98 protein-coding genes and 2 tRNA genes (2 of these 100 cut by a window edge) are annotated in these 111,769 nt (G+C 67.6%); 57 read left to right on the forward strand and 43 right to left on the reverse strand.

What is annotated here, in order from left to right; all coding sequences use genetic code 11:
- Positions 1–447 carry the start of a hypothetical protein gene (locus tag ACZ5PP_RS01525; RefSeq protein WP_273422917.1) on the reverse strand. The gene continues 624 nt to the left of window position 1, outside the view, so 447 of the gene's 1,071 nt are visible here — the first part of the coding sequence; it begins with the start codon at positions 445–447; its stop codon lies off the left edge, out of view.
- Between the two features lie 180 nt (positions 448–627).
- Here ACZ5PP_RS01525 and ACZ5PP_RS01530 point away from each other — a divergent pair, with 180 nt between their 5' ends.
- Positions 628–3,939: an AMP-binding protein gene (locus tag ACZ5PP_RS01530; RefSeq protein WP_464826625.1), complete on the forward strand. Its 3,312-nt coding sequence runs from the start codon at positions 628–630 to the stop codon at positions 3,937–3,939.
- Positions 3,940–3,983: 44 nt separating this feature from the next.
- Entirely contained in the window at positions 3,984–5,768 is a 1,785-nt protein-coding gene (locus ACZ5PP_RS01535) for an acetate--CoA ligase family protein (protein ID WP_464826626.1), read from the forward strand.
- An 18-nt stretch (positions 5,769–5,786) separates the two neighbouring features.
- Here ACZ5PP_RS01535 and ACZ5PP_RS01540 read toward each other — a convergent pair whose 3' ends face one another.
- Positions 5,787–6,701, reverse strand: a complete 915-nt coding sequence (locus ACZ5PP_RS01540; protein WP_464826627.1) for a class I SAM-dependent methyltransferase — start codon at positions 6,699–6,701, stop codon at positions 5,787–5,789.
- Positions 6,698–7,675, reverse strand: coding sequence for a tripartite tricarboxylate transporter substrate binding protein (locus ACZ5PP_RS01545; RefSeq protein ID WP_464826628.1), 978 nt, complete (start codon positions 7,673–7,675; stop codon positions 6,698–6,700). The genes ACZ5PP_RS01540 and ACZ5PP_RS01545 overlap by 4 nt, the downstream gene beginning before the upstream one ends.
- Positions 7,676–7,763: 88 nt before the next feature.
- Between ACZ5PP_RS01545 and ACZ5PP_RS01550 the strand changes: the two genes are divergently transcribed.
- The 4 genes from ACZ5PP_RS01550 (at position 7,764) to ACZ5PP_RS01565 (ending at position 11,306) form a co-directional block, all read left to right on the forward strand.
- Entirely contained in the window at positions 7,764–8,291 is a 528-nt protein-coding gene (locus ACZ5PP_RS01550) for a tripartite tricarboxylate transporter TctB family protein (protein ID WP_012585293.1), read from the forward strand.
- On the forward strand, positions 8,279–9,766 hold the full coding sequence (locus ACZ5PP_RS01555; protein ID WP_004300026.1) for a tripartite tricarboxylate transporter permease: 1,488 nt from the start codon (positions 8,279–8,281) through the stop codon (positions 9,764–9,766). Before ACZ5PP_RS01550 ends, ACZ5PP_RS01555 begins: the two co-directional genes overlap by 13 nt.
- Positions 9,767–9,910: 144 nt before the next feature.
- Entirely contained in the window at positions 9,911–10,426 is a 516-nt protein-coding gene (locus ACZ5PP_RS01560) for an invasion associated locus B family protein (protein WP_004300025.1), read from the forward strand.
- Between the two features lie 7 nt (positions 10,427–10,433).
- Positions 10,434–11,306, forward strand: a complete 873-nt coding sequence (locus ACZ5PP_RS01565; RefSeq protein ID WP_287471645.1) for a hypothetical protein — start codon at positions 10,434–10,436, stop codon at positions 11,304–11,306.
- Here ACZ5PP_RS01565 and ACZ5PP_RS01570 read toward each other — a convergent pair.
- Complete coding sequence (locus ACZ5PP_RS01570) at positions 11,267–12,160, reverse strand: hypothetical protein (protein ID WP_012585296.1); 894 nt, start codon at positions 12,158–12,160, stop codon at positions 11,267–11,269. The two genes, ACZ5PP_RS01565 and ACZ5PP_RS01570, sit on opposite strands and share 40 nt — an antisense overlap.
- Before the next feature lie 218 nt (positions 12,161–12,378).
- Between ACZ5PP_RS01570 and ACZ5PP_RS01575 the strand changes: the two genes are divergently transcribed.
- The 4 genes from ACZ5PP_RS01575 to ACZ5PP_RS01590 all read left to right on the forward strand — a co-directional run bounded on the left by ACZ5PP_RS01575 (position 12,379) and on the right by ACZ5PP_RS01590 (position 21,836).
- The gene (locus tag ACZ5PP_RS01575; protein ID WP_464826629.1) at positions 12,379–16,710 is read left to right on the forward strand and encodes an autotransporter domain-containing protein; all 4,332 of its coding nucleotides are present in this window, start codon (positions 12,379–12,381) and stop codon (positions 16,708–16,710) included.
- 136 nt (positions 16,711–16,846) lie between these two features.
- Positions 16,847–17,584: a class I SAM-dependent methyltransferase gene (locus ACZ5PP_RS01580; RefSeq protein WP_464826630.1), complete on the forward strand. Its 738-nt coding sequence runs from the start codon at positions 16,847–16,849 to the stop codon at positions 17,582–17,584.
- 86 nt (positions 17,585–17,670) lie between these two features.
- Positions 17,671–19,575, forward strand: a complete 1,905-nt coding sequence (locus ACZ5PP_RS01585) for an ATP-binding protein (protein ID WP_464826631.1) — start codon at positions 17,671–17,673, stop codon at positions 19,573–19,575.
- Positions 19,576–19,775: 200 nt separating this feature from the next.
- On the forward strand, positions 19,776–21,836 hold the full coding sequence (locus tag ACZ5PP_RS01590; RefSeq protein WP_464827074.1) for a YgiQ family radical SAM protein: 2,061 nt from the start codon (positions 19,776–19,778) through the stop codon (positions 21,834–21,836).
- Here ACZ5PP_RS01590 and ACZ5PP_RS01595 read toward each other — a convergent pair.
- Positions 21,833–23,752, reverse strand: coding sequence for a CHASE domain-containing protein (locus ACZ5PP_RS01595; protein ID WP_464826632.1), 1,920 nt, complete (start codon positions 23,750–23,752; stop codon positions 21,833–21,835). The genes ACZ5PP_RS01590 and ACZ5PP_RS01595 overlap by 4 nt on opposite strands.
- A 227-nt stretch (positions 23,753–23,979) precedes the next feature.
- On the opposite strand from ACZ5PP_RS01595, the gene ACZ5PP_RS01600 reads away from it, so the two are divergent.
- The 3 genes from ACZ5PP_RS01600 (at position 23,980) to ACZ5PP_RS01610 (ending at position 28,061) form a co-directional block, all read left to right on the forward strand.
- Complete coding sequence (locus ACZ5PP_RS01600) at positions 23,980–25,236, forward strand: lipoprotein-releasing ABC transporter permease subunit (protein ID WP_043742259.1); 1,257 nt, start codon at positions 23,980–23,982, stop codon at positions 25,234–25,236.
- Positions 25,229–25,930 carry a lipoprotein-releasing ABC transporter ATP-binding protein LolD gene (gene lolD, locus ACZ5PP_RS01605; RefSeq protein ID WP_004325086.1) on the forward strand — a complete coding sequence of 234 codons (702 nt, stop codon included), beginning with the start codon at positions 25,229–25,231 and terminating at the stop codon, positions 25,928–25,930. Before ACZ5PP_RS01600 ends, lolD begins: the two co-directional genes overlap by 8 nt.
- Before the next feature lie 106 nt (positions 25,931–26,036).
- A complete protein-coding gene (locus ACZ5PP_RS01610) occupies positions 26,037–28,061 on the forward strand; it encodes a methyl-accepting chemotaxis protein (RefSeq protein WP_012585304.1) in 2,025 nt (674 codons plus the stop codon).
- A gap of 123 nt (positions 28,062–28,184) precedes the next feature.
- Here the strand turns inward: ACZ5PP_RS01610 and ACZ5PP_RS01615 are convergent, their stop codons facing one another.
- On the reverse strand, positions 28,185–28,721 hold the full coding sequence (locus tag ACZ5PP_RS01615) for a DUF2062 domain-containing protein (RefSeq protein WP_004301288.1): 537 nt from the start codon (positions 28,719–28,721) through the stop codon (positions 28,185–28,187).
- A gap of 170 nt (positions 28,722–28,891) precedes the next feature.
- On the opposite strand from ACZ5PP_RS01615, the gene ACZ5PP_RS01620 reads away from it, so the two are divergent.
- Positions 28,892–31,339, forward strand: coding sequence for a DNA internalization-related competence protein ComEC/Rec2 (locus ACZ5PP_RS01620; protein ID WP_464826633.1), 2,448 nt, complete (start codon positions 28,892–28,894; stop codon positions 31,337–31,339).
- A gap of 82 nt (positions 31,340–31,421) precedes the next feature.
- Positions 31,422–32,393: an alpha/beta fold hydrolase gene (locus ACZ5PP_RS01625; RefSeq protein ID WP_012585306.1), complete on the forward strand. Its 972-nt coding sequence runs from the start codon at positions 31,422–31,424 to the stop codon at positions 32,391–32,393.
- Positions 32,394–32,426: 33 nt separating this feature from the next.
- On the opposite strand, the gene rsgA is transcribed toward ACZ5PP_RS01625, so the two are convergent.
- Both rsgA and ACZ5PP_RS01635 read right to left on the reverse strand, forming a co-directional pair.
- On the reverse strand, positions 32,427–33,371 hold the full coding sequence (gene rsgA / locus ACZ5PP_RS01630; RefSeq protein ID WP_464826634.1) for a ribosome small subunit-dependent GTPase A: 945 nt from the start codon (positions 33,369–33,371) through the stop codon (positions 32,427–32,429).
- 5 nt (positions 33,372–33,376) lie between these two features.
- Positions 33,377–34,663 (reverse strand): M48 family metallopeptidase, encoded by a 1,287-nt coding sequence (locus tag ACZ5PP_RS01635; RefSeq protein ID WP_287471668.1) that lies wholly within the window; start codon positions 34,661–34,663, stop codon positions 33,377–33,379.
- Positions 34,664–34,848: 185 nt separating this feature from the next.
- Here ACZ5PP_RS01635 and orn point away from each other — a divergent pair, with 185 nt between their 5' ends.
- Both orn and ACZ5PP_RS01645 read left to right on the forward strand, forming a co-directional pair.
- Positions 34,849–35,397: an oligoribonuclease gene (gene orn, locus ACZ5PP_RS01640; RefSeq protein WP_004301277.1), complete on the forward strand. Its 549-nt coding sequence runs from the start codon at positions 34,849–34,851 to the stop codon at positions 35,395–35,397.
- Positions 35,398–35,413: 16 nt separating this feature from the next.
- Positions 35,414–35,575: a hypothetical protein gene (locus tag ACZ5PP_RS01645; RefSeq protein ID WP_287471665.1), complete on the forward strand. Its 162-nt coding sequence runs from the start codon at positions 35,414–35,416 to the stop codon at positions 35,573–35,575.
- A 246-nt stretch (positions 35,576–35,821) separates the two neighbouring features.
- Here ACZ5PP_RS01645 and ACZ5PP_RS01650 read toward each other — a convergent pair whose 3' ends face one another.
- Positions 35,822–37,480, reverse strand: a complete 1,659-nt coding sequence (locus ACZ5PP_RS01650) for an ArnT family glycosyltransferase (protein ID WP_004301274.1) — start codon at positions 37,478–37,480, stop codon at positions 35,822–35,824.
- 182 nt (positions 37,481–37,662) lie between these two features.
- On the reverse strand, positions 37,663–37,881 hold the full coding sequence (gene rpmE / locus ACZ5PP_RS01655; RefSeq protein ID WP_004301272.1) for a 50S ribosomal protein L31: 219 nt from the start codon (positions 37,879–37,881) through the stop codon (positions 37,663–37,665).
- Between the two features lie 181 nt (positions 37,882–38,062).
- Here rpmE and ACZ5PP_RS01660 point away from each other — a divergent pair, with 181 nt between their 5' ends.
- The 4 genes from ACZ5PP_RS01660 (at position 38,063) to ACZ5PP_RS01675 (ending at position 41,301) form a co-directional block, all read left to right on the forward strand.
- Complete coding sequence (locus ACZ5PP_RS01660) at positions 38,063–39,073, forward strand: tRNA dihydrouridine synthase (protein ID WP_004301270.1); 1,011 nt, start codon at positions 38,063–38,065, stop codon at positions 39,071–39,073.
- 10 nt (positions 39,074–39,083) lie between these two features.
- The gene (trmB, locus tag ACZ5PP_RS01665) at positions 39,084–39,761 is read left to right on the forward strand and encodes a tRNA (guanine(46)-N(7))-methyltransferase TrmB (RefSeq protein ID WP_276663035.1); all 678 of its coding nucleotides are present in this window, start codon (positions 39,084–39,086) and stop codon (positions 39,759–39,761) included.
- Between the two features lie 78 nt (positions 39,762–39,839).
- Positions 39,840–40,604 (forward strand): YecA/YgfB family protein, encoded by a 765-nt coding sequence (locus ACZ5PP_RS01670; protein WP_273424057.1) that lies wholly within the window; start codon positions 39,840–39,842, stop codon positions 40,602–40,604.
- 337 nt (positions 40,605–40,941) lie between these two features.
- Entirely contained in the window at positions 40,942–41,301 is a 360-nt protein-coding gene (locus ACZ5PP_RS01675; RefSeq protein ID WP_464826635.1) for a YkgJ family cysteine cluster protein, read from the forward strand.
- Positions 41,302–41,323: 22 nt separating this feature from the next.
- On the opposite strand, the gene ACZ5PP_RS01680 is transcribed toward ACZ5PP_RS01675, so the two are convergent.
- Complete coding sequence (locus tag ACZ5PP_RS01680; RefSeq protein ID WP_464826636.1) at positions 41,324–42,310, reverse strand: ATP adenylyltransferase family protein; 987 nt, start codon at positions 42,308–42,310, stop codon at positions 41,324–41,326.
- Positions 42,311–42,389: 79 nt separating this feature from the next.
- Between ACZ5PP_RS01680 and ACZ5PP_RS01685 the strand changes: the two genes are divergently transcribed.
- Positions 42,390–42,614, forward strand: a complete 225-nt coding sequence (locus ACZ5PP_RS01685; protein WP_004301260.1) for an RNA-binding S4 domain-containing protein — start codon at positions 42,390–42,392, stop codon at positions 42,612–42,614.
- A 77-nt stretch (positions 42,615–42,691) separates the two neighbouring features.
- On the opposite strand, the gene ACZ5PP_RS01690 is transcribed toward ACZ5PP_RS01685, so the two are convergent.
- From ACZ5PP_RS01690 to acnA, 4 genes are all read right to left on the reverse strand, one after another.
- Positions 42,692–44,431, reverse strand: coding sequence for a potassium channel family protein (locus ACZ5PP_RS01690; RefSeq protein ID WP_043742243.1), 1,740 nt, complete (start codon positions 44,429–44,431; stop codon positions 42,692–42,694).
- A gap of 25 nt (positions 44,432–44,456) precedes the next feature.
- Entirely contained in the window at positions 44,457–44,840 is a 384-nt protein-coding gene (locus ACZ5PP_RS01695; protein ID WP_004301257.1) for a DUF6394 family protein, read from the reverse strand.
- Between the two features lie 208 nt (positions 44,841–45,048).
- A complete protein-coding gene (locus tag ACZ5PP_RS01700; RefSeq protein WP_012585309.1) occupies positions 45,049–45,438 on the reverse strand; it encodes a YchJ family protein in 390 nt (129 codons plus the stop codon).
- Between the two features lie 102 nt (positions 45,439–45,540).
- The gene (gene acnA / locus ACZ5PP_RS01705) at positions 45,541–48,240 is read right to left on the reverse strand and encodes an aconitate hydratase AcnA (protein ID WP_464826637.1); all 2,700 of its coding nucleotides are present in this window, start codon (positions 48,238–48,240) and stop codon (positions 45,541–45,543) included.
- A 407-nt stretch (positions 48,241–48,647) separates the two neighbouring features.
- Between acnA and acnB the strand changes: the two genes are divergently transcribed.
- Complete coding sequence (gene acnB, locus ACZ5PP_RS01710; RefSeq protein ID WP_004301251.1) at positions 48,648–51,245, forward strand: bifunctional aconitate hydratase 2/2-methylisocitrate dehydratase; 2,598 nt, start codon at positions 48,648–48,650, stop codon at positions 51,243–51,245.
- Between the two features lie 128 nt (positions 51,246–51,373).
- On the opposite strand, the gene ACZ5PP_RS01715 is transcribed toward acnB, so the two are convergent.
- Together ACZ5PP_RS01715 and ACZ5PP_RS01720 are read right to left on the reverse strand one after the other, a co-directional pair.
- A complete protein-coding gene (locus ACZ5PP_RS01715; protein WP_043742240.1) occupies positions 51,374–52,090 on the reverse strand; it encodes an RES family NAD+ phosphorylase in 717 nt (238 codons plus the stop codon).
- Between the two features lie 12 nt (positions 52,091–52,102).
- On the reverse strand, positions 52,103–52,498 hold the full coding sequence (locus ACZ5PP_RS01720) for an MbcA/ParS/Xre antitoxin family protein (RefSeq protein WP_004301248.1): 396 nt from the start codon (positions 52,496–52,498) through the stop codon (positions 52,103–52,105).
- A 305-nt stretch (positions 52,499–52,803) separates the two neighbouring features.
- Here ACZ5PP_RS01720 and ACZ5PP_RS01725 point away from each other — a divergent pair, with 305 nt between their 5' ends.
- The 9 genes from ACZ5PP_RS01725 (at position 52,804) to ACZ5PP_RS01765 (ending at position 58,510) form a co-directional block, all read left to right on the forward strand.
- Positions 52,804–53,613, forward strand: coding sequence for an ABC transporter substrate-binding protein (locus tag ACZ5PP_RS01725; RefSeq protein ID WP_043742460.1), 810 nt, complete (start codon positions 52,804–52,806; stop codon positions 53,611–53,613).
- A gap of 252 nt (positions 53,614–53,865) precedes the next feature.
- Positions 53,866–54,117, forward strand: coding sequence for a hypothetical protein (locus tag ACZ5PP_RS01730; RefSeq protein ID WP_043742238.1), 252 nt, complete (start codon positions 53,866–53,868; stop codon positions 54,115–54,117).
- 144 nt (positions 54,118–54,261) lie between these two features.
- Positions 54,262–54,846 (forward strand): DUF5610 domain-containing protein, encoded by a 585-nt coding sequence (locus ACZ5PP_RS01735; RefSeq protein ID WP_043742235.1) that lies wholly within the window; start codon positions 54,262–54,264, stop codon positions 54,844–54,846.
- 218 nt (positions 54,847–55,064) lie between these two features.
- A complete protein-coding gene (locus ACZ5PP_RS01740; protein ID WP_004361487.1) occupies positions 55,065–55,337 on the forward strand; it encodes an HU family DNA-binding protein in 273 nt (90 codons plus the stop codon).
- 39 nt (positions 55,338–55,376) lie between these two features.
- Positions 55,377–55,452: transfer RNA gene (locus tag ACZ5PP_RS01745), tRNA-Val, on the forward strand.
- 370 nt (positions 55,453–55,822) lie between these two features.
- Positions 55,823–56,929, forward strand: a complete 1,107-nt coding sequence (locus tag ACZ5PP_RS01750; RefSeq protein ID WP_464826638.1) for an HPP family protein — start codon at positions 55,823–55,825, stop codon at positions 56,927–56,929.
- A 74-nt stretch (positions 56,930–57,003) separates the two neighbouring features.
- Positions 57,004–57,354 carry a cupin domain-containing protein gene (locus tag ACZ5PP_RS01755; RefSeq protein ID WP_043742228.1) on the forward strand — a complete coding sequence of 117 codons (351 nt, stop codon included), beginning with the start codon at positions 57,004–57,006 and terminating at the stop codon, positions 57,352–57,354.
- Between the two features lie 92 nt (positions 57,355–57,446).
- A complete protein-coding gene (locus ACZ5PP_RS01760; protein ID WP_004301235.1) occupies positions 57,447–57,659 on the forward strand; it encodes a DUF3079 domain-containing protein in 213 nt (70 codons plus the stop codon).
- A gap of 302 nt (positions 57,660–57,961) precedes the next feature.
- Complete coding sequence (locus ACZ5PP_RS01765) at positions 57,962–58,510, forward strand: phasin family protein (RefSeq protein ID WP_004301234.1); 549 nt, start codon at positions 57,962–57,964, stop codon at positions 58,508–58,510.
- Positions 58,511–58,645: 135 nt separating this feature from the next.
- Here ACZ5PP_RS01765 and ACZ5PP_RS01770 read toward each other — a convergent pair whose 3' ends face one another.
- Positions 58,646–59,086 (reverse strand): GatB/YqeY domain-containing protein, encoded by a 441-nt coding sequence (locus ACZ5PP_RS01770; RefSeq protein ID WP_004301232.1) that lies wholly within the window; start codon positions 59,084–59,086, stop codon positions 58,646–58,648.
- A gap of 295 nt (positions 59,087–59,381) precedes the next feature.
- Here ACZ5PP_RS01770 and ACZ5PP_RS01775 point away from each other — a divergent pair, with 295 nt between their 5' ends.
- The 3 genes from ACZ5PP_RS01775 (at position 59,382) to mnmL (ending at position 62,784) form a co-directional block, all read left to right on the forward strand.
- Positions 59,382–60,782: a sigma-54 interaction domain-containing protein gene (locus ACZ5PP_RS01775; protein WP_464826639.1), complete on the forward strand. Its 1,401-nt coding sequence runs from the start codon at positions 59,382–59,384 to the stop codon at positions 60,780–60,782.
- A gap of 265 nt (positions 60,783–61,047) precedes the next feature.
- Positions 61,048–61,563, forward strand: a complete 516-nt coding sequence (gene petA / locus ACZ5PP_RS01780) for a ubiquinol-cytochrome c reductase iron-sulfur subunit (RefSeq protein ID WP_004301228.1) — start codon at positions 61,048–61,050, stop codon at positions 61,561–61,563.
- Positions 61,564–61,767: 204 nt separating this feature from the next.
- The gene (gene mnmL, locus ACZ5PP_RS01785) at positions 61,768–62,784 is read left to right on the forward strand and encodes a tRNA modification radical SAM protein MnmL/YtqA (protein WP_012585314.1); all 1,017 of its coding nucleotides are present in this window, start codon (positions 61,768–61,770) and stop codon (positions 62,782–62,784) included.
- A 226-nt stretch (positions 62,785–63,010) separates the two neighbouring features.
- On the opposite strand, the gene ACZ5PP_RS01790 is transcribed toward mnmL, so the two are convergent.
- A complete protein-coding gene (locus ACZ5PP_RS01790) occupies positions 63,011–63,469 on the reverse strand; it encodes a c-type cytochrome (RefSeq protein ID WP_004301224.1) in 459 nt (152 codons plus the stop codon).
- Between the two features lie 237 nt (positions 63,470–63,706).
- Between ACZ5PP_RS01790 and ACZ5PP_RS01795 the strand changes: the two genes are divergently transcribed.
- From ACZ5PP_RS01795 to ACZ5PP_RS01805, 3 genes are all read left to right on the forward strand, one after another.
- A complete protein-coding gene (locus tag ACZ5PP_RS01795) occupies positions 63,707–66,352 on the forward strand; it encodes a PEP/pyruvate-binding domain-containing protein (protein WP_464826640.1) in 2,646 nt (881 codons plus the stop codon).
- A 70-nt stretch (positions 66,353–66,422) separates the two neighbouring features.
- Positions 66,423–66,878 carry a hypothetical protein gene (locus ACZ5PP_RS01800; protein ID WP_464826641.1) on the forward strand — a complete coding sequence of 152 codons (456 nt, stop codon included), beginning with the start codon at positions 66,423–66,425 and terminating at the stop codon, positions 66,876–66,878.
- A 25-nt stretch (positions 66,879–66,903) separates the two neighbouring features.
- Entirely contained in the window at positions 66,904–68,163 is a 1,260-nt protein-coding gene (locus tag ACZ5PP_RS01805) for a patatin-like phospholipase family protein (protein WP_464826642.1), read from the forward strand.
- A 1-nt stretch (position 68,164) separates the two neighbouring features.
- Here ACZ5PP_RS01805 and ACZ5PP_RS01810 read toward each other — a convergent pair whose 3' ends face one another.
- From ACZ5PP_RS01810 to pgi, 4 genes are all read right to left on the reverse strand, one after another.
- The gene (locus ACZ5PP_RS01810; RefSeq protein WP_464826643.1) at positions 68,165–68,842 is read right to left on the reverse strand and encodes an MBL fold metallo-hydrolase; all 678 of its coding nucleotides are present in this window, start codon (positions 68,840–68,842) and stop codon (positions 68,165–68,167) included.
- Between the two features lie 37 nt (positions 68,843–68,879).
- Complete coding sequence (locus ACZ5PP_RS01815; RefSeq protein WP_374616118.1) at positions 68,880–69,272, reverse strand: DUF6858 family protein; 393 nt, start codon at positions 69,270–69,272, stop codon at positions 68,880–68,882.
- 408 nt (positions 69,273–69,680) lie between these two features.
- Positions 69,681–70,142: a PaaI family thioesterase gene (locus ACZ5PP_RS01820; RefSeq protein ID WP_464826644.1), complete on the reverse strand. Its 462-nt coding sequence runs from the start codon at positions 70,140–70,142 to the stop codon at positions 69,681–69,683.
- A gap of 204 nt (positions 70,143–70,346) precedes the next feature.
- Positions 70,347–71,999, reverse strand: coding sequence for a glucose-6-phosphate isomerase (gene pgi, locus ACZ5PP_RS01825; protein ID WP_464826645.1), 1,653 nt, complete (start codon positions 71,997–71,999; stop codon positions 70,347–70,349).
- A gap of 206 nt (positions 72,000–72,205) precedes the next feature.
- Between pgi and pgsA the strand changes: the two genes are divergently transcribed.
- The 3 genes from pgsA to ACZ5PP_RS01840 all read left to right on the forward strand — a co-directional run bounded on the left by pgsA (position 72,206) and on the right by ACZ5PP_RS01840 (position 75,010).
- Positions 72,206–72,778 (forward strand): CDP-diacylglycerol--glycerol-3-phosphate 3-phosphatidyltransferase, encoded by a 573-nt coding sequence (gene pgsA / locus ACZ5PP_RS01830; RefSeq protein WP_012585317.1) that lies wholly within the window; start codon positions 72,206–72,208, stop codon positions 72,776–72,778.
- Positions 72,779–72,850: 72 nt separating this feature from the next.
- A tRNA-Gly gene (locus ACZ5PP_RS01835) sits at positions 72,851–72,926 on the forward strand.
- A 227-nt stretch (positions 72,927–73,153) separates the two neighbouring features.
- Positions 73,154–75,010 (forward strand): tyrosine-type recombinase/integrase, encoded by a 1,857-nt coding sequence (locus ACZ5PP_RS01840; RefSeq protein ID WP_052484355.1) that lies wholly within the window; start codon positions 73,154–73,156, stop codon positions 75,008–75,010.
- On the opposite strand, the gene ACZ5PP_RS01845 is transcribed toward ACZ5PP_RS01840, so the two are convergent.
- A complete protein-coding gene (locus ACZ5PP_RS01845) occupies positions 75,007–75,690 on the reverse strand; it encodes a LysR family substrate-binding domain-containing protein (protein ID WP_052484356.1) in 684 nt (227 codons plus the stop codon). The two genes, ACZ5PP_RS01840 and ACZ5PP_RS01845, sit on opposite strands and share 4 nt — an antisense overlap.
- A gap of 94 nt (positions 75,691–75,784) precedes the next feature.
- Between ACZ5PP_RS01845 and ACZ5PP_RS01850 the strand changes: the two genes are divergently transcribed.
- From ACZ5PP_RS01850 to ACZ5PP_RS01875, 6 genes are all read left to right on the forward strand, one after another.
- Positions 75,785–76,084, forward strand: coding sequence for a helix-turn-helix domain-containing protein (locus tag ACZ5PP_RS01850; protein WP_043742187.1), 300 nt, complete (start codon positions 75,785–75,787; stop codon positions 76,082–76,084).
- Positions 76,085–76,258: 174 nt separating this feature from the next.
- On the forward strand, positions 76,259–77,344 hold the full coding sequence (locus ACZ5PP_RS01855) for a hypothetical protein (RefSeq protein WP_043742190.1): 1,086 nt from the start codon (positions 76,259–76,261) through the stop codon (positions 77,342–77,344).
- Entirely contained in the window at positions 77,344–78,240 is an 897-nt protein-coding gene (locus tag ACZ5PP_RS01860; protein ID WP_043742193.1) for a hypothetical protein, read from the forward strand. The genes ACZ5PP_RS01855 and ACZ5PP_RS01860 overlap by 1 nt, the downstream gene beginning before the upstream one ends.
- A gap of 14 nt (positions 78,241–78,254) precedes the next feature.
- The gene (locus ACZ5PP_RS01865; RefSeq protein ID WP_464826646.1) at positions 78,255–79,526 is read left to right on the forward strand and encodes an ABC-three component system protein; all 1,272 of its coding nucleotides are present in this window, start codon (positions 78,255–78,257) and stop codon (positions 79,524–79,526) included.
- A complete protein-coding gene (locus ACZ5PP_RS01870) occupies positions 79,523–79,999 on the forward strand; it encodes a three component ABC system middle component (RefSeq protein ID WP_043742199.1) in 477 nt (158 codons plus the stop codon). Before ACZ5PP_RS01865 ends, ACZ5PP_RS01870 begins: the two co-directional genes overlap by 4 nt.
- A complete protein-coding gene (locus ACZ5PP_RS01875) occupies positions 79,996–82,029 on the forward strand; it encodes a DUF3732 domain-containing protein (RefSeq protein ID WP_043742215.1) in 2,034 nt (677 codons plus the stop codon). Before ACZ5PP_RS01870 ends, ACZ5PP_RS01875 begins: the two co-directional genes overlap by 4 nt.
- 117 nt (positions 82,030–82,146) lie before the next feature.
- On the opposite strand, the gene mobH is transcribed toward ACZ5PP_RS01875, so the two are convergent.
- A complete protein-coding gene (gene mobH / locus ACZ5PP_RS01880) occupies positions 82,147–83,967 on the reverse strand; it encodes a MobH family relaxase (protein ID WP_043742214.1) in 1,821 nt (606 codons plus the stop codon).
- A gap of 358 nt (positions 83,968–84,325) precedes the next feature.
- Here mobH and ACZ5PP_RS01885 point away from each other — a divergent pair, with 358 nt between their 5' ends.
- The 3 genes from ACZ5PP_RS01885 to ACZ5PP_RS01895 are packed head-to-tail and all read left to right on the forward strand — an operon-like array spanning position 84,326 to position 85,499.
- On the forward strand, positions 84,326–84,643 hold the full coding sequence (locus tag ACZ5PP_RS01885; RefSeq protein WP_043742212.1) for a type II toxin-antitoxin system PrlF family antitoxin: 318 nt from the start codon (positions 84,326–84,328) through the stop codon (positions 84,641–84,643).
- Positions 84,643–85,101 carry a type II toxin-antitoxin system YhaV family toxin gene (locus ACZ5PP_RS01890; RefSeq protein ID WP_043742210.1) on the forward strand — a complete coding sequence of 153 codons (459 nt, stop codon included), beginning with the start codon at positions 84,643–84,645 and terminating at the stop codon, positions 85,099–85,101. Before ACZ5PP_RS01885 ends, ACZ5PP_RS01890 begins: the two co-directional genes overlap by 1 nt.
- Positions 85,102–85,130: 29 nt before the next feature.
- The gene (locus ACZ5PP_RS01895; RefSeq protein WP_043742208.1) at positions 85,131–85,499 is read left to right on the forward strand and encodes a DUF3742 family protein; all 369 of its coding nucleotides are present in this window, start codon (positions 85,131–85,133) and stop codon (positions 85,497–85,499) included.
- A gap of 14 nt (positions 85,500–85,513) precedes the next feature.
- On the opposite strand, the gene ACZ5PP_RS01900 is transcribed toward ACZ5PP_RS01895, so the two are convergent.
- The 16 genes from ACZ5PP_RS01900 to ACZ5PP_RS01975 all read right to left on the reverse strand — a co-directional run bounded on the left by ACZ5PP_RS01900 (position 85,514) and on the right by ACZ5PP_RS01975 (position 99,555).
- Entirely contained in the window at positions 85,514–87,031 is a 1,518-nt protein-coding gene (locus ACZ5PP_RS01900) for a conjugal transfer protein TraG N-terminal domain-containing protein (protein WP_043742206.1), read from the reverse strand.
- A 13-nt stretch (positions 87,032–87,044) separates the two neighbouring features.
- Positions 87,045–87,395, reverse strand: a complete 351-nt coding sequence (locus ACZ5PP_RS01905) for a hypothetical protein (RefSeq protein WP_043742204.1) — start codon at positions 87,393–87,395, stop codon at positions 87,045–87,047.
- On the reverse strand, positions 87,392–88,798 hold the full coding sequence (locus tag ACZ5PP_RS01910; protein ID WP_043742202.1) for an integrating conjugative element protein: 1,407 nt from the start codon (positions 88,796–88,798) through the stop codon (positions 87,392–87,394). Before ACZ5PP_RS01910 ends, ACZ5PP_RS01905 begins: the two co-directional genes overlap by 4 nt.
- A 10-nt stretch (positions 88,799–88,808) precedes the next feature.
- Complete coding sequence (locus ACZ5PP_RS01915; protein ID WP_062798431.1) at positions 88,809–89,753, reverse strand: TIGR03756 family integrating conjugative element protein; 945 nt, start codon at positions 89,751–89,753, stop codon at positions 88,809–88,811.
- Positions 89,750–90,199 (reverse strand): TIGR03757 family integrating conjugative element protein, encoded by a 450-nt coding sequence (locus ACZ5PP_RS01920; RefSeq protein ID WP_062798433.1) that lies wholly within the window; start codon positions 90,197–90,199, stop codon positions 89,750–89,752. Before ACZ5PP_RS01920 ends, ACZ5PP_RS01915 begins: the two co-directional genes overlap by 4 nt.
- A gap of 164 nt (positions 90,200–90,363) precedes the next feature.
- Entirely contained in the window at positions 90,364–90,858 is a 495-nt protein-coding gene (radC, locus tag ACZ5PP_RS01925) for a RadC family protein (RefSeq protein WP_464826647.1), read from the reverse strand.
- Between the two features lie 195 nt (positions 90,859–91,053).
- On the reverse strand, positions 91,054–91,797 hold the full coding sequence (locus ACZ5PP_RS01930) for a DsbA family protein (RefSeq protein WP_464826648.1): 744 nt from the start codon (positions 91,795–91,797) through the stop codon (positions 91,054–91,056).
- A gap of 13 nt (positions 91,798–91,810) precedes the next feature.
- Positions 91,811–94,699 (reverse strand): conjugative transfer ATPase, encoded by a 2,889-nt coding sequence (locus ACZ5PP_RS01935; RefSeq protein ID WP_464826649.1) that lies wholly within the window; start codon positions 94,697–94,699, stop codon positions 91,811–91,813.
- On the reverse strand, positions 94,699–95,133 hold the full coding sequence (locus ACZ5PP_RS01940) for a TIGR03751 family conjugal transfer lipoprotein (RefSeq protein ID WP_004254902.1): 435 nt from the start codon (positions 95,131–95,133) through the stop codon (positions 94,699–94,701). The genes ACZ5PP_RS01935 and ACZ5PP_RS01940 overlap by 1 nt, the downstream gene beginning before the upstream one ends.
- Positions 95,114–96,547, reverse strand: a complete 1,434-nt coding sequence (locus tag ACZ5PP_RS01945) for a TIGR03752 family integrating conjugative element protein (protein WP_464826650.1) — start codon at positions 96,545–96,547, stop codon at positions 95,114–95,116. The genes ACZ5PP_RS01940 and ACZ5PP_RS01945 overlap by 20 nt, the downstream gene beginning before the upstream one ends.
- Complete coding sequence (locus ACZ5PP_RS01950; protein WP_464826651.1) at positions 96,537–97,451, reverse strand: TIGR03749 family integrating conjugative element protein; 915 nt, start codon at positions 97,449–97,451, stop codon at positions 96,537–96,539. The genes ACZ5PP_RS01945 and ACZ5PP_RS01950 overlap by 11 nt, the downstream gene beginning before the upstream one ends.
- Positions 97,448–98,140, reverse strand: coding sequence for a PFL_4703 family integrating conjugative element protein (locus tag ACZ5PP_RS01955; protein WP_464826652.1), 693 nt, complete (start codon positions 98,138–98,140; stop codon positions 97,448–97,450). The genes ACZ5PP_RS01950 and ACZ5PP_RS01955 overlap by 4 nt, the downstream gene beginning before the upstream one ends.
- Positions 98,137–98,547, reverse strand: coding sequence for a TIGR03750 family conjugal transfer protein (locus ACZ5PP_RS01960; protein WP_237264677.1), 411 nt, complete (start codon positions 98,545–98,547; stop codon positions 98,137–98,139). The genes ACZ5PP_RS01955 and ACZ5PP_RS01960 overlap by 4 nt, the downstream gene beginning before the upstream one ends.
- Positions 98,548–98,559: 12 nt before the next feature.
- A complete protein-coding gene (locus tag ACZ5PP_RS01965) occupies positions 98,560–98,931 on the reverse strand; it encodes a TIGR03745 family integrating conjugative element membrane protein (protein ID WP_009397207.1) in 372 nt (123 codons plus the stop codon).
- 22 nt (positions 98,932–98,953) lie between these two features.
- Entirely contained in the window at positions 98,954–99,193 is a 240-nt protein-coding gene (locus ACZ5PP_RS01970) for a TIGR03758 family integrating conjugative element protein (protein WP_003140997.1), read from the reverse strand.
- The gene (locus ACZ5PP_RS01975; protein ID WP_464826653.1) at positions 99,190–99,555 is read right to left on the reverse strand and encodes an integrative conjugative element protein, RAQPRD family; all 366 of its coding nucleotides are present in this window, start codon (positions 99,553–99,555) and stop codon (positions 99,190–99,192) included. The genes ACZ5PP_RS01970 and ACZ5PP_RS01975 overlap by 4 nt, the downstream gene beginning before the upstream one ends.
- A 221-nt stretch (positions 99,556–99,776) precedes the next feature.
- On the opposite strand from ACZ5PP_RS01975, the gene mads1 reads away from it, so the two are divergent.
- The 7 genes from mads1 to ACZ5PP_RS02010 are packed head-to-tail and all read left to right on the forward strand — an operon-like array spanning position 99,777 to position 110,792.
- Positions 99,777–99,977 (forward strand): methylation-associated defense system helix-turn-helix domain-containing protein MAD1, encoded by a 201-nt coding sequence (gene mads1, locus ACZ5PP_RS01980; protein ID WP_004254928.1) that lies wholly within the window; start codon positions 99,777–99,779, stop codon positions 99,975–99,977.
- Positions 99,978–100,018: 41 nt separating this feature from the next.
- On the forward strand, positions 100,019–102,991 hold the full coding sequence (locus ACZ5PP_RS01985) for a type I restriction endonuclease subunit R (RefSeq protein WP_331705478.1): 2,973 nt from the start codon (positions 100,019–100,021) through the stop codon (positions 102,989–102,991).
- Entirely contained in the window at positions 102,988–105,627 is a 2,640-nt protein-coding gene (locus ACZ5PP_RS01990) for a TrlF family AAA-like ATPase (RefSeq protein WP_464826654.1), read from the forward strand. Before ACZ5PP_RS01985 ends, ACZ5PP_RS01990 begins: the two co-directional genes overlap by 4 nt.
- Positions 105,609–106,772, forward strand: a complete 1,164-nt coding sequence (locus ACZ5PP_RS01995; RefSeq protein ID WP_464826655.1) for an RNA-binding domain-containing protein — start codon at positions 105,609–105,611, stop codon at positions 106,770–106,772. Before ACZ5PP_RS01990 ends, ACZ5PP_RS01995 begins: the two co-directional genes overlap by 19 nt.
- Entirely contained in the window at positions 106,769–108,034 is a 1,266-nt protein-coding gene (locus tag ACZ5PP_RS02000) for a restriction endonuclease subunit S (protein ID WP_464826656.1), read from the forward strand. The genes ACZ5PP_RS01995 and ACZ5PP_RS02000 overlap by 4 nt, the downstream gene beginning before the upstream one ends.
- Positions 108,031–109,146, forward strand: a complete 1,116-nt coding sequence (locus ACZ5PP_RS02005; protein ID WP_464826657.1) for an AAA family ATPase — start codon at positions 108,031–108,033, stop codon at positions 109,144–109,146. The genes ACZ5PP_RS02000 and ACZ5PP_RS02005 overlap by 4 nt, the downstream gene beginning before the upstream one ends.
- Positions 109,143–110,792, forward strand: coding sequence for a type I restriction-modification system subunit M (locus tag ACZ5PP_RS02010; RefSeq protein WP_464826658.1), 1,650 nt, complete (start codon positions 109,143–109,145; stop codon positions 110,790–110,792). Before ACZ5PP_RS02005 ends, ACZ5PP_RS02010 begins: the two co-directional genes overlap by 4 nt.
- A gap of 43 nt (positions 110,793–110,835) precedes the next feature.
- Here the strand turns inward: ACZ5PP_RS02010 and ACZ5PP_RS02015 are convergent, their stop codons facing one another.
- Together ACZ5PP_RS02015 and traD are read right to left on the reverse strand one after the other, a co-directional pair.
- On the reverse strand, positions 110,836–111,585 hold the full coding sequence (locus ACZ5PP_RS02015) for a TIGR03747 family integrating conjugative element membrane protein (RefSeq protein ID WP_464826659.1): 750 nt from the start codon (positions 111,583–111,585) through the stop codon (positions 110,836–110,838).
- A protein-coding gene (traD, locus tag ACZ5PP_RS02020) for a type IV conjugative transfer system coupling protein TraD (protein ID WP_029133603.1) crosses the window boundary here: on the reverse strand, positions 111,582–111,769 show its end. The gene runs 1,969 nt beyond the window's last position; 188 of the gene's 2,157 nt are visible here — the last part of the coding sequence; its start codon lies off the right edge, out of view; its stop codon occupies positions 111,582–111,584. Before traD ends, ACZ5PP_RS02015 begins: the two co-directional genes overlap by 4 nt.

Genomic DNA, 111,769 nt, shown 5'->3' on the forward strand with positions numbered 1-111,769 from the left:
CGTGACCGCGGTCGGGCGGTGCAGGCGCAGGTACCAGCGCGTGGGCGTGCAGGCTTCGAAGCGGCCGAGGTCGGCGAAGATCGCGTTGAGCTCGGCGACCAGCTCGGCGCTCTCCGCCGCGTCCAGCTCTTCGTCCGGAAAAGCCTGCAGCAGCAGGTGTTCGCGGGCGAACGACAGGTTCACCGGATCCGCGCACAGCCAGTGCCTGCCGGGCTCGGGCGCCGGCGCATCGGCCTCGCCCAGGCGGCGCAGGGTCGCCATCGGCAGGGTGTCGCCGCGCACGCCGAACAGGCGTGCGAGCTGGCGATCGTAAGGCTCGAAGGCGGTCAGCTCCCGGCGGCCGCGGCCGAGCAGGGTCGCGAGACCCTCGAGCGCGAGTCCGGAGGCCGGCCCGAGCAAGGTTGCGACAGGCCATAGCAGGCCGGGGATCAGGAGCTGGATCTGCATCGAGGTCGGGTGTCTGAAGGCGGCGCGAGTCTACCATGCGTGGCGCTGCGGGCTCTCCGCCGCGACGGGTCGCCTGCGGTGGCGGTCGCGGCACTCCAGCCGGTGGAATGCGCATATGATCGGGCGCTCGGGCTGAGCCGCACGCAGCCTTGTTTTCCCGCTCAAGGATTCGCGCAGGACATGAATGTTGTCGATCTGCTTCTGCAGCAGGCTTCGAGTCGCCCGGAGGCCCTCGCCGTGCGCCATGGCGATGAAGTGCTCGGCTATGGGGCCTTGGGGCGGAGGGTGTGCTCGGTGGCCGCGGGCCTGGCGAACGCCGGAGTGGCGCGAGGGGACGTGCTCGCGCTATGTCTGGACGACCCCCTCGATCATCTGGTGGCCTCCTTGGCGGTCGCTCATCGGGGGGCGACGGTGGTGAGTGTCCCGCGCACCCTGCCCGATGCGTTGCGTGGGCGACTGTTGGCGCTCACGCGGGCTGGTCGGGCGCTCGCCGACGACGGTCGTCGAACTGGAGCGGACCTCGGCGGGCTCCCGATCCTCGCCTGGTCCATGCTCGAGAGAAGCCCGCCGTCGATGACGCCCGAGCCGGCGCGCGAGGTGGCGGATCGGCCGTGGATCTATGTGACGGGCTCTGGTTCCACGGGGCGACCCAAGATCATGCCGGTCACGCACCGGCAGCAATGCCTGCGCTCGAGGCTGGGGCCGAGCTGGCTGCCCTATGGCGCGCAGGACGTCTTGTGCTCCATGGTGAGCATGCATTTCTATTCCGCGAAGCAGCGCTGCCTGGAGGCGATGGCGATCGGGGCGGGAATCTTCCTGGACACCCCCGGCCGCGTGGACCTTCGCCGTGAAGTCGCCGAGGGCGAGGTGACGGTGATCCACGCCATGGTCTGCCACATCGAGACCCTCCTGCGTCGGCTTCCGGCGGAGGCGACCGGCGCGTTCGCCCGGCTGCAGGCGCTGATGGTGGGGGGCTCGACGGTGTCGATGGCGCTGCGCGACGAGATCCGGCGACGCTTGACCCCCCGCATCCATGTTTTCTACGGGACGAACGAGAGCCACACCGCGACCCTGACTCGACTGGACGAGGTTCACCGGACGAGCGGCGGCGTGGGGCGTCCTTTTCCCGGCATCCGCATCGAGGTGGTCGATGAGCGCGGGCAGCCGGTCCCGGCAGGGGTGGACGGACGGGTGCGGATCGCCTCGCCGATGGTCATCGACGGTTATCTCGGTGACGAGGAGGCGAACCGCAAGGCCTTCGCGGAGGGCTGGTTCTATCCCGGGGACATCGGCCATCTGACGGCCGACGGACAGCTGGTGCACAGAGGGCGCATGGACGACATGATGATCGTCGGTGGCGTGAATCTCCATCCAGCCGAGATCGAGCAGTGCCTGCGGCGGCATCCGGGCGTGGCCGATGCGCTGGCCACGCCCCTGCGGCATCGCGTGCTGCAGGATGTCCCGGTCGCGCTGGTGGTTCCCGAAGCTGGAACGCATCCGAGCGCGCATGAACTCGTCGCCCATGTCCGCGCAGCCTTGGGGCGCCATGCCCTGCACGACGTGATCTGGGTCGACCGCATCCCGCGGAGCGAACAAGGCAAGGTGCAGCGCGAAGCGCTCGAGGCGGTTCTGGAGCGCCACGATTGGGCACACGAGGGCGGTCGGGCGCAAGGGGCGCGCCGCCACTGGTCGAGACCGCGTCAGTTGCAGACCCGCTTCGAGATCGAGTTCGCACCGCCGATCGCGCCAGCCACAAACCGTCTGGACGCCTGGATGGCCTTGCTGGGCGAGGACGCCCCACTCGGGACGAGGCCGTCCGAGGGGTGCGAAGACGCAGACACGGCCCGGTACTGGCTGCAGCAGGTCCTGCGTCTGGCGCGGCTGTTCCTGCAGTTGGTCCGCGTGCCGGTGTTCGACGTCTTCGAGCTCATCGACTGCGCTCCGGTCGACGAACATCGGCGGCGGTGGCGGGCGGCGTTCCTGTGTCCGGGACCCGAGTTCGTCTCCGCTACGGCGTGCATGGAGGTGGTCGGGATCGCATTCCGCATCGCACAGCTTGCACAGGGCGCGGATCCGGGCAGCCCGCAGGACCGCGAGCGTGTCTTCGTGGCCATCGGAGACGAGCTTCTGCAGCCCCATGGAAAGCTGATGCCCGCGGGAAAGTCGACCCTCGAGGTCTTGCGCGCAGCCTATCGGCTGGATATTCCCTTCCGGCCCCTTGGAAGGGGCGTGTATCAGCTCGGCTGGGGCAGCAGGGCGAGGCGTATCGAGCGCAGCACGACCGATGGCGACTCGGTCTTCGGCATGCGCTGGACACACGACAAATGGATGGCGTCCGAACTGTTGCGTGCGGCCGGACTGCCGGCGCCGGTGAACCGGCTCGTCATGACGGCGGAAGAAGCGCGCGCGGCAGCCCGCAGCCTGGGTTATCCGGTGGTCGTCAAGCCCGTCGATCGGGATCGCGGCGAAGGGGTGAGCGTGGATGTGGGCGATGACGAGGGAGTGGCGCGGGCTTACACGACGGCTCGTGAATGCTCGCCGGGCAAGCGGGTTCTGGTGGAGCGACAGGCGCCGGGGGTCTGCCATCGGATCTTCGTTGCTGCGGGACGTCTGCTGTATGCCGTGAGGCGGCTCCCGGCCGGCGTGTACGGGAATGGCAGGACTTCGATCGGGAGCCTGGTAGATGCCGAGTGCGCGCGTCGGATGGGTTTGCCACCGTGGAAGCGCGCGCCGCTTTGCGCGCTGGACGACAGCGCGCTCGAGATGCTCGCGCGCCAGGGCCTGGGGCCGGAGGACGTGCCGGGTGCCGGCCGGTTCGTCGCCTTGCGTCGTATCGAGACCACGGCCTCGGGAGGCGTGGATGAGGAAGTCACCCATGCGCTGCATCCCGAGAACGTGCGTGCCGCGATTGCCGCCGCACGCCTCTTCGGCCTGGAGGTTGCCGGGGTGGACATGATCAGCCCCGACATCACCGCGCCGTGGCATGCCAACGGTGCCATCCTCAACGAGGTGAATTTCGCTCCCCTGCTGGGCGGTGGCGAAATATCGCGGCGCTACGTCGAGGAATACCTGTTCCGCCTGGTCGATGGGCGTGGGCGGATTCCCGTCGAGGTATTCGTGGGCGGGGCGGCCGCCTGGGAGGCGGCTGCAGCGCGCTGGCGGACCTTGCTCCAGGCCGGCATGGCCGCGGTCCTGAGCAGTGACGTGCGTACCCTGGGCGGCGACGGCCAACCCTTCGGCCTGGCGGTCGACGGGCTGCACGCAAGGGTGCGTGCCTTGACGCTGCGCGCCGAGGTGGGCGCGCTGGTCCTTGTCGTGCAGACGCTCGAGCTGCTGCGGACGGGGATCCCGCTGGATCGGGTCGACCGCGTCGTCGTGATCGACGGCGACATCCGGACGGCCGGTTCGCCAGCGCGGCAGGCCGCGGATGCGGAGGTGGCCGGGCTGATTGCCCTGTGCCGCGCCTGGGACGCCAGCGGGACTGCGTCTTGAACCGCCGGGGCGGGTGAGGATTCCATCGGACGGCAGGGGAGATCATGGTCGAATTGGTTCGGGTGGGCACCCGCTTCACATGGCTGCGCGGAGCCGCCTTCGGTTTGCAACAGGGCGCACTCGCCGGAGAACTCGTGTTGACGGACGAGGGGCGTGCCGGCATCGTCGAGGAGATGCTGGCGGCGTTCGCCGACGAAGCGTCGACAGGCGGGGAGCGGGCGGCGGGCGCCTCGGGCGTCGAGTGCCTGATCGACTGCATCCTTCGCTGCGTCGGCGCGTTGCAGCGACGAGCGGGAGTCCCGGTGTCGTGGAGAAGCCATCGTGCCCTGATCCGGACCGTGGCGGATGTGCGCGTCTTCAGGGTCGCGCTGCCGTCGGACCAGCCTGCGGCGACCGAGCGTGCGTTGCGTTGGGTGGTGGCCGAGGTGAATCGACGCGCGACCGGCGGGCAGGCCGGGAGCAAGGACGGGCGCAGCTCGCAGGAATCGCTGGAAGAGCTGGATCGCATGCTCGGCGCGCATGCGATCCCCGGCATCAACCCGATCAACATCGCACTTGCCGCTTACCGCGCCGGGATCCCTGTGGGGCGCCTCCTGCATGATGTACTGGTGCTCGGTCAGGGGCGGAAGGCGCGCTGGATGAGGAGCACGATCACCGACCGGACGTCCGGCATCGGCCTCGGGATCGCCCGCAACAAGGTGCATACCGCGGAAGTTCTCCGTGCCTCGGGCCTCCCGGTGCCGCAGCAGGTGGTCGTGCGCTCGCCGGAAGGCGCGGTCGAGGCCGCCCGTGCGCTGGGCTACCCCGTAGTGGTCAAGCCTGCGGACCAGGAGCAGGGGGCGGGGGTGCAGGCCGGGCTGTCCGACGATGCGATGGTCCGCATCGCGTATGACGCGGCCAGCGCCCTGTCGCGGACGATCCTCGTCGAGCGCCATGTCGAGGGCTACACGCACCGCCTGACCGTCTTCCAGGGCAGGGTGGTCCGCGTGATGCGCAGGGTGGCGGGGGGCGTGGTGGGCGATGGCGTGTCCGCTGTGGCCACTCTCGTGGAGCGGCGCCTGGAGGACGAGATCCACAGGCGGCGCGCGCAGCGCGCGGGGGCTCCCCTGCTGAGCCTGGACGCGGAGGCGCTCGATCTGCTGGCGCGCCGAGGCATGGGGCCCGCATCGGTGCCCGCAGCCGGCGAGTACATTCGCTTGCGGCGGCGCGACAACATCAATGCCGGTGGGGAAAACCGCCCCTGTGCGCTCGGCGACGTCCATCCGGCGAATCTGCAGCTCGCGGTGGACGCCGCGATGGCGTTGCGGCTGGATCTGGCCGGCGTGGATCTGATCATCGAGGATGTCTCCAGATGCTGGCTGGAGGCGGGCGGGGCGATCTGCGAGGTCAACGGCCAACCGCAGATGGGGGGCAATTCCCACGCGGGCGTGCTCGATGCGGTGGTGCGCGAGCTCGTCGGGGGCGACGGACGCATCCCGGTCCACCTCGTCGTCTGTCCGGACCGCGAGGATTGGCACGCGGGCCTTTCGGCGCGGCTGCTGCAGCACGGCGAGGTCGATGGCGTGTCGTCGCGTCATGGCCTCGTCCTGCGCGGAGCTCGGGTCAGCATGCCGTTCGAGGACGCGCTGGCGGCGGCGCAGGCCCTGTTGTGCCGGGCCGATGTCGGCTCCGCGGCGTGCCTGATGTCGGCGCCCGACATCCTGCGACTGGGTCTCCCGAGCGACGTGCTCGACAGCCTTCGGGTCGCCGACGAGACGGCGATGAGCGCGGCCGAACGCGGCGCGCTCGCTGCGATACGGCCCATGATCGAGCCGCACCTGCGCCGGTGAGGGGCCTTGCCCGCGTGCTCAGGCGGGACGTCCCAGAGTAACGAAGAGGTATTCCGCTGCGCCGACTGTCGGCCCGGTCACCCCGGGCCGGGCTGCCTCGGAGCGCCGCCGGTCGCAGTCCAGCCAGAGCAGGCCCGCGGCTTCGGCGAGCCGGCGCAGGCTCGCTTCGCCATTGACCGGATACGAGGCGCAAAGGTCGGCGTAAGCGGCGGCGAGCTGCGCGGCTTCCCTCCGGTCCAGCCCGAGGCCGGAAAGCTCCGTCAGCGAGTCGACGACGGTGCGCACGAGCGCTTCCTTCTGGTCCGGCCCGAAGGGTACGAGCTGGTCTTCCGCGCCGGGACGGAGCCGGGTGGTGAAGATCAGGCGACCGCCCGGCGCGAGCAGCGCCGCGTAGCGCGAGAACAGCTCCGCGCGCCGGGCGGGGGGAAAGTAGCCCAGGAAGCTGCTGGTGAGGATCAGCTCGTAGCCTCCCGGGTGGCGATGGTCCAGGATGTCCGAGCAGACCGCAGCGAGGTCGCCGCCGTGCCGGCGTGCATACCAGCGACTCAGGATCAGCGGGGTCGCGCAGAGGTCGAGCGCGGTCACGCGCGGCTGCAACGACAGGCCGGCGCAGCCGGCAAGCACATGGGCGTAGGCGGAATAGTCGGCGCAGCCGCTGATCAGGATGCGAAACGAGGGGCCGCGATGGGTCTGGGCGGCCTGCCGGATCGCGGCGACGAATTCGGCGCTGAAGCCGCTCATCGTCTTTCCCAGCCCGAGCAGGCGAAGGTACTGCCAGAAGCCGTGGTAGGGCTGGCAGGAATCCCCTTGCGCGCCGCAGCGACAGGCGAAACGCGAGATCTCGAGGGCAAAGGGAGCCGATTCGAGCACAGGTTCGGCGAGCGGACCGGTGCCTGCGGGCGCGAGCGGGCGGAGGGGCTGTGCATGGCTCATCGCGGCTGTTCCGGAGGGAGGGAAATCAGCCGGGCGAAGCGCTCCCGTTCGCGCTCGATCAGCGCGTCGAAGGCCGGCCCGGAAGTGAAGCTGGGGGAAATGCCGCCGTGCTGGCGGTCGAGTGCGGCGCTCGTTTGCGGACTGGCCATTGCCTCCTGCAGCAGTCCCCGCATCGCGTCCCGGATCGGTGCCGGCGTGCCCGCATGGCCGTACCAGCCGAACCAGAGCGTGCCGTCGAAACCCGGCGCCACCTCGGCGAGGCTGGGCAGATCCGGAAAACGCGGCGAGCGTTGCGGCGCCGCGACTGCGAGCAGCCGCAGCTTGCCCGCCCGCACGAGCGGGAGGGCGGAGGCGCCGGCGAACGCGACTCGCACGTCGCCGCGCGCGAGACCGGTCGCGGCGGCTCCTCCGCCCTTGTAGGGAACGTGGTTCAGCCGCAGTCCGAGGCGTGCCGCCAGGTCGGCCATGAGGAGATGGTGCATGCTGCCGATGCCGCCGCTCGCGTAGTTCAGTGGGCGCTCCGCCGCCCGCGCCTCGAGCACGAGCTCGGCCATGCTCCGGATCGGATCCTCGGCCCCGACCGCGAGAAAGAAGAAATTGCTGCCGACCTGGGCGACCGGTGCAAGACCGTGCAGCGGGTCGGCGGACTCGCGCGGGTAGAGCCGGGGATTCACCACGATCAGGCTGTCGGCCGCGATCAGCCAGGTGCTGCCGTCTGCCGGCAGGGTGAGAAAATCCGCCAGGGCCCGCTCGCCGTTGGCGTCCGGGAGGTTGACGATGCGTGCATGGATGCCGTGCCGGTCGGCGAGATGCCCAGCGATCGCACGCGCGACCGAATCGGGGCCGCCACCGGCGGCGACCGCGACGAGGAGGGTCGGCCGCTCCGGTATCATCCGGACGCCGTTTCCTTCTCCGGCTCGGGCGCGCGCTGCCGCGAGGCCGGCGAGGGCGCCGATGAAATGTCGTCGGTTCATGAATCACGCTCGGGAGGAAGTGGATGACCGCAGAGTCGAACTCTAGAGCCATGCGGCCCCCCGCGCCACCGTCGGGGGCGTGCCGGCCATGACTCCGACGCAGGACCGCCGCGTGCGGGGGCAGGGGCCGGATCGCCAAGCGCGCCTGTGGACGCTGGTGCTGCTTGCGCTCTCGGGCCTCGGTGCGTGGCTCGTGCTCGGGGGCGCCGCGCTGGGCCTGGGTTCCTTGCGACGCCTCGGGCCCGGGGCGTTCCCCGCGCTCGCGGGGGCGGCGCTGCTCATCGCCGCAGCCCTGGCGTGCTTGCGGCCATGGTCCATGTCGGCGGACGATTCCTCCACCCCGCGCGAGGGGGACGACGCGGGTCTGCGTGGCGTGTGGGCGGCGGTCGCCGGACTGGCGGGTTTCGCCTCGCTCGCGCCCGTGCTGGGTTATGTGCCGGCCGCCTTCGCGGCTGCGCTGCTTGCGAGCGCTGGGGATGCGCGCTGGGAGCGGCGTGGGAAGCTCCTGCAGGCAGTACTGCTGGCGGGCCTGGTGGCAGCGATGTTCGGCGTCGGGCTGGAGCTCCCCGCGGCGAGTTTCAGGAATCCTTTTGCGGGGGTGTCGTGGATGCCTTGAGCGGCCTGATGGCGGGGTTCGAGGTCGCGCTGTCGCCGGGCAATCTCTGGTTCTGCCTGATCGGGGTGGCGCTCGGAACCCTGGTCGGCGTGTTGCCCGGGGTCAGCTCGCTGGCCGCGGTCGCAATGCTGTTGCCATTCACGCATGCCTTGTCGCCAACCGCGGCGCTGGTGCTGTTGGCGGGGGTCTATTACGGCTCCGAGTACGGCGGGGCGATCGCGGCGATCCTGCTCAACGTGCCGGGAACGCCCGCTTCCGCGGTTTCATGTCTCGACGGTCACCCGATGGCGCGCGCGGGGCGTGCCCGCGAGGCGCTGATCCTGAGTGCGGGAGCGTCCTTCGGCGGCGCGGTCGTGGGCATCGGCATGATGCTCGCCATGGCCGCCCCGCTCGCCGGGCTCGCGTTCATGCTCGGGCCGGCCGAATACTTCGCGATCATGATCTTCGGACTGGTCTGCACGGCCGCCGTGGGCCGCGGGCGTCTGGCCGCGGGCATGGTGGCGATGCTCGCCGGGGTCGGCCTCGCGATGGTCGGTACCGACGCCCAGACCGGCGTGGCCCGTTTCACCCTCGGGCTGACGGAACTGCGCGACGGCATTCCGCTGGTGGTGCTCGCCATGGGGCTCTTCGGCGTTTCGGAGGTGATGCTGTCGATGTTCGGCGCCTTGCCTGTGGTGCGTGGCGGGATTGGCGAGCGCAGCGCGCTCCCGCGCTGGAAGGCGTGGCGCCGTGCAGCAGGGCCGGTGCTGCGCGGGGGCGTGCTGGGCGGATTGTTTGGTGCCTTGCCGGGCACCGGACCCACCCTGGCGTCGATCGCCGCGTATGCGCTCGAGCGTCGTCTTTCTGCTCGCCCGGAGTGCTTCGGCCGCGGCGCGATCGCCGGGCTGGCGGCCCCCGAGGCGGCCAACAACGCGGCGGCGCAGACGGCTTTCGTGCCCACGCTGGCGCTGGGCATCCCCGGCAGCGCAACCATGGCTCTCATGCTCGGCGCGATGTCGGCCCATGGGGTGGTGCCCAGCCCGCTGCTGGCGGTCGAGAATCCGGAGCTCTTCTGGGGGCTGATGGCGAGCTTCGTGATCGGCAACCTGCTGCTGCTCGTGCTCAACGTTCCGCTGGTGGGGGTCTGGGTTCGCATCCTGAGGCTGCCGCCCCAGCGACTCTATCCACTCGTCCTCGTGCTGATCGCGGTGGCGACCTTCGGTGTGCGCGGCAGTGCCTTCGACGTCTGGGCGGCCCTCGCCATCGGCCTGGTGGCCTACGGGATGAGGCGATCGGGGGTGCATCTGGCACCCGTGCTCATCGGCTTCGTCCTCGGGCCGCTGGTCGAGGACAACTTCCGCCGCGCGCTGGCAATTTCGCAGGGCGACTTTGCGATCTTCGTCTCCAGCCCGATCGCCCTCGCGGCGCTCGGCGCGGTCTTCGTGCTGCTCGCCGTCGCCGTCTGCCGGTCGATGCGCAGCGCAAGGGCCGCGTAGGGCGACGTGCCCGCTGCCGGCCGCCGGGAAGCGCGCCGCACGTGGCGTGGCGCTGGCGGGCGCGCTGCCGGATGTGCTGTACAGTGGCCGCGAGCTTCGGTAAGAATGAAAACACGCTTTCACCCCGACCAGAGGAGCTGTCCAATGCTCAAGGCCCGAGCCCCGCGCGCGATTCCGCTGCTGCTGTCCCTGTCGCTCTTGCTCGCCCCCTCCATGTTGCGCGCGCAGGTCGCGCAGGGGGAGCGTTTCGGCGACTGGGTCTACGAATGCCAGGCGCTTTCCGGTGCGAGCAAGGCCTGTGCGCTGGTACAGGTGCATTCCTTCGGCGAGGGGGATAAGCGCTCGGTGCGCTTCAACATCAGCCGTCCGCCCCAGGGCGGCGGGGTCGGCATGAGTGTGGTCGTGCCGCTCGGCATTCACCTGCCCAACGGCATCCGGGGCGACGTCGATGGCAAGAACGGCTTCGCCATGACACCGCTGACCTGTGTCGCGCAGGGCTGCATCGCCACGGTGCCGCTCGACGCGGGCATGATCGAGGCACTGAAGGCCGGCCGCGTGCTCAACCTCGAGTTCTACGGCAACGCCGGCAGGCAGCAGGTGAAGGTGGCCGGCTCGCTGAAGGGCATCACCAGCGGCTTGCGGGCGAGCGGGCTGGATTGAGCCGGGCATGGATGAGCTGATCCGCGCGCTGGGGCGGCTCGATCGGGTCGTCGGGGTTGGCATCGGCGGCTCGCGCGGGCTGCGGATCGCTTCCGAGGCTTCGGATTTCGATCTGGTGCTGTTCCGGCGTGGCGGCGAACGGGTCGATGCGCGGGAGATCCTCGACGCGCTTCGTGCGTGCGCCGGGGTTTGCGAGCTCAGGGATCCCGCGGGATTCGTGTCGGGGAGGCTGGGTACGCATCGATTCGAGATCTTCCAGAAGGATCTCCTGGCCATCGAGCGCGAGATCGAGCAGGCGCGGGAGGGCGCATTCACCTGGTCGATCCGGCAGCTCTTTCCGCATGGCGACTTGAGCACCGGGCTGATCAGCCATGTCGTCCATCTGATCGTGTGCAGCGACCCCGACGGACACCTGGAGCGCCTGCGCGCTGCCGCCACGCCTTTCCCGGTCGCGCTCAGGGCCGCGCTCGTCGATACCTTCCTCCAGCAGGCCGACATCACCGTCACGCATGCGGCGAAGATCTCCCGTCGGCTGGATCTTCAATACCTCGTCGGGCTGTGCTCGGGCTTCGTCTTCTTCGCCAACCTCCTCGTCTTTGCGGTGAATGGGGTGTATCCGGTTCTGGAGAAGGGGGGCAGCCTGGTCATCGCCCGCCTGCCGCAGCGTCCGGCGCACTACGAGCAGCGGATCGCGCAACTCTTCTCTTGCGCGGCTGCGGGGGACTATCCGGCCGCGGTGGCGATGCTCGAGACCCTGCTCGGGGAACTCCGGTTCCTGGCCGTCGAGGGCCGTCGAGCGCTCGCCGCCGACGAGTCGGTGCGCACGCGACCGAACGAGGCTCAGCGCGCCGGGTCGGGGCGGGGGGCCGGATCCGGGTAGAGCGTCGGCCAGGCCTCGACCCAGCAGCAGTGATGGTCGAAGTCGGGAACCACTTGCAGGCGGGCCGCGCTGGGGGTGCGCAAGCGGCGCAGCCATCCCTCGGCGAGCTCAGCGGGCAGTTCGCGATCCTTCGCCCCCGCGAGATGGATCTGCTCCAGCTTCGAGAGCGCGGGCGCCACATCGACCGGATCCAGCGATCCTTCGAGCGGGGTGATCCGGTGCAGGCGTGTCCAGGCCGCAGGGTCGAGGTTGCCGGCGACGGTGATCAGACGTTCGACATCGCCGCGGCGCGCGGCGAGCAGCGCCGCGATCGCCCCCCCGCCCGAATACCCCACCAGTTCCAGCCCTTGCGCACCCTGATCCGCCTTGAGGCGATCGATCGCGCGGCTCATCGAATCCACGACCTCGCCGGCAAAGCGATGGGAGGTCCAGTATTGCTTGCTGCAGTTGCGGCGCTCGGGGTCGAGGGTGAATTGGCAGGGTCGGGCCAGATGTACCGCGGCCCCCGAGGGTTGGCGCAGCGCGAGGCCCAGGGCAACCGGATCGAGCGGCGTGGGGTCGCGCGATGGCTCCGAGCGACTCAGCCAGGCCAGCCCGTCACCCTCGATATAGACGCTAAGCGTGTCCACGCGCCGAACGGTATGGGGGCGGTGAGCGATCAGCACGAAGCGTCCGCTGTCGATCGCGACACGCTCCCAGCCTGCATGCGCGGCGAGGCTCCGCGCTTCGGTCCGGCGCGCTTCGAGCCCGGACGGCGCGCACGCGCTCATGGCGCCGGCTGCCATGAGCGCGAGTGCGATGCGCACGGGCGGAGGAAGGAGAGGATTCGCGAGTGTTGCGTTCATGCGTTGCATGTGAGGTTTCCGCCCATGCAGGGTATGCAATCGGATCTTGTTGCAGTATGTTTCTGGATAAGAGATCGTTTCTACACCTTGGTGCCGAAGAAGACTTGAAGCTCGCGATGGGGGCGAGAAACAAGCGTGAAGACTGGCGCCATACGATTGATCCGGAGACCCCCTGGCTGGGTCGATGGACGTGTTTCTCGTGACTTCTCTAAGGGAGGCTTGACGTCATGAACAAGAGTCATCGTATCGTCTGGAGCGACGCGCGCAACGCGTACATCGTCGCTGGAGAGAATGCTTCGGCGAAGGGCAAGCCCTCGTCGGTCAGGAAGGCGCTGGCCACCGCGATCGCAGCGCTTTTCATGGGGCCCGGCCTCGCCGCAGCCCAGTCCTGTGAGGGGCAAAATCCGCTCACCGACGCGCAGACTTCGACACAATGCTACGAGAACGTCGATGTGACCGTCGCGGCCGGCGGGAGCGTCGTGGCCACTGGAACGACCGCGATCGGGGTCGAGGTGCAGGCGGCGCCTTACGCGCGCAACTTCGCGAACCAGGGCACGCTGGAGGCCGATGCCGAGGGCTACAACGCCTATGCTTATGGCGTGCTGTTCGAGGGCCGGGTTTCCGGTAGTGTCGTCAACGCGTCGACCGGCACGGTCTCCGTCTCTGCCACCGGCCAGGGAGATGGCTACGGCGACGGCTACGGTGTACTGATCAGGGGGGATCTCGGCGGGAGTCTCGCAAACGCGGGCACGATCGAGGTGTCCGCTCAGAACGTCACGAGCAGTGGCTACCGGTACGCCGGGGCTTATGGCGTCTCGATCGATGGCGATGTGGATGGAACGCTGACCAACTCGGGTAATGTCCGCGCCGAGTCCCGGGCGGATAGTGCCGGAGGTTCGTCGTATTCCTTCACCGACTCCGAGAGCGTCCGCATCCGTGGATCGCTCAACGGGGCGCTCGCCAATAGTGGTGCCATCGAGGCCCATGCCCAGAGCGCTGAAGGCAGCAGCAACTACAACGACTACGTCCGCGCCTACGGGGTTTCCATCGGAGAGGATCTCACCGGCTCGCTCGAGAACACGGGCACGATTCATGCGACGGCGACGCGCTCGTCCGAGGGTGGCTATTCCAACTACTCGGATTACATGTGGGCGGTAGGCGTGCATGTCAGCGACGATCTGACCGGAGAGCTGCTCAACTCGGGCGAGATCCTGGCACGCACCGAGGTCAGTGGCGGCGACCAGTACGGCTACGCGAATGCCTACGGGGTGCGAGCCTACGGATCGATGAGCGGGACGATCGACAACGCCGGGACGATCCGGGCAGAGTCCGTCCGGACCGCGGGCGAAGGCGGCTCTTCGATCTACACGAAGGCCTATGGCGTCGTTACCGGCGATCTGGTCGGCAAGCTCGCCAACAGCGGCAGCATCGGCGCCCGCAGCGAGGTCGAGGAGGGCTATGCGCACGCCTACGGTGTTTCGACCTATTCCGGCGACCTGATCGGCACGATCCAGAACGACGGCGAGATCGCTGCCGAAGCCGTGAGCAAGGATGGCTACGCCGGCGCCTACGGGGTCGGCGTCGGCTACAACGTCTCCGGGACGCTGCAGAACAACGGTGAAATCTCGGCGCGCGCCGAGGCATCGACCGCACGTTCGCGTGGCGTGTCGATCCGCTACGGCGATCTGAGCGGCACGATCGGCAACGACGGCACGATCGATGCCACTTCGATCACGCAGGATGGTTACGCAAACGCGGTGGGGGTCGGTTTCGGCACGGGTGAGGATTACGACGGCGAAGACTCTTACGGCAAGGTCTCGGGCACCTTGCGCAACGCGGGCACGGTGACAGCCACGGCTCTCGCGCAAGGCCGTGATTACGAGGCGGGGTACAGCCTGCTCGCGATGGAAGAGGAGCCGGCGCCTTCGACGAGCGTCGCGGTGCGCGCAGGTGGCACGTATGCCATCGGTGTGGGTACCGGGCTGGTGTCCTCGCAAGGGCGTATCGAGAACAGCGGCACGGTTGTTGCCGAGGCGCGCTCGGAAGCCGTCGCCGAGGCCGAGGATGAGGCCTACGCAGGGGCGTACGGCGCCGACGCCGCAGGTATCGGGAGCGCTGTGGTCGATGGCAAGGTCTCGAACACCGGGTCGGTGTCGGCCAGCGCCATCGTGTCTGCCTCGGCAACCGGTGATGCTGCGGCAGCGATGGCCAGTGAAGCATGGACCTCGGGTGTCAGCTTCGGCGGTGCCGGCGGGGACTTCGAAAACGGCGGCAGCATCGTTTCGCGCGCGACGGTCACGGCCCTGGCGAATGGCGGCGCGAGCGCCAGCGCATCTGCCGGAGGCGCCGAGGCGGCTGGCGTCGAGATCTGGGTTTCGGGTCCGGGCGTCTACACCGGCAACTTCACCAACTCCGGAACCATCCAGGCAGAAGCCACCCTCTCGGCCGTCGCCACGGGCGAGGAGGCCGAGGCTCGATCCTACGACGGGGCGTCCGCATACGGCGTCGTGGTGGACGGCTTCGACGGTCGCTTCACGAACACGGGCACCATTCATGCATCCGCTTCCGCGACGGTCACCGCCAACGGCGAGAACGTCGAGGAGGCCGCAGGTGCAGGCGCGGTTGGTGTATTGGTCGTCCATGGCATCGGCGCCGACGGCGTGCTCGACAACCGTGGCACGATCAGCGCAGTTGCCGAGGCTGCCGCTACGGGCATGAGTGGCGTCGCAGGCGTCTTGATCGGCGCCGACGAGATCATGAGCGAGCCCACCCTGGCCGTGATGGTCGGCGAGGACGTCCCGGAGGATGGTTTCTACGGCACCTTGAACAACTCCGGAACCATCACCGCAGAAGGTCGTGGCGGCATCGAGTCGGCGGGGGTGTTTTCCGTCATCGCCTCGGGTGGCACCGGAACGGTCAATAACCTTCAGGGTGGCTTGATGTCGGGCCGCTTGTTCCTCGGTGGCGAGGTCGCCATGAACAACGCGGGAACGCTCGACATCCGCGACAGCGGTCGGTTGCTGAGTGATCAGTCCGAGGAGTCTGCCGAGGGCGAAGTCGAAATGGCTGCGATGGCCGCATCGCCCCTGGAACGCGGCGGTAGCCACGTGGGTGGCAACTTCACCCAGAGTGCGACCGGTGTGCTGAAGATCGACGTCGTGCCGGTCCGCGACGAGGCGGGCGCTGTCGTTGACAACGCTTATGGTGCGTTACATGTCGGTGGCACGGCCCAACTCGCCGATGGCACCGGCGTCCGCGTCATGGTCGACCCGGCCAGCACGCTCGCCAGCGGGGATGTGCTGCAGGACGTGGTGTATGCCGAGGGTGGCATCACTCGGGGTGCGGTGAAGGTGACGGACAACGTCCTGCCGCTGAATTTCATGGCGACTTCGGACGCATCGCCCAACGACCTCGATCTCTCCGTCGTGGGTACCGGCCTCACCACGATCTCCAACGCGGTGAATACGGCCGGCTTGAGTTCGGCCACGGGAGTCGCCGGTGTGCTCGACGGCCTGCTCGGATCGGCCGACTCGCAGCCGGGAGCCCTGGGTGACTTCCTCTTCGATGTGGCCGGTTCGGGCAATGCCCGCGAGGTCGCGGACAAGGTCGCCACGCTGCTTCCGCTCGCCAGCGGTGGCGTCACCACGGCGACGCTCGGTGCGCTGCACGGGGCGAATCGCGTGGTGCAGGCGCGGGTCGACAGCAACCTCGGGCGTTCGTCCGGCGACGGCTTCCTCGGCGACAAGCGCATGTGGCTGAAGGGCTTCGGCAGCTGGGCGGAGCAGGACGCGCGCAGCGGCGCTTCCGGCTACGATGCGGACACCGCCGGCCTCGCAGTCGGTGTGGATGCGATCGTGACCGATACCAACCGGGTCGGCGTGCTGTTCGCGTATTCCGAGACCGACGTCGACAGCACCGGCGCGGCCAAGCAGTCCGCCGATGTCGACACCTACCAGCTCGGGCTGTACGGCAGCCACACGCTGGATGAACGCACCGACATCAACGGCATGATCGGCTTCGGTCGTCACAGCACCGACGGCACGCGCCATACGACGGGCGGCGTGGCCGCCTCCAGCTACGACAGCAGCAGCATCGTGGCTGGGGTCGGGATCGCGCGTACCTACCCGATGAGCGAGAAGACCACGCTCACGCCGTCGGTCCGCCTCGACTACGCCCGGATCAAGGATGACGCCTATCAGGAGCAGGGCGCGGGCGCGCTCGACCTCAGCGTGGGCAAGAACACCGTCAGCGAGCTGATCCTGTCGCTCGACGGCAAGATCACGCACGAGCTGTCGGACACGCTGACCTTCGTCGGTCATGCGGGGGTGGGTTACGACTTCGAGAACGAGCAGTCCTCGATCACCTCCACGCTCGCCGGCGCGCCGGGGGCTTCCTTCGTGACCCGCGGTGTCGATCCGAGCCCGTGGCTGGTGCGCGCGGGCCTGGGGCTGGTCAATACGCCGATCGAGTCCTGGGAGTTCTCGGCCCGCTACGAGGTCGAGGGCCGCAGCGACTTCCTCAACCACACCGCGTGGCTGAGGGCGCGCAAGGCCTTCTGATTCGACAAGCGCTGTCCTAAGCTCGAGCCACGGGTTCAACGCCCGTGGCTTTTTTTTCGATCGGCGGCGGGCCGTGCGGGTGACGGATCCCATGCGCCGCACACGGGGCGCCGCTGCAAGTGATGATGGCGAAATCTTGAGCAAGACCTACCAGGAACTTTTCGACCAGCGCGGCTCGGCCTACGACCGCGCGATGAGGCGTTACCCGGAGGCCCGCAGGCAGGAGTTCGAGCAGGCGATCGAGGCCGCAGCCCCGGCGCCGGGCATGGTGGTGGCCGACGTGCCGGCGGGCGGGGGCTATCTTCAGGCGTATCTGCCGTCCGGCTGCACCTGTCTGGGTCACGAACCCTGCGCGAGCTTCACGAACCATGGTGCCGTGGCGGGGCAGCCCACGCAGCTGCTGCCCTTGCCCTGGGCTCGTGCGACCGTGGATCGGGCGATCAGCCTCGCGGGGGTGCATCACCTCGACGACAAGCGACCGCTGTTCTCCGAGCTGCATCGGGTCGTCCGGCCCGGGGGGCGGCTCGTGGTGTCGGATGTCGCGGCGGCCTCGGCCGTGGCGCGCTTTCTCGACGGCTACGTCGGAGGACACAACAGCACGGGGCACGAGGGGATCTTCCTCGACGAGCGCACGCTCCGCGAACTGGCCGAGGCGGGCTGGACCGTGGAGAACGCCGCGATCCGCGATTTTCATTGGGTCTTTCCGGATCGAACCGCAATGGCGATGTTCTGTCACGAACTCTTCGATCTGCGTTCATCCACCCCGGCCGATACGCAGGCTGCGATCGAGGACCAGCTCGGGGTGAGCACGCTCGCCAACGGTGGTGCAGCCATGCACTGGTCCTTGTTGACCATCTCGGCGCGGCGGACATGACCGGGCAGGAGCGGCAGGGCCGCCTGTTTGGGAGCGGGCCTTGCCGCCTGGTCCCCGGTCATGTTCGCGGCAGGCGCCAGCCCTGCATGCTGGTCAGCGTGCTGGCGGATGCCGATGCGATGGGGGCGCTGGCTAGCGCCGACCCGGGACCTGTCTGGCAGGTCGTCGGACAGGCCTGGCGCAAGGCTCTGGGGGAGGATCTGCCGTGGCGCACCGAGCCGCCCACACCGGCGGCCTGGCGCGTGTGGGCGGCGTTGCTGGGTGCGTGCGCGGTCGCGCTGCTGCAGCGCGCAGGGCTGGCGGTATTCGAAGCCGCGGAGGTGTTGCAGCTCCCGAGACGGGAGACGGGGCCGGCGGCGCGGACCACGCTGTTGCTCCCCGTGATGCCCGGACGCGCGGATGCGACCCGGCAGGCATGGTCGCTGGTGCTGGAGCTCTTCGAAGGCGCGTTCGAGGTCGCAGACCCGATGCGGCTGGAGCGCATGGAGGAACGCCTGCGCCCGGGCCTGGCGTCGCTGGGGCGGCAGGCCCCGCGCGGCGGCAACACGCCACGCTTCCTGCGTGCCGCGCACGAGCTCGGCATACCGGTGATGGCGCTCGCCTTCGAAGGCTTTCAATACGGCCACGGCAGGCGTGCCCAGTGGCTGGAAAGTACCTTGACCCTGCAGACGCCAGGTCTTGCCGTCGCCCTGGCACGCGACAAGCTTGCCGCCGCTGCACGGCTGCGGCAGGCGGGCCTGCCGGTGCCCGTCCATCAGGCGGTGTTCGACGCGGACGAAGCCGTGCGTGTCGCACGGCGGCTCGGCTTCCCCGTGGTCGTCAAGCCGGTGGACCGGGATGGTGGCGTGGGCGTGTCGACCGGTCTCGAGACCGAGGAAGAGGTTCGCGCCGCCTATGCCGGTGCGAGCGCGGTCTCCCCTCGGGTGCTGATCGAGAAGCACGTCTTCGGAAGGGACTACCGGCTGACGGTGCTCGATGGGAGATTGCTGTGGGCCATCGAACGGATTCCCGCCGGGGTGACCGGTGACGGCGTCTCCACCGTCGAGGAACTCGTCGCGCGCGAGAATCGGGATCCGCGCCGCGGGGAAGGCCCTCACGCCGCACTGAAAAGGCTGAGCCTCGATGACGAGGCAAGGCGCGTCCTTGCCGCGCAGACCCTCGCTGCCGACGCAGTTCCTGCGCGCGGCCGGGAGGTCCGGCTGCGCCGCATCGCCAACGTGAACGGCGGCGGCAGGCCGGTGGCGGTGAACGAGCGGGTGCATCCCGACAATGCCGCGCTGGCGGTGCGTGCGGTGGAGGCCTTGAGGCTCGACCTCGCCGGGGTGGATGTGCTGATGCCGGACATCGCGCGCTCCTGGCTCGAGACCGGGGCGGCGATCTGCGAGATCAATGCGCAACCCCAGCTCGGTGCGACCACGGCGCCACATCTTTACGGTGAAATCCTGCGCAGGCGGCTCGGTGGCGATGGACGCATCCCGATCGTAGTCGTGCTGGGCGACGCGGGATCGCCGCCGTTGAGCGAGGTCCTCGTGATGCAACTGCGCCAGCGGGGTTGGGCAGTGGGCTGGTGCGACCGGCGCGGAGCCGGGATCGACGATGAATGGCTCGTGCGGGGAGGTGGCATGTTCGCCTCGGGGCAGATGTTGCTCACCCACCCGCGTGTGGATGCCCTCGTGCTCGCCATCCACGACGACGAGATCCTGCAGACGGGACTCCCAATGGATCGCTTCCACTGGCTCGTCCTCGCCGGCACCGCGGTGTCGCCGCGCGTCGCGTGCGGACCGGGGGCCGGCACGCCCGGGCGCGGAAGCGAGGCCCTGCTCGACGAGTTGCTCGCATCCTTGGTGCCGGCGTGCTCCAACCGTGTCCTCGTCGTCGCCGGGTCGGGCTACAGCGGTGTCGGGCCGGCGCAAGGCGGCAAGGGGGCGGGCGCGTTCGAGGAGATCGGGCGCGCGGAGCTGAGCGTTGCGCTGGAGCAGTTCCCGGCGTGAAGCCAGGGGATCTCGGCGCGGGGAATGCGGGCGCGCGATCGGAGTCGAAGGAGACGTCGTCGATCCTCCTGCCCGATACAATGGCGCCCATCATGCCTTCACATCCCGACTCCGATACCGCCCGGGCCGTTGCCGACCCGGTCGCGACCAGCCTCTTTGCCGGCGCCGTTCCCGGCTGCCGCGCCGCCCCCTTCCTGCCCATGTCGCGCGCCGAGATGGACGCGCTGGGCTGGGACGAATGCGACGTCATCCTCGTCACCGGCGACGCCTACATCGACCACCCGAGCTTCGGCATGGCCTTGGTCGGACGGCTGCTCGAGGCGCACGGCTTTCGCGTCGGCATCCTCAGCCAGCCCTACTGGCACTCGGCCGAGCCTTTCCGCGCGCTGGGCCGGCCGCGGCTGTATTTCGGCATCACCGCGGGCAACATGGACTCGCTGGTCAATCGCTACACCTCGGACCGCAAGATCCGCTCCGACGACGCCTACACGCCCGGCGCCGAGGCCGGCAAGCGCCCGGACCGCGCGGTGACCGTGTATGCCCAGCGCGCGCGCGAGGCCTATCCCGGCACGCCGATCGTGATCGGCAGCATCGAGGCTTCGCTGCGCCGCATCGCGCACTACGACTACTGGTCGGACAAGGTGCGGCGCTCGGTGCTGCCAGACTCCAAGGCCGACATCCTGCTGTTCGGCAACGCCGAGCGTGCGCTGGTGGCGCTGACGCATCGGCTGGCGGGGGGTGAGCCGATCGAATCGATCCGCGACCTGCGCGGCACCGCCTTCATGGTGAAGCCGGGCTGGCGGCCGTCGGACGAATGGCACGAGCTCGATTCGCGCGCGCTCGACAAGCCCGGCCGCATCGACGCCCACCCCGACCCCTACGCGATGGAGCCGGCCGCCGCCGCGCCCAGGCCCGCCGCCGACGGCGCCCAGCCGGTGCGCATCGTGCCGGCGGCCGAGCGCGTCGCGGCACGCCGCGCCGACCGCGCGCGCACGGTGATCCGCCTGCCCGCGTACGAGGAGGTCAAGGACGATCCGGTGCTGTATGCCCACGCCTCGCGCGTGTTCCACCTCGAGTCCAACCCGGGCAATGCGCGCGCGCTGGTGCAGTGCCATGGCGAGGGCCCGGGCGCGCGCGACGTGTGGATCAACCCGCCGCCGGTGCCGCTCACCACCCCCGAGATGGACTTCGTCTACGACCGGCCGTTCGCGCGTGCGCCGCACCCGAGCTACGGCGGCGCGCGCATCCCGGCGTGGGACATGATCAAGTTCTCGATCAACATCATGCGTGGTTGCTTCGGCGGCTGCACCTTCTGCTCGATCACCGAGCACGAGGGCCGCATCATCCAGAGCCGTTCGCACGAATCCATCATTCACGAGATCGAGGAGATCCGCGACAAGTCGCCGGACTTCAAGGGCCACATCACCGACCTCGGCGGGCCCACCGCCAACATGTACCGCATGGCGTGCAAGAGCAAGGCGATCGAGGAGAACTGCCGGCGACTCTCGTGCGTGTATCCGGGCATCTGCGAGAACCTCGACACCGACCATTCCTCGCTCGTCGAGCTCTACCGCAAGGCGCGCGCGGTGCCAGGGATCAAGCGCATCACCATCGGCTCGGGCCTGCGCTACGACCTCGCGGTGCGCTCGCCGGAATACGTGAAGGAGCTCGTCACCCACCACGTCAGCGGCCTGCTCAAGATCGCGCCCGAGCACACCGAGGAGAACACGCTCTCCAAGATGATGAAGCCGGGCATCGGCGCCTACGAGGAGTTCGCGCGCATGTTCGAGAAGTACTCGAAGCTCGCGGGCAAGAAGCAGCACCTGGTGCCGTACTTCATCGCCGCCCATCCGGGCACCACCGACGAGGACATGCTCAACCTGGCGCTGTGGCTCAAGGCGCACGACTTCCGCCTCGACCAGGTGCAGACCTTCCTGCCCACGCCGATGGCGCTGGCGACCACGATGTACCACTCGCGCAAGAACCCGCTGAAGAAGGTCGCGGCCGATTCCGAGGTGGTGGAGACCGCGCGCGCCGGCCGCATCCGCAAGCTGCACAAGGCCTTCCTGCGCTGGCACGACCCGGAGAACTGGCCGCTGCTGCGCGAGGCGCTGATCGAGATGGGGCGCGCCGAGCTGATCGGCAACGGTCCGCACTGCCTGGTGCCGCGCCAGCAGCCGGCACGGCTGGTGGCGGCGAAGGCCGGGGGCGGGCGCAAGCCGGGTGGTTGCGCGAAATCGCGGGCGAGGCGCGGGGCCTAGGAGGCGTTCAGCGTCTCGAGCCGGTTGCGTCCGCCGGCCTTGGCGCGGTACATCGCCTCGTCGGCCCGCCGCAGCAGTTCTTCGGCGCGCTGCTCGCCGCCGTCGAAGCAGGCGATGCCGATGCTGGGCGTGCTGTGATGACGCACTGCCCCGATTGCGTATGGCTCGTTGAGTGCGGCGAGGATGTTGCCGGCGATCAGGGCTGCCTTTTCGCCCGCCTCGGCTGTGGCGTCGCCCAGATCCTCCAGCATCACCACGAACTCGTCTCCACCGAGGCGCGCCACGGTGTCGCCCTCGCGCACCACCTGGCGCAGGCGCGCCGCGATCTCGCATAGCAGCTGGTCGCCGGCCTCGTGGCCGTAGGTGTCGTTTACGCGCTTGAAGTGGTCGATATCGATGAACAGCAGCGCCCCGTGGCGGCCGTGGCGGCGCGCGTTGGCCAGGCCCTGGCGCAGGCGGTCGAGCAGGAAACGGCGGTTGGGGAGCTGGGTCAGCGTGTCGACGAAGGCGAGATTGCGGATCGCTTCCTCGGCGGCCTTGCGTTCGGTGATGTCGATGATCACCCCGTCGAGCCGGAGCGGTTCATCATCGGCGTCGACCGCCACGCGGCCGCGCTCGCTGACCCAATGGACGCGCCGGTCGCGCCCGCGCATGCGGTATTCCACCTCGTAGTTGGTGTGACTGATGCGTGCGCTCTCGATCGCGGCGACGATCGTGGGGACGTCCTCATGCAGGATGAAGTCTCCGAACGACAATCGACCGGACATGAAATCCTCGGGTGTCGCCCCGGTGAGCGCGGTGATCCCGCGGCTGATGTGCATCACCCTCCAGGGCGGTTCGATCTGGCAGCGGAAGACGACGCCGGGCACGTTCTCGACCAGGGTGCGGAACTCGTCGCGGCTGTGCGCCAGGTGCGACGCGGCGGCACGCATGCGGCGGCGGTGGCGGGCGTTGCTGTGCATCACCGCGAACAGCATCAGGCTGAGAGCGCTGCCACCGTAGAGGATCAGGGCGGGTTCCGCGCTCGCGTGGTCGGCCTCGAAGGCCGGCGTGCTGCTGAAGCGGACCACCCATTCGCGCCCTGCGACCTCGACCGCGTGGGTGACGACGTAGTGCGCGGCGGCATTGCGCTCGGCCGAGGCGTAGAGCAGGGTCTGCGGCGATTCGTGCAGGTCGTGCAGTTCGATGTCGGCGTCGCGCAGGTCGTCGCGGAAGATGGCCTGCATCATGTCGTACGCGCGGAACGGGGCGTAGACGTAGCCCAGCAAGGCGGCGCGGCGCTGCTCCACGCTCGCGACCGGCATGGCCTTCGCGTACACCGGCAGGTAGATCAGGAAGCCGGGCTGCACCTCGGTGCCGAACTCCTGAACCAGGGTGACCCTGCCGCTGAGCGCGGCCGTTCCCGTGTCGCGCGCGCGCTCCATGGCCTCGCGGCGCACCGGCTCGGAATACATGTCGTAGCCGAAGGCGCGCCGGTTGCGCCCGTCGAAGGGCTCCAGGTAGACAATGCTGCTGTAGCGGTCGCGATACCCGGGCGGATGTACCGTGTAGTCGGGGAAGCCTTCGGCGCGCACCGCCGCGACGTGGGCCTCCAGCTGCGCCGGGAGCAGCATGACGGTGAAGCCGGTGCCCTGGATACCGGGCAGCGAGCGCTCGAGGTGGAGGGCTGCGACATAGGCCGCCCACTCGGACCGGCCGACGTGGTCGCTCGCGGCGAACAGCGCGGCGCCGCCATGCAGCACCTGTTCGTAGGCCTGCACGCGCGAGAGCAGGTTGTCGCGGGCCAGCGTGGCGTGCGTGGTGAAGCGGTCGCGCGTCCGCTCCTCGAGATGGGCGTCGACGTATCTCCACAGCACCGCCGTCAGGAGCAGGCCCAGGATGAGCGCGAGCCAGGCGGCCGTGCTGCGGTCGAGCATGGCGGCGGCGCGAACTTGCGCGGATCCTGCGTCCTGCGTCATGGGCGGGAGGGGTGAGGGGGTGGCCTGTTCGCGAGTGTTCCACGAATCGTGCGGAGCGGCCAGCCCGCAGGTGGGACCGCCGCCGCGGCCGGGCTTACATCCGCATGCGTTTCGAGGTCGCGCGCGCGACCGCCAGCGGGCACAATGCCGCCCTTGTCCTTCCCGGCCATCGTCGACAGCAAGCAATGCCATACGAAATCCTCGTCGGCCTGCGCTACACCCGCTCGCGCAAGCGCGCCCAGGGGCGCAACCGCTTCATCTCCTTCATCTCCCTGGTATCGATGTTCGGCATCGCGCTGGGCGTCGCGGCGCTGATCGTGGTGCTTTCGGTGATGAACGGCTTCCAGGAGGAGTTGCGCACCCGCATCCTCGGTGTCGCCTCGCACGTGCAGGTGCAGAGCCCGGAGGGCGGGCTCATGGCCTGGCAGCAGGTCGCCGACGAGTCGCTGCGCAACCCCTCGGTGCGCGCCGCGGCGCCCTACGTGCAGGAGCAGGGCATGCTCTCCTTCGACGAGGGCGTGCGCGGAACGCTGGTGCGCGGGGTGATCCCGTCCGCGGAGGACAAGGTCGCCGATTTCGGCCGCTACATGCAGGCCGGCAGCTTCGATGCACTGCAGGCGGGCCGCTTCGGCATCGTGCTCGGACGCGACCTCGCCGCCGCGCTGCGCGTGCGCCTGGGCGATAAGGTCACGCTGATCGCGCCGCAGGGCCTGGTGACGCCGGCGGCGGTGCTGCCGCGCGTCAAGCAGTTCGAGGTGGTGGGCATCTTCGAGGCCGGCATGTACGAGTACGACTCCAGCCTCGCGCTCGTGCACATCGCCGACGCCCAGGCGCTGTACCGGCTGGGCGACGCGGTGAGCGGCGTGCGCCTGAAGCTCGACGACCTCTTCGCCGCGCCGCGGGTGGCGCGCGAGCTGGCGATGACGATCAGCGAGCCGGGTTTGGTCGTCGCCGACTGGACGCGCAGCCACGCCAACTTCTTCCGCGCGGTCGCGCTCGAGAAGACCATGATGACGCTGATCCTCTTCCTGATCGTGGCGGTCGCAGCCTTCAACATCGTCTCCACGCTGGTGATGGCGGTGCAGGAGAAGTACGCCGACATCGCCATCCTGCGCACGCTGGGCGCGAGCCCGGTCTCGATCATGGCGATCTTCGTGCTGCAGGGCTCGGTGATCGGCCTGGTGGGCCTGGCCGCGGGCGTGGCCGGCGGGCTGGCGATCGCGCACAACCTCGACGTGGTGATCCCCGCGCTCGAGACGCTCACCGGGGCGACGCTGTGGAACAAGGAAATCTATTACATCAACGAGCTGCCTTCGAAGGTCCTGGGCTCGGACGTGAGCACCATCGTCACCGTTTCCTTCGTGCTGACCCTGGTGGCCGCGCTCTACCCGAGCTGGCGCGCCTCGAAGGTGAATCCTGCGGAGGCGCTGCGCTATGAATGAAACCCTGGATACCGGCGCGCAACCCGTGGTCGTCGCCTGCACCGGGCTGTCCAAACAGTTTCGCGAGGGCGCGGAGGCGGTGCGCGTGCTCGACGGCGTCGAGCTCGAGGTGCGGCGTGGCGAGCGCGTCGCGATCGTGGGCTCGTCCGGCTCGGGCAAGAGCACCCTGATGCACCTGCTCGGCGGACTCGACGTGCCCAGCGCGGGCAGGGTGCGGTTGATGGGGCAGGACTTCTCGACCATGTCGGAGGCCGCGCGCGGACGCCTGCGCAACGCCTCGCTCGGCTTCGTGTATCAGTTCCATCACCTGCTGCCGGAGTTCTCGGCGCTCGAGAACGTCGCGATGCCGCTCTACATCCGCCGCGTCGCGCGTGCCGAGGCGGACGAGCGTGCCGCGCAGATGCTGCGCGAGGTCGGCCTCGGCCATCGCCTCGACCACGCTCCGGGCGAGCTCTCCGGCGGCGAACGCCAGCGCGCCGCGATCGCGCGCGCGCTCGTCACGCAGCCCGCCTGCGTGCTCGCAGACGAGCCCACCGGCAACCTCGACCGCCGCACAGCCGGTGCGGTGTTCGATCTCATGCTTTCGCTCAACGAGCGCCTGGCGACCAGCTTCGTCATCGTCACCCACGACGAGACCCTGGCCGCGCGCGCGCAACGCACGCTCCGCCTGGTGGACGGCCGGCTCGGCGCTTGAGGAAAAAATCCCGCGGCAACGCCCCGGGATGGGTCAAGTTCTACCGGAAACGACCGTATACAGGCTCGAAGACCATCCTGTCCGGCCCCGCGCCGGGAATCGAGCCATGAAAATCCTCTTCCAGCCTGCCGTCCGCCTGCTCGACCGCCTGAGCTATCCGCTCAAGTTCGGGCTCATCATCCTCGTCTGTGCCGTCGCCTCGGTGATCCTGCTCGCGCAGATCTTCACCAGCCTGCGCGAAGAGATCCGCGTGACCGAACGCGAGATCGCCGGTCTGCAGCTGTTCGACGCGGGCTTCGGCGTGATCCTCAAGACGCAGCAGCACCGCGGCCTGTCCGCCGGTGTGCTGGGGGGCAGCAGCGAGCTGGCGCCCAAGCGCGAGGCGAAGGCGGCGGAGTTGCGTGCCGCGCTCGGCGCACTCGACGCGGCAATCGACGGCGATGCCGGCTGGTCGGGCTTGCGCGCGGGCTGGCAGATGCAGCGGGCGGCGCTGGTACGCCTCGCCGACAGCGGGCTCTCCATGGCAGGCGCGGAGAATTTCCGCCTGCACACCGAGACGATCGCCGGACTCATGCGCTGGCTCGGCGAGCTCGGCGACGCCTCCGGGCTGTCGCTCGACCCCGAGCCGGCGAGTTCCAACCTGCTCGCGCCGCTGCTCGGCGCGCTGCCTGAACTCAGCGAGCGGCTCGGTCAACTGCGTGCCCGTGGCACGGCGCTGAGCGCCCGCCGCGAGCTTGCGCGCAGCGACGAGCACGCCCTGGTCGCGCTGCTCGCCGAGATCGGCCGCGCCGAGTCTGCGGTGCTGGAGCGCCTGCGCCGCACCGCGGCGGCCAACGCCAGCCTCGCCGCTAGCGTCGACGGCATGGGCCGCGAAATCTCCGAGGGTGTCGCGCGGGTGCGTGAGGCTACGGGGAAGGAGCTTCTCGACCAGCGCTTCGGCCTGAGCTCGGCGGCCTTCTTCGAACTGGTCACCGGCGCGATCGACACCGCGGTACGCAACTTCGACCAGGTGCTGCGCCCCGAGGTCGGCCGCCTGCTCGAGGCGCGCCGCGACCGCCTGAACCAGCGCCTGCAGACCCAGGTGGCGATTTCGGCGGTCGGCATGCTGCTCGCAGGCTATCTCTTCATCGGCATCTATCTCGCCATCGTGCGCTCGGTGCGCGAGCTCTCGGCCGGCGCGCAGGGCTTCGCCGCGGGCGACTATCGCAGCCGCGTGCAGTTCTCGGCGCGCGACGAGCTCGCCGAGGTGGCGCGCCAGTTCAATTCGATGGCCGATCACGTCGCCGGCCTCATCCGCGACATCCAGACCGGTGCCGCCCACGTCGGCGGCGCCGCCACCGAGATGTCGGCCTCCGCGCGTCGCGTGCTGGAGGGCTCCGAGACGCAGAGCGACGCTGCCTCCAGCGTGGCCGCAGCGGTCGAGGAGATGACGCGCGGGGTCGACGGCATCGCCCACCACGCCTCGACCGCGCAGCAGCTTGCCGAGGATTCGGGCCGGCTCTCGCAGGAGGGGCGCTCGGTCATGGAGCAGTCGGTGGCCGAGATGGAGCGCATCGCCGAGGCGGTGGATCTGTCGAGCGAGGCCATCCGCGAGCTCGGCGAGAAGTCGCGCCAGATCAACGCGATCGTCGACTCGATCCGCGACATCGCCGACCAGACCAACCTGCTCGCGCTCAACGCCGCGATCGAGGCCGCCCGTGCGGGCGAGACCGGGCGCGGCTTCGCGGTGGTGGCCGACGAGGTGCGCAAGCTCGCCGAGCGCACCTCGCTCGCCACGCGCGAGATCGGCGGCATGGTGGCGGCGATCCAGCAGGGCACCGAGCGCGCGGTCGACACCATGCAGCAGGGCGTGCAGCGCGTGCGCGACGGCGTGGAGATGAGCAACCGCGCCGGCTCCTCGATGGCGCAGATCAGCGCGGGCGCCGACCAGGTGCTCACCGCGGTGCGCGAGATCTCCACCGCCCTGCACGAGCAGAGCCTGGCGAGCAACGACATCGCGCGCAACATCGAGCGCATCGCCGACATGACCGAGCACAACAGCGTGACCGTGCGCGAGACCGCGGCCACCGCCGAGACGCTGGAGCAGCTCGCCGGGACCCTGCGCGAGCAGGCCAGCCGCTTCCGCGTCTGAAGTGTTCGCGGTGCCCGCTGCGATCGCAGCGGTGCCGCGATCGATTCTCCATGAGCCCTGCGGCGATGCGAAGGCCGTGCCGCGCGCAGGGCTCGAATCTTGCGGACCGGACGCTGCGCCCGCTTATCGCCGTTGCCGTCTCTGCCGCCACTGGCGGATCAGCCACAGCCGCCAGCCCCAGCGCACCGCCAGATACGACACCATCGACAGGCTTGCCGCGAGCACGATCAGGCCGACCACCAGCGGGCGGCCCAGCTCGCCCGCCCAGGCTGCGAGGTCGGCCGCCCACTGCAGTGGATCGAAGCCGGCGAAGTCCGGCGGCGGGATGAACGCGACTGCACCATTTCCCGACATCAGGCTCCCGATCGCGAATGCCGCGACGTAGAGGGGGACGATGGTGAGCGGGTTGCTGTAGAGCGTGGTGATCAGCGCCAGCGGCAGGTTGACCCTGAAGAGCACGCAAAACAGCGCCGCGCTCGGCATCTGGAAGGGGCCGGGAATGAGGCCGCAGAACATTCCCACCGCCACCGCCCCGGCCGCCGAATGGCGGTTCAGGTGCCACAGGCGCGGATGCAGCAAGGTGGACGCGAACGGCCGCAGCCAGCGGTTCTCGCTGACGCTGCGGTGGTCGGGGAGGAAGCGTTTGAAGAGCTTGCGCATGGTTCAGGTCCGCGTGGGCGAGTCTAGCAGGAGCCCGGCCCATCGCGTCGTGGCATGCGCGGCCATCCTCGACGCGGCGGCCCGGGTCGCGATCGTCCGTCGAGGGCGGGATGGCGGCCGGCGATCACGGCGCCCGCCCTTCCGGGAATGCCTCAGGCATACTCGATGCCATGCGCATCATCGCTCTCGCCTTCCTCGCCGGCACCGTCCTCGTCCAGCGGTCGGCTGCGCTCGATGGCGTCGTGGCCGCGGCGGCGCTCGGCCTCGTCGCTGCGCTCGGCTTGCGGCTGGCGTTGGTGTTGGCGTGGGGCCGCGGGTCGGCGGCTCGGGCTGGGCGCTGGATCCCCATCGCCCTGGCCGCACTCGGTGCGCTCGCCGCCGGCGCGGGCTGGGCGGCGTGGCGGGCCGAGGTCCGGCTGAGCGACGAGCTCGCCGGCACCCTCGACGGTGTCGAGTTGCAGCTGCGGGGCAGGGTGGCCGGGCTGCCACGCGCGAGCGGGTCCGGCTGGCGCTTCGACTTCGCGGTCGAGCCCGACACGCCCGGCGTGCCGGGACTCGTGCAGCTGGCCTGGCGTCCCGAACGCACCGCTGTCGAGGCCAAGCTCGACGCCGAGGCCGATTCCGCGAGCCCCCTGCCGCTGGCGATGCCCCGTCCGGGCGAGCGCTGGGCGCTGACCGTGCGTCTGTGGCGGCCCCACGGTTTCGCCAATCCCTCCGGCTTCGACTACGAGGCCTGGTTGCTCGAGCGCGGGGTCCGCGCCACTGGCAGCGTGCGGGGGACGGGGCGGCTCCTAGACGAGCTTCCCGCCACCTGGATGCAGCACGTCCATCGCGTGCGCGCGACGGTGCGCGAGCGCATCCTCGCCGCCCTGCCCGACGGGGCGCACGCCGGCCTGTTGGTGGCGCTCGCGGTCGGCGATCAACAAGGCATCGATGCCGGGCAGTGGGAGATCTTCCGCCGCACCGGCGTCGCCCACCTGGTGTCCATCTCGGGCCTGCACGTGGCGCTGGTGGCGATGTTCTGCGGCGGTCTCGCCGGCGCGGCGTGGCGCCGGCAGCCGGCGCTGGTGCTGCGTGTTCCGGTGCAGCAGGTGCACGCGCTCGGCGGGCTGGCCGGGGCCACCGCCTATGCCTTGCTGGCCGGCATGGGCGTTCCGGTGCTGCGCGCCTGGCTGATGCTGCTGGTGGGCGCGCTGGCGCTGATCGGCGGGCGGCGCATACCGCCCTCGCGCGTACTCGCGATTGCATTGCTCGTGGTGCTGGTGGTCGATCCCTGGGCGGTGCTGTCGGCCGGCTTCTGGCTGTCCTTTGGTGCGGTGGCGGTGATCCTCGCCGTGCTCGGCGGCCGTGTCGCACCGTCGGCCGGCTGGCGCGCCGCGCTGCGCGTGCAGCTCGCGATCAGCTTCGCGCTGGTGCCGCTGCTGCTTGCGCAGTTCCAGGCGGTTCCGTTGCTGTCGCCGCTTGCCAACCTGGTGGCGATTCCGCTGGTGAGCTTCGTCGTCACGCCGCTGGTGCTGCTCGCGATTCCCTGGCCGATCCCCTTGCTGCTCGTGCCGGCCGACTTCGCCGCGGGGTGGATGATGGATTTCCTTGCGCCGCTTGCAGCGCTCGAGAGGGCGATGATCGAGCGCGCGGCGCCGCCGCCGTGGCTTTTCGGCGGTGCGCTCGCCGCCGTGGCGATCCTGCTGCTGCCGCGCGCAAGCCCGGGGCGGTTGGCGGCACCGGCATTGCTCGCGGCGCTGCTGTCCTGGCAGCCGGCGCGCCCGCAGGAGGGCGGTTTCCGCGCCTGGGTGCTGGACGTCGGCCAGGGTCTCGCGGTGCATGTGCAGACGCGTGCGCATGACCTCCTCTACGACAGCGGGCCACCCTTCGGCAGCGAGTCCGATGCCGGCGAGCGGGTGGTCCTGCCCTGGCTGCGCGCGGCCGGCGTGCGCTGGCTGGATCGGGTGGTGCTGTCGCATCCGGATTCCGATCATGTGGGTGGCGCGGCCTCGCTGCTCGCCGGCCTGCCGGTGGGCACGGTGCTGGCCGGACAGGCCGTCCATGCGCGCGAACGCGCAGCCTGGGCGGCCCGCCTGGCGCACGGGCGCGAGCCTGCGGACTGCGCACGCGTGCCCGCATGGGAGCGCGATGGCGTGCGCTTCGAGATTCTGCATCCGGCGCCCGTGCGCGCGCCGAGCGAGGAGCCGGCAGGCGCGGGCGCAAGTCCGCACGACAACGACGCCTCCTGCGTGCTGCGCGTCGTTGGCGCCGCCGGCGCGCTGCTGCTGACCGGCGACATCGGCACCGCCGCCGAGGCCAAGCTGATCGCCCGCCAGCCACCGGCAAGCCTTTCCGCCGCGGTCGTGGTCAGCGCCCACCATGGCAGCCGCTCGTCGTCCTCGGCCGCCTTCGTCGACGCGACCCTCCCGGAACACGCGGTCCACTCCGCCGGCAGCCGCAACAGCTTCGGCCATCCCCACCCCGAGGTGTGGGCGCGCTGGGCGGAGGCAGGGGCACGCAATTGGCGCACCGATGCGCAGGGTGCGATCCGGATCGACTTCGCGGCGGCGCCGGAGGAGGGCGTCCAGGTGAACGCCGAGCGCGAGATGCAGCCGCGCTACTGGCACGGTCGCTGAGGGCGGCGGGCTTGTGTCCCGGATCCGCCGCTTCGGGCTAGACTTGCAGCGACCCGAAACCCGTTCCGAGTGCCCGCCCCTCATGTCCCTGCTCGATTCGCTCAAGAAGTTCTTCAGCCCGTCCGCACCGACGACCCCGGCCGAGCGTGCCGCGGTGGAGCCGGAGCGTGTGCGCGCCGCGCAACCGCTGCTCCAGCCGCGCGCCCGGCATGTGCTGTGCAGCGGGCCGCACGGCCTGCACCGCGTGGCCTACACCGAATGGGGCGAGCCGACGAATCGGCGCGTGCTGGTCTGTGTCCACGGTCTCACCCGCAACGGCCGCGACTTCGACGATCTCGCGCGCGCGCTCGCCGGCGAGTACCGCGTCGTCTGCCCGGACGTGGTCGGGCGCGGGCGCAGCGACTGGCTGACGGACAAGGCGGACTACGGCTTCCCGGTCTACGTCGCCGATATGGTCACCCTGATCGCCCGCCTCGACGTCGAGGAGGTGCACTGGGTCGGCACCTCGATGGGCGGCATCATCGGCATGCTGCTCGCGAGCCTGGCCGGCACGCCGATCACCCGGCTGGTCTTGAACGACGTCGGTCCGGTGATCACCGCAGCATCCCTGCGTCGCATCGGCCAGTACGTCGGACGCGCGCCGCGCTTTGCCGACCCCGCGGCGGCCGAGGCCTACATCCGCGAGGTCGGCGCGCCCTTCGGCGCGCTCACCGACGCGCAGTGGCGCCACCTCACGGAATATTCGGTGCGTCGCATGGATGACGCCGAAGGGGGCTACGCGATGGTGTACGACCCCGGACTGGGCGAAGTCTTCCGGCTCAATCCGGTGCCGGTCGATATCGACCTGTGGCCGGTATATGAAGCGATACGTTGCCCGACCCTGGCGCTGCGCGGCGCAGAGTCCGACCTGCTGGAGCCGGCCACCTTCGCGGCGATGGGCGCGCGCGGGCCGAGGGCGCAGACGGTGGAGTTCCCCGGCGTGGGGCACGCGCCGATGCTGATGGATGCGGCGCAGATCGCCACGGTGCGGGAATTTCTGCTCGCCGGCGCCTGAGTTGCGCGTGCAGGCGTGTCGGGCGGGCGTCGCCTACCAGCCCGGATTGAGCCGTCGCGCCTCGGCGATCTCGCTGCGGATGGCGCGGAAATGCTCCCAGCGCCGCGGGTGGATGGCGCCGGCTTCGAGTGCTCCGAGCAGTGCGCAACCCGGCTCGCTGTCGTGGCGGCAGTCACGGAAGCGGCAGCGCCCCAGGTGCGGGCGCAGCTCGACGAAGGTCTCGGCGAGGTCCTCCGCCGCCAGGTGGGCGAGCCCGAACACCTGCAGGCCGGGGCTGTCGATCAGCCAGCCGCCGCGGGCTTCGTCGGCGGTCACCGGCAGGTAGTACAGCCGTGCGAAGGTCGTGGTGTGCTTGCCCGAGTCGAGCGCGTCCGAGATCTCGCGGGTGGCGGCCTGGGCCTCCGGCACGATAGCGTTGGTCAGGGTCGATTTGCCCATGCCCGACTGGCCCACGAAGATCGCCTGCAGGCCGGCCAGGCGAGCGCGCAGCGCATCCGCGCCCTGCAGCGCGGACACCTCGACGACCTCGTAGCCGAGCTTGCGGAAGGGCTCGAGCTGATGGCGGGCGGCCTCGAGGCGCGCGGCGAGGTCGGCCTTGTTGAGCACGATCAGCGGCACGATGCCCTGGCTCTCGGCCGCGGCGATGCAGCGCGACACCAGCAGGTCGGAGAAACCGGGCTCGGTGGCGACCACGATCACCAGATGGCTGAGGTTGGAGGCGATCAGCTTCTCGCGGAAGGCGTCCGAGCGCCACAGCAGGTTGCGGCGCGGATGCAGGGTCTCGATCACGCCCTGGCCGTCGCCGCCGGGCACGAGCTCGACCTCGTCGCCGCAGGCGTAGCTGCTCTTCTTGCCGCGCGGATAGCACTGCAGGCGCCCGCGCGCGGTGTCGACCTCGTAGTGGCGGCCGAAGGCGGCCACGACCACGCCGTCGATGCGGGCTTCGGCGATCGCGCCGGCGTGGGTGCGCTTGCGCATGCCGCTCACCGTTGCAGCGCCTGCAGGCGCGCGATGCGCAGCGCGGCGGGCGGATGCGAGTCGTGGAAGCGCGAGTACAGCGGGTCGGGCGTCAGCGTGGAGGCGTTGTCGCGGTAGAGCTTGACCAGCGCGCTCACCAGCTTGCCGGCGTCGGCCTGGCGGGCGGCGTAGGCGTCGGCCTCGAACTCGTGCTTGCGCGACCAGTGGCTCGCGAGCGGCGCGAGCGGGAAGCTGAACACCGGCAGTACCAGCGTGAACAGGGCGAGCGCGCTCGCCAGGTCGGCGCTTTGCATGCCCAGCCCGGAGAAGAACCAGGGCTGCTGGGCGAGCCAGCCGAGCAAGGCGAGCACGCCCAGGCTGGCCGGGGCGAGCACCGCCAGCCGGCGCAGCAGGTGGCGGTGGTGGAAGTGGCCGAGCTCGTGCGCGAGCACCGCCTCGACCTCGTCGGCATCGAGCTTGTCGAGCAGGGTGTCGAAGAACACGATGCGCTTGGCCGCGCCCAGCCCGGTGAAGTAGGCGTTGCCGTGTGCCGAGCGGCGCGAGCCGTCCATCACGAACAGGCCCTTGGCGCGAAAGCCGCAGCGCGCGAGCAGGGCCTCGACGCGCGCCTTCAGCGTGGCGTCGGCGAGCGGGGTGAACTTGTTGAACAGCGGCGCGATGAAGGTCGGCCAGATCACCATCGCGAGCAGGTTGAAGCCGAGCCAGAACGCCCACACCCAGGCCCACCACAGCGCGCCCGTCGCCAGCGTCAGCCACAGCACCGCGGCGAGCAGCGGCAGCCCGATCAGCGCGGCGAGCGCGGCCTCGCGCACGGTGTCGGCGAGGTAGAGGCGCGGCGTCATGCGGTTGAAGCCGAAGGTCCTCTCGATCCCGAAGGTGCGCAGCAGCGCGAAGGGTAGTTCGAACAGCCAGCCGAGCACGCCCAGGCTGGCGAGCAGCGCGACGCCGTGGGCGAGCCCGCCGGCGGGCAGCACGTCCGCCCAGGCGTCGTGCACCGCCTGCAGCCCGCCGCCGAGCGTGAGCGCGAGCACGAAGCCGGCGTTGGCCGCGGCGTGGAAGGCGGACAGGCGCGCGCGCGCGACGGTGTAGTCGGCGGCACGCTGGTGCGAATGCAGGGGGATCGAGCCGGCGAAGGGCTGCGGCACCGCGTCGCGATGGCGACGCACGTGGTGGGCGTGGCGATGCAGCAGACCGAGGCCGAGCACGGTACCGGCGACCAGGAAGGCCAGGAACAGGACGGAAAGAGGCGGCAGGCCGAAGGGCGACAGCATGAATGGGGCGGGATCGGTCATTGCGAAGCGCGGGCGGTGGATGGAGGTAGGGCTGCGGGCAGGTGTGCGACCCGACCGGCCATGCGCTGCTGTCCGTGACAGGCTGGCGCGATCGCTGCTGGCCGAGGCCGGCAACGTACGCGATCTATGACACAATCGCGCCCTCATTGTTTCGCAGGAAGGCCCCGGAAAAGGGCGGACGGATTATGGCACAGGACCCGAAGACGCTGATATGGCTGGACATGGAGATGACCGGCCTCGAACCCGATCGTGACCGCATCATCGAGATCGCGATCGTGCTCACCGACGAGGCGCTCGAAGTGATCGCCGAGGCGCCGGTGATCGCCGTGCATCAGCCCGACAGCGTGCTCGACGGCATGGACGAGTGGAACCGCAATACCCATGGCAAGTCCGGGCTCACCGCCCGGGTACGCGCCTCCACGATGTCGGAGGCCGATGCCGAGGCGCAGGTGCTGGCCTTCCTGCGCGCGCACGTGCCCGCGCGCACCTCGCCGATGTGCGGCAATTCGGTGTGCCAGGACCGCAGGTTCCTCGCGCGCTGGATGCCGGAACTCGAGGCCTGGTTCCACTACCGCAACCTCGACGTGTCCACGCTCAAGGAGCTCGCGCGGCGCTGGCGTCCGGAGATCTACGCGGGTGTCAAGAAGGCGGGCAGCCACACCGCGCTCGCCGACATCCACGAGTCGATCGCCGAGCTGCGCCACTATCGCGACCACTTCCTGCGCCTGGACTGAGCGCGAGGAGCGCGTCATGAGGATCGGTCCCGCCAGGCGGGTCCGCGGCCTCGTCGCCTGGGCGAGCCGTCACCGACGCTGGCTGATCGTGCTCGCGCTGCTGTCGGTGTTCTTCAGCGTGCTGGGCTATTTCACCAACCCGGTATCGCTGCCGGGGATGTGCAGGATCTACGGCTGAGGGCCGTGCGCAGGCGCTGGCCCTCGACGTCCGTCGCAGCCGAACCGTCCGATCGCGACTTGCGTCGCTCCCACGAAAACCGACAGGGTGCCCCCGGGGTGACGCGGCGCCAAGGCGTTACGGGTTCCGGAAGGTGACGGGTACCGGCGCGTGAAGCGGCTTCGACGTCGGGTAGGAGCGACGCAAGTCGCGATTCGGGCAGGCGAGAATGCAAGGACCTCGCCGCAACGGCACGGATGCGTCGGTTCAGCGTCCGGCGCGGCGCAGCAGCCGGAAGGTTTCGGCGCGCTTGCCGGCACCACGGCGGTATTCCCACACGGTTTCCCATTCGGGTGCGAGCGCGGCGGAGCGGCCGCGGCGCTCGACATGGACCAGCAGCAGAGCACACGGTGTGGCGTCGGCGTCGATCGGGCGTGCGCGCAGGCCGGCGAAATAGTCCATCGACAGCTTCATCGCGTCGGGCAGCCCGGTGGTGGCGATGCATTCCCTCGCCTGTGCGCCGCGCTCGCCGCGCACCGCGATATCGAGCGATTCCACCACCGTGCGGTAGCTGCGTCCCTGGTCGAACCAGGGCATCAGCAACACCACCGCCAGGCTCCACAGCATCACCAGGCCGATCGCCCAGTTCGCCGGCGCACGTGCGGGCGACCGGGGCAGGCGGGCGACGAGGAGGATCCACACCACGCTGATGGCGCCGCCGGCAAGCAGGCGCAGGTTGGCGTCCGGCGGCACGAAGCCGGGGGCGTTGCGCGCGACGTGGCGTGCGAGACCGCTCGGCCAGCCGGCGACCTGGGCGCTCCATGCCAGCCAGACGAGGATGCCGAAGACGGCCAGGCTCATCAGCGAGAACCAGTCGAGCGCGCTCGCGGCGCCGCGGCGCAGGCTGGCCACGCCGCCGGCGGCGAGCAGGGCGAGCGCGGGCACCAGCGGGATCAGCCGGGCCTGCGAGAGATCGTCGATCGCCACCAGCCAGGCCAGCACCAGTCCGGCGCTCGCCAGCGGCAGCAGGATCGCGAGCACGCCGGGCTGGCGGCGCGCGCGCCAGAGCGCCCACAAGGCCAGCGGCCACAGCGGCCACATGAACCAGGCGCCGAGCTCGAGCAGTCGCGGCAGCTCGGCCGGGCGCAGCATCGGGCCGACGATCCACTGCCACTCGTTGCGCAGCCACAGGCTCAGGAGTTCGGGGTGTTGCAGGTGGAGCACGAGCGGCCACAGCGCGGCGGTGGTCAGCGCGAGGCACAGTCCCAGCAGCACGGCGCCGCTCGCGCGCGGGCTGCGGCAGTCGGCGCTCAGCAGCATCGCCAGCGGCAACAGGGGAGCGCTCATCCACAGGCCGCCGAAGCCTGCGGAGAGGAAGGCCAGGCCGCTACCCATGCCCGCCTTCAGGCCCCCGGCGAGCGGGCGTGTCGGCAACTCCGCGAGGCCGGACAGGGTCAGTGCGAGCATGGCGAAGAGGGCGAGCAGGGGCTGCGTCTCGTGCGCATGCAGGACCAGGCCTAGCGTGCCGAGCGCGAGCAGCGCGGCGGGCGTGCGGGCGGCGCGACCATGCAGGGATTCGGCCGCGCGCGCCAGCCACCAGATCGCCAGCGCCACGAAGACGGCGCTCGCCAGGCGGGCCCCGGCGTGCGCCGGAAGAAAGGCCGCGGTGAGCGCGGAGAAGGCCGAGGCGACCCAGTAATACAGCGGGGGATGCTCCACCAGGGGTTCGCCGGCGAGCAGGGGAAACAGCCAGGACTCGCCGCGCAGCATCGCCAGCACGGGCCCGAAATGGCGCGCGTCGTCGCCGCGCCAGGGGTCGTGCGCGGTCAGGCCGACGAGCAGGTACAGGCCGACCAGCAGGGTCAGGCCGACCGTGCCGTAGACGCGGCGCTGGAACAGGGTGGGCGTGGCGGGATCGCGGATCATGCGGGCATTGTGCTTCGGAGTGGCTGCGCGGACCAAGCGCGGCGGAGTGGGCAGGACGGAGAGGGCGCGGGTGCCTGCCGGCGGCGGGGCAATAAAAAAGGCAGCTTGCGCTGCCTTCCTCGGTGCCTGCGGAATCCTGCCACGACCGCCCGGGGCGGTGCGGATCCCGGCTTTGCGACGGCTCAGCTCGCGCGCTGGACGTTGCCGTACTTCTGGCGGAAGCGCTCGACGCGGCCGGCGGTGTCGACGATCTTTTGCTTGCCGGTGTAGAACGGATGGCAGGCCGAGCACACCTCGACGTGGTACTGGGGCTTGCCCAGGGTCGAACGGGTCACGAAGGTGTTGCCGCACGAGCAGGTGACGTTGACGTCGGCGTACTTGGGATGGATGTCCGCTTTCATGGTGATTTCCTGAATCTTGCGGGCGGAGGTTGTGACCGCCCTGTGTCGTAAAGCGCGAGATTATCCGCCAGCCGCCCCGTCCTGACAAGGAAAAACACGTCTGCTGTCGTGCGCCGGGACGGTTTTTCGGGCCGCGACCGGTACAATCGCGCGCCTGATCAATCACCGACGAGGTTCCTGCGTGCGCCTGCTGCTCGCGCCCATGGAGGGCGTGGCCGATTTCGTGCTTCGCGACGTGCTGACCGCGATCGGCGGCTACGACCTCGCGGTGTCGGAATTCGTCCGCGTCTCCGGCACCCTGCTGCCGCGGCGCATGTTCGAGCGCATCTGCCCGGAGATCCTCGCCGGCAGCCGCACCGCCGCGGGCACGCCGGTGGCGGTGCAACTGCTCGGCAGCGATCCCGTCCTGCTCGCGGAGAACGCGGCGCGCCTGGCCGCGCTGAGCCCGCACGGCATCGACCTCAACTTCGGCTGCCCGGCCAAGGTGGTCAATCGCCATGGTGGCGGTGCGATGCTGCTCGACCGCCCGCGCCTGCTGCACGACATCGCCGCCGCAGTGCGTGCCGCCGTGCCCGCAGCGATCCCGGTGAGCGCCAAGATGCGCCTGGGCATCGCCGACCCCTCGCGCGCGCTCGACTGTGCGCAGGCGCTCGCGGACGGTGGCGCGCAGGCCATCGTCGTCCATGCGCGCACCCGCGAGCAGGGCTACCGCGCGCCCGCGCACTGGGAGTGGGTGGCGCGCATCGGCGACGCGGTGCGCGTGCCGGTGACCGCCAACGGCGAGGTGTGGAGCGTGCGCGACTGGGCACGCTGCCGCGAGGTCTCCGCAGCCGAGGATGTGATGATCGGCCGCGGCGCGGTCTCCGACCCCTGGCTCGCGCGCCGCATCCGCGGCGAACGCGGCACCGAGCCGGACGAGCGCGACTGGGTCGAACTGCACCCGCACCTCCTGCGCTACTGGGAGGGCGTGCAGGGGCGCGCCGCCCCGGTGCATGCCTGTGGCCGGCTCAAGCTGTGGCTGGGCATGCTGCGGCGCAACTACCCCGCGGCGGGCCGGCTGCACGAGGCGGTGCGCCGCGTCGTCCACCCCTCGCGCATGAACGAGGAACTCCGCCGCCACGGCATTCCCGCGTGCGACCACCCGCCATCTGCCCGGGCCGACGGGCCCCGGCCGACGAGTCCCGACCGATGAGAGCGGCCCGATGAGCTACGCCAACTCCCGCATCCCGCAGAGCGCCCAGCAGGGCGTCCACGAGGCGCTCGCCGAGCGCGTGCGCAAGCACCTCGAGCATCCCTTCCGCAAGCCCTGCACCGACTACAACCGTGCCGCGCTCGCCGAGGCGCTCGCCGGCTGGGGCCGCAGTGCGCCGCTGATCCTCGATGCCGGCTGCGGCGTCGGCCACAGCACCATCCAGATCGCGCGCCAGTTTCCCGACCACTGGGTGATCGGCGTCGACCAGTCCGCCGACCGCCTCGCGCGTCGCAAGCCCTATCCCGAGGCGCTGTTGCCGAAGAACATGGTCTTCGTGCGCGCCGACCTGGTGGACTTCTGGCGCCTGCTCGACGAGGCTGGGCTGCGCCTCGCGCGCCACTACCTCCTCTATCCCAACCCCTGGCCCAAGATCGGCCACCTCGGCCGGCGCTGGCACGCGCACCCGGTGTTCCCGTGGATTCCCCGCCTCGGTGGCGTGCTGGAATGCCGCAGCAACTGGAAGGTCTACATCGAGGAGTTCGCCTTCGCGCTCGGCCTCGTGCTCGGGCGCGAGGTCGCCTGGGAAGGCTTCGAGGCCGCCACGCCGCTGACCCCCTTCGAGCGCAAGTACCGCGACTCGGGGCAGCCGTTGTACCGCATCGGGCTGGATCTCGCGGCCGCGGGCTGATTCCGCAAGATCGTGCTTGCCCGCCGCGCCGCCTTGGGCCACCCTTGGCGCCGGTCAAAGGAGATTGCCATGAACGGTATGGAACAAAGGGGCGCGGACGCGTCCGCGCTGCGCACGATGAGCGACGAGGATTTCGAGGCGCTGGAAGAGATCCTCACCTCGGACATCGTGCCCGAGGACTGCATGGACCTCGAGATGCTCGACGGCTACCTCGCTGGCGTGATGATCTCGCCGCGGCCAATCCCGGCCGAGCGCTGGATGCCCGGCGTGTGGTCGGCGCACGGCGACGAGGTCGGCTTCGGCTCGGGCAGCGGCCTGCAGCGCGCGATCCGGCTGGTGAAGGCGTATCACAACGAGCTGCTCGCCACGCTCGGCCTGGACGACGAGGACGAGGCGTGCTGGGAGCCGTTCTGCTTCGCGGTCGCCGAGGGCGATGGGCTCAAGCTCGGCGAAGCCTGGATCGACGGTTTCGCTCAGGGCCTGGACCTGTGGCCCGAGGGCTGGGAGGAGGGGCTGGACGCCGAGGCGGTCGAGGCCGTGCGCGAGACCCTCGACGAGGTGCTCGCGCCCTGGGGCGAGGAGGACGCCGCGAAGGCCGACGACGAGACCCGCCTGGGTTGGCTCGCCGACGTGGGCGAGGCGGTCAACGACATCTTCGCCCACTGGCGCGATCTGGGTCTGCCGGCCGCCGAGCCGCTGTCCACCGAGGCTCCGCGCAAGCCCGCCAGCGCCGGCCCCGGCCGCAACGATCCGTGCCCGTGCGGCAGCGGCAAGAAATACAAGAAATGCTGCGGCGCCAACGGCGCCGAGCCCGAGCCCGAATCCGGCGAAGCCGAAACCTGAGCATCCCGGGCGTGCCGGCGCGCACAGGACCGTCGCGCCCGGGGATGCGCCGCCGGAGCGGCGCGAGTCGCGAGCGGGCGCCGGAACAGCGGACGAGCGTTGGCGAGCGTGGACAAGCCGTAGTCGCGACTTGCGTCGCTCCCACAAGGAACCGCCGCGCCCGGGGACGCGCTGCGGGCGCGATCCGATGCGAGCGGGTTTCCCTCTCCGGAAAATATTTCTCAAAATGATTTCAGGTCACTGAAAACAAAGCGCTTTGCACCACTTTCCGGCGCCTCCCGGCGGCGCTAGAATGCGCGCCCCACGGCCCTCGGCCGGTCCTCTCGGCGCTCCGTTCATGGACGAGTTCAACCCCTGCCTCGACTGCGGCATCTGCTGCACGCACTTTCGGATCTCCTTCTACTGGGCCGAGGCGGACGACGCGCCGGGCGGTTTCGTGCCGGCGGAGATGACCGAGAAACTCACCCACACCTTGCGCTGCATGAAGGGCAGCAACCAGGTGCCGCGACGCTGCAGCGCGCTCTCCGGCGAGGTGGGCCGGCAGGTCGCGTGTTCGATCTACGAGAACCGGCCCACCCCCTGTCGTGAATTTCCCGTCTATTTCGAGGACGGTACGCCCAACCCGAAGTGCGACGAGCTCCGCGCCACCATCGGCCTGCCGCCGCTGCCGCAGAGTCCGCTGCCGCGCGCGGCCTGATCGCCGGATACGTCTCGCCAGCCTATCCGCCGCGCGGCCGGCCCACCGCGGCGAGCACCTCGAGCGGGCCATGTCGGCGCAAGCCGTCGATCTGGGCGCGGTCGCGCACGAACAGCGAGCCGGCCCAGGCGAGCGAATTCAGCGACACGTCGTCCCATTTCTCGCGTGTGCGGGGCACCAGCAGCAGCGCGCCACGGCTGACCAGCAGGTTGTAGGGCGGCATCGGATCGGCGTCGCAGGGAAGCTCCAGCCGCTCGCAGGCCAGGCGGTAGGCGGCCAGAAGGACCGATCCGGCGTCGTCCGGGTGCGACCAGGCGGATTCGTCCACCCCCACCGCCGCGTGCGCCCAAGGCAGGGCGAGGTTCTCCGCTGCCGCCCCGGGATGCAGCGGAGGCAGGAAGTCTTCCAGCGCCGAGGCCTGCGCGGGCACCCACTGCAGGTGCTTGTGTGCCTGGCTCGCCCCCGCGATGCGGCCGCCGTTGTAGAAGCCCAGCCCGCCGTGCGCGCCCACTACCGCGGCGAGCGCGGCGAAGTCCGCGCCGCCGAGCGGCGTGCTCTGGTCTTCGAAACGGCGGGTCACGATGAGCAGGTGACGATCGATCACCGGGAACTTGTTCAGCACCACGAGGTGATCCGCGCCGATGGCCGCCACCGTGAGCGCAGGCTCGGGCGGCAGGAAGGGGTTGAAGTCGGGCCGCCGGGCAGTGACCGTGTCGACCCGCGCCCGATCCTTGAGCGCGAGGGACGATACCCAACGCACCGAGAAGCGCAGGCCGTCCTGCTCCAGCCAGTCGAGCTCGGTACGGATCGGCTGCAGTGCGCCGCTGGCGAGCGCCGCGGCGATCACGTGGTCGGTGCGCTCGAGGAGGTCGTCCGCGCGCGAGCGGGCGCTCGACGGCGGATGGGCGGTGAGCGCTGCGGTGTCGGACAGAGAACGGTGGGCGGGCGCCGAGGCGCTGGCCGGGGCGGCGTCGCTTGCCGGATCGCGGGCGGTGGGCGTGCTGGTCATGGGCGGGCGTGCGGGAGACAATGCCGCCATTTTGACACGAGGCCCGCGCGCGCAGCCGTGGCGGGCAGGAGGGATCGCGATGGCGATACGGTTCGAAGTGCGCGGTGAATACATTCAGCTCGACCAGTTGCTCAAGGCCGCCGGTCTGGTCGAGTCGGGCGGTGCGGCGCATGCCGCGGTGGAAAACGGCCTGGTGAAGGTCGACGGCAAGCCCGAGTCGCGCAAGCGCGCCAAGCTGCGGCCGGGACAGCGGGTGTCGTTCGCCGGCGAGGCGGTGGAACTCGTGGAGGAAGGCGCGGGCTAGCAGGTCTCGCAGACGCGGCGCACGTCGCGATCGGCGCTCGAGCGGCGGGGCCGTGCCCCGGCAACGTGGGGAGCGGCTCAGGGCAGCTGCGGCGAGCGTTTCCCGTGCTTGCGCTGCGCGAGCATTTCCCAGACCCGTCCGCCGGGCAGGTCGCGGCCGGTGAGGATGTATTCGAGGGTGTGCTCGTTGGCGAAGATCAGGGCGACATCCTCGAGCGCGCGGCGGGTGCCGGCGAAGAGCAATTCGTCGCCGGGGCGGAGCTTCTCGTCGGCGGCGGGCGTCATCCGGTGGTCGTCGTCGTCGCGCTCGAGGTAGAGCACCGCGCAGTCGAGCGCCATCGAGCGGTCGGCGGGCGAGCGCAGCAGGCGTTCGAGCGTGATCGTCTCGCCGCGCATCAGGCGGCGATACAGCGCCGGCGCGCTCGACAGGTTGACGCGCTGGCTGCGGATCCGCGGAACCTTCCAGCCGAGGTGGCGGGTCAGGCGATGCAGCAGTGCGCCGCACCACTCCTCGTCACGGCGGCGGATTTCGGCCAGGAAGGGCGCGAGCAGCGGTGTGCTCAGGATCGCGATGCATTCGTGCGCGATCACCCGGCTCGGGACCACGGTGATGTCGGATTCGAAGGCCTCGAAGAGCGCGCGGTTGGATTCGTGGTTCTGGCGCAGGATCACGAAGAGCTCCTGGTTGAGCTCGCGCGCCGTCACCGCGATCGAAAGGTTGTCCACGTCCGAGCTGGTGCCGCACACGATCCCGGTCGCCTCGCGCACGCCGGCCTCGAGCAGGGATGCGGCACCGGTGCCGTCGCCCTGCACCCAGCGGTGAATGCCGTCGGGCTTGGGGTCGATGTCGATGATGGTCACCGGCACTGCCTCGGAGTCCATCGCATCGACCAGCAGGCGACCGAAGCGCCCGTGGCCGCAGACGATCCAGTTGCCGCGCGGCGGATCGCGGCGCTGCTCGACGTGGCTGCCGGGCAGGCCGGTGAGCCAGTCGAAGAGCTGCGAGGCCTTGGGCGCGTGCAGCGAGAGTGCGAGCGTTTCGCTGAAGCGCTCGAAGGGGTTGAGGATGTGGCGGGTGCCGAAGGAGGTCATGTTGGCCGAGGTCGCGGTGTGCTCGGCGCGGCACAGTGCGGGCACCTTCGGCGCCAGCAGGCGTGCGGCGATCGCGATCGCCAGGTTGGTGGCGTCGTCGTTGGTGAGCGCGATGACGCCGATGCAGCTCGCGTGGGTGAGGCCGCCGAACTGGAGCGTCTCGGGGTTTGCGGCGTCCGCGCACAGCGCGGGCACGTCGGCCGAATAGCTGTGCAGATCGAGCTCGCCGAGCTTGGTCTCGTCGACCTCGATCACCACGACGCGCAGGCCCATGCGGTCGAGCGCGTCGCAGATCAGACGGCCGGTCTCGCCGTAGCCGCACACCAGGTAGAAGGGCTCGCGCAGCCGCCGCACCGCGCGCACGAAACCCTGCATCGCGATCGCCTGGCGCAGGCTGCGGTCGGCGAGCAGGCTGAACACCGAGCCCAGCGTATAGGCCCAGCCGATCACCGACAGGTAGATGCTGACGATCACCCACAGCCGCTGCTGGTCGGAGAAGGTGTAGGGAATCTCGCCGAAACCGATCGTGGTCGCGGTGTAGCTGATGAAGTAGAAGGCGTGGAAGAAGCTGAGATAGCTCGTCTCGCCGTCGACGACCGGGCCGGGCACCAGGGTGAGGCCGAGCACCGCGATCGCGAACAGCACGATCAGCAGGATCAGCGGTGCGCGCAGGCGACGCAGGATCAGCAGGAAGATGCTGTGGTGGCGGGCGAGGGCCTGCTGCACGGCGCGGGTCTCGGCGAGGTGGCGTTCAGCGGCGCTGCATGATGGTCTCGGCGATCAGGATGATCACCGACACCACGTTGGCGAAGAGCGCGCCGCCCGAGAGCGAGACCACGCGCGCGGTCATCTCCGGCGTCATCCCCGCGCCCGCGACGTGCGCCGAGTAGCCCCACACCATCGCGGCGGCGACCAGCTGCAGGTCGGCCACCAGGCTGGTGGACAGATGCACCGCGCCGATCTGGGTGCGGTCGCCGAACTTGAGCACGGTGGCGATCAGGCTGACCACCAGCGCGGCGAAGAGCTCGTAGACGTCGTGGTGGACCGGATTGTCGATGTCGCCGACGAAGAAGCCGAAGTTGAGCGTGGCCGCCAGCACGATGAAGAAACCGAAGATGACTTTTTCGAGGTTCATGATCTTCCGTTGGGTGCGCGCGATGACGATGGGGCAATTATGCGCGCGCCGGACCTGCGATGTCGCGCAGCGCCGACAGCAGGCCGGGTGGCCGCGCGGATTGCGGGGCGTTTTGGTCTTTGTGGGAGCGACGCAAGTCGCGATCGGGCGGTTCGCTCAGGCGCCGGCGGTGATCCCGGGCCGAGGCCGGCTGGCACGAGGGCGAGCCTCAGTCGTGGAGGTCGCCGTCGACGTAATACCAGCGCCCGTCCTCCTTCACGAAGCGGCTGGTCTCATGCAGGCGCCGGGCGCGGCCGCCGATGCGGCAACGGGCGAGGAATTCGACCTCCGCGCGGGTGTCGGCGAGCGGGCGGTGGGCACGCACGTCGAGGCCGAGCCATTTCGGCGGCGGCTGCTCGTCGAGCGCCAAGTCCTGCGGGCGGGTGGAGGGATGCCAGCTCGCGAGCAGGTAGGCGGTGTCGCGCAAGGTGAAGGCCGTGTAGCGCGAGCGCATCAGCGCCTCGGCGGTGGGCGCCGGGCGTTCGCCCGCGAGCACCGGCCCGCAGCACGCCCCGAATGCGCGACCGGAGCCGCAGGGGCAAGGGGTGGAGGGGATCATGGGGGGCGAGTATAGCGGGCCGAGGGGAGATGCGGACGCGGGGCCGGAGCGTGCTGCGGGGGGGGGGCTGCGACGACGCAGGTTGCGATCCGGCCGCGCGGCTCAGCTTCCGCCGAGGATCGCGCGCAGCACGTAGGGCAGGATGCCGCCGTGGCGGTAGTACTCGACCTCGATCGGGGTGTCGATACGGCACAGCAGGGGCACGGACTGCCTCGAGCCGTCGGCGCGCTCGATCTGCAGCGTGAGCGTCCGCTGCGGCGTCAGACCGGCGGCAATGCCTTCCAGCGTGAACTTCTCGCTCCCATCCAGCCCCAGCGCCTGCCAGCTGTCCTCGCCGATGAACTGCAGCGGCAGCACGCCCATGCCGACCAGGTTGGAGCGGTGGATGCGCTCGAAGCTCCTCGCCACCACCGCCTTCACCCCGAGCAGCGCGGTGCCCTTGGCAGCCCAGTCGCGCGACGAGCCGGTGCCGTATTCCTCGCCCGCGAACACGATGGTCGGCACGCCGCGCGCGATCCATGCGCTCGCCGCCTCGAACACCGTGGTCTGCTCGCCGTCGAGCAGGGTGTAGCCGCCTTCGACGCGGCTGCCGTCGGGGTTGGGCGGCAGCATCAGGTTCTTCACGCGCACGTTGGCGAAGGTGCCGCGCACCATCACGTCGTGGTTGCCGCGACGCGAGCCGTAGGAGTTGAAGTCCGTCTTCTCCACACCCTGCCCACGCAGCCAGCGCCCGGCCGGGCTGGTCTCGCGGAAGGAACCTGCGGGCGAGATGTGGTCGGTGGTCACCGAGTCGCCGAGCAGCAGCAGTGCGCGTGCGTCGTGAATGTCGCTCGCCGGCGGGGGCGTCATGCCGAAGCCCGCGAAGAAGGGTGGGCAGGCGATGTAGGTGGAGGGCGGCCAGTCGTAGGTCTGGCCGGTGGGCGCGGGGATCGCGTTCCACAGGTCGTGGTCGCGCGTGAAGTCGGCGTAGAGCCGGCGGTAGCTGGCCGGATCGGTGGCGAAGGGTAGTGCGGCGGCGATCTCGTCCGAGCTCGGCCAGAGCTCGCGCAGATACACCGGCCGACCGTCGCTGCCGGTGCCGAGCGGCTCGGTGTCGAGGTCGATGTTGACCCGCCCGGAGAGCGCGAAGGCCACCACCAGCGGCGGCGAGGCGAGGTAGTTGGCGCGGATGTTGGGGTGGATGCGGGCCTCGAAATTGCGGTTGCCCGACAGCACGGCGGCCACCACGAGGTCGTGCTCGACGATCGCCGCGTTGAAGTCGGGGGCGAGATCGCCGGCGTTGCCGATGCAGGTGGTGCAACCGTAGCCGGCGAGCGCGAAGCCGAGCGTGGCGAGCGGCTCGAGCAGGCCGGCCTTGCCGAGGTAGTCGGTGACCACCCGCGAGCCCGGCGCGAGCGAGGTCTTGATGTGTGGCGTCACGCGCAGCCCGCGCGCGGCCGCCTTCTGCGCGAGCAGGCCGGCGGCGATCATCACCGCCGGGTTGCTGGTGTTGGTGCACGAGGTGATGGCGGCGATCAGCACGTCGCCGTGGCCGAGGTCCACATCCTCTCGTCCGGTGGCGAAGCGGTCGTCGAGCCGGGCGGCCTCGCGGCCGAAGCCGTTCTCGGACACTGGCGCGGAGAACAGGCGCTCGAACTCGTGGCGCATGGCGGGCAGGGCGATGCGGTCCTGCGGGCGCTTGGGGCCGGCGAGCGCGGGCTCGATCGTGGCGAGGTCCAGCATCAGGCTGCGCGTGTAGTCGATCTCGCCCGCGCGCGGCACGCCGAACAGGCCTTGCGCGCGGAAGTAGCCTTCCATCAGCGCGCATTCGGCCTCTTCGCGGCCGGTGGCGCGCATGTAGTCGATGGTCTTCGCGTCCACCGGGAAGAAGCCCATGGTGGCGCCATACTCCGGCGCCATGTTGGCGAGGGTGGCGCGATCGGTGACCGACAGGCTGGCGGTGCCCTCGCCGAAGAACTCGACGAACTTGCCCACCACCTTCTCGCGCCGCAGCATCTCGGTGACGGCGAGGACCAGGTCGGTGGCGGTGGTGCCGCCGGGCAGGCTGCCGCGCAGCTCCACGCCGATCACGTCGGGGGTGAGGAAGTACACCGGCTGGCCGAGCATCGCCGCTTCGGCCTCGATGCCGCCCACGCCCCAGCCCACCACGCCGATGCCGTTGATCATGGTGGTGTGCGAGTCGGTGCCCACCAGGGTGTCGGGGAAGCACAGGCCATCGCGCGTGCGCACGCCGCGGAAAAGGTGTTCGAGGTTGACCTGGTGCACGATGCCGATGCCCGGCGGCACCACGCGGAAGCTGTCGAAGGCCTGCATGCCCCACTTCATGAACTGGTAGCGCTCGTGGTTGCGCTCGAACTCGATCTCCATGTTGCGGCGCAGCGCGTCGGGCGTGCCGTAGTGGTCGATCTGCACCGAGTGGTCGACCACCAGATCGACCGGCACGAGCGGCTCGATGAGCTTGGCCTCGCGGCCCTGCGCCACGGCCACGCTGCGCATCGCGGCGAGGTCGGCGAGCAGCGGCACGCCGGTGAAGTCCTGCAGCACCACGCGCGCGACCACGAAGGGGATCTCGGCGGTGCGTGGCGCGTCGGCCTCCCAGTTGGCGAGTTCGCGCACGTGCTCGGCGGTCACCTTGTGGCCGTCGCAGTGGCGCAGCACGGCCTCGAGCACGATGCGGATCGACACCGGCAGCCGCGAGATGCGGCCCACGCCGGCCTCTTCGAGCGCCGGCAGCGAGTGATAGGAGAGGCGGGCGGCGGACGCGGGCAGGGGGCGGAGCGTATCGAACGGGGTGGCAGACATCGTGGATCTCCTTTTCCTGTTGGGACCAATACAAACGATCGCTGCGCGGCGGGGAAGTTCCTGCAGGCGCAAGTCGTGCGTTCCCGTGGGAGCGACGCGAGTCGCGATGGCGTGGTGGCGACGGGCGACGGCGGGGTGCAGACGCTGCAATCGCGACTTGCATCGCTCTACGGCACACCCTCTGCGGGATCGTCCGCAAGACCCTGCCGGTCAGCGAACGCATGCCGCGCGCGGGGATATCCCCCGCAGCGTGACGAAGGCGTAGAATCTTCCGGCTCGAATGTCGGGCGACGAGCCATGGTGTTGCACTGCACCGCAAGTCTTATAAAAGACATATAATCTCGCCCGTTCCGGTGGGGCCGACCCGTCCGGAGTCCCGATCACCGTCACATAGTGAGGAAGTCGCCGTGCTTGAAGCCTACCGTGCCCATGTCGCCGAACGTGCCGCCCTCGGCATCCCGCCGCTGCCGCTCTCCAAGCAGCAGGCCACCGAACTCGTCGAGTTGCTCAAGAACCCCCCCGCCGGCGAGGAGGCCTTCCTCGTCGAGCTGCTCACCTACCGCGTCCCCGCCGGCGTGGATGACGCCGCCAAGGTCAAGGCCGAGTTCCTGGCCAGGGTCGCCAAGGGCGAGGAAGCCTGTGCCCTGGTGTCGCGCGCCAAGGCCACCGAGCTGCTCGGCACCATGCTGGGCGGCTTCAACATCAAGCCGATGATCGATCTGCTGGCCGACGCCGAAGTGGGCGCGGTCGCCGCCGAGGGTCTCAAGAAGACCCTGCTGATGTTCGACTACTTCCACGACGTCAAGGAGCTGGCCGAGAAGGGCAACGCCAACGCCAAAGCCGTGATGCAGTCGTGGGCCGACGCCGAGTGGTTCACCAGCCGCCCGGAAGTCCCCGCCTCGCAAAAGCTCACCGTCTTCAAGGTCACCGGCGAGACCAACACCGACGACCTGTCGCCCGCACCCGACGCCTGGTCGCGCCCCGACATCCCGCTGCACGCGCTGGCCATGCTCAAGAACCCGCGTCCGGGCATCACCCCGGAAGAAGCGGGCGTGCGCGGCCCGGTCAAGTTCCTCGAAGAGCTGCGTGCCAAGGGCAACCTGGTCGCCTACGTCGGTGACGTGGTCGGCACCGGTTCCTCGCGCAAGTCCGCCACCAACTCGGTGCTGTGGTTCACCGGCGAGGACATCCCCTTCGTCCCGAACAAGCGTTTCGGCGGCGTGTGCCTCGGCTCCAAGATCGCCCCGATCTTCTTCAACACCATGGAAGATGCCGGCGCGCTGCCGATCGAGATCGACGCCGGCCAGATGGACATGGGCGACGAGATCGAGCTCAAGGTCGACCACGCTTCCGGCAAGGTCACCGCGCTCAAGAACGGCGCCGTGATCTCCGAATCGCAGCTCAAGACCCTGGTCATCCTCGACGAAGTGCGCGCCGGTGGCCGCATTCCGCTGATCATCGGCCGCGGCCTCACCACCAAGGCGCGCGAGGCCCTCGGCCTGCCGCCCTCGACGCTGTTCCGCCTGCCGCAGGCCCCCGCCGATACCGGCAAGGGCTTCAGCCTGGCGCAGAAGATGGTCGGCCGCGCCTGCGGCATGCCGGAAGGCCAGGGCATCCGCCCGGGTACCTACTGCGAACCCAAGATGACCACCGTCGGCAGCCAGGACACCACCGGCCCGATGACCCGCGACGAGCTCAAGGACCTCGCCTGCCTCGGCTTCTCCGCCGACCTGGTGATGCAGTCCTTCTGCCACACCGCCGCCTATCCGAAGCTGGTCGACGTCAAGATGCACCGCGAGCTGCCGAGCTTCATCAGCACCCGCGGCGGCGTCGCGCTGCGCCCGGGCGACGGCGTGATCCACTCCTGGCTCAACCGCCTGCTGCTGCCCGACACCGTCGGCACCGGCGGCGACAGCCACACCCGCTTCCCGATCGGCATCTCCTTCCCGGCCGGCTCGGGCCTGGTCGCCTTCGCCGCAGCCACCGGCGTGATGCCGCTCGACATGCCGGAATCGGTGCTGGTGCGCTTCAAGGGCAAGATGCAGCCGGGCGTCACCCTGCGCGACCTGGTCAACGCCATCCCGCTGTACGCCATCCGCCAGGGCCTGCTGACCGTCGAGAAAAAGGGCAAGAAAAACATCTTCTCCGGCCGCATCCTCGAGATCGAAGGCCTGCCGGATCTCAAGGTCGAACAGGCCTTCGAGCTCACCGACGCCTCGGCCGAGCGCTCCGCCGCCGGCTGCACGGTCCACCTCAACAAGGCGCCGATCGTCGAGTACATGAACTCGAACATCACGCTGATGAAGTGGATGATCGCCAACGGCTACCAGGACGCCCGCACCCTCAAGCGCCGCATCAAGGCCATGGAGGACTGGATCGCCAACGGCACGCTGCTGTCGGGCGACGCCGACGCCGACTACGCCGCCGTGATCGAGATCGACCTCGCCGACATCAAGGAGCCGATCGTCGCCTGCCCGAACGACCCGGACGACGTCAAGCTGCTGTCCGAAGTCGCCGGCGACAAGATCGACGAGGTCTTCATCGGCTCGTGCATGACCAACATCGGCCACTTCCGCGCCGCCGGCAAGGTGCTCGACGGCAAGTCCGACATCCCGACCCGCCTGTGGATCGCCCCGCCCACCAAGATGGACGCGATGATCCTCAACGAGGAAGGCTACTACGGCGTGCTCGGCAAGTCCGGCGCCCGCATGGAAATGCCGGGCTGCTCGCTGTGCATGGGCAACCAGGCGCAGATCCGCAAGGGCAGCACCGCGATGTCGACCTCGACGCGCAACTTCCCCAACCGCCTCGGCATCGACACCCGCGTCTATCTGGGTTCGGCCGAGCTGGCCGCGGTGTGCGCGCTGATGGGCAAGATCCCGAGCGTTGCCGAGTACATGGCGCAGGTGGAGGTGGTGAACAAGAAGGCCGCCGACATCTACCGCTACATGAACTTCGACCAGATCGAGGAATTCCGCTCGGTCGCGGATACGGTGGAAGTCTGATTCGGTAAGCGGCTCGAGCGCCGGGACGGCTGAGAGGCCGTCCTGGTGGAGAAACCCCTCGTCAGCGATGGCGGGGGGTTTTGCTTTTGGGGGCGCCGGTGCCCCGGGCAGCGGAGGCTGCTGCGCGATCAGCCCAATTCGGCGACCGCCGCGCTGATCCAGGTCTCCCCCGGGTGCTTTTCCACCACGATCCGCGCGCCCTCGAGGCGGTAGGTGAGCTGGCAGTGGTGCCTCGGGTTGGAAAGCACGCCCGGGTTGAAGATCGCCACGTTCTCGCCCCCGCGTCGGCGGACCGACTGGATGAGCAGGCCCGGGTGGCCCTCGCGGTGAATCCGCGCGCCCACCGACTGCGGCAAGCTGTAATCGGACGGGTGCAGCAGGTCGGCGTAGTCGACAGCGGCCTCGCGAAAGTCCAGCAAGGCGGCGCTGCAGGCCACCCGATAGACCTTGCGCTCGGCGATCACGGTCTCGCGCTCGAACCCGGCATCGCACAGCAGGCCCCGGTACCAGTGATAGGCCGACTCGAAGACCGTGGTCTCGACCGAGTCCGAGCCGTACCACACGCCGAAGGATCCGTCGGAAAACCGGCTTGCCTGCCAGTGCTTGAACGGCCACAGGATGGCGTTGAACCAGGCCGCATCTTCGAAGGGGCGGTCGATGATCGGCGTGTGCGAGCGGTACGACGGCGGCCGAACCTCCGCCTCCACCTTCTGCGCCAGCAACCACCCGGTCGGATCGTCCGTCAGGTCGTCGAACAGGTCCTGCGACTGGCGCAGCGACACGATATTGCGCGCCACGTCCTGATGGACGTCGGCCAGCGAGACCTGCGCGAACGGCGAATTCATCGTGCGCCCGGCTCACAGGCCACGAGCGTGGTCGAGGTAGCCCCGCACCATCAGCAGCCCGGCAAAGCCCCATTCCTTCACCACCTCGACCGGGCTCAGGTTGTCGAAGGCCTTGTTGCGGGTGCTCATCCAGCGATAGGCCAGGTCGCGGTTGTGCGGAAAGAGCAGGCGCAGACTCTTGTGGATGCCGAGCAGGTGCCCCACCCGGTCGTACTGGTCGCGGCTGGTGCCGATCGGCTTGCCGCTGCGGTAGTTCGACAGCGCCGCCCGGTTGCTGGCGGCGATGCCGAGCAGCGCGGCCTGGTCCTCGGTGCTCAGATTCCAGTGATCGAGCAGGGTCATGACCATCCTGGCCAGCGCACCGCGGTCTTCCGATGCGTTCACTTCGCGCTCGGCGATGGCGCTCATGGCGGGCTCCTCGCTTGGTGGTGATCGGTACTTCGAGGATAGTGGTCTGTTTTAAAGAAAACAAGTGAAGTGTTAAAGATAACGCCTGAAGCTAGGCCGCCGTTTCAAGTCGAGCGTCCTCCAGGTAGCCGAAAGGCCGTTCGCAATCGGTCGCCAAAGCTGACGATTCCGGATCGCACCGGTTTCTGCACGTGGGGATCGCGAAGCGGGTCGCTCCCAGCATGCAGGCCGTACGCGCGGCGAATGGGCGAGGAGCAGACCGGGGCTGAGCACGCGTGCCCGAGGGGATGCGCGATAATCCCGCCATGAACCCACGCCGCCTCCCCTCCCGCATCGTCTGCCTGACCACCGAGACCGTCGAAGTCCTCTATGCCCTGGGCGAGGAGGACCGTATCGCCGGCATCAGCGGCTACACAGTCATCCCGCCGCGTGCGCGCAAGGAGAAGCCGAAGGTGTTCGCCTTCTCCAGCGGCGACCTGGAGAAGATCCTCGCGGTCGCGCCGGACCTGGTGCTGGGGTTCTCCGACATGCAGGCGGACGTGGCGCGTGACCTGATCAAGGCCGGGGTGGCGGTGCATGTGTTCAACCAGCGCAGCGTCGACGGCATCCTGGCGATGGTCGAGACGGTGGGCCGGCTGGTTGGGGCGGAGGCGCGTGCGCTGACCCTGGTGGCCGAGCTCGAGGCGACGATGGACGCGGTACGCGCGCGGGCGGCGGCGCTGCCGCGGCGGCCGCGGGTGTATTTCGAGGAGTGGGACGAGCCGCCGATCAGCGCGGTGGGCTGGGTGTCGGAGCTGATCGGGATCGCCGGCGGTGAGGACATCTTTGCCGAGCGCGCGCGCCATCCGGGCGCGGCGCAGCGCATCCTCGCCGATCCGCTGGAGGCGGCGCGGGCGGCGCCGGATATCGTGGTGGGCTCGTGGTGCGGCAAGCGCTTCCGCCCCGAGCGTGTGGCTGCACGTGCGGGGTGGGAGGACGTTCCGGCCGTGCGCGACGACGAGCTGCACGAGGTGAAATCCGCGCTGATCCTGGCGCCGGGGCCGGTGGCGATCCGCGAGGGGCTGCCGGCGCTGGCGGAGATCATCGCGCGCTGGGCTGCTCGGCTGCACGCCTGAAGCGGCGCGGTCGCGCAGCGCGGCAGGCAGTCCGGTACCGGAGTCGTCCGCACACGCCTTGCCGGGCAGCGTGGCGCCGGATTGGCTCACGTCATCGAGACCGGCCGACGAGGCAGTGCGCCCGCCATGTCTCGCTCGGCATGCGGGTGGCGTCCTTTCTCGGTGCGCTCGCGATGTTGGCGAGCGTGTTCTTCCTCTCCCACCTGTTCCGGGGCTTCTTTCCCGAGACGGTGCAGGTGGCGATCCTGATCGGTGCAAGCCCCGCACCGGCGCCTCACAGGCTTCGTCACCAGCGCCCTGGCGATCTGGTTCGGCGCGCGCCGCGCGTGGAACGACATGGTCAACACGGGAATCGTGTTCTTCATGCTCTTCCGATACACCAAGCTCTTCGACAGGTGGTGGGACATCATGCCGAAATGGCTGTTCTTCCTCGTCGTCGCGCTGGCGGCGATCCTGGTCCTGCGGGTGCTGCGGCGCCCGTGCGGACGGGGGGTGCCGGCATGAATCCGCGCGCGCTCACGCTCGCCGTCGGGGCGATGATCATCCCGGGCGGCTGCGGACTCGCGACGTTTGAGCGGTCTTGGCGCAGCGCGATGCCGGGCCGCTGTCTAGACTGGAAGTGAGAGAACAACGCCAAAGGAGTCCGCCATGAATACCGTCCTGACGAGTGCCTCCGTCCCCGCGGGTGCGTCCGTCCAGGCGGCGGATGCCGCGCGCCAGAACAGTGCGGCGGCGTCGCGCCTGCAGCGTCAGGCGCCAACCACCGAGTCCGAGCTGCGCAAGGATCTCCATATCGGCATCCTGCAGGCTTCGATAGAGGTGTCGATCCGCTCGGGAGATCAATCACAAGCGCTGTTGTTGCGCTCGGCAATCGAGGGCATCAACGAGGCGCTTGCACCCACGCTGGGTCCGCAGGCCATCCAGAACTCCATGGACCAGGATCGTTCGGCCGAAGCCACCGCCGGGCGCATCGTGTCGATGTCGACCGCGTTCTTCGAGGTCTATGCCGCGCGGCGCCAGGACGATGCCCCCGAGACCGTGCTGCGCGACTTCATTGACGTGATCCGTGGCGGTTTCGAGAGCGGCTTCGGCGAGGCGCGCGAGATCCTCGAAGGCCTGGGCGTCTTCAAGGGCGCGGTCGAGGCCGACGTGATGAAGACGCGCGAGCTGGTGTTGGAGGGGTACGACCGCTTCATCCAAGAGCGCCTGCCCGCTGCGGCTGAGCCGCAGTAGGTGGTCTGGTGGAGATGCAGGCTTCGGCCATGCTGCACCGCACGCGCCGGAAGTCTCGTCGAATGTCCCACGGCGGCACTTCCTGCCGCGTTGACAGTGCTGAATCGCGCGCGCTATAAAATCGCGAGTTCCGCAGGTCATGTCGCAACCCGTGGCGCATTCCGACCATTCCAAGGCCACGGTTCCACCCATTGCAGTACAAAACCGGAGGGGGTCAAGTGAATAAACAGGAACTGGTTGCAAGCATTGCGGAGAAGGCTGGCATGACCAAGGCGGATGCGGCGCGCGCGCTGGACGCGACCGTTGCCGCGGTGACCGAGGCCCTGCGTCAGAACGAAACCGTCACCCTGGTGGGCTTCGGCTCCTTCTACGTGGGCGAGCGCGCCGCGCGCACCGGGCGCAACCCGCGCACCGGCAAGAACATCAAGATCAAGGCGGCCAAGGTGCCGAAATTCCGCGCTGGCAAAGGGCTCAAGGATTCTGTAAACTAGCGGACTTTGCTGCTCCGGCATCCGCGCCGGGGAAAGCGCGGGTGCTTAGCTCAGTCGGTAGAGCGTCGCCCTTACAAGGCGAATGTCGGCGGTTCGACCCCGTCAGCACCCACCACCGAATGCGCCGATTTCTCGGCGAAACGAAAGGCCCGGACCGCGTACCGGGCCTTTTTGTCGTGGATGATCGAATGGTCGCGCGCCCTCCGTTGCGCACCCGCCGCCCATCCCCCATCCGTTCCCGCTGACTCCCGCACCCTCGCACCCATACATTTTGTAATGCCGCGAGTCCTCGCCGAATCCGGGATACGGTTTAAAATATCATTTTTTGATGTAATGACCGGCTCGTGCGGATGCGGGTCGATGCCGCAAGGGCGAGCGCCCACCCGCACGGTGCCGTGCTTGCCGGACAGTGCAGACGGGAGTCTGCCGCCTGCCTGACCGACCGGTGGGCACCCCTCGTTGCGCCTCGCCGCTGGAGCCTGCCGATGTCCCTCGCCCGACTGTTCTCCCTGCCTGCCGCCTTGTCTGCGGGGCGGCGCGAGATGGCACTGGGGACGCTGGGGGTGGCGGTAGGGTTGGGTTGCACCGAGTGGATCGGCTTCCTCGCGCTGGGCGGGCAGGAACCGTGGTTCATCCTCCCGATGGGGGCGTCGGCGGTGCTGCTGTTCTGTGTCCCGGCGAGTCCGCTCGCGCAGCCCTGGCCGAGCCTCGTCGGCAACCTGGTGTCGGCGCTGATCGGGGTAGGCTGCTATCGCTGGCTGGGCGAGACCGGGACGGCCGTCGCGCTCGCCGGCTGCCTCGCGGTGGGGGCGATGTTCCTGCTGCGCTGCCTGCATCCGCCGGGCGGAGCGGTGGCGCTGACGGCGGTGCTGGGTGGTCCGATGGTGCATGAACTCGGCTACGCCTTCGCGCTGATGCCCGTGCTCGTCAATACGCTGGCAATGCTGGTGGTCGCCTTCCTGTTCAACAACCTCGTGGGACGGCGCTATCCGCACCTTGCGCCCGCGCGTGCGCAGGCGCACGGCACGGCCGATCCGCTGCCGAGCAAGCGCGTCGGCTTTCGTGCGGAGGACCTCGACGCGGCGCTGGCCTCTTTCGGCGAGGTGCTCGACGTCGATCGCGACGACCTCGAGGAGATCATGGTGCGCGCGCAGATGAACGCGCGCCGGCGCACCTGGGGCGCGCTGCGCTGCGCCGACATCATGTCGCGCGACGTGGTGAGCGTGGGTCCGCAGGCCCCGGTGGGCGAGGCCTGGGCGCTGCTCGCGCACCACCGCATCAAGGCCTTGCCGGTGGTGGAGGAGGGCGGCCGGCTGGTCGGCATCGTATCGGTGCCGGACTTCTTCATCGACCGCCACAACCCCGAGCCGCAGCCGGTGCCGCGCATGCGCACCGCCCGCGTGGTCGCCGAGATCATGAGCGGGCGCGTGCACAGCGCCCGCCCCGGGCAATCGCTCGCCGACCTGGTGGGGGCCTTCTCGGACGGCGGCCTGCATCACCTGCCGGTGGCCGACGAGGACGGCAGGCTGGTCGGCATGATCACCCAGTCGGACGTGGTGGCGGCGCTCTTCGCCGGCGAGCGCGGGGCTTAGCGGACGCCGGCGGATCGACCCGCGCGCAGGAGTAGGATTGCAATGGAATGCCTGACAGAAGGGAGGAACCCGAAATGACGGATCGCACGAATGCCGCGGGCGGCGAAACCCGCGTCGAGAAGCTCAAGTCGATGCTCGACTTCCAGCACCAGGCGATCGTGAGCCGCATGCTGGTGAAGAATGCCGCCGGCAGCGTCACGCTGTTCGCCTTCGACAAGGGAGAGGGCCTCAGCGAGCACACCGCGCCCTTCGATGCGCTGCTGATCGGTGTGGAGGGCGAAGCGGAAGTGCGCGTCGACGCCGACATCCATCGGCTCGGCGAGGGCGAAACGTTGCTGATCCCCGCCGGCGCGCCGCACGCGGTGGCGCCGCGCGCGCAGTTCAAGATGTTGCTGGTGATGCTCAAGGGCGAGCGCAAGGCCTGAGCGGGGAGGTGGCGCACCCGGCCGCCTGCCGGGTGCCCGCGCGGGCAGTCGAGCGCGCCCGGAACCCGGGCAGCGTATTGGAGAGTGTGGTCATGGCGAAGAAATTTCCCCTTCATCCGAAGAACCCGGAGCGCATCTGTTGGGGTTGCGACAAATATTGTCCGGTCGATGCGCTCGGCTGCGGCAACGGCTCGGGACGCACCCAGCACCCGATCGAGCTGCTCGGCGACGACTGGTACACCTATGGCGACTGGGGCATCGACCCGGAGGATCCCGCGACGCCGGGCAAGAAGAAGGCGGCGTGAGCAGGCGGGCGAGGGCGCTGCGCTGCCTCTTTCATGCGCCTGAAACCTCGATGGAAGAGCATCAGGAGGATCGCGGCGAATGCGATTGCGAGCGGGATTTCCACCACTTGGCTAACGGGTGGCACAGCGGAATGTTGCGGTGCAACAAAAAAGTGTTGACGGTGGAATTCCCAACGCTATAATCGGCTCCATTGTGCGGTGCAGCAAAACGAAGCCGGAATGGTTTCGGGCAACAAGGCCGCATGGACCGCGAGTTTCTTTCGCATCATCGACTCCACTGCAACTCACCAAGGAAGCCAGCCATGACCAAGATCCAGACCCCCGAGCAGTTCGCCGCCGTCGGCCAAGCCAACCTCGAAGCCATGATGTCGCTCGCCAACAGCGCCATCGCCCGTGCCGAGCGCCTGGCCGAACTCAACCTCAACACCGTGCGTTCGGTGCTCGAGGACAGCGTCGCCACCACCCGCAAGCTGGCCGAAGCCAAGGACCCGCAGCAGCTCGCGAAGCTCCAGGGCGAGCTGACCAAGCCGATGCTCGACAAGGCCGTCGCCTACGCCCGTAGCGTTCAGGAGATCGCCACCGAGGGTCAGCAGGAAGTGTCGAACCTGTTCGAGAAGCAGATCGCCGACCTCAACAAGCGCTTCCACGACATGCTCGAGCAGGCCGCCAAGCAGGCGCCCGCCGGTTCGGAAGGCGTGTTCGAGGCCGTCCGCTCGGCGATGAACACCGCCAACAGCCTGTACGACAACGCCAGCAAGGCCGCCCGCCAAGCCGCCGAAGTCGCCGAAGCCAACATGGCCGCCGCGACCGAAGCCACCGTCAAGGCCGTGAGCGCCGCGACCAAGAAGTGATCGCAGCGCGCGGAGAGGCGGTCGCTTCTCCACGCAACAGAAAAGGCCGCCCGGCATTGCCGGGCGGCCTTTCTTACATGGTGCCCGGCTCGCCGCATGGAAGCCGCAGCGGCCGGCCGGGCCTGCCGACGGGCCTCAAGCGGCCAGGGCTTCCTTGACCCAGGCGTTCGCCTGCTTGGCGTCGAAGCCGCTGCCGTATTTGGCCTTCAGCGCAGCCATCACCGCGCCCATCTGCTTGGGCGAGCGCTCGGCCAGGCTGGCGACCGCGTCGGCGATGAAGGCCTTCACCTCGGCCTCGGTGGCCATCGGCGGCAGGTAGGCCGTCAGCACCGCGCACTCGCGCTCGAGCACGGCCAGGCGGCCGCTGTCCCTGATCACGGCCGCGGCTTCCTGGTTGTTCTTGAGGAACTTGCGGATCGTCTGCTGCACCTCGTCGTCGGTGCTCTCGCGGTTGCCGGCGTTCTTGCCGACCATCTCGGCCTCGGCGATCAGGGTGGACAGCAGGGTGGCGCGCACGCTGTCGGCAGCCTTGCGCGCGAGCAGGGAGTCTTTCTTGAGTTGGGCCAGCAGGCTCATCGGGGTCTCCGGTGGAATCGAGCGGGGGAGGCGTGCGACGCAGGCCTCCGGTCACGGAGCGGCGTGCAGGACGCCGGTCGGGGGCCGAGTCTACCGCAGCCCGTACCGCCACAGCGCCCGGATCGCGCCTCGCAGCCTGCGGTTCCCGCTGACGCGGCGCACGTTGCCGAAGCACGCCTGCCGCAGTCGCGCCGCCCGCTCGCGCTGCCCAGGCCCGGCTCAAGGGGAGGCGATTGACGGCGCCGCTCCCGGGGACGCAGACTGCTGGCAGACCTTCCGCCAGATCTGACAGGACATGCCGCCCGACCCCCGCCCGCTGCCCGAGCTGGTCTCCTTCCTCGAGACCTTCCCCGAACCGCACATCCTGTGCGATCGCGACTACCGCATCCTCGCCGCCAACGCCGCCTACCGGCGCTCGTGGCCGGAGGCGCGCAGCGTGATCGGGCGCACCTGCTACGACGTGTCGCACCACTACAGCGTGCCCTGCGACCGTGCCGGCGAATCCTGCCCGCTCGCGCGCAGCCTGCAGTCCGGCCAGCGCGAGCGCGTGCTGCACCTTCACCACACGCCGCGCGGCGAGGAGTACGTCGACATCGAGCTCTCTCCGGTGCGCGACGCCGGCGGAGAGCTCGCCTGGTTCATCGAGAAGATGGAGCCGCTGCACGTCGCCCGCGGGGTGTCCGACCATCGCGGCCTGATCGGACGTTCGCCGGCCTTCCAGCACATGCTCGAGCTCATCGCGCGGGTCGCGCCCTCGGACGCGAGCGTGTTGCTGCAGGGCGAATCCGGCACCGGCAAGGAGCTGCTCGCGAGCGCGGTGCACGAGGCGAGCCGGCGCGCCGAGGGGCCCTTCGTGGTGGTGGACTGCTCTGGCCTGCCCGAGACCCTGTTCGAGAGCGAGGTCTTCGGTCACGAGCGCGGCGCCTTCACCGGCGCCACGGCGCGCAAGCCCGGGCTGGTCGAGGCGGCCAGCGGCGGCACCCTCTTCCTCGACGAGGTCGGCGACATTCCGCTCGCCATGCAGGTCAAGCTGCTGCGCCTGCTCGAGACCGGCACCTACCGCCGCGTCGGCTCCACCGAGCTGCGTCGTGCCGACATCCGCCTGGTCTCGGCCACCCACCGTCCGCTCAAGCGCATGATCGCCGAGGGCGGCTTCCGTCAGGACCTGTACTTCCGCATCAACACTTTCCCCATCACCGTACCGCCGCTGCGCGAGCGGGAAGGCGACCTGCCGCTGCTGATCGACTCCCTGCTCGAACGTGTCGCGCCGAAGCGCAAGCTGTCGCCGAGTCCGGCCGCGCTGCGCGTGCTGAGCAACTACGCCTTCCCGGGGAACGTGCGCGAGCTGCGCAACGTGCTCGAGCGTGCCAGTCTGATGTGCGACGGCGAGCTGATCGGGCCCGAGCATCTGCCCGAGGAGGTGCTGCATCCCGAGAGCGAGAGCGCCGAGTCACGATTTGCCAGTGGAGGTCCGTTGGCCGCAGCGATCCCGGTGCGCGATCCGCTGGATCTCGAGGAGGTGCAGCGCCAGGCCATGTTGCGCGCCGTGCGCGCGCATCGTGGCAGTCGGCGCGAGCTGGCTCGCCGGCTGGGGATCAGCGAGCGCACGCTGTATCGGCGGCTGAAGTCACTCGGCCTGCTCGAGGGCCAGGCGATGCGCGGTGGGGATGAGGAGGGTGGGGGGGCGGCGCGCTGAGTGGGGGGGCGCGGGAAGCAGCACCGGATCGCGGCACTTGGTCGCGGAGGTGCCGGGTTGCTGTCAGCTGTGGCAGTACCATCGAGGGGGCGGCAGCCTTTGGCAGTATCAAGGCGCCCAAATACGACAACTATGCCCGACAGACCGGCCTTTTCTGGAGCTGGTACGCCGATTGCTTTGTAGAGCCCAGAGCGAAGCAGGCCGCGTCGTGATCGCTGCATGATCGTCCCCCCTCGACGGTCTTGCCCCTGGCAGCGCAGTTCCGATGGAGTGCCCCCCGGCCGCTTCGCCCTTTTTTCCGCCGCCCGCCCGGGCCGCCGGCGCGCCGGTCGAGGCCGACGTCTCCAAACTTGCAGTCGGCGACATGGTGACCGTGGAGTGGCGTGGCAAGCCGGTGTGGATCCTGCGCCGCACGCCCGAGATGCTCGCCACGCTCGAGCACAATAAGGCCCGCCTCGCTGACCCTGTCTCGGGCGAACCGCAGCAGCCCGAGTACGCCACCAACCGGCAGCGCTCGATCAAGCCGGAATACCTCGTTGTGATCGGCATCTGCACGCACCTGGGCTGCTCGCCGTCCGAGAAGTTCGCCATCGGCACCACCGAGGGCATGACCGCCGACTGGCCCGGCGGCTTCCTGTGCCCCTGCCACGGCTCGATCTTCGACCTCGCCGGCCGCGTCTATCTCAGCCAGCCGGCCCCCACCAACCTCGAGATCCCGCCGCACAAGTGGCTCTCCGACGGCCTCGTGCTGATCGGCGAGGACGACCACGGCATGGCATGAACGGGGCTGCCGCTCCTGCAGGGCTTCCGAAGCGCGGCACTTCCGCGCAAGCCATTCTGCTCCGCGGGGCGATTTCTCCAGCGGCCTGCGTTTGCGCACGGTCAAGGGCTGCGCGGGCGATCGGCGGCACACTCGCGCCTCGGCAACTTCGCCAGCGGCATCCGGCTGCGCCGCTTTCACCGTCCATCCACTTTCGCTCCCCGCATGAACCCGGTTCCCGCACTCGTCTCTCCCTGCGTTCACTCTCCGGTGCTGGATCCGGTCGATGAGCCGCACGCGGTTTCGCCCTTCGGCGAGCGCCGCTACAACGCCTGGAACGACCACGTGAAGCGGCGCTGGGGTGGGCGGGTGCAGAAGGTCTCGGTGGCGGCCGGCTTCACCTGCCCGAACCGCGACGGCACCCTGGGCAGCGGCGGCTGCACCTTCTGCAACAACGCCGGCTTCACCCCCGGCTACCTGGATCGCCGCGACCCGATCGGCGAGCAGATCGACGCCGGGCTGCGCTTCCTCGACCGGCGCTATCCCGGCACCGCGCGCTTCATCGCCTACTTCCAGACCTACAGCAACACCTACGGCGAGTTCGCGCGCCTGCGCGAGAGCTACGAGGCCGCGCTCGCGCACCCGCGCATCTGCGGGCTCGCGATCGGCACGCGGCCGGACTGCCTGCCCGACGTAGTACTCGACTACCTGGCCGAGCTCGCGCGCGAGCACATCGTGGAGCTCGAGATCGGCGTGGAGTCCTGCGACGACGAAGTCCTGCGCCGGATCAACCGCGGCCACGATTTCGCCTGCAGCGAGGAGGCGATCCGGCGTGCCGCGGCGCGCGGCCTGGGGGTGACCGCCCACCTGATCCTCGGCCTGCCCGGCGAGACGCGCGCCGGCATGCTGGAAGCCGCGCGCCGCCTGTCCGCGCTCCCGGTGGCGGCGCTCAAGCTGCATCAGCTGCAGCTGGTAAGGGGCACCGCGATGGCACGCGACTGGGAGCGCGATCCCGCGAGCGTACCCTTGCTCGCCGAGGACGAGTACATCGCGCTGCTGGCCGACTTCGTCGAGCGGCTTGCGCCCACGATCCTGCTCCAGCGCCTGGGCAGCGAGGTTCCCCCGGCGTTGAAGCTGGCGCCGCAGTGGAACATCCGCCTCTCCGAGCTCGCCCCGCGGCTGAGTGCAGAGCTGGCGCGGAGGGAAAGCTGGCAAGGCCGCCGCTACCAACCCGCTTGCTGAGTGTCGGCGGCAGGGCCAAGGACGGAAGCGACGCGAGTCGCGATCGGAGCGCATGAGGTTCGGGAACGCCCGGCGGGATCTCGTACGCTGGAATCGCACTTGCGCGAGACCGCGGCGTCTCCGGAAGCGCACCGTGGGAGCGACGCGAGTCGCGATCGGGCGCAGGAGATGCGACGACGCGCGGTGGGACCGCGGGTTCCGCAATCGCGCCTGCAGTCTTGCCGCCTCAGCGCCTGAAGTCGTTGTGGCAGGCCTTGCAGCTGTCCTGAACGGCTGCGAGGGCGGTGCGCGCCTGTTCCTCCGAGCGCGCCGCAGCGGCGGCGAGGAGGCGGTCGGTGGCGGTGATGAACTCGCTGCGACGGCGCTCGAACTCGGCGGGCTTTTCCCAGACGGCCGGGCGGGCCTTGGTGGGGGGGTAATTGCTGCCAGGGCCGAAGTGCTTCCACGGCGCGTCGCGCTTCGCGGCGAGCTGCTCGGCGAGGCTGGCGAACTGGTCGGCGTCGAAACGCCGGTCCTTGAGCATGGTGTTCATGGGCTCGGTGCTGCGCAGCATGGCCTTGAAGGCGTCGCGGCGCTGGGTGACCGGCTTGTCCGGGTGGGTATCGGGCGGCTCCGACGAACAGGCGAGCAGCAGGACGGCGGGCAGGGCGAGGAGCAGGATGCGGGCGAGGGGCTGTCGGGACATTTCGGGCGTGAGGAGTCGGGAGTGATGCGTCGGGTGCCGGTCTAGGCTCTTGCGGAACTCGAAGGCGAGGCGGGAAGGGGCGGATTCCCGGCACGAGGGCGCGCGGCCGCCGGCCGATGATGCCGCAGCACGATCGTTCGACGGTTTGCAAGGCAAGAAGAATGCCAAGCTGCGGGAAAGTTCCCGCGGGGCTTGCGCGCATAATCGCGCTCGCAGGCCTTGTCCGAGGAGCTCCTGATGAATTCTGCCGTTCCGACGTCGGCCGGACCCATCCCGTCCGATCTTCCCACGTCTCCCGCCAAGTCCGCTCCCACGCTCCCCGCCACCTTCGCCCCGACCACCGGCCTGCCCGACCTCGACGCCATGCTGCGTGGCGTGGCGCGCGGCGACAACATCGTCTGGCAGGTGCAGGCGCTGGACGACTACCGCGCGCTGGTGCTGCCCTATGCGGCCGCGGCGCAGGCGCAGGGACGGCGGCTGATCTATTTCCGTTTCGCCGCGCATCCTCCGCTGCTCGCCGGGGACAGCGGCGCCGAGCTGTTCACCCCGCGTCCCGAGGACGGCTTCGACGCCTTCGTCGATCAGGTGCATTCGGTGATCGAGGCCGCCGGTCGCGAGACCATGTATGTCTTCGACTGCCTTTCGGACCTCGCCGACGCCTGGCTGTCCGACCGCATGCTCGGCAACTTCTTTCGCCTCACCTGCCCGCGGCTCTTCGACCTCGACACGGTGACCTACTTCGGCGTGCTGCGCCATCGACATGCGCGCGCGGGCATGGACATGATCACCGAGACGACGCAGTACCTGCTCGACGTGTTCCGCTGCCGCGATCGGCTCTACATCCGGCCGATCAAGGTGCAGCACCGCTCGGCCGCGGCGATGAACCTGATCCACGCCTGGGAGCCGGGCGATCGCTTCCGCGCGGTCGCCGACAGCGGCACGGTGGCCGAGATCCTCGCGGGCTCGGGCTGGCAGGGGCTGGAGGACGAACAGATCCGCAGCCACTGGCAGCGCCTCTTCGATCAGGCGCGAACCTTCGCCGCCCTGCGCGCGGCCGGGGCGCCCGAGCTGGCCGGCGAGGCCGCCGCCTTCGCCCGCCTGGCGGGCCTGCTGTTTCCCGACGAGGCTGGCCTGCAGGAGCTGATCGCGCGCTACCTGAACCTCGACGACCTGCTCGCGGTGCGCGCGCGCATGATCGGCATCGGCACCATCGGCGGCAAGGCCGCGGGCATGCTGATCGCGCGCGCGATCGTGCGCCGCGACGCGCCTGCACTGCACGCCCGCCTCGAGGCGCACGACTCCTTCCATGTCGGCAGCGAGGTCTTCGATACCTTCTTCGTGATCAACGGGCTGTGGTGGGTGCGCCGCCGCCAGCGCGAGGCCGACTGCTTCCTCCAGGGCCTCGACGGAGAGGAGGGCGCCCGCGCACGCATCCTGCGCGGCCGCTTCCCCGAATCCACCCTGCGCCAGTTCGAGGGCATGCTGGATTATTTTGGCGAGTGGCCTTTCATCGTGCGCTCCAGTTCGCGCCTGGAGGACCGCTACGGCAACGCCTTCGCCGGCCAGTACGACAGCGTGTTCTGCGCCAACCGCGGCACGCGCGAGGAGCGCCTCGCCGCGCTGCTCGACGCCGTTCGCCAGGTGTATGCGAGCACGCTGTCGGAGTCGGCGCTGCGCTACCGCCAGCGCCGCGGCCTGCTCGACGAGCACGAGCAGATGGCGCTGCTGATCATGCGCGTCTCGGGCACCGCCGGCGGGCGCTGGTTCAACCCGCACGCGGCCGGCGTCGGGCTGTCGGTCAATCCCTACCCGTGGAACCCGCGCATCGACATGAAGGCGGGCGTGGTGCGCCTGGTCGCCGGTCTGGGCACGCGTGCGGTGGATCGCGCCGACGACGACTACACCCGCCTGATCGCGCTCGATGCGCCCGAACTGCGCCCGGAGACCAGCTTCGGTGCGATCGCGCGCCATGCCCAGCGCCGCATGGACAGCCTCGACCTGGAGCGCGGCGAGGTGGTCTCGGGGCCGTTCGCCGAACTCGTGCGCGGCCATGCGGATTTTCCGCACGCGCTGTTCACGACGCGCGAGGCCGAGGACCGTCCGGCCTTTCTGACCTTCGACGGGCTGATCGCCCACACCGATTTCGTCGCCGACCTGCGCACGCTGCTGCGCGCGCTGCACGCGGCCTACGCGCATCCGGTGGAGATCGAGTTCGCGCTCAATTTCGTTCCCGACGGCGGCTACCGCATCAACCTGCTGCAGTGCCGGCCGATGCAGGTGCGCAGCGTCGAGGGCGTGCAGGGCGTGGAGCCGCCGGCCGACGCGCCGCGCCTGGTGGAAGCGTGCGGTGCAGTGATCGGACCGAGCCGGGTGATTCGCCCCGAGCGCATCGTGCTGGTGCGCCCGGCTGCCTTCGCCGCGCTCGACCAGGCCCGCCGCCTGGCGGTGACGCGCGTGCTCGGCCGCCTCAACGCGCTTGCCGACGAACGTTGCGTGCTGATGCTCGGCCCCGGGCGCTGGGGCTCGAAGGACCCCTTTCTCGGCATCCCGGTGCTGTTCTCCGAGATCAATCACGTCGCCGCGCTGTGCGAGATCGTCGCCATGCACGAGCACCTGGTGCCCGACGTCTCGCTCGGCACCCACTTCCTCAACGAGCTGATCGAGGCCGACCTGCTGTACTTCGCGCTGTTCCCCCGGATGGCGGGCAACGTACTCGACGAGGCGGCGATCCTGCGTTGGCCCAACCGGCTCGGCACGCTGCTGCCGGACGACGCGGACTGGAGCACGGTGGTGCACGTGGCCGAGCCCGCGCAGGCACCCACGCTGTACGCCGATGCGCCCGGGCAACGTGTCGTCGTGGTGCAGGACACAGTGGCGGCTTGATTCAGTTCAAGCGCTTTCAGGGGCCGCCCGGGTAGGATGGCGACCGTTCGCATCCAACCGGAGATCGTGCATGCGCCTCGCCTTCCTGAGCGCCGCCATCGCGGCGCTGTGTGCCGCCCCTGTTCCCGTTCTCGCCGCCGACGACACACGCCCGCAACCCAGGCTGCAGGCATCGGCCGACGAGCTGCCGCGCCCCGCCGACGAGAAGCTGCGCGCCGGCATGCTGCAACTGCGCGAGACCGTCGCCGCACGCGTGTCCGACCCGGCCATGGACGAGGCTGCGCAGGTCGCGCTCGCCGGCGAGATCCTGCGCCAGGTCGCCATGATCAGCGAGGGGCGCGACTTCCACAGCCGTCCCGGCCGCCACCTGCAATGGCTGCTCGGCGACATCAGCGATGGCGCCGGGCTCATGCGCGATGCGCCGCGCCTGCAAGCCAAGCGGCTCGGCCTGCTGCGGGTCACCGAGACGCTGAACTTCTACGGTCGCGAGTACGACCACCCGGGGTGGGAGCCGATCAGGCCGTGAGGGGCCGCGCGGAGGCGACGGCGCGATGAAGCCGGCGCTGCGCATCCTGGCTGGTCCGGCGGCGCGTGCGCAGTTGCGCGAGCGCGGCTTGGCGCCCGCCGACGTCCTTGCGATCCCCGGCGCGGCCGGCGGCCCCAAGGGCCTCATCCTCAATCCGCTCGATCGCTTCGTCTTCGGCCATTGGCTGGCGGGCGCGGGTGCGCCGGTGCACCTGCTCGGCGCCTCGATCGGCGCCTGGCGCATGGCCAGCGCATGCCTGCCCGATGCGGACGCCGAGCTCGCCGAGATGGCGCGTCATTACATCGAGGAGAGCTATCTCGACGCCGAAGAGGTGCAGAAGGCGCGCGCCAGCGGCCGCCCGGTGCGCCAACCCGGCGCGGCGGCGGTCAGCCGCGCCTTCCGCGCGCGCCTCGCCAGCCATCTGGGCGGGCGCAGCGACGAGCTGCTGCACCACCCCCGATACAGGCTGCACCTCTTCACCAGCCGCGGCGTGCATCCCCTGCTGCGGCGCGAGGGCCGGCTGCGCACGCTCGCCGGCTATGCGGGCGCCTACGCTGCCAACCTGCACAGCCGCGCCCGCATGGGCGAATGGCTCGAGCGCGTGGTGTTCTCGGATCCGCGCGACGCGCTGCCCTTCGCCCTGGACGACTACGCCGGGCGCGTCTGCGCGCTCGGTCCGCACAACGCCTTCGAGGCCTTGGTGGCGAGCTGCTCGATCCCGTTCTGGCTGCAGGCGGTGCACGACATTCCCGGCGCCCCGCCGGGTGCCTACTGGGATGGCGGCATCACCGACTACCATCTGCACCTGGATTACGCCTCGTTGCTGCGCGGGGAGGGGAACAGCCTTGCGGTAGCGCAACGCGCGGGCGAGCGCAGTCCCGGCAGGATGGCCGGGAATGCGGGTAGCCAAGAGGACGGCGAGACGACGATGGGGCGGCGGCCGCGCAACGAAACCCGTGCAGAGGCGCCCCGGCTCGTGCTCTACCCGCATTTCCAGCCCAGCGTCGTTCCGGGTTGGCTGGACAAGTCGCTGCGCACGCGCCATCGCGCTACCGCGCGCCTGGACAACGTGGTGCTGCTGGTGCCGGACGCCGAGTGGATCGCCCGCCTGCCCAACGCCAAGCTGCCCGATCGGCGCGACTTCAAGACCTATGGCGCCGACCACGCAGGACGCGCGGTGGTGTGGCGGCGCGCGATCGCGGAGAGCGCCCGCCTGGCAGACGAGTTCGCCGCGCGCGTCGAGGGTGGCGGGCCGATCGAGGCGGAGCCGCTGGGCGAGCCCTGATTCAGCCTTCGATGGCCGCTGCGGTGCCGCGTGGCGCGGCGGGGCGGGCGCGGCGCTGCATCATGTCGGTGATGAAGCCGTCACGGCTCTGTTGCAGGCGGGGTGCGTAACGCGCGCGCAGCTCGCCTAGGGTGGCGACGTGGCGACCCCGGATCGGATGCGCGGGGAAGACGAGCGTCTGCTCCGGCAGCGTGAACAGGCGCCGGGTGAGGGTGTCGAACAACAGGCCCGGGTCGGCCTCGCGGTTGCCCGCGCTGCAGCTGCCCACGTCGAAGGCGTCGCCGCAGAACAAGCGATCGCGCCACAGGTAGCTTAGGCAGCCGGGCGTGTGACCCGGCGTGCCGAGCACGCGCACGACCTCGTTGCCGAACACCAGCCGGGCGCCGTGCGCAACGCGCATCGCCTCGCGACTGCAGTCCTGCGGCAGCGCCGCCGCCTCGCCGACCACCAGCCGCGCGCTGGTGCAGTCGCACAGCGCGCTGCAATCGGCCGCGTCCGCCCGGTGCACATGGGTGCGCAGCACATGGCAGAGGCGCAGGCTGCGCTCGGTCAGGAGGGCGAGCACCAGCTCGGTCTGGCGCGGTGGCGGGTCGATCACCACCGCCTCCTGCTCGTCGAGGTCGGCGAGCAGGTAACCAATCAGGCTGGAGTCCGGGCTGTGCAGGGGATGGAAGTACATGGCGGTGCGAGCCCGCTTACGCGGGCGGGGCGGGTTGTCAGGCGGCCTTGCGCAACGCGCTGACCCACTCGATCATCTTGCGGTTGGCCTCGGGCATCGGCGCTTCGAGGAAGCTGATCACGAAGCGGTCGGGCAGCTCGGCAAAGCCGATCGAGCGCGGGCGCACCGCCATCATGACGGGGTCGAGCAGCTTCACGCCGAAGCAGAAGATGAGGTTCTTGGCCGCGAGGATGTCGGGGCGGATCTCGCCGCCGATCCGCTTCGTATGGCCGAGGTGGTCGAAGGTTGCGATCAGGCGCACGGTGGGGTCGGCCTCGGCTTTGGCCTCGATCGCCTCGATCAGGTCGTCGAGGTGGGCGTGATCGGTCTCGTTCTTGCCGAGCTCGAGGACATGGATCGGGTACTTGTCGGCGAGCAGCTTGTTCTGCATGGAGCACTCCTGGGGCGGATGGTGGATGGGTACGGCGGAGCCGCATCCCGAGCAACATCGTCCGGCCTGCGCTCGAGCCGCGTCCGGATGCGTGGTGGATGAGGTCCGAGCCTCGTCTCCCATTCACTAACAGGAATCGTGCCAGCGTCGGGTGAGGTGGAAAATGGCTGGATCGGGCGGCGTTGCGGGCGAACCGGCGTGCGGCGCCGGCGCGCCGTTCTGTCACTTGTGCCAGCCTGGCAGGCAGGTTGGCGGCATTGGCAGGTCACGTGTGTCCGGCGGGACTCGTCGCGAGCGTGGGTATGCGCATGGGCGCGTCCGTGCGTGTGGCCGCGGTCGTGTTTGTGCGACAGTGGCGGCTTGACGGTGCCGGCGACGTCGTCGTGCGCCGGCTGCAACGGGCCGGTCTCAGGCCTTGAAGCTGTCGGGCATCTGCACCGCGACGACCTCGCCGCGCGCAGTCATCACTTCGCCTGCCCACACTTGCGCCTCGACGACCACCTTGCGACCCTTGATCTCCTTGACGCGGCCGCGCAGCACGAGCTCCGGGCCCATCGGCGTGGGCTTCAGGAAGTCGACGTGCAGCGAGCCGGTCACGAAGCGGAAGGGCGGTTCGCTGTCCATCGGGCGGTTTTCGGCGCGATAGGCCGCGGCGGCGGCCGTGCCGGTGCCGTGGCAATCGATCAGCGAGGCGATCAGGCCCCCATAGACGAAGCCGGGAATTGCGGTGTGCTCGGGCTTGGGGTGGTAGCAGGTGACGGTCTCGTCGCCTTCCCAGAAGGTCTTGATCTGGTGGCCCTGGCCGTTGAGGCGCCCGCAGCCATAGCAGTGGGCGACATTCTCGGGGTAGTAGTCCTGGAAGGCGAGCATGCTGCGGATCCCGGTCGTGGTGGTGAAGGAAGGCCTTCATCTTATGCTCGCCCCCACCCCGCGCCCATTGCGGTCCCGGACAGCCACCGTGCAAACGCTGCCAGAACGCTGGGCCGCGAACCGTGGGCCGGGCGATGCAGAGTGCGGCGCGGGCGCAGACCGGACCGCCGCCTTCGCGCCTTCCGGTGCCCGGCAAGGAGGCCCTCAGCGCGGGCGGGCGCGATAGCGCTCGATCAGGCCGCGCGTGCTGGCGTCGTGGGCGTCCGCTGCGGGGGCGGCCGCGTGCGGGTCGAGCTCGGCCAGCACGCGCGCGGCGAGCTGCTTGCCGAGCTCCACGCCCCATTGGTCGAAGCTGTTGACATCCCAGACCACCCCCTGGACGAAGGTGCGGTGCTCCCAGGCTGCGATCAGGGCGCCGAGCGTGAAGGGGTCGAGCCGATCGAGCAGCAGCACGTTGCTCGGCCGATTGCCGGGGAACACGCGGTGCGGGAGCAGGGCAGCGATACGTTCCTCGGGAACGCCGGCCGCGCGCATCTCGGCCTCGGCTTCGGCGGCGGTCTTGCCGCGCATCAGCGCTTCGGCCTGCGCCACCAGATTGGCGAAGGCGATGCGGTGCAGGGCCTCGTCCTCTCGGCCGGGATCGAGCACGCCGATGAAATCCACCGGCACGAGCTGCGTACCTTGGTGCACAAGCTGGAAATAGGCGTGCTGGCCGTTGATGCCTTGCTCGCCCCACAGGATGGGGCTGGTGCGGCAATCCACCGGCGTGCCGTCGCGGCGCACCGACTTGCCGTTGGATTCCATGTCGAGCTGCTGCAGGTAGGCGGGCAGGCGGTGCAGGCGCTGATGATAGGGTGCGACGAGCTGGCTGGCGGCGTCGAGGAAATTCACGTTCCAGATGGCGAGCAGCGCCATCAGCACCGGCAGGTTGGCGGCAGGCGGAGCGGTGCGGAAATGCTCGTCCATCGCGTGCGCGCCGGCGAGCAGTTCGTCGAAGCGATCGGGGCCGAGCGCGAGCGCGATGGGCAGGCCGATCGCGCTCCATAGCGAGAAGCGCCCACCCACCCAGTCCCAGAAGCCGAACATGTTTGCGGTGTCGATGCCGAAGTCGCGCACCGCTGCGGCATTGGTCGACACGGCGACGAAGTGGCGCGCCACCGCGGCTTCGTCGCCGAGCGCGCCCACCAGCCAGGCGCGTGCGGCGTGCGCGTTGGCGAGCGTCTCCTGCGTGGTGAAGGTCTTCGAGGCGACCACGAACAAGGTGCTGCGCGGATCGCAGCGGCGCGTCACGTCGCCGATGTGCACGCCGTCCACGTTGGAGACGAAGTGCACGCGCGGGCCGTCGCCGGCGTGGTCCGCGAGCGCCTCGCACACCATCGCCGGACCGAGGTCGGAGCCGCCGATGCCGATGTTCACCACGTCGGTGATGCGTTCGCCGCCGTGGCCACGCCAGTCGCCACCGCGCACCTGCAGGCAGAACGTGCGCATGCGCGCCCGCACCGCATGCACCTCGGCAGCGACGTCCAGGTCCCCGACTGGCCAGTGTGCCCCCGGCGGGCAGCGCAGGGCCACGTGGAGGACGGCGCGGACCTCGGTGGTGTTGATGCGTTCGCCGCCGAACATCGCCCGGATGCGACTGGCGAGATCGGCCTCGTCGGCCAGGCGCAGCAACAGCACCAGCTCGTCGTCGTCGAGCAGGTTCTTCGAGTAATCCAGGGTGATGCCGCAGGCGCTGGCCTGCATGCGTGCGGCGCGCCCGGGATCGGCGGCGAAGCGCTCGCGCAGGGAGCGCGGGAGATGGGTGCGACGGCGCTGCTGGAGCGATTTCCAGGCGGCCAGGGAGCTGGGGGCAGGCATTGGAAGGGACCGGAACGGCCGATGCGAGGAAGATGGATGCTTGTCGAGGATCTTACCTAGCGCGCGCGTGCCTGTGTGCACCGGAAGCGCCGCAGGGCGGGACTTTCGGCACGCTGCGCGCGCGCACGGAATGCGGCCGTCCCTACGCGCGTATGGGCGCTTGATATACTCGCCGCTCCCCGAACCTTTGCGAGTCGCCCTCCGGCATGCCGCTCAACATTCCGAATGCGCTGACCTGGGCGCGGATCGCCATGATCCCGGTCTTCGTCGGCCTCTTCTATCTCCCCGAATCGTGGATGCCGATCGCGACCCAGAACCTCGTCGCCACGGTGATCTTCGTCGCCGCCGCGGTGACCGACTGGTTCGACGGCTACCTCGCCCGCGCGCTCGGCCAGACCTCGGCCTTCGGCGCCTTCCTCGACCCGGTTGCCGACAAGCTGATGGTGGCCGCCGCGCTGATCCTGCTGGTGCAGCTCGGTCGAGTGGATGCGCTGATCGCGGTCGTCATCATCGGTCGCGAGATCACCATCTCGGCCCTGCGCGAGTGGATGGCGCGGGTCGGCCAGTCGGCCAGCGTCGCCGTGGCCTATGTCGGCAAGCTCAAGACCACCGCGCAGATGGTCGCGATCCCGATGCTGCTGTTCGATGCCTCCCTGTACGGTCTCGACCTGCGCCTGGCCGGAGAAGTGCTGATCTACGTCGCCGCCGCGCTCACGCTATGGTCGATGGGGTACTATCTGCGGCGCGCGATGCCGCTGCTGCGCGAGACGGAAGAATGAAGCGGATCGCGAGAAAGCGCAGATAGGGGTTGACGAGCTAAGAATTGTGTCTATAATGGCGGTCTTTCCCGGGCGGGAATAGCTCAGTTGGTAGAGCGCAACCTTGCCAAGGTTGAGGTCGCGAGTTCGAGACTCGTTTCCCGCTCCAGATGCACTGCTTCGGAGTTCCACTGAATTCCGCAAGTGGTTGAAAAAAGGGACTTCGGTCCCTTTTTTCATTCCAGCGGCGTCCGCTGGAAGCCACCCCCAGCCACGGATTTTTAGTACATTTTCCAGTACATCAATCGGGGCGAGCGGCGGTTCGGTTTCCTCCGGGTGTGGTCCCGCTGCTGGCGGTACATCTCTCCTCAATCCAACGAGACGGGGAGATGTACGATGCCTCTCACAGACACAGCAATCCGTCTGGCCAAACCCACCGGCAGGGACTACACGCTCAAGGACGGGGACGGCCTGGCGCTCTTCGTCGGCGCCAGCGGGGCGAAGAACTGGCACTTCCGCTTTTCCTGGGCCGGCAAGCAACCCCGCATCTCGCTGGGCACCTACCCCGAGATCAGCCTCAAGGAAGCCCGCGAACTCAGGGATCAAGCCCGCGCGCTCGTCGCCAAGGGCGTCGACCCCCGCATCCACCGTCGGCAGGAACGCAAGGCGGCGCTCCTCGCCGCCTCCAACACCTTCGAGGCGGTATTTCGATCCTGGCGCGACTTCAAGGCGCTGAGCCTCAAGGCCGGGCGCCAAAGCACCCTGTCGCAGGTCGACCGCATCTTCAAGAAGGACCTGCTGCCGACGCTGGGCCCGCAATCCATCTTTGAGATCACGCGCGCCGATTTGCTGGAGGTCCTGCGCAAGATCGAGCGTCGCGGCGCACACACGACCGCCGAGAAGTGCCGGACCTGGTTCAACCAGCTCTTCCGCTACGCGATGGTCGAGGTCGAGCTGCAGAGCAACCCGGCGGCGGATCTCGACATCGTGGCGATGCCGAAGCTGCGCGTGAAGCACAACCCCTTTCTGCGCATGGAACAGCTCCCGGCGTTCCTGGTGAAGCTGCGCCACTATGGCGGCGATCTCAACACGCAACTGGGATTGCGCCTGCTGTTGCTCACCGGCGTGCGTACCGGCGAACTGCGCTCCGCGGTGCCGGAGCAGTTCGATCTCGAGCGCAGCCTTTGGATCGTTCCCCCGGAGAACGTGAAGCAACTGCAGGAGCAGATGCGCAAGAAGAACAAGGACTGCACGGAGATTCCGCCCTACCTGGTGCCACTGCCTCGGCAGGCTGTTGCGATCGTACGGGAACTGCTCCGCGCCAAGTCCCCAGCCCAGCGCTACCTGCTGCCACACCGCAGCAAGCCCAGGGAGCGCATCAGCGAGAACACCCTCAACGCCGCGCTCAAGCGCATGGGCTACAAGGACCAGCTCACGGGCCACGGTATCCGGGCGACGGTCTCGACCGCACTCAACGAGTTGGGCTACCACAAGGACTGGGTGGAGGCGCAGCTTTCCCATGCCGACACCAATCAGATTCGGGCGAGCTACAACCACGCCGAGTACGTGGAGCAGCGCCGGGCCATGATGCAGGACTGGGCGGACCGCTTGGACCAGTGGGAGATGCAAGGCCTGCAGGCCGATCCGGAGATGGCGCCCTCGATGCCGCGGGACCGTCGGCTGCCGCCCGTTCCCGCCGTCGAGCCCCTTCCGATCCGCGACGGTCATGTGGAGAGCGCACCCGCCGAGGTGGCGGCAGGCGAGGGCGATGAGTTGGAGAGATCCCCGGTGCTCACGCTCGTCGCGCGCAAGGATCAGCGTCCTCAGCCGGTCTTGACCGACATCCAGCGCGAACGGGCCCTGGTGCTGGCGACCTTCGAGTCGCCCCACAACCTCCCGCTGCCGGCGTTCGCCAAGCTGGTGGGCAAGTCGCGCCATCAGATCAACCGAGACATCCAGGCCCGTCGCCTGCTGTCGCTCAGCATGGGCAACCGGGGGCAGCGCATTCCGGACTGGCAGCTGGATCCGGTGCGCCAGGACTTCACTCGTGCCGTCCTGGCGCGCGTCGGCGACCTCGACAGCTGGATGTTATATCGCGCCCTGTGCGAGCCGGTGGATGCGCTGGGCGGACTGTCCCCGCTGGAGGCGGTGGTCGCCGGCGCCGCCCGCGACGCCATGCATGCGGTGCTTGGCGTCCTGGGTCTGCTCGGCGAGCCAGAACGCGCGGTGACGGCACTGAGGCAGGTGGTCTAGTGCGAATCCGGTGATGACGCCCCGTCCAGATCGCCCATGCGCATCGAACCGACGCGCATGGCGCGCCGGGCGAACCGGGACACGCTGTCGCTGGCTTCGGCTTTCGGCCGCAGCAGGTAGGTGATCAACTGCGGCGATAGCCCGGCCAGCGGTCGCATCACCACGCCGAGCGGGCGATAGGCCACGATCTGTGTGGCCGGCGCCAAGCCGGTGCCGTAGCCTGCAGCCACGAGGGTCATCATCAAGGCGGAGGACGCGACGCGCTCGGCCACGATTGGGGCGTCGGTCACGTCGTGAAGGATGCGATCGACTTGCCGATGGATGCCCGTGCAGGCTGTCGGATCCCATAACACCATCGGGTAGCGCAGCGCCTCGGGCAACGGGATGTGCGTGTAGGCGAGGAGGGGAGAGCGCGCCGGCACTGCGAGCGCAAGCGGCTCCCGCCAGATGGGCTCGGCAGTCAATCCGCTGCGCTCCTCTCCTGACGTTGCCAACCCGACATCGTACAAGCCAGTCAGCAAGCCCTCGATTTGGCGACCAAGGATGGCTTCGGAGAGCGAAAGCTCAACGTCCGGCTCCTCGCTGCGTTGATGGGCCAGAAGATGAGCCAGTGGTGGCTGAACACCGGCATCGCTGATGGCAAGCCGGAGCCTGGAGGCGCCGGGAGCATGCGTCGACATTGGCATCGTCCAAGTGGATGATCTCCCGGAGATTAGCATTAGTGAGTTAAATTTAACGTGGTTTAAGATGTACTGATCTTCGACGCTTCTGCCGATGCAGAAGCGTCCGATACAACGCGGCCGTCCGGCCGGCTCCACCTCTTTCGAAGCTGAGCCCGCGCTCGCCTTTGGCGCCGCCGTGCGGGAGGCCCGGACCGCTCAAGGTATGGCCCAGGAGACGCTCGCACATCGTGCCGGGATCGAACGATCCCACATGGGCAAGATCGAGCGTGGGGAACACATGCCGACTCTGGCCTTGATCTTCCGAATCGCGCGAGCGTTGGGGTGCAGTGCGACGACGCTGATGGCGGAGACCGAGCAGAAGCTCGGAGAGCTCAAAGACGGGCAAGGATGATGGCGCAGTGGCGGGTTGGTTCAAAGCCGGAAATCCGCACTTCCTGACGGAGCGCAGGCTCAGCCTTGACGCGCACGCTGGGGCAGGGCGAGATTCACTGAGCAGCGAATATTCACTCTGAGTCGAACATTCGGTATAGTGCCGTTATTCGCTGTACAGGGAATAACGGCTGCCATGTTCCAGTCCCGCGCTATTGAACGCGTCCTCATCGAGCAGTTCCTGGAGTCGCTCCGGGGGCTGCCGGGGGTGCGCGCCGAGCCAGATGCGCTGGATTCTGCCGCCGAGATCGCTGATCGGGGATTCGATGCCAAGGTCGACCTGAGTGTCGCGGGCAAGTCGCTCGTCCTGCTACTAGAGATCAAGAAAGCCGTCTATCCCCGGGATGTACGCCAACTGCTTTGGCAGCTCAAGGCCCTGAATCTGGGACAGTACGTCGCCGATGCGCAGTCCCTGCTCCTGGCTGAGTCCATCTCCCCCGGCGCTAAGGAACTGCTTAGGGCCGAGCACGTTGGCTACTACGACAGCGGAGGAAGCCTGTTTCTGTCGGCTCCAGGCGCTTACATCTACATCGACAAGCCGCCCCCGAAGCCATTGGAGAAGTCGGTGCGCTCGCTGTTCTCCGGGCGACGCGCGCAGGTGTTGCACGCACTTCTGGTTCATCACGAGGACTGGTTCGGTGTCACCGAGGTAGCCGAACAGGCCCACGTCGCGCCATCGACCGCTTCGGATGTGCTGACCGAGTTGGACAAGTTCGACTGGCTTGTGTCGCGCGGGCAGGGGCCCGGCAAGGAACGCCATCTGCGCGAACCTGGTGCGCTGCTCGACGCCTGGGGCAAACAAGTCGCTTCCTCTCGCTCGCCGGCACTGCGTCGCTACTACGTGCCCGGTTTGAAGGCTGACGCTCTGATCGAACGGCTCGGGCAAGTCTTTGACGCGCACCGGGTCGACTATGCGGTGAGCTACGAAGCCGCAGCCCAGCGCTATGCACCGTTCCTGTCCGGCATCTCGCAGGTTCGCACATGGATGCTGCCCGGCTCCGCTGCTGACGCGGCGATAGCCGAACTGGATGCACGCGTCGTGAGCGAAGGCGCCAACCTCGCGGTCATCGAAACGAAGTCGGCTGGGGAGTTGCTGTTCCGCCAGCAGGTCGGCGGCGTCTGGCTGGCAAGCCCCATCCAGATCTATCTCGATCTGTTGCGCGGAGAAGGTCGCGCCAAAGAGATGGCCGAACATCTCCGCAGGGAAAAGATCGGTTTCTGATGGCCAAGCCCAAGACACTCGATTGCTACAGCGACCAGTACACGCAGGACTGCGAACGTGTCCTCGTGACGCTGCTGCGTGGGCTTGGACCTTGGAAAGAGTCGGTCTATCTCGTCGGCGGTCTCACACCCCGGTATTTGGTGAGGGCGCGGCCACCCGTCGTACCGGCGCACGCCGGAACGCTGGATGTCGATATCGTGATCGACCTGCAGATCCTCGCCGACACTGAGGCGTATCACACGCTCGAAGACAACCTGAGGAAGATGGGCTTCGAGCGTGCCGAGAACGACAAGCGGCAGAAGCTCTCCTGGCGCTGGCAAACCCGCACCGAACACGGTGCCCTCATGGTGCTGGAACTCCTGGCGGATGCGCCGGAGATCGCTGGCGGCAAGGTGCAGCCGCTCCCAACCGATGGCACGATCTCGGCCCTCAACATTCCGCATTCGTCCATTGTCTTCGACCTGCATCAGATCAGCGAGATCGAGGCGGAACTGCTTGGGGGCGATGGCATTGCCGTCGAGAGGATCAAGCATGCCAACCTGGTCAGCTTCACTTGCCTGAAGGCATTTGCCTTCGACCAGCGCTTCGAGCGAAAGGACGCGCACGACCTGATTTACTGCATCGAGCATGCACCCGATGGAGGCGAGGCGGTCGCTGAGGCGTTCAGAAAGGAGCGTGAAGGGAAGCACGGCGAGGTGGTCAAGAGCGCACTTGCCATTCTGCGGTCCCGGTTTGCGCAGGTTGGCGGGACCGAGGGCTATCGCAAGGATGGGCCCGTCGCGGTGGCCAAGTTCGAGTTGGGCGAGAGCGACGAGCCGGGGCAGCGCGAGGCGCGAGCCTTGAGGCAGCGGCAAGCGAGCGATGTCATCGATCGGCTCCTCATCCGGATCGGCTAATGGGAGAGGGTGGCATGAATTTTCCGGCAGACATCAGAGGGTGCGCGCCGCGGGGTAGTGCAAGAAAGGGGCCGATGACAGAGCACGGATCTTTGACCCATGCCGCCGAAGGCGCGGCGCTCGGCTTCTACTTTCAGTCGCTCCATGCGCTGCGTGGCATCCTGGAGCAGCCCCATGACGACGCCGCCGTGTGCCTCGAGCGGCTCGACGACGTGGAATTCGTCTCGAACGGCGAGCCGCTTTTGGTGCAGCTCAAGCACTCGATGAGCGAGAAACCGGCTGCTGTGACGCTGGCCTCGCGTGCGCTCTGGCGCACGTTCAAGGCATGGATCGACGTGCTGCCGAAGGTGGTTCTGGAGGCAACGCGATTCCAGCTTGTTACGGTGGCATCTCTTGATGCCGAAGGCGTCCTGGGGAGTTTGCTCACGGAGTCCGCCGATCGCGAATCCCTGCATGTCAAACTGCTGCAGGAGGCGCGAAGGGTTGTGGACGCGCACGAGGCGGCTAAGCACGCTGGAACCCCACCCCATGCGGATAGAGTAGGAGGCTGCATGGCATTCCTCCAACTTGACGAAGACACGAGGCGCTCCCTGCTGTCCAAAATCACCGTGCGGCCGGGCAGCAGCAATATCACGGCCATCAGTGGTGAAATTGCGGACTGCCTGGTGAATTTCCCGCCGCAACAGCGCCCTGTCCTCTGCACGCGCCTCATTGAGTGGTGGGACCTGCAGGTCATCTTCACCCTGTGCGGCAAACGGGAGCGTTTCATTACCAAGCTCGAGGTCCAACTGAAGATTGCCGAACTCGCCGGAGAAATTGAGCGCGACGAGCTACTGCCGGATTTCGAGACGGCTCTGTTGCCCACGGACCATGTTCCGGATTCCATGCTCACGCGCCAGATCGAGCTGGTAGGTGGAACTCCCAGTGATGTGCGGCTAGCCGTTCGTGAAGAATGGCGGGCGCGCTCGCAGCGGCACAAGTGGATATCGGAGCGCCTTGACATGGCATCGCGCATCGTCAAGTACGACAGCTTGCTTCAGGAGAGGTGGCAGGATAAGCACGAGCGAATGTGCGAGGAGTGCGGCGAAGAGGAGGAAACTCACAAACGCCAGTGCGGGCACCAACTTCTGCGCTGGTCTTATGACCTCGCGCACACCGAGGTGCGACCCTTCGCCCCCAACTGGAGTGCGACCTACTATGTGCGCGGCAGCTATCAGGTGTTGGCCATCGACTTGCTGGTCGGCTGGCATCCGGACTTCAGGAGGCTTCTGGGGTCCAACTCATGAACCGCGCGCACGACATCTATGCAGAGACAAACCCAGCGTACTGCGCTGCCGTGCTCGCTCAGTTCTGCGCGTCGCATAACGAGCACCGGGGGCGAGCCCCAGCGCTTGCTGTGGCCTATCTGGTGCTCCCCATCGTGCTGTCCGAGGATCTCGCCGAAACCTTCGACAAGTGTGTCAAGAGCACGGGTCTTCTCGTGTGGCTGGATCGTAGTCCGCGCATACGAGTTGGCTTGTCCGGGCGCGTGAACGCCACTTTGCCGGTGTCCACGGAGGCCATTCGCTTTGGGTGTATCGCCGGACTGCTGCGCTTGGAAGGCGAGGGGGCTATCGCCTCGTCGCACAGAAAACTGCCTGCGGCGGTTTCATCCGGTGTCGCTGGTCCGGCGCTGAAGCGAGCGCGGCTACTGGGTTCCTGGTTTGCCGAAGCCGGGTCTGCGCGCGCCGTGATGGAGGCTATGGGAGTATCAGTATGACGCGATGGAATATTGCACGTATCTTCTACCTCGGGATCGAAGGAGCGTTCCGAGAGATCGAGTTGGACGCCGGCAAGGTCAATGTGATCGCGGGTGCGTCGGGCACAGGCAAGTCCGCCGTGATCAAGACGCTGGATTACTGCCTGGGCTCTTCGAGCTGCGAACTGCCGGTATACGTACGACGACACTGTGTCGCAGTGGGGGTCAAGTGGGTGCGCGGGGCTGACGAGCTGATCTCCTGCCGTCTCGTGCCGCCAGTTGGGCAGCGCAGCAGCGATCACATGTACGTGACGACGGGGCGCGGCTTGTCAGTCCCTCGCTTGGTGGAACAGTTCGAGGGTCGGACCAATGTGGAGGCGGCCAAGACCCGGCTGGAGGAGGCATTCGGGATCGGTGACGTTGGTCAGCCAGATTCAACGGTGCCGGGACGGGAATCGCGTGATCGCGCGACGGTACGCCACGTTACGCCGTATGTGTTTGTGACGAAGGAGGTCATCGACAGCGAGACGGTACTGCTTCATGGGCTGGATGACAGGCGCAAGGCCGGCCACATCATCGCGACTCTACCGTATTTCCTTGGCGTGGTGACGGAGTCGACGGCCGCAGATGAGCGCCGGCTGAGGCAGGCGCGCAAGGCGTTAGACATTGAGGTCGCGCGAGAGAACGCGCGCAGGTCCAATGAGAGCTTGGTGAAGCAGCGCATGCGCATCCTGCTGACCGAGGCGAGCCAGATTGGATTGGCCGCTGCCCCATTCGAACAGGCCGACGAGTTCGAGTTGCTGGCGATGCTGCGAAGCGCGATGTCCTCAGATGCGAAGGCGATGCAGTATCCTAGCGAGGGGGAACTGGATGCGTTGCATGAACGCCGCCAGTCGGTGCTGTCAGAGCTGAACCAGACCAAGCGCAGGCACCGGGCGATGATGACTGCGGCTCAGGAATCGCTTAGCTATCAGGATGCGGTGGCCAAGCAGCACGACAAGCTGCACATCGCAGAACACTTAAATCTGTTGGAGGTTCCCTCGACCTGTCCGATATGCCAGTCGGACACCACGGCTGGTGCGTCCGCGGCGTTGGCGCTCAAGCGTTCCCTGGAAACGATCCGCGCCGAGGCCAGCGAGGTCGGCCGTATCCGACCGCAACTCGACGCTTCGGTAAGTATGCTCGCGGAACGGATACAGACCCTGAGCTCCCAACTGCGGGAACTGGATGCGCGCATTGCTTCGGCCCTGAGTCAAATCCAGGAGGGCAGGCGCCTTACTGATCTGGCGCAGGCCCAGGCGTATTTCCGAGGCAAAGCTAGCTTCTTCCTGGAAACGCTAGACGACCAGCTGCTGCGTCCTGGGAAGGACCTGAGTGCGTTGCGCGAGGAGATCGCGGAACTGGAAACACGCCTGGACAACGACAGCCGGCGCGTACGTCTCCAGCGCGCCGAAGCGGACGTGTCGCGATTCGCTTCCGAGGCTTTTGCGGATCTACCGAAAGTGGAGCCGTGTGTCGATGCGGAACTGCAGTTTTCCTCCAGGGTGCCACAAGTGAGCATCGTTGAGCCGGGACCCGGCGGCGCCATTCTGTCCATGGCTGATCTGGGCTCAGATCAGAACTGGCTGGCGGTCCATGTTGCATTGGCGTTCGGTTTTCAGCGCTTTTTCGAGAAAGAACAACGCCCCGTGCCGGGACTGCTCGTGCTGGACCAACTCAGCCGCCCGTACTTCCCGAACAAGGGCGAGGAAGAGAAGGCCGTCGTGGTCGGCAGCGTTGAAGACGATGATCCGGAGGCAGGTGCTGACCGTGCGGGGCGCGACGTGATTGCCATCAGCGAGGGGGACGAGGATTTCCAAGCCATGCGCCAGCACATCGACTTCCTGTTCAGTCAGGTCGAGGCGCGCAAGGGGCTGCAGGTGTTGCTGCTGGAGCATGCATACTTTAAAGACGATCCTCGCTACGTGGCGGCGACGAAGGCGCGCTGGACCCGTGCGTCCGGGGAGGCGTTGATTCCGAAACACTGGAAACGGCGACCGAACTCTAGATGATGAAGCTCGCGGGAGTCGGCTGCCCAACTCTCCGAGGACGCCCTGTCCCCGGACCGAGACGCGCAGGTCATGGGCGGCGCGGCCTGTTGATGTCGGAGTGGCGTAGGCCGAATGCTGTCACATCAGTTGCAAGTAGGGATTGTTGGGCGGAACGTCGCTGAATAGCCGCTCAGGGTCGGAGAGAAGATAGCCATGCAGCCTCCGCGACTTGCGCGGCCCCGTCACCTCGCAGGTCCAGATGTTCAGGCCGTTGGGCTGTTTTCGGTGTACTTGCAGGCGTTCGAAACGCTTCTGCACCCATTGCCAGTCGGCGAGTTCGGCTTCCTTGGCCTGTTTCGCCACCATGGGGTGCTCCTGCGCGTAGCGCTGGAACACGCCGGGGCTGACCAGATAGGCGGTGTCGGCCACGGTGTGCACCAGGGCCTTGGCATCGTTGATGATGAGCTTGCGGGTGTGGATGCCGTGCCGCAGCCAGGCGATGAAATGCTCGCCGGAGGGCTCGATCGTGGACGGGACCATCACTTCCGAGGCGATCGACGGCACGTCGGCAGGTGCGGTCGCTGCTGCTAGGGGTGGCGGGGCGAGTGGCTCGGTACCGGCCGAGGTGTTGGGTGAGGGGGGCGCGAACGACATGGGCGGCTCATCGAGCATTTCCAGCAGGCCGGAAAACGGATCCGCCGGAACGATGTCAGGAGTGACGGTCACGGGAGCGGCATCGACTGCGGCGGCATCAGCGGTCACGGTGGTCGGCGTCGCCGGCGGTGGGCCGGCCTCGGGCGATGCCTCATCCTGTTCGATGCGCACCGTTCCCGCGAACGGCGCCGGCCGCTCGCCGGCATCCCAGATCAGCGCCGGCGCCAGCTTGAGGAAGGTGAAGCTGTGCGACCACCCAGCGTCGCTCGTGACGGTGGCCTTCCAGATGGCCTTGCCGTCCCCAGTCGGCTGCACGATGCCGTGATCCTGCAGCACGTTGAACACCGCCGTGTTGTTCGACGGGATGCCTTCGATGCCCTGCGACAGCAGGTGGGCGCGCAGCTTGTCGGAGACGGTCTTGCTGACCAGCCACAAGGCATCCTGGGTCAGCCAGCCATCCGAGGCTTGCGGCTGGTTCAGCTTGAACTCCTCGCGCAGGAGGAAGCGCAGGCCGTCGAGGAGCTTGCGCTGCAGTGCATGCTTCGGGGCGGCCATCGCCTTCGCAGGGTCGCCGCCGAGTTCATGGGCGACCGATGCCTGGTCGGCCTGCACGACCAGTTCGCCGAGTGTGCCGGCGTGTTCGTACTGTCCGGCCAGTACGAACAGCAGTGCTGACCACAGATCGGGATAGAGGCTGAGCCAGTCGAAGATGTTCGGGTCGAGCACCCGGGCGTAGAGAAGCCCGGTCGCGGCGCCATGCAGCCGATATTCGCGCTCCTGGCGGTAGCGGAAGCGGTACGGCCGCTGCAACGGGCCGTGCCAGGGGTGCCAGATCGTGCCGTCTGCGTACTCCACATGCAGATCCACGGTAATCTTGCCGATGTCGTGTAGAAGAGCGGCGTAGGCGGTGCCGGCGGTCCAGGCTTCCGCCTGGGCGGCCTGGGCCTCCGGCGTGGTGCCGGCAGGCAGCAGGTGCGACTGCCGCAGCTTGAGCGCGTAGGCGACGATCTCCATACCGTGGTCCAGCATGCCGCCCGGATAGGCGTGGTGATGCGCTTCCGAGGCGGGAAACTGCTGGACCAGTTCGGCGTAGCGTTCCAGCGGTGCGAGGTAGAGCGTGGCGAACTGTCGCCGGGAGAGCGAGGTGCGCTGCCAGATGTGCTCCAGCAGTTTCTGGCGCCGCGGCGTGGCCAGCAGTGCCGCCGCCGACTGCGGCCGCGTCAGCCCTTTGGACGCATCGGCAGGGCCGGACGACGAGGTACCAGTCGATGGTGGCGTCTTTTTGCGCTGGAACAGCGTGAGCATGGTGGCGATCCCTGTGGTCGTGGCGGGAAGGAGGGTCTTTTGGCCTTTTGGCCTTTTCGGGTAGGGCCTTTCCCCTTGCTCCCCTTCCATTGCCCCTTCCCAGCCTTTCCACCCCTACCGGAACCGTTTGGGTATATGACAGCCACGCTCGTCCAACTACAGCCAATGCGGTGTTGGCCCTTTCCGGATTGAGGGCGGAAGGCTGGCTGTGCCGCGCCTACGATGAGATCTTTCTCACTGCAGGCCCGACATCATGCTCGACGCGCTGAAACAGGATATGTCCGGACGTGCGCCGGTTGACGTAGTAAGGAATTATCCTTACATTGAAGGTGTCGCTACTGAGAGCAGGAGTTTGGCCATGTCCAGCATCCACGAACTCGCCACACTTACGTCAAAGGGACAGATCACCCTACCCAAGTCGATCCGGCAGGCGCTGGGCGTCGATACCGGCGGCAAGGTGGCATTCGAGCTGCGCGGCGGCGAAGTCGTCGTCACGCGCGCCGAGTTCGAACACGAAGATCCGGCGATCGGTGCATTCCTGGGGCTGCTGGAAGCCGACATCCGCGCCGGAAGGCACCTGCAGTCCTTGCCGGACGATCTCGTCCGCGCGATGTTGGCGAATGCCGGCCACGCCGTGAACCTCGATGAAGAGATCGATGGGGAAGTGGCGCTCTGATGGAGTGTCACGGCTGGACGCTGCTGTTCCACGAGGGTGTGGTCGAGCAGTTGCGCAAACTGCACGCGGCGGCGCAGCGGGCGGAGCGGAATGACCCACGGGGGTTCGCAGGCAACGCCAACGTCAAGTTGTTCCGCGCGCTGAGCCAGTTGATCATGGACGGTGTGCCGAGCGATCCGGCACGCGACGAGTTCCGTCAGGGCAACACCCTGGGACCTGCGTACCGGCATTGGCGACGTGCGAAGATCGGACGGCGGTTCCGCCTGTTCTTCCGCTATGACTCCAAGGCGAAGGTGATCGTCTACGCCTGGGTCAACGACGAGCAGACCCTGCGGTCGGCGGGCAGCAAGTCCGATCCGTATGCGGTCTTCGAGAAGATGCTGGGGCGGGGCAATCCGCCCGACGATTGGAACGCGTTGATGGCAGCCAGCCAGCAGGATTGGAGCAAAACGGAATAACTGGATCACGCATGTAGCAGGTGAGGCCCATGACCACGAAAACCCGTCCAGGTAATGCAGAGCGCCTCGGCCGCTGGCTGGGCGGGTTGTGGCGTGGGTTCATGCGTCAAGAACGAGGTGTGTCCGGTTGGCTGATTGCGCGAGGCATGCCAGCAGGTAGCGCCACGGCGCTGCTGTGGATCGTCAAGCTGGCCGTGCTTGGAGCACTGCTGTACGCCGCGTTCTGGATCGCGCTGCTGCTGGTGTTTGTCGTAGCTGCCGCTTGGACGGCTGGGCAAACCTCCACAGATCGCGAGGACGAGCATTCGTTCACGACGCTGGAGACACTCAGGAAGAAACCTGGGTATGACCCGAACCTCTACAACGACACATCGCACGAGATGTACGAGGAGGATTAAGGCCCAGGGCCTCCCTACTTCAGTTTGCTCGAGACTGCTCCAGCGCCTTTTCCGCCGGCGTTGCTTGCTCCTTTGGTGGCTTCCGAGAAGCTGTTTGCGATGGTTCCTGCGCGGATTCCAGCCCATGTAAGGGCTCCAATCCAGAACGCTGGCAGCACGATAAACATCGCCGCCATCACGAAGTTGAGCAGCATGTCCCCGAAGGCGTTGTCGAGCCCGATCAGCGGATCGAAGTTGGCGTGCGGCCGGTTCCAGCCGAAGCCCGAGCCATAGAGCGCATCGAGGATCGTCGAGTCGATCCAGCGCGCGAGTTGGAACCAGAAGTCCACGAAGAACAGCGCAAACTGCACCACGCTCACGGTGACCACGGTCTTGAGGTCGTAGGTGCCGATCAGCAGCACCATCGGGATGCAGATCACCAACGCCATCTTGAGCAGGGCCAGCACCATGGGCAGGGCCTGGCGCACCACGTCCATCGCCGGGAAGTAGCCCAGGGACCCGATGGTCAAGCCGACGTCGCCGGCGGCGCGGGTGACGACGTTGGACACGGTCATGTCGACCTGCCCGCCGTAGTCCGAATAGATCGCGCCACGGTTGAGCTTTTGCTGGCGCGGCGATGCGATCGCGCGGATCACCGAGTCGCCCACCTCGGCCTGGCTCAGGAAACCCGCCCAGCCCGCCAGCCGCGTCAGCAAGCCGGGATCGACCTGGGCGAGCAGCCGCGCCCGCAGGCCGTGGCCGCCATCGGACCACCACTGCTCGCAAGTCGGATAGCCGCCTCCGCTGGGCACCTCGGCCAGCCCGGCATCACGGGCGCTGTCGTAGGGCCAGGCGTCGCGTGGCGTCCTGGAGCGGTAGCTGTCGTAGAAGCCCGGGGTGCCGACGAAGTAGTTCGAGCCGATCCAGGTCACGTCGTGCATCTGCTCTTCGTTCAGGTTCGGCCGGGTCATGAACAGCCTGGCGCGCGCCGGCCCGTAGCAGTCGCGGGTGAAGTCGCTCACCTCCTGGGCCAGCACCGGGTCGTCGATGCGGGTGGCGTCGATGTCCATGCGGATCTGCCGCAGGTCCGTGCCGCACGGGATCGCCGTCACCGAGGCACCGGTGACGGCGCGCGAGATCGCGTGCATCGCGAACCACCACACCGGTACCTTGGCCGACTGGTCGTTGATCGTGCTGAAGGACTGAGACCAGCCCGTGTCGGTCGGCTCCGGTACATTCACCTGGCACTGCGCCGAGCGCGAGCGGTCGTAACGGATCGTGTTGAAATCGACGTCAATGAACGGAATGCCGGCGAACATGATGACCGCGATGGCGACGAACACGCGGTTCTCGATGCGGGCAGAGGACAGGACGCCCTTGTTGCCTTCGTCCGCGCCTTCCGCGCGAGCCCTCAGCCACTCCTGGATCACGATGGCGAGGAACGGGATGGCGAACACGCCGCTGGCGACCAGCACCGCCCAGATGCCGTTGTGGACGATCCACGAGACCAGCGTCAGGTAGTACTCGAGGTAATCGGTCGTAAGGAGCGTCATCGCGAACCCCGCATCACGCGGCCTGCATCAGCAGACTTGCTTCCAGCGCGACCACGGCAACGACGGCCGCGATCTCCACGCGCAGCAATCGCTGTCCGGCGACCGCGTCCGGCTCCCGCACGCGCAGGCGCCGGCGCATCCACAGCCAGCCCCACACGGTCACGCCGTACAGCAGCAGCCGCCAGACTAGAAAGACGCCGGCGTGGGCATCCATCCAGCGCTGCCAGCCCTCGATGCCGCCGGCGATCCTGATGCCGAGCATATTGACGGCAACGGCCGCGATCAGCAGCGGCACGGTCCACAGCAGTGCCAGGCCCACGCGCCGGTTGAACAGCCAGCGCAGGCGCCACCATCCCGCGCTCACGGGTTGCTCCCGCCGGACGGCGGCCGCTGCAGCTCGTCGAGCCGGTTGCGCACCGGGTCACCCTCGTAGACGCCACGCGAACCGGCCGCGCGCGTGCCGTGGCGCTGGATGATCGCCATCGGAGAGTTGTTCGCCAACTCGCGGCGCAGTTCCAGCTCCGTCTTGAGGTTGTGGATCTCGCGGTCGAGGATGTCGCTCTCGTTGGTGACGGCCTTCTGGGCCAGTTCGTTGGCGGCCACGTTGGGCTCCTTGCGGCCGGTGAGCAGCGTGCGCTGCAGCAGCAGGGCCTTCTCCAGCACGCTGGCGAGCGCGACCTCCGAGGCCAGGCGTCGCGCCAGGAGGTCCTGGTCGGGCTCGTCGCGCAGCGCCTCGATCACGCCGCGCGTGACCGGCAGCGAGGCGCTGCCGGCGGCCTGCAGGTTGTCGAAGCCGGTGGGGCGGCTGCCGGCCACCAGTTCCTGCAGGACCTCCAGCTTGTCCTCGTACGCCTCCTGGATCAGCGGGGTCAGGCCCACGCCCGGCGTGGTCACGGTCTTGGTGCAGGCATCGCAGGTGCGCTGCTCCTGTTCACCCAGCACGCGCACCGCCCAGGCCGCGGCGGCATCGGGCGAGCTCCAGGTCTGGCAGGCCAGGTTGCCACTGCAACTGGACGGCGCGATCGAGCTGGTGTCGGTGACGCTGCGGCCGTTGATGAGGTTGTAACCGGCGCGGGTGACGTCGCCGACCACGCGCACCGGGGGCTGGCCGGCGCCGCCGGCGTTGTCGCCGCCCACCCAGGGCACGCCGTTGTTGCCCCGGTTCGCCTCGGCCTCGTCGATCGCCGACACGGCATCGGTGCTGGCAACCGACTGCTTCAGCGCCATGCCCTCGGCGAGTTGGTCCCAGCCGAGTTGGCCGCCGGCCATGTCGGCCATGCGGTTGGCGATGGCGCGGCAGGTCAGCTTGCTGCGGTCGAAATCGAGCCGTGCCTGCAGCACGCCGTTGGTCAGCAGGTTGTAGAGCCCCGGATCGGCACGCTGGATGATCAGCGCCGGCAGCGACGCCACGGCTGCGGTGGCGTTCTGGATCACCGAGGACATGATGGCCTGGAAGCCGTTGGTGATGCCGTTCAGCTGGTTCTGCAGCGTCGTGGTGATGCTCATGTCGCCGCAGATCAGGTTGCTGTTCCAGCCCACGCCGACGCCGATGGAGTGCATGTTGGCCGCACCGCCCATCGACACCGCGCGGCCGCCGCCGATGCTGTAGAGCACGTCGTCGCCGATGACGCTGCCCTGGTGCTGCACGCCGCTGCGGGTCTGCGCCCAAGCGACGCCAGCCGCCGCGATCGTTGCCGCGCAGATGAGCGCGATGGCCAGGATGTGGGGCCTGGCCTGCTGGGCGAGGCGGGATAGGAGTGCTTTCATCGGACACGCCTCACATGAAATCCACACTGCCGAGGAAGACCTGCCCCCGGCGCCGGCAGCAGCTATAGGGCCGCCACAGCGCCCAGGCGTAGTCGCCCTGCCGGGCCTGCACGCGCGTGTTTCCGTGCGGGAACACCGCACAGGTGTTCGAGAGGGTCGGCGTCAGCTCCTGCCACTTGCCCGTCGAGGCATCGGTTTCCATCAGCGCGCCGGCAGGCCAGTAGCCGTCGCGCGCACTGGCGAGCAGCGGTTGGTAGACATGGATCTGGCCGCGACGGGTCACGATGTCGCCCGCGCGCTGCGCCACCACGGCGCCGCTCTTGTAGTCGTCCACCTGGTGCATGAAGCCGCCGCGTGGATAGACGTTGCCCCACAGGTTCAGGGCCGTGCGCGTGCCGATCTCGCGCAGGCCGGGGATCAGCGCCTCCGGGTACAGCGATTCGGGGACGTTATAGCGCCACGCCAGCGTGTCGAGCGTGCTCAGCAGGTAGGGCATGAACGCCGTGCCGGCCCCCGCGCAGGTGTAGCCGGAGGCGCTGGCGAACTGGCTGAACACCATCCCGGCCGGATGGCCGATGACATCGGCGTTCTTGAACTTGGCGAGGTTGTTCTCGTTGTCGTGATTGGTCGTGCCGTCACCGCCAGCCTTGGCGGTCGGGTTGGGCATGCTCATCGCCCTGACTTCCAGCCACGGGTTTTCGCCGGTGTTCGAGTAGCTCGACACCACCGCATCGGGGACGTAGTGGCGCACCTTGACGGAGGTGCGAACCGAGCAGCCGAAGGGCGTGCAGTACAGCCAATAGCAGATTCCGACCACGCGGTATTCGAGGCAGTCGGGGGACAGCGCCGACGAGACGATGGTGGCGGTGTCCAGGGCGAACGTCGATGTGGCCGCGCCCAGCAGCAGCGAGGCGGCGGTGGCGCGCAGACGCCGGGACGCCAGCAGGAGGCTCATGGCTGCGTGCTCCGGTAGGCGTTGATGCGCGCGACGGCGCGGGACACGTCGGGCTCGCCGTAGACCACATAGCGTCGATCGACCACCACGGCGGGAATCTTGGCGATGCCCAGCCCCCAGGCATCCGCGACACCTTGGTAGGCATGGCCGATGCGGCGCTGCAGGGCCTCGCCGCCGTCATGCAACCGCTGCCGCACCACGGCTGCGGCCTGTTGCGGGTCGGCCGGCAGGTGCGCGGCGAGTTCGACCTCGATGCGCGTGGCTTGGTCCAGCTCGATGATCCGCACGCCGGCCGGGGCCTGCACCGGATTACGGCTGTCGGTGACGACGAGCACATCGGCGGCCGCTGCGATGGGACCGAGCAGCGCTGCGCACAGTCCAGCGGCCAGCCGGGCGGCCAGGGGGCGCCGCGAGGCGGCAGGAAGGTTGAGGGAATGAGCCGGCATGTCGCGCCTCCGCGGAGTCGATGCAGACTCGTAGTCGAGCGCAACGCAGATCAGGGAACGACAAAGAAACCGAAACCGGTCAGTCCCGATTTCCTGCGGACCGGTGAAAAGAAGCGGGAGCCAAGGGCTCCCGTGGTGATGAAATGAATGCGCGTGGGGTGCTGCTACAAAAAGCCGGCTTCGGCGAACGAGTACGGGCTGCCCTTGCCGACGATGAAGTGGTCCAGCACTCGGACATCGACGGTGGCCAGGGCGCTCTTCAGCCGCTCGGTGATCGCACGATCGGCGGCCGAGGGCTCGGTGTTCCCCGAGGGGTGCTGATGCGCCAGGATCAGCGCCGAAGCGTTGAGCGCCAGCGCACGCTGGACCACCACCCTCGGATACACCGAAGTCTGGTCGACCGTGCCCTTGAACAGCGGTTCGAAGGCGAGCACCTGGTGCTGGTTGTCGAGAAACACGACGGCGAAGATTTCGTTCGGCTCCGCGACCAGTTTCAGGCGCAGGTAGTCGCGCACGGCGGCGGGACTGCCCAGCGCCGGACCGGCCTTGAACACGCGGTTCTCCAGCAGGGTGATGGCCTGCCGGATGATCCAGTCTTCGTGCTGGGCGGCGATCAGGGTGAGCGACTCCGGGCAGGAGTCGGCGATGACAAGAGACATGGCGAACCTCCAATGGATGAGATCGGAGGGCGCCTGCCCCAGGAGGGCAAACCCTCCGGGGGACGATGGGGATGGAACAGGTGACGAGCGGGCATCCACCACCGCGGATGCGGTGGCTGTTCGCGTCAAGGGATGCGATGCGAACGGGCTTCGATCAACGCGGACGAGCCGCGCCGCAGCCTTGAAGATCGATGGCTACCTGGGCATGTCACCGGCGACGCCGGCGGGCATGTCTGGGGGATGGGCGGGTTCGGCCACGGTCGTGTTGCCGGCGGCGAGCAGGTCGATGGCCGACAGCAAGGCATCGCCTTCGACGGGACCGTGCAGCAGGAGGGTCTTGCCGGACTCGCGGTCGCGCAGTTGCAGGGCCGGCGTGGCCGCGAGGCCCTGCTGTGCGGCTTCCGCCGCCTGAGCACGGATGACCGCATCGGGGCGATCGCTGTCGAGACAACCCTGCATGGCTGGCGTGAGGTCGGGATAGCGCAGACCGTCCGGCAGGCCCTGGCCGTCGCCGCGCGTGTGCGCATAGAGCCACGCCACGGCCTGCCAGAACGTGGCATGTCCGCCCGTCTCGCCCGCGCACTCGGCCAGGCGTGCCCCGGCGGTCGCGGCCGGCTCGTGCATGGACAGCGGCAGGTGGTGCCACTGCCAGTTCACCTCGGGATGGGCGTCGATCCAGCGCTTGAGTTCGGGGAAGTAGGCCCGGCAGTACGGACACTCCAGGTCGGCGTAGCCGACCACCGTGAAGCGCGCATCGGCACGGCCATACAGCCAGGGCGGGCCAGCCGGTTTCGGCGCCTCGGACCCGGCGGCGGCCAGGGGCATGGACTCGGTTGCCGGATGCGGCGCGCGCAGCAGCATCCACCAGGCCACCGCAATCGTTGCCACGATCAGCAGACCGATCCAGGGATGACGGCGGGCGAATGAGGGCAGGCGCATCGTGTCGCTCCCGTCAGGCCAACGTATCCAGCGCCAGCGGTTCGATGCCCCGCGCACGGTCGATCTTCTCGGCCACGCGGAAGGCGGCGTCCAGCTCGCTGATGCCGTGCTGCTGCATCAACTGGAAGCGTTCGGCCTTCTCTTCGGGCTCGGTCATCGCCATCGCCAGGTAGAGGCTGGGCGGCACGGCGCGGAACAGCACTTCCATCGACTTGGACAGGATGACGCCCTCGCTGAACTTGCCGGCCTCCTTGCGTGCCGAGAGCATCAGCGCCTTCTGCGAAGCGTTGAGTTCGCGGAAGCGCGCGATCTTCTCGACTTCATCGGGCGGCATCGACAGGCAGATCCACCACTCGATCATGTTGAGCATGGGCTCGGCCGCTTTCGGCAGGTCGTCCAGGTTCTGCGTGGCGAGCCAGAACCAGGCGCCGAGCTTGCGCCACATCTTGGTGATCTTGACCACGTAGGGCGCGAGCAGCGGGTTCTTCGTGATGATGTGGCCTTCGTCCGTCACGTTGATGATCGGGCGGCCCAGGAACTGGTCGCGCTCGGCGATGTTGTTGACGGTGTTGATGAGCGAGATGTAGGCAATCGAGAGTTGGGCGTTGTAGCCCTCGCGCGCGAAGGTGGCGAGATCCACGATGGTGATGTCCGCCTCGGGCCACGGCGTGCCGGACCGGTCGAACATCTCGCCGTCCACGCCTTGGCAGAACATGTCCATGGCGTCGGCCATCTCCAGCAGCCGTGCGCGCCGCATCTCAGGCAGCGTGGCGTCGCGGGCGCGCTCGCGCAGCGCCTCGCGCACGTCGCGGGTCAGTACCGTGCGCTTCTCCGCTACGCAGCGCTGGGCCGCATCGAGGATGCACTGGCGGATCAAACTGCGGTCGGCGCGCGTCATGCGCGCTTCTTCCTTGTCCTCGCCGCCGGTGATCATCAGTCGTGCAGTGATCTCCAGCTCGCCGAGCACGTCGCGCTGCTCGTCGCCTTCCACGGCCATGCCGGCATCGGTCCGGTCGTCGTCGAGCGCATCGGCGTCCAGCGTCTGTACCTGGCTCGGCGTATCGACCAGGCGCCAGGCGTCGGCGAACGGAGCCAGACTGACGCCCGCGCCCGGCGCGAGCTTCACGCGATGCACGGTGAGGCCCAACCGTGCCGCGAAGTCGCCGAACAGGCCGAAGCTGTTGCCCGCCTCGACGATGAACAGGCGCGGCCGATAGATCGCCGTCACCTGATTCAGGATGTTGTTGAGCGTCGCGCTCTTGCCCGAACCCGTTGGGCCGAACAGGAACAGATGCGCGTTCATCTGCCGGTCGAGGCGGTTCAACGGATCGAAGGTGATCGGGCCGCCGCCGCGGTTGAAGAACGTGATGCCCGGATGCCCCGTGCCCTGGCTGCGGCCCCAGACCGGCGCCAGGTTCGCCGCATGTTGCGCGAACATGAGCTGGGTGTACCACTGGCGCTTGTCGGCAGCCGGGTCGAACACGCACGGCAGCCAGCGCAGATAGCTGTTCAGCGGCGCTACCTCGTCCTCTTCGCGTACCGGTTGCAGGCCGGCGTTGAGCATCACGTTGACGAGCTGCAGGCCGCGCGCATCGAGCTGGGCAAGGTCGCGGCCGCGCAGGTAGAACGCCAGCGCGCCGCGGTAGAGCTTGTGCGCGCTGCCGATCAGGCCGCGCGCCTGCTGCACGTCCTGCCGGGTCTGCTCCGAGGCCAGGGTCTCGCCGACGGCCTTCCTGGCGAGGTGGTTGAGGTGCGCCTCCAGCACGTCCTGGGGCGTGGCGACCAGCGTCAGGCACATCACCGTGTCCTCGGGCATCTGGTCGAACAGCGCGTTCATGGCATCGCCGCCCTTGCGCGTCTCGCCCGTCAGATGGCCCGTCACGGGTGGCGTGCGCAGGCGATCCATCACGATCACCCGATGCGGCATGCCGTCGAAGAACCACAGGCCGTTGGGCACGTCCGAGCGGGGCTGGCCGAAGAACAGGCGCTGTGCGAAGTCGGTGCCGCTGGCGAGTTCGATCTCGCCCTCCTCCCGCTCTTCCGGGTAGCGGGTCAGCGCGTAGAAGCGTTCGCGGTCTTCAGCAGTGGCGCCGAGCAAGGTCGGATTCGGGTTGAACCAGCGCAGCAGCCAGGCGTGGATGTCCGCTGCGCCGAGACGCCGAGCCTTCACGCCGGCATTCGCCAGCCCGCCGACGAGGCGGTCGCAGATCGTGGTCAGCGCCTGCTCGGGCGACTGGCCGCGCCGCGGGGTCGGGGCCGCGGACGTGCGGCGGTAGACCACCATGCGCACGCGCCGGACCTGGCCGCGCCACGGCAGGCGCGTCACCGTGGTGTCCTCGAACAGGCCACCCGGCTTGGCGATGGCCCGCAGATGATGGGCGAAGAAGCGCAGGTAGAAGTCGCTGAACGCACTGCCCTGCGCACGCGGCTGCAGATAGTTCGCCAGGGAGCGCAGATAGTTGTCCCAGTCGGCCTCGTCCTGGGCATAGAGCTGCACCACCCAGGGGTTGTCGTCCAACTCGTCGAAGGAGTCCTGCAGGGCGTTCTCCAGCGCATCGCGCGCCTGCCACAGCCAGGCCATCTCGCGGCCCTCGGTGCCGACCGGCGCCAGCTCGAAGAAGGCCGCCACCGACTGGCCATCTTCCAGCAACATGCACTTGCTGCCGGGCAGGTACTCGACCCAGGGCAGCAAGTCCGCGAACGACGGCGCGACGCCATAGAGCGCATCGTGGTCGGCCTGGGTGGCCGGCCTGCGCCGGCCCCGGCCGAGCGCGCTGCCCGGCTCGGCGACACCCTGTACCGCCAGCGCCGTTACGTGCCGTGCCCAGGCATCATCGGCCGCATCCACGGCGTCAGCAGGCGATGCGTCGGGCTTGCGTGACCACGGCAGCGACCAGGCCATCAGTAGTCCTCCACGCGCTCGCCCGGCATCGCGTACTGCACGCGCTGGTAGAGCGGGAACACCGTGCTGTAGCCGGGCACCGGCACCGGGTCGGTGCCCGCCAGGTGCGGGAACACGTACATCACCAGGTCGGGGTTCGGCAGGCGGTGGAACTGGCGGTAGATCTCGTTCTGCGCGGTACGGGTGTAGCGCGCCTGCACGCCGGGCGCCGCCTGCACATCGGCCTCGACCAGCGGCCGGCGCAGGCCCTGGCGCGCATCGAGCAGTTGCCGCGCGGCCTGGCCGCCGCCCGCGCTGCCGCCGGTCTCCCGATGCCAGATGTCGAGCATGGTGCTGTCGCCGTGCGGCAGCAGCTTCTCCTTGCTGGTGGCGCAGCCGCCGAGCAGGGTGGCCGCCAGCAGCACGGCGGCCGCGTCAATCCAGATCCGAGGCATGGGCTTCTCCGGTGCGGTGGTGGACCCGACGCCCCTTGGCGTCGTAGTCGATGTCGAGTGGTTGCTCCAGATGCACGGCCACCTTGGCGCCAGGCTGCACGTAGACCGCCGCGAAGGCCTGGCCGTAGAGCTTGTTGACCCAATCGGCCATGTCGCGCACGCCGCCCGCGAGGATGCGGCCCATCGCTTCGTTGCCGCTGATGCCGACGGTGCCCAGCGAGCCGTTGCTGTTGGCGACCACGGCCACGCTGCCGTTGTCGGACTTGATGAGCGAGGCCGCGCCGGCGCCCGCTGCGGTGATGAGCGCCTGGCTGCCCAGGTACTGCTGGGCGTTGCTGCGCCGCTCGCCGCTGACGCAGGGAATGCCGTAGGGGTCACTGATCCAGCCCAGGCCGCCCTGGATGCTGGCGCCGTTGTGACCCGCGTTGCCGCCGCTGGTACCGCCCTTGCCACTGTCCTCCGGCACCGTGCGGATGGTGCCGTCCTGGAACACGAACGTGACCGAGCGGATTTGCCCGCGCACGCACGAGAGCGTCCAGTCGCCCGAGGCCGTGCCGCTGACCACGGCGCCGGCCACATCGGGGATGTCGATGCCGTTGGCCGTGAGGTTGTCCGGGCCGATCAGCACCTTGAAAGGGTACGGGTCGTTGACGGTTCCATCGATCGGCACGCGCCCGATCAGCGCCGTCATGGCAACCGACCCCATGAGCGTCGAGTTCGATGGCACGGTGTAGACGGCCTTCGTGGATGCGCCCACCGCGCGGCTGCCGACGTCGGCGACGGATTCCACTGCGGCCGACAGGCTTTTATGGGCCGGCCCGAAGCTCAGGGGAAAGCTCGGCTCCTTGCTGCCGCTCCTGGCGTCGACCTTGGCATCGTCGGGCTCGACCCACTGCGTGCCATTGGTGCCGCGGTTGAAGCGCTTGCCGTCACCCTCTTCCAGCCCCAGCCCGACGGGCAAGTCGGACGGGCCACCCTTGCCGGCAAGGCCGTCCAGTTGCCGCTGCAGATCCTGCAGCAGCCCCTGGGTCTGCTGCCTGTCGCTGGCCACCTGGGTGCGTTCCTGCTCCAGGCGGTTGCGCTCGCCCTCCAGCGCGCTCTGGATGCGCTGGTCGATCGCGCTTTCCCGCGCGCGCAGGCGCTCGTTCTCGGCCTTGTGCTGCTTGTTGTCGCCGAGCGCGCTCTGCAGCTCGGTGCGCAACTGCTTCACCTGGGCCACCAGCGTGGCGACGGTATCGCGCGGCGTGTCGCCGGCGATGCCCAGGGCTTTCATCTCCTCGGGCGTGAGCGTACCGGCCGCGCCCTTGGGGGCGGGCTGGCCGCCGGGGGCGCCGGAGAACAGCTTGATGCCGACGAACACCAGCAGCAGCGCCATCGGGATCAGCAGCCACTTGAGCAGCGGATTACTCTTCATCGCGCGCTCCCCCGGTCGAGCCGGCCGCGGCGGCCGGCGGCAGGTTCACGGTGGCATCGATCGGGCTCAGCGCCGGCAGCAGCGACTCGGCCAGGCCGTGGCCGCGCGTGACCAGGTAGAGCACCGTGGTGTCGGACGGGGTGCCGGCCGGGCCCAGGTTCGGATGCTGGAAGGTCGCCGCCACGAAGTTCCCCTGCAGGGCGCGCGGGTCGAGGTCGAGCCAGCGCGCGGCGGCGTTGGTGAGTCGCACGGCCGTCACCCACTGGTCTTCCAGGCGCCACGCGGCCAGTGCCCGCGCGCGTACCGGCAGCGTCGGCAGCAAGGTGTCCAGCGCGAGGCCGCGGCGCAGGTTTACGCGCCCGATGCCGGCGACCGGCTCGACGGTGCGCAGCGGCGCGTACAGGTTTTGTGCGGCATGGCGCGTCAGCACGACCGGTACCGGCGTTTCGCGCTGGGGAACGGATTTGTCTGCGGGCGCATCGACCTGCTCGTCCGCGCCGCTTGCTGCGCCGCCGCCGTAGCGCTTCGCGGGGGCTTCCGCTTCCACGATGCGCACCGGCTCCAGTGGCGCCTGGCCGTCCTTCGCCGGCTCGGCGGCGATGTCGAGCAGGATCAGCGCCCCGGATTCCACGTCCTGCAGTTGCAGCCGCGTGGGCGGAATCGGCTCGCTCGCCCGCAGGTAGATCGCGCCGCCGGCACTCTGCACGCGCAGGTGGTCGCCGACGCTGGCCGGCACGCCGACGCGCACATTGCGGTCGATGAAGACCACGCGCTCCTGACCGACCACCAGCGGCACCGGCAGGGGCAGCCGCTCCCAGCGCAGGATTTCCACGGCCTGGCTGGCCGGCACGAAACCGAGGATCAGCAGGACGCCGGCCAGGGCCGACAAGGCAACGGGCTTCATGGAGCGTCTCCCTGCAGGTGGCCGGAGGCGTTGGCGGGCGCGCCGGCCTGGCTCGGCGTCGGCGGCGTTTCGATGCGCTGGGGTGCGCTGGCGTAGCAGTCCAGCGCCAGGCCGAAGGGGTTGTGCTCGGGGTCGATGTCCAGCCGGACGACCTTGATGGGGTAGCGCACCAGGGCGCGCTTGACCTGCTCGGCGCCGTAGTATTCGTCTGCGCTCACGTCGAGCGTGACGATCCAGTCGCGGTCGGAGAGCACCTTGACGCGCGTGGCCGGATCATCGCCGTAGCCGCGGCCGGGAATCTCGTAGATGCCGCGCACGCGCTGACGCAGCTCGCCACTGGCGCGCCGGTACTCGTAGTCCTGTTGCAGGAAGGCCCGGCAGCTCGGCGTGAAGTAGGCCGACAGCGCGCGCAGGTTGCGCGGGTAGTCTTCTTCGCCGTTCGTGGGCCAGCGCTGCACCTGCTGCCAGATGTAGAACGAGAAGGCATACACGCTCTCGGGCGGCACGTCCCACCACTTGCGCGTGCTGCCCGAGCGCAAGTCCGGCGGCACATGGATGGTCAGACTCTTCGGCGCACTCCACCAACCGAAGCCGAGCAGCAGCGCCACCACGAACAACGCGCCGGCCCCCAGACGCAGCGTCTTCACGTGCGCCTGCAAGTGCGCAACCTCGTTCTTGAAACGGCTCATGGCGCACCTCGATCGGCATTGCGCCGGGTAGTCCAAAAGCCCGAGCGGGTGATGAGGCGCTGCCCGCCCAGGAGTGCCGCCAGCGCCGGGTGCCGCAGGGCCAGCCGCCACTGGAGCTGCCGGTACAGCCAGGTGTCGGGCCGGCCGCGCTTCTGTGCGCGCAGGAAACCGCCGCCGACGAAGACGCCCAGCGCGATGCCGGCGACGATCAGCGTGGGCACCATGGCGATGCTGTGCGTGAGCCAGGCCAGCGGCAGGCCGAGCACGAATCCGGCTGCGGCCGACAGGCCGGCGCAGATCCACAACTCGTCGGCGGTCAGCCCGCGCACGACCACCGGCTGGCGGTTCAGCCGGTGCGGCAGGAAGGTCACCAGGGTGTCGCGCGGGGTCTCCGAAGGGACGGCCATCGCTTGCCGCCCTCACAGCACGCCGGTGGCCTTGGTGAGCAGCCAGATGCCGACCACCAGCAGGATTGCGCCCACGGCGACCGTCAGGCCGAACTGGCCCCAGGTGGCGCGGCCGGTGTGGATCTCCGAGTAGCGTGTGTAGGCGTGATAGCAGACACCGACGAACATCGAGGCGACCACGAGCAGCGCGATCAGCAGCACGATGTCGTAGCCGTAATTCTGCAAGGTCTGCAGGATGCCGCTGCCCTGGCCGCGCGATGGGTCTTCCATGGTCGGCAGGCCCTGCGCGAAGGCCGACAGCGGCAGGCCCGCGAACGCCAGCGGTAGCAGCAGCAGTGCGACGATGCGGGACGGAATGCGATGGGATGTCGATGGCAGGTTCATGGCGTATGGCCTTTCGTGACGTTCAGGAGAGGAGGAAGAAGGTCAGCACCAGGTACATCGCCACGAAGCGCACGACGACGGCGAGGAACTGACGTTCAGTGATGCGGTGCTCGGCCCAGCCGACGTAGGCGGTGCGCATGGCCCACACGCCCCACAGCAGCAACACGGCGAACACGAAAGCGAGCACCACGGCAGAGACGGCCGAAGGCGCAAAGCCGCCGTTGGCCTGGAAGGCGGCGACCTGATCGGCAGAGGGCGTCATGGCGACGGCTCCTCGTCGTGGGCGCGGTCGCGGCGGACGTAATCGCCGGCCATCGGGACGGGATCGCGCGGCTGGGCGCGCTGGGGCACGAGGTAGTCCTGCAGGCCGGCGCGAACGCGCTTCAGGTCGGCGCGCAGCCGGGCGTAGTCGAAGTGGTAGCGGGCGCGTTCCTGCGGAGCGGTATTGGCGGCGTGCTCGGCGAGGCGGTCGATCAGGTCGAGTTGGCGGGCGAGCGCGGCGAGCTGCTCACGCTCCAAGGCGAGGCTGTCGGCAGCGACGGCAGGCTGCAGCGCCGAGAACGACACAGCCAACAGCACGGCCAGCGAAGGCCATGCGGATGTGCGGCGGTTGGTCTGTCCCATCGTGCCATTCCCCGTTGAAGCGATGGCCAGATGCTGTGGCGCGCTCTCGCTTTGCGCCGCAGGGAATGGGAACTACGGCATGACCGGATTCCTGGGTCGAGGCGGCCATCGACTGCGCAGAGTTCCCGGAATGCGGAGCTGGCGAGAACCTACCGTGCTTGGTAGAATTGGCCAATCTTGGCTAACGAAATCCAGCGTCGGCAAATGGCAAAGGCAAGACGATGACTGATCCAGAAGACGAAATCCTGACGCTCGACGAAGTCGCCGCATACCTCAAAGCCGGAAAACGGACGGTCTATCGCCTGGCCCAGAAGGGAGAGATTCCGGCGTTCAAGCTCGGCGGCACGTGGCGCTTTCGCCGCTCCGAACTGGATCGCTGGATCGCCGAGAGCATCAACAGGAAGAAATCGGAGGCAGTGTGAACATGGGTCTAAACAGCACTGCGAAGGAAGGGGGCAGGTTCATGACGACAACAGAAAACCAAATCGAACGAGATCTGATTGCCACACTGGAAGATCTCAAATACACGTATCGCCCCGATATCCGCGACCGTGCCGCGCTGGAGGCGAACTTCCGCGAAAAGTTCGAGACCCTCAACCGCGTTCGCCTGACCGACAGCGAATTCCAGCGCCTGCTCGACAGCGTGATCACGCCTGATGTGTACAACGCCGCCCAGACGCTGCGCAACATCAACAGCTTCGAGCGCGACGATGGTACGCCGCTGAACTACACCTTGGTGAACATCCGGGACTGGTGCAAGAACGACTTTGAGGTCGTCAACCAGTTGCGCATGAACACTGACAACAGCCATCACCGCTACGACGTGATGCTGCTCATCAACGGCGTACCGGTGGTGCAAATCGAGCTGAAGACCTTGGCGGTCAGCCCGCGCCGGGCCATGCAGCAGATCGTTGATTACAAGACTGACCCCGGCAATGGGTATAGCAAGACACTGCTGTGCTTCCTGCAGCTCTTCATCGTCAGCAACCGCACTGACACTTGGTATTTCGCCAACAACAACGCACGGCACTTCAGCTTCAACGCAGATGAGCGCTTCTTGCCGGTTTACCAGTTTGCCAGCGAAGACAACAAGAAAATCACGCTGCTCGATAGTTTTGCCGAGAAGTTCCTAGCAAAGTGCACTCTAGGGCAAATGATCAGCCGCTACATGGTGCTGGTGGCCAGCGAGCAGAAGCTGCTGATGATGCGGCCATACCAAATCTATGCCGTCAAAGCCATCGTGGAGTGCATCCACCAGAATTGCGGCAACGGCTACATCTGGCACACCACCGGCTCAGGCAAGACGCTGACTTCGTTCAAGGCGTCCACCCTGCTCAAAGACAATCCGGACATCGACAAGTGTCTGTTTGTGGTGGATCGCAAAGACCTGGATCGCCAGACTCGCGAGGAATTCAACCGCTTTCAGGAAGGCTGCGTCGAAGAGAACACCAACACCGAGACACTGGTGCGCCGCCTACTGTCGGATGACTACGCCGATAAAGTCATCGTCACCACCATTCAGAAGCTGGGCCTGGCTCTGGATGGGGCCAACAAGCGCAACTACAAGGAGCGGCTGGAGCCATTACGCAACCAGCGCATGGTGTTTATCTTTGATGAATGCCACCGCTCACAATTTGGCGACAACCACAAAGCCATCAAGGAGTTCTTCCCCAACGCCCAGCTTTTTGGCTTTACCGGCACACCCATCTTCGAGAAGAACGCCAGCTACCAGCAGATCGAAGGTCAGCAGGCCAGTTACCGCACGACCGACGACCTCTTCCAGCGTTGCCTGCATCAATACACCATCACCCACGCCATCGAGGATCGCAACGTCCTGCGCTTTCACGTGGATTACTTCAAGCCCGAAGGCAAGAATCCTCCCAAGCCTGGTGAATGTGTGGCCAAGCCCAAGGTCATTGAAACCATTCTCGCCAAGCACGATGCAGCGACCAATGGCCGCAAGTTCAACGCGGTGTTGGCAACAGCCAGCATCAACGATGCCATCGAGTATTTCGAACTGTTCGCGGAGATTCAAAAACAAAAGACCGAGCAAGACCCTGAGTTCCGTCCGCTGAACATTGCCTGCGTATTCTCTCCACCTGCCGAGGGAAATAAGGACGTACAACAGATTCAGGAAGACCTGCCGCAAGAGAAAGAAGATAACCAGCAAGACCCCGAAGGCAAGAAGGCGGCGCTCACGCGCATCGTGACCGATTACAACACGCGCTTTGGCACCAACCATCGCATCAGCGAGTTCGACCTGTACTACCAGGATGTGCAAAAGCGCATAAAGGATCAGCAGTACCCCAACAGCGATCTCCCCGCCGCGCAAAAGATCGACATCACCATCGTGGTGGACATGCTGCTCACCGGTTTCGACTCCAAGTACCTCAATACCCTATACGTGGATAAGAACCTCAAGCATCACGGTTTGATCCAGGCGTTTTCGCGCACCAATCGCGTGCTGAACGACAGCAAGCCCTATGGCAACATCCTCGACTTCCGTCAGCAGCAAAGGCCGGTCGAAGAGGCGATTGCACTGTTCTCTGGCGAGAAGATCGACAACCCGCGTGAAATCTGGCTGGTAGACCCTGCGCCCAAGGTCATCGATAACCTGCAAACCGCCACACAGAAGCTGGCTGACTTCATGCAGTCGCAAGGCGTGGGCAATGCGCCGGAAGACGTGGCCAACCTGAAAGGCGATGCCGCACGGGCGCAGTTCGTCAATCTGTTCAAGGAAGTACAGCGCCTCAAGACCCAGCTCGATCAATATACCGATCTCTCGGATGAGCAGAAGGCGCAGATCACCCAGATTGCGCCACCCGATCAGATGCAGGGCTTCAAAGGTGTGTACCTCGAAACGGCCAAGCGCTTGAAGGAACAGCAGGATCGCGACCAGACCCCGCCAGAAGTGCAGCAGCTTGATTTCGAATTCGTACTCTTCGCCTCAAGCGTGATCGACTACGACTACATCATGGGCCTCATCGCCAAGCTGACCCAGCAGAAGCCCGGCAAGCTCACCATGAACCGTGAGCAGCTCATCGGCCTGATTCAGTCCGATGCCAAGTTCATCGACGAGCGCGAGGACATCGCCGAGTACATCCGTGGCCTGCCAGTCAATGAAGCCCTGGACGAAAAGCAGATCCGCAGCGGATTCGACCGCTTCAAGGCAGAGAAAAAAACACGGGAACTCACCGATATCGCAAACCGCCATGCACTGGACGTATCGGCGCTACAAGCCTTTGTCGATGAAATTCTGCGCCGCCGCATTTTTGATGGCGAGCGCCTTTCGGAGTTGATGGCCCCGCTAAACCTTGGCTGGAAAGCGCGCACGCAGAAAGAGTTGGCCCTGATGGAAGAGCTGGCACCACTGCTGCACAAGCTCGCCCAGGGTCGAGAGATTGCTGGTTTGGCTGCCTATGAGGAGGGGCGATGATGGGAACCGTCTTTGCACAGGGGGCGCAGTGGGTTCGTGCGGACTTCCATCTGCACACCCGCGCAGATCGTGAGTTCAAGTACACAGGCGATGACAACTTCTACAACAGCAATTATGTGAACGCGCTGGAGAAAGCAGGAATCCAGCTGGGCGTCATCACCAATCACAACAAGTTCGATTTCGAGGAGTTCAAAGCGCTGCGCAAGACAGCGCAGAAGAAGGATATTGCGCTGTTGCCCGGTGTCGAGTTGTCAGTCGATGATGGAAACAATGGTATTCATACCCTTGTTGTTTTTTCCGATGAATGGCTCGTTGATGGGCATGATCACATTAATCCATTCTTAACAATTGCGTTTCAAGGCCAAGTTCCGGCGCAATATGAGCAGGAAAATGGCCGTTCATCACTGTCGCTTAAAGCGACAATTGAGAAACTCGAAAGTTACAACCGTGACTTTTTCCTCGTCTTTGCACACGTAGAAGAGCGCAGTGGTCTTTGGGTGGAAATGCATGGTGGTCGCTTCGCCGAGTTGGGCCGAAACGAATTCTTCCGTCGTCGCACGCTTGGCTTCCAGAAGGTACGTACCCATGATGGTGCCGGCAAAGATAGGCCATGTCGCACCAAGGTGAAGAACTGGCTCGAAGATTGGTATCCAGCCGAGCTGGAAGGCAGCGATCCCAAGCGGATAGATGAAATCGGGCGGGGCAAAGCCTGTTACCTCAAATTGGGTGAACTGTCCTTTGAGGCGGTCAAGTTTGCTCTGAGCGATCCTGCTTCGCGGGTCGTCACGGAGCCGCCCAAGCATCTCGCATCGCACATCCGCAGCATTCACTTTGATGGGGGCATCCTTGACGGGAAAACGCTGCATTTCTCGCCTGAACTGAACACGTTGATCGGCATCCGGGGCAGCGGCAAGTCTTCCATTCTGGAAGCAGTGCGCTACGCTCTCGATATTCCTCGCGGGGAGAAAGCGCAGGACACCAAGTACAAGGATGAACTGATCCGCCACACTCTGGGCAGCGGCGGTAAGGTGACGCTGACGGCCTGTGACGTATACGGACAGGAATTCACCATCTCCCGCATTTTTCGCGAAGCGCCGAACGTCTATCTGGACGGCAAATTGCAGCCCGGTGTATCGATCCGGGAAACCGTGCTGCGCCGTCCGATCTACTTCGGGCAGAAAGACCTTTCCAGCACCGGCGAAGGTTTCGAGACCGATCTAGTGGAAAAGCTGGTGGGCGAAAAGCTCCGCACACTGCGAGACGAAATCGAAACCCAACGCCAGCATGTGCGTGATGCTGCGCAGCGCTGGCTCAAGCTCAGCAATACTGCCGAACTCAGGCGTGATTACGAGTCCCAGCTCACCGATGCCAACTTCCGACTGAAGAAATTTGAAGAGTACGGGGTTGCCGATAAGCTGCAAAAGCGCCTTGGCTTTCAGCAGGATGCCAGTGCACTGGCACGCATGAAGGAGCGGGCAAACAGCTTCGTGCTCGCCTTGGGGCAATTGATCGCCGAGCACGAAGACGATCTGCGTAATGCCACGAGCTACGTCTCCAAGCAGAACCCCGACTTCTTCACTGCTTATCACGCCGAATTTGCCAATCTCGTTGCCAAAGTCGATCAGCTCAAGCAAATCGAGCAGGAGGCCCGCGCTGTTACCTCCCGGCTTCAATTCAAACAAGGCGAGTTCGATGCCGCGCGCCAGAGTCTTCAGGAAGAGTTTGCCCAGGTCGAACGTCAGCTGGCTCAGGAACTCAAGCAGACCGGCATGACGGCCATCCAGCCGGATGACTTCCTGACCCAACAGCAGCGTAAAACCAAGGCGGAGCAAATGCTGGAGGCGCTCGCCAAGCAGGAAAGCCAGCAAAGCAGTATCCGCGACGCACTGTTTGCCGAGATCGACAAGCTCAACGGCCTGTGGCTGCGCGAGTTCAACGCCATCAAGGCCGAACTGGATCGGGTGAACGCTGGCCATACCGCCCTGCAGATCGAAGCCGACTTCAAAGGCGACAAGGAAGCCGCCATCAGTTTCATGCAGCAGCTCTTCAAGGGCAGCAACATCCGCGAAACCACCCTGCGCGCCGTGATGGAGGATTACGCCGATTTCGGCGGGCTGCTGCGTGATTTGCCAAACGCCTTGAAAAAAGCGGGCAGCACGCCGGAGGTTTTCGAAAAGACTTTCATGCAAAACCTGATGGAGTTCGTGGTCTATCAGGTGCCTAACCGTTTCGTCATTCGCTATCGCGGCAAGGAACTCAAGCACCACTCGCTCGGGCAGCGTGCTTCCGCGTTGCTGCTATATGTGCTCAGCCAGCGCCAGAACGACGTGATCATCATTGACCAGCCGGAAGACGATCTGGACAACCAGACCATCTACGACGACGTGATCAAGCTGCTGCGCGAGATGAAGCCTCACGCCCAATTCATCTTCGCCACCCACAACGCCAACTTTCCGGTGCTGGGTGATGCGGAGCAAGTGCATGCCTGCCGCTATCAGGATGAGCAAGTCGCCGTACAAAGCGGCAGCATCGACGCTCGTCCCGTGCAGGACGCCATCATCAACATCATGGAAGGAGGCCAGGAAGCCTTCAACCGACGCAAAGAGGTTTACAACCTATGGAAACCACAGAACTGATCGACTGCTTGAGCCGTGGCGAAGACAGTCGCCATCAGTTCAAAGAGAACTTCACCAATGCCGACGCGCTGGCGGCGGAGATCGTGGCCTTCGCCAACACCGCTGGCGGGCAGATTTTCATTGGCGTGCAAAACGACGGCACGGTGCTGGGCTTGTCTCACGCGGACATTGACCGCCTGAACCAGCTCATCTCCAACAGTGCCTCACAAAACGTGCGGCCTGCGGTGAACCCGCTCACCGAAAATGTGCCGCACCCCAACGGCACCGTGATGGTGGTCACCGTTGTGGAAGGCGTCAGCAAACCCTACATGGACAAGAACGGAGCCATCTGGGTGAAGAACGGCTCGGACAAGCGCCGCGCCACCTCGCGTGAGGAAATCCAGCGCCTGTTCCAACAGGCGGGTCTGGTACATGCGGATGAAACGCCCGTGGCGGGCTTGAGCGCGGGCGATGTGGACCTGCCCTATTTCGCAACCTTTTTCGAACAGCAATTTGGCGAGCCGCTCGCCCAGCACAAGCAACCGCTGCCGCAGCTCTTGACCAACATGAACCTGATGAACCACGGGCAGCTCAATGTGGCGGGCAGTCTGCTGTTTGCCAAAGCGCCGCAGTACGCACTGCCTGCCTTCATCGTCAAGGCGGTGGCTTTTGTCGGCAATGAGATCGAAGACCAGCGCTACATCGACAGCCGCGACATCACCGGTAAGCTGGCCGATGTATTCCAGCAGACGCTCGGCTTCATCGTCGCTAACACCCGTGCCACTCAGGGTGAACAGGGCTTCAACTCCCAAGGCCAATCGGAGATTCCGCGCATCGTCTGGGAAGAGCTGGTCGCCAACGCGCTCATCCACCGCGACTACTTCATCAGCGCGCCGGTGCGCGTGTTGGTGTTTGCCGATCGGGTCGAGATCATCAGCCCTGGTCATCTGCCCAACAACCTGACCATCGAAAACATCAAGGCGGGCAACTCCAATATGCGCAACCCGATTCTGGCGTCCTTTGCCGCCAAGCTGCTGCCGTATCGCGGACTGGGCAGCGGTCTGCTGCGCGCTTTAAGGGCATGGCCGCAGATTGAACTGATCGACGACCGGGCAGGGAACCTGTTCAAGGCCATCGTGGCACGGCCACAGGAGCAAGCGGCATGAGTGAGAATAAAAAACAACCGTTGGTGCCACGGCTGCGGTTCCCCGAGTTTTTCGATGACCAGTCCTGGAGCTTTCAGTCACTCGGGAGACTTGCAAGACGCTCAACCAAAAAAAATACCGACGGCGATATCACCCGTGTTTTGACCAATTCTGCTGAATATGGCGTGATTGACCAGCGCGACTTCTTCGACAAGGATATTGCCAACCAAGGAAACCTTGAGGGCTACTACATCGTTGAGGAGGGAGATTATGTTTATAACCCCCGTATCTCCTCTACAGCCCCCGTTGGACCTATCTCGAAGAACAGAATAGGTCTCGGCGTGATGTCGCCGTTGTATACGGTATTCAGGTTCAATAACACGCAGAACGATATATACGCCCACTACTTCAAATCGACGCATTGGCATCAGTATATGCGTCAAGCATCGAGCACGGGTGCTCGCCATGACCGTATGAGCATCACAAATGATGATTTCATGGGGTTGCCACTTCCTGTTTCCAAGCCAGAAGAACAACAAAAAATCGCCGACTGCCTGTCTTCGCTGGATGATCTGATCGCGGCGGAAACCCAAAAGCTGGACACCCTCAAGACCCACAAAAAGGGTCTGATGCAGCAGCTTTTCCCCCGCGAAGGCGAAACCGTGCCACGGCTGCGGTTTCCGGAGTTTCGGGGAGCGGGTGGGTGGGAGGTGAAGGCTCTTGACCAGTTAGGTGAACTTGTCTCCGGATTGACGTACAGCCCCGATGATGTGCGCGATGAAGGTCTTTTGGTCTTGCGGTCATCGAATGTTCAGGATGGTCGAATCGTCTTGGATGACAATGTTTATGTAAGGTCAGATATAAAAGGCGCCAGCCCATCTCTGCCAAACGATATTTTGATCTGCGTCCGTAATGGCTCAAAATCACTGATCGGAAAAAACGCGCTCATCCCCGAAGACATGCCACCATGCACTCATGGCGCATTCATGACTGTATTTAGATCAGGTGCGGCAAAGTTCATCATTCAGCTTTTCCAAACGGAAGCATATGAGAGGCAGGTGGCCGCTGATTTGGGTGCAACTATTAACTCGATAAACGGCAATCAACTAAAGAAATACAAATTTCGCGTTCCAGAGGCGAAAGAGCAGCAAGTTATCGCTGATTGCCTATCCTCATTCGACGATCTGATCACCGCCCAAACCCAGAAAATCGATGCCCTCAAGACCCACAAAAAGGGCCTGATGCAGCAGTTATTCCCGACGCTGGATGAGGTGGGCGCATGAAGCCCGCCCAATCCTTCGCTGACCTGTCCGCGCTGGCCGCTCATCTGCGTAGCGAGCTGGAAAACAAGAAAGCCGTCCTGCTCTATGCCTACAACGGCACCGGCAAGACGCGACTGTCCATGGCCTTCAAGGACATGGGCAAGCAGGACGATGCCCGCGATACCCTGTACTTCAACGCATTCACTGAAGACCTGTTCCACTGGAACAACGATCTGGCAGGCGATGCGGACCGGCGCTTGCTGCTCAATAAGGAGTCACGCTTTTTCCAGGGCCTGTTCGATCTGGAGATGGACAACCGCATCCGCCCATTACTGCGGCGTTACGCGGATTTCGACTTCCGTATCGACACCGAGGGCCCAGAGTGGGCGGTACGCTTTTCGCGTCTGGTGGATGGCCAGAACGTTGACAACATCAAGGTGTCACGCGGCGAGGAAAACATCTTCATCTGGTGTTTTTTTCTGGCTGTGGTCGAACTGGCGATGGACGCCGATATCGAGGCGTACCAATGGGTGAAGTACCTGTATATCGACGATCCGATCTCGTCGCTAGATGAACACAACGCCATTGCCGTCGCCAATCACCTGACGCAGTTGCTCAAGCGGCAGGACAACCGGCTCAAAACGGTAATTTCCACGCACCACACCTTGTTCTTCAATGTGCTCTGCAATGAGCTGGGCAAGGCGCGCCGCTATGTGATCAACAAGCACCCGGCTAACGGCGGCTATCTGCTGCGGCCCGAAGAGGGCGATACGCCCTTCTTCCACCACGTTGCGGCCTTGGCGGAACTCTATCAGGCTGCACAGGAAGATCGCTTGTTCACGCACCATTTCAACATGCTGCGCACGATTCTGGAGAAGACGGCGAGTTTTCACGGCCACAAAAACTTTTCTGCCTGCATCAGGCAAGACGATGATGACCCGGACGGCATTTTGCACGCGCGTCTGATCAACATCCTCAGTCACGGCAACTACTCGCTGTATGAGCCGCAGCAGATGCTCGATGAGAACAAGGCTTACTTCAAGAAGATTCTGAACGACTTCCTGAATCGCTACCCCTTCAATCCCGATTTGTTCCCTCTGCACCCTGAGGCTGCAACAGCAGGTACACCATGACCGAATCCGAAAAGCAAAAACTGGGCAAGACCCTCTGGGCCATTGCCGACCAGCTGCGTGGCGCGATGAATGCGGACGACTTCCGCGACTATATGCTGGCTTTTCTCTTCCTGCGCTATCTGTCGGACAACTACGAGGCCGCCGCGCAGAAGGAGCTGGGATCGGACTATCCAGACCTTCCTTCCGATGTGTTGAGGCAGACCGGCGTGAATACGCCGCTTCAAGCGTGGTACGAGGAAAATCTGGACGACGTACCCGAATTCGAGAAGCAGATGCGCCGCAAGGTGCATTACGTGATCGAACCCCAATACCTGTGGGGCAACATCGCCGAGATGGCGCGCACGCAGGATGCCGAGCTGCTGCATACCTTGCAGAAGGGCTTCAAGTACATTGAGGAAGAGTCCTTCGCCAGCACCTTCCGGGGCCTGTTCTCGGAGATCAATCTGGCGTCGGACAAGCTGGGCAAGACCTACAGCGAGCGCAATGCCCGCCTGTGCAAGATCATCGCCGAGATCGCCAAGGGGCTGGGGCAGTTCTCTACCGATAGCGACACGCTGGGTGATGCCTACGAGTACCTGATCGGCCAGTTTGCGGCAGGCTCGGGCAAAAAGGCCGGCGAGTTCTACACGCCGCAGCGTATTTCAGACATCTTGTCGACCATCGTCACGCTGGACAGCCAGGAGCCAGCCACCGGCAAGCGCTCGCATCTGGATAGCGTTTTCGACTTTGCCTGCGGCTCGGGCTCCTTGCTGCTCAACGTGCGCCGCCTGATGGGGCCGCACGGCATTGGTAAGATTTACGGCCAGGAAAAGAACATCACCACCTACAACCTAGCTCGCATGAACATGCTGCTGCACGGGGTGAAGGACTCGGAGTTCGAGATTTTCCACGGCGACACCCTGCTCAACGAGTGGGACATTCTGCGGGAAACCAACCCGGCCAAGATGCCGAAGTTCGACGCCGTGGTGGCTAATCCGCCCTTCAGCTATCGCTGGGAACCGACCGATGCGCTCGGCGAGGACGTGCGCTTCAAGAACCACGGCCTGGCTCCAAAGTCGGCGGCCGACTTTGCCTTCTTGTTGCACGGCTTCCATTTCCTGAAGCAGGACGGCGTGATGGCCATCATCCTGCCGCACGGCGTGCTGTTCCGTGGCGGCGCGGAAGCGCGCATCCGCACCAAGCTGCTCAAGGACGGTCACATCGACACCGTGATCGGCTTGCCGTCCAACCTGTTCTTCTCCACCGGCATACCGGTGTGCATCTTGGTGCTGAAGAAGTGCAAGAAGCCGGACGACGTGCTGTTCATCAACGCAGCCGAGCATTATGAAAAGGGCAAGCGGCAGAACCAGCTCTTGCCCGAGCACATCGACAAGATCATCGACACGTACCAGTTCCGCAAGGAAGAGCATCGCTACGCGCGCCGTGTAAGCATGGAGGAGATCGAGAAGAACGATTTCAACCTCAACATTTCGCGCTACGTGAGTACGGCAGAAGCCGAGGAGGAGATCGACGTCGCGGCGGTGCATTCAGAACTGATTTTGTTGGATCAAAAAATCAAGACGGCCACCGAGCGGCACAACGAATTCCTCAAGGAGTTAGGGCTGCCCTTGCTACCTTATGGCACGTCGATGTCATTGCCGAAATAGTGTGCAAACCGTATTCGCGCCGTGGAGCCACTTACCGGTTGCACTACAGGTACTTCTTGAACGTTGCCGCCGCAATGCACACCGCCACGCCGAGCAATGCGGCGCTGGGCAGCAGGATCAGCAGCGGGTTCACGCTGACCGGCAGTGCCAGGTAAGTCACCCACGGCAGCACGGCCAGCGGGATCAGGCTGGCCCTGGCGCGGTGATAGATGAACCCCGATTCGCGTCCCGCGCCGAAGCGGCGGATGTCCCGGCGCACCAGGCCGTCCACCAGCCCGACGAAGGCAGCCATCAGGAACAGCGGCAGGGTCAGGCACAGCACCAGCAGCCGCACGAGGAAGACCAGCGTCGTGTAGGCCGCCGCGATCAGGTAGCTCTCCACGTTCACGTAGACCAAGCCGATGTAGTAGCGGAAATCCGTGGTCGGGCGATGGCTGCCGGCGCTGGCCTGCGCCGAGGCGTCGCGTATCCAGTCCAACAGACCGCTCTTCACGAACAGCCAGTCGTAACCCTGCTCGACCAGCCGGTGCGCGGTGCGCCCCGGCTCCTGCACCAGCGCGCTGCGCGTGAAGTTCTCCGAGAGCTGATCCAGCTCGTGGTGCAGCATGCCCTGCGCGTGGCGCCAACCCTGATCGGGCCAGAAGAAGTGCATGCCGACGCATTCGATCAGGATGCACAGCAGCAGCGCGCCGCACAGCACGCCGAAGAAGCGGAACGGCAGCGTGACCAGGCCGGCGATCAGGCCCTGCTGTCGTTGCTGCTGGCGCTGGGCCGCGACGGCCGGATCGCTCATGCTTCGGCCTCTTCAGCGGCGGCCATCTGCTTGAAGTCGTCCAGCAGGTCGTCGGGCAGCGCCTTGTCCTGCAGGCCGGGGATGCCTTGGGTCTCCCACCAGTCTCCTGCCTCGACGTAGTGCTGCCGCATGTAGCCGGCCAGCTCCTGCAGATCCTTCGGCATGGCTTCGTCGGGGTCGGGTG

The organism is Thauera sp. DNT-1, assembly GCF_055393985.1.

Excerpts from the sequence above, each read along its gene's own strand:
- ACZ5PP_RS01530 (WP_464826625.1), top strand. The coding sequence starts at position 628 with ATGAATGTTGTCGATCTGCTTCTGCAGCAGGCTTCGAGTCGCCCGGAG.
- ACZ5PP_RS01535 (WP_464826626.1), top strand. The coding sequence starts at position 3,984 with ATGGTCGAATTGGTTCGGGTGGGCACCCGCTTCACATGGCTGCGCGGA.
- ACZ5PP_RS01540 (WP_464826627.1), bottom strand. The coding sequence starts at position 6,701 with ATGAGCCATGCACAGCCCCTCCGCCCGCTCGCGCCCGCAGGCACCGGT.
- ACZ5PP_RS01545 (WP_464826628.1), bottom strand. The coding sequence starts at position 7,675 with ATGAACCGACGACATTTCATCGGCGCCCTCGCCGGCCTCGCGGCAGCG.
- ACZ5PP_RS01550 (WP_012585293.1), top strand. The coding sequence starts at position 7,764 with ATGACTCCGACGCAGGACCGCCGCGTGCGGGGGCAGGGGCCGGATCGC.
- ACZ5PP_RS01560 (WP_004300025.1), top strand. The coding sequence starts at position 9,911 with ATGCTCAAGGCCCGAGCCCCGCGCGCGATTCCGCTGCTGCTGTCCCTG.
- ACZ5PP_RS01565 (WP_287471645.1), top strand. The coding sequence starts at position 10,434 with ATGGATGAGCTGATCCGCGCGCTGGGGCGGCTCGATCGGGTCGTCGGG.
- ACZ5PP_RS01570 (WP_012585296.1), bottom strand. The coding sequence starts at position 12,160 with ATGCAACGCATGAACGCAACACTCGCGAATCCTCTCCTTCCTCCGCCC.
- ACZ5PP_RS01575 (WP_464826629.1), top strand. The coding sequence starts at position 12,379 with ATGAACAAGAGTCATCGTATCGTCTGGAGCGACGCGCGCAACGCGTAC.
- ACZ5PP_RS01585 (WP_464826631.1), top strand. The coding sequence starts at position 17,671 with ATGCTGGTCAGCGTGCTGGCGGATGCCGATGCGATGGGGGCGCTGGCT.
- ACZ5PP_RS01590 (WP_464827074.1), top strand. The coding sequence starts at position 19,776 with ATGTCGCGCGCCGAGATGGACGCGCTGGGCTGGGACGAATGCGACGTC.
- ACZ5PP_RS01595 (WP_464826632.1), bottom strand. The coding sequence starts at position 23,752 with ATGCTCGACCGCAGCACGGCCGCCTGGCTCGCGCTCATCCTGGGCCTG.
- ACZ5PP_RS01600 (WP_043742259.1), top strand. The coding sequence starts at position 23,980 with ATGCCATACGAAATCCTCGTCGGCCTGCGCTACACCCGCTCGCGCAAG.
- lolD (WP_004325086.1), top strand. The coding sequence starts at position 25,229 with ATGAATGAAACCCTGGATACCGGCGCGCAACCCGTGGTCGTCGCCTGC.
- ACZ5PP_RS01610 (WP_012585304.1), top strand. The coding sequence starts at position 26,037 with ATGAAAATCCTCTTCCAGCCTGCCGTCCGCCTGCTCGACCGCCTGAGC.
- ACZ5PP_RS01615 (WP_004301288.1), bottom strand. The coding sequence starts at position 28,721 with ATGCGCAAGCTCTTCAAACGCTTCCTCCCCGACCACCGCAGCGTCAGC.
- ACZ5PP_RS01620 (WP_464826633.1), top strand. The coding sequence starts at position 28,892 with ATGCGCATCATCGCTCTCGCCTTCCTCGCCGGCACCGTCCTCGTCCAG.
- ACZ5PP_RS01625 (WP_012585306.1), top strand. The coding sequence starts at position 31,422 with ATGTCCCTGCTCGATTCGCTCAAGAAGTTCTTCAGCCCGTCCGCACCG.
- rsgA (WP_464826634.1), bottom strand. The coding sequence starts at position 33,371 with ATGCGCAAGCGCACCCACGCCGGCGCGATCGCCGAAGCCCGCATCGAC.
- ACZ5PP_RS01635 (WP_287471668.1), bottom strand. The coding sequence starts at position 34,663 with ATGACCGATCCCGCCCCATTCATGCTGTCGCCCTTCGGCCTGCCGCCT.
- orn (WP_004301277.1), top strand. The coding sequence starts at position 34,849 with ATGGCACAGGACCCGAAGACGCTGATATGGCTGGACATGGAGATGACC.
- ACZ5PP_RS01645 (WP_287471665.1), top strand. The coding sequence starts at position 35,414 with ATGAGGATCGGTCCCGCCAGGCGGGTCCGCGGCCTCGTCGCCTGGGCG.
- ACZ5PP_RS01650 (WP_004301274.1), bottom strand. The coding sequence starts at position 37,480 with ATGATCCGCGATCCCGCCACGCCCACCCTGTTCCAGCGCCGCGTCTAC.
- rpmE (WP_004301272.1), bottom strand. The coding sequence starts at position 37,881 with ATGAAAGCGGACATCCATCCCAAGTACGCCGACGTCAACGTCACCTGC.
- trmB (WP_276663035.1), top strand. The coding sequence starts at position 39,084 with ATGAGCTACGCCAACTCCCGCATCCCGCAGAGCGCCCAGCAGGGCGTC.
- ACZ5PP_RS01670 (WP_273424057.1), top strand. The coding sequence starts at position 39,840 with ATGGAACAAAGGGGCGCGGACGCGTCCGCGCTGCGCACGATGAGCGAC.
- ACZ5PP_RS01675 (WP_464826635.1), top strand. The coding sequence starts at position 40,942 with ATGGACGAGTTCAACCCCTGCCTCGACTGCGGCATCTGCTGCACGCAC.
- ACZ5PP_RS01680 (WP_464826636.1), bottom strand. The coding sequence starts at position 42,310 with ATGACCAGCACGCCCACCGCCCGCGATCCGGCAAGCGACGCCGCCCCG.
- ACZ5PP_RS01685 (WP_004301260.1), top strand. The coding sequence starts at position 42,390 with ATGGCGATACGGTTCGAAGTGCGCGGTGAATACATTCAGCTCGACCAG.
- ACZ5PP_RS01695 (WP_004301257.1), bottom strand. The coding sequence starts at position 44,840 with ATGAACCTCGAAAAAGTCATCTTCGGTTTCTTCATCGTGCTGGCGGCC.
- ACZ5PP_RS01700 (WP_012585309.1), bottom strand. The coding sequence starts at position 45,438 with ATGATCCCCTCCACCCCTTGCCCCTGCGGCTCCGGTCGCGCATTCGGG.
- acnA (WP_464826637.1), bottom strand. The coding sequence starts at position 48,240 with ATGTCTGCCACCCCGTTCGATACGCTCCGCCCCCTGCCCGCGTCCGCC.
- ACZ5PP_RS01715 (WP_043742240.1), bottom strand. The coding sequence starts at position 52,090 with ATGAATTCGCCGTTCGCGCAGGTCTCGCTGGCCGACGTCCATCAGGAC.
- ACZ5PP_RS01720 (WP_004301248.1), bottom strand. The coding sequence starts at position 52,498 with ATGAGCGCCATCGCCGAGCGCGAAGTGAACGCATCGGAAGACCGCGGT.
- ACZ5PP_RS01725 (WP_043742460.1), top strand. The coding sequence starts at position 52,804 with ATGAACCCACGCCGCCTCCCCTCCCGCATCGTCTGCCTGACCACCGAG.
- ACZ5PP_RS01735 (WP_043742235.1), top strand. The coding sequence starts at position 54,262 with ATGAATACCGTCCTGACGAGTGCCTCCGTCCCCGCGGGTGCGTCCGTC.
- ACZ5PP_RS01750 (WP_464826638.1), top strand. The coding sequence starts at position 55,823 with ATGTCCCTCGCCCGACTGTTCTCCCTGCCTGCCGCCTTGTCTGCGGGG.
- ACZ5PP_RS01755 (WP_043742228.1), top strand. The coding sequence starts at position 57,004 with ATGACGGATCGCACGAATGCCGCGGGCGGCGAAACCCGCGTCGAGAAG.
- ACZ5PP_RS01760 (WP_004301235.1), top strand. The coding sequence starts at position 57,447 with ATGGCGAAGAAATTTCCCCTTCATCCGAAGAACCCGGAGCGCATCTGT.
- ACZ5PP_RS01765 (WP_004301234.1), top strand. The coding sequence starts at position 57,962 with ATGACCAAGATCCAGACCCCCGAGCAGTTCGCCGCCGTCGGCCAAGCC.
- ACZ5PP_RS01770 (WP_004301232.1), bottom strand. The coding sequence starts at position 59,086 with ATGAGCCTGCTGGCCCAACTCAAGAAAGACTCCCTGCTCGCGCGCAAG.
- ACZ5PP_RS01775 (WP_464826639.1), top strand. The coding sequence starts at position 59,382 with ATGCCGCCCGACCCCCGCCCGCTGCCCGAGCTGGTCTCCTTCCTCGAG.
- petA (WP_004301228.1), top strand. The coding sequence starts at position 61,048 with ATGGAGTGCCCCCCGGCCGCTTCGCCCTTTTTTCCGCCGCCCGCCCGG.
- mnmL (WP_012585314.1), top strand. The coding sequence starts at position 61,768 with ATGAACCCGGTTCCCGCACTCGTCTCTCCCTGCGTTCACTCTCCGGTG.
- ACZ5PP_RS01790 (WP_004301224.1), bottom strand. The coding sequence starts at position 63,469 with ATGTCCCGACAGCCCCTCGCCCGCATCCTGCTCCTCGCCCTGCCCGCC.
- ACZ5PP_RS01795 (WP_464826640.1), top strand. The coding sequence starts at position 63,707 with ATGAATTCTGCCGTTCCGACGTCGGCCGGACCCATCCCGTCCGATCTT.
- ACZ5PP_RS01800 (WP_464826641.1), top strand. The coding sequence starts at position 66,423 with ATGCGCCTCGCCTTCCTGAGCGCCGCCATCGCGGCGCTGTGTGCCGCC.
- ACZ5PP_RS01805 (WP_464826642.1), top strand. The coding sequence starts at position 66,904 with ATGAAGCCGGCGCTGCGCATCCTGGCTGGTCCGGCGGCGCGTGCGCAG.
- ACZ5PP_RS01810 (WP_464826643.1), bottom strand. The coding sequence starts at position 68,842 with ATGTACTTCCATCCCCTGCACAGCCCGGACTCCAGCCTGATTGGTTAC.
- ACZ5PP_RS01815 (WP_374616118.1), bottom strand. The coding sequence starts at position 69,272 with ATGCAGAACAAGCTGCTCGCCGACAAGTACCCGATCCATGTCCTCGAG.
- ACZ5PP_RS01820 (WP_464826644.1), bottom strand. The coding sequence starts at position 70,142 with ATGCTCGCCTTCCAGGACTACTACCCCGAGAATGTCGCCCACTGCTAT.
- pgi (WP_464826645.1), bottom strand. The coding sequence starts at position 71,999 with ATGCCTGCCCCCAGCTCCCTGGCCGCCTGGAAATCGCTCCAGCAGCGC.
- pgsA (WP_012585317.1), top strand. The coding sequence starts at position 72,206 with ATGCCGCTCAACATTCCGAATGCGCTGACCTGGGCGCGGATCGCCATG.
- ACZ5PP_RS01840 (WP_052484355.1), top strand. The coding sequence starts at position 73,154 with ATGCCTCTCACAGACACAGCAATCCGTCTGGCCAAACCCACCGGCAGG.
- ACZ5PP_RS01845 (WP_052484356.1), bottom strand. The coding sequence starts at position 75,690 with ATGTCGACGCATGCTCCCGGCGCCTCCAGGCTCCGGCTTGCCATCAGC.
- ACZ5PP_RS01850 (WP_043742187.1), top strand. The coding sequence starts at position 75,785 with ATGCAGAAGCGTCCGATACAACGCGGCCGTCCGGCCGGCTCCACCTCT.
- ACZ5PP_RS01855 (WP_043742190.1), top strand. The coding sequence starts at position 76,259 with ATGTTCCAGTCCCGCGCTATTGAACGCGTCCTCATCGAGCAGTTCCTG.
- ACZ5PP_RS01860 (WP_043742193.1), top strand. The coding sequence starts at position 77,344 with ATGGCCAAGCCCAAGACACTCGATTGCTACAGCGACCAGTACACGCAG.
- ACZ5PP_RS01865 (WP_464826646.1), top strand. The coding sequence starts at position 78,255 with ATGAATTTTCCGGCAGACATCAGAGGGTGCGCGCCGCGGGGTAGTGCA.
- ACZ5PP_RS01870 (WP_043742199.1), top strand. The coding sequence starts at position 79,523 with ATGAACCGCGCGCACGACATCTATGCAGAGACAAACCCAGCGTACTGC.
- ACZ5PP_RS01875 (WP_043742215.1), top strand. The coding sequence starts at position 79,996 with ATGACGCGATGGAATATTGCACGTATCTTCTACCTCGGGATCGAAGGA.
- mobH (WP_043742214.1), bottom strand. The coding sequence starts at position 83,967 with ATGCTCACGCTGTTCCAGCGCAAAAAGACGCCACCATCGACTGGTACC.
- ACZ5PP_RS01885 (WP_043742212.1), top strand. The coding sequence starts at position 84,326 with ATGTCCAGCATCCACGAACTCGCCACACTTACGTCAAAGGGACAGATC.
- ACZ5PP_RS01890 (WP_043742210.1), top strand. The coding sequence starts at position 84,643 with ATGGAGTGTCACGGCTGGACGCTGCTGTTCCACGAGGGTGTGGTCGAG.
- ACZ5PP_RS01895 (WP_043742208.1), top strand. The coding sequence starts at position 85,131 with ATGACCACGAAAACCCGTCCAGGTAATGCAGAGCGCCTCGGCCGCTGG.
- ACZ5PP_RS01900 (WP_043742206.1), bottom strand. The coding sequence starts at position 87,031 with ATGACGCTCCTTACGACCGATTACCTCGAGTACTACCTGACGCTGGTC.
- ACZ5PP_RS01910 (WP_043742202.1), bottom strand. The coding sequence starts at position 88,798 with ATGAAAGCACTCCTATCCCGCCTCGCCCAGCAGGCCAGGCCCCACATC.
- ACZ5PP_RS01915 (WP_062798431.1), bottom strand. The coding sequence starts at position 89,753 with ATGAGCCTCCTGCTGGCGTCCCGGCGTCTGCGCGCCACCGCCGCCTCG.
- ACZ5PP_RS01920 (WP_062798433.1), bottom strand. The coding sequence starts at position 90,199 with ATGCCGGCTCATTCCCTCAACCTTCCTGCCGCCTCGCGGCGCCCCCTG.
- radC (WP_464826647.1), bottom strand. The coding sequence starts at position 90,858 with ATGTCTCTTGTCATCGCCGACTCCTGCCCGGAGTCGCTCACCCTGATC.
- ACZ5PP_RS01930 (WP_464826648.1), bottom strand. The coding sequence starts at position 91,797 with ATGCGCCTGCCCTCATTCGCCCGCCGTCATCCCTGGATCGGTCTGCTG.
- ACZ5PP_RS01935 (WP_464826649.1), bottom strand. The coding sequence starts at position 94,699 with ATGGCCTGGTCGCTGCCGTGGTCACGCAAGCCCGACGCATCGCCTGCT.
- ACZ5PP_RS01940 (WP_004254902.1), bottom strand. The coding sequence starts at position 95,133 with ATGCCTCGGATCTGGATTGACGCGGCCGCCGTGCTGCTGGCGGCCACC.
- ACZ5PP_RS01945 (WP_464826650.1), bottom strand. The coding sequence starts at position 96,547 with ATGAAGAGTAATCCGCTGCTCAAGTGGCTGCTGATCCCGATGGCGCTG.
- ACZ5PP_RS01950 (WP_464826651.1), bottom strand. The coding sequence starts at position 97,451 with ATGAAGCCCGTTGCCTTGTCGGCCCTGGCCGGCGTCCTGCTGATCCTC.
- ACZ5PP_RS01955 (WP_464826652.1), bottom strand. The coding sequence starts at position 98,140 with ATGAGCCGTTTCAAGAACGAGGTTGCGCACTTGCAGGCGCACGTGAAG.
- ACZ5PP_RS01960 (WP_237264677.1), bottom strand. The coding sequence starts at position 98,547 with ATGGCCGTCCCTTCGGAGACCCCGCGCGACACCCTGGTGACCTTCCTG.
- ACZ5PP_RS01965 (WP_009397207.1), bottom strand. The coding sequence starts at position 98,931 with ATGAACCTGCCATCGACATCCCATCGCATTCCGTCCCGCATCGTCGCA.
- ACZ5PP_RS01970 (WP_003140997.1), bottom strand. The coding sequence starts at position 99,193 with ATGACGCCCTCTGCCGATCAGGTCGCCGCCTTCCAGGCCAACGGCGGC.
- ACZ5PP_RS01975 (WP_464826653.1), bottom strand. The coding sequence starts at position 99,555 with ATGGGACAGACCAACCGCCGCACATCCGCATGGCCTTCGCTGGCCGTG.
- mads1 (WP_004254928.1), top strand. The coding sequence starts at position 99,777 with ATGACTGATCCAGAAGACGAAATCCTGACGCTCGACGAAGTCGCCGCA.
- ACZ5PP_RS01985 (WP_331705478.1), top strand. The coding sequence starts at position 100,019 with ATGACGACAACAGAAAACCAAATCGAACGAGATCTGATTGCCACACTG.
- ACZ5PP_RS01990 (WP_464826654.1), top strand. The coding sequence starts at position 102,988 with ATGATGGGAACCGTCTTTGCACAGGGGGCGCAGTGGGTTCGTGCGGAC.
- ACZ5PP_RS01995 (WP_464826655.1), top strand. The coding sequence starts at position 105,609 with ATGGAAACCACAGAACTGATCGACTGCTTGAGCCGTGGCGAAGACAGT.
- ACZ5PP_RS02000 (WP_464826656.1), top strand. The coding sequence starts at position 106,769 with ATGAGTGAGAATAAAAAACAACCGTTGGTGCCACGGCTGCGGTTCCCC.
- ACZ5PP_RS02005 (WP_464826657.1), top strand. The coding sequence starts at position 108,031 with ATGAAGCCCGCCCAATCCTTCGCTGACCTGTCCGCGCTGGCCGCTCAT.
- ACZ5PP_RS02010 (WP_464826658.1), top strand. The coding sequence starts at position 109,143 with ATGACCGAATCCGAAAAGCAAAAACTGGGCAAGACCCTCTGGGCCATT.
- ACZ5PP_RS02015 (WP_464826659.1), bottom strand. The coding sequence starts at position 111,585 with ATGAGCGATCCGGCCGTCGCGGCCCAGCGCCAGCAGCAACGACAGCAG.